Origin of the sequence: Citrobacter sp. wls716, assembly GCF_005280975.1 — a bacterium.
GTDB lineage: Bacteria > Pseudomonadota > Gammaproteobacteria > Enterobacterales > Enterobacteriaceae > Citrobacter > Citrobacter youngae.
The window spans coordinates 115,344-230,686 of record NZ_SZWX01000057.1 but is presented as its reverse complement, the minus strand read 5'-3'; the positions used below and the strand labels follow the sequence as shown (position 1 = coordinate 230,686).

Genomic DNA, 115,343 nt, shown 5'->3' with positions numbered 1-115,343 from the left:
ATAGCGCTGGACACCACCACCACGCTCGCATCACGCACGTTTTCCGGGCGATGATTAAAGAAAATCGTGGCGCCCAGATTCGTCAACTGCTGCGTCACCGGATTCGGCGCTAAGTCAGAACCGCTGATCTGATAACCTTCATTGGCCAAAACTTCGGCAATACCGCCCATACCGGCACCACCGATGCCGACAAAGTGGATGTGCCGAACGCGACGCATTTCGGGCACGATGGAACGCAGTTTTGCCAGTTGTTGTGTATTCATTCTTTAGCCATTAACTTCTTAGTTCATGCGATGCAAAAGGCATCACCACAATTACGCCCGGGCAGCCCGGCTCACTTCAGTTGCAACACGCTCTGTGGCATCCGGTATGGATGCGGCGCGCGCACGTTCTGCCATGGTTAATAAGGTTTCTCGCGACCACCCGGCAAGGGTGCTGGCGACGGCATCCACAGTAAACTGCGGCTGCTCAAGAATTTTGGCAGCGCCCGCTTTCTCCAGCGGCAGCGCATTCCAGTACTGCTGTCTGTCTTTGTGCTGGAACGGCACAAACAACGCCGGCAAACCTGCGGCAGCAATCTCGCTCACCGTCAGCGCGCCTGAGCGACAGACCACAACATCCGCCCACGCGTAGGCTGCCGCCATATCATCAATAAATTCAGTGACCTTGTGTTGCGGTTGTCCCGCATCGGCATAAGCCTGCTCAACGGTTTGCTGCGCGCCTTTACCGCTCTGATGCCAGATAGTCACTGCGTCGCCAAGTTTAGCGGCGACCTGCGGCATCGTCTGGTTCAGCACGCGCGCGCCCTGCGAACCTCCGACAACAAGCACGCGCACCGGACCTTCACGCCCAGCCAAACGTTCTTCGGGTAACGGCAGTGCAAGGACATCAGTACGCACTGGATTCCCCACCACGTCCGCATTCGGGAAAGCGCCAGGAAAAGCCTGCATCACCGTAGTGGCAATTTTCGCCAGCCACTTGTTGGTTAATCCGGCAATGCCGTTCTGCTCATGCAGTACAACCGGAATGCCTAATGACCAGGCTGCCAGACCGCCAGGGCCGGACACGTAGCCGCCCATACCCAGCACCACATCAGGCTTAAACTGCTTCATGATGGCGCGCGCCTGACGCCAGGCATTAAAAATACGCACGGGGGCGGCAAGCAGCGCGTTAACACCTTTGCCACGCAAACCGGAGATGCAAATAAAGTCAATTTCAATGCCGTGTTTCGGCACTAAGTCCGCTTCCATACGATCGGCGGTGCCCAGCCAACGAACCTGCCAGCCCTGGGCCATTAAATGGTGCGCAACCGCCAGCCCCGGGAAGACATGTCCACCGGTACCGCCCGCCATCACCATTAACCGCTTCGGTTGACCACTCATCGTGCACCTCGTGTAAACGCCTGGGCTTTTTCCAGACGCGTTTCATAATCAATACGTAACAAAAACATGATGGCTGTCGACATGATCAACAAACTTGAACCACCATAACTGATCAACGGCAACGTCAGACCTTTCGTTGGCAGCATACCCGCCGCCGCGCCGACGTTTACCAGCGCCTGGAAGCTAAACCAAATCCCGATGGAGCAGGCTAAGAAACCTGAAAAACGGTGGTCAATTTCCAGCGCCTTACGACCAATCGACATCGCGCGAAAAGCGACGAAGAATACCATTAAAAGAGCGAGTACCACACCGATATAACCCAGCTCCTCCCCAATAATGGCGAAGATAAAGTCGGTGTGCGCTTCCGGCAAATACTCCAGTTTTTGGACTGAATTACCCAATCCCTGGCCCCACACTTCACCGCGACCAAAAGCCATCAGAGACTGTGTCAGCTGATAGCCGCTGCCAAACGGATCTTCCCACGGGTTCCAGAAGGAAGTTACGCGGCGAATACGATACGGCTCGGCAAGGATCAGCAGTACGACCGCCGAAATCCCCATGCCGATGATGGCGATGAATTGCCACAATTTGGCGCCAGCCAAAAATAGCATCGCCAACGTGGTAACAAACAGCACCACCACCGTACCGAGGTCAGGCTGCGCCAGCAGTAAAATAGCCAGCACCAGAATCACACCCATCGGTTTTAAGAAGCCGCGCAGGTTGTTACGCACCTCATCCACTTTACGCACCAGATAATTGGCGAGATAACAGAACAGCGACAGCTTGGTAAATTCCGCAGGCTGAATACGCAGCGGGCCCAACGCAATCCAGCGCGACGCCCCGTTAACGGAGCTACCCACCACCAGTACGATCAGCAGCATGATGATTGAGGCTATCAGCATCGTCGTACTGTACTTTTGCCAGAACTCCATCGGCAGACGCAGCGTCACCATCGCCAGACAAAACGCGAGAAAGATGTACAACGCGTCACGCTTAGCAAACAGGAAAGGATCGCCCGCCAGGCGTTGCCCTACAGGCATCGATGCTGATGTCACCATCACAAAACCAATCGCTGCCAGACCAAAGGTCAGCCACAGCAGCATGCGGTCATACATGATCAGGCTGTCGGCGTCTTTATCACGCGAAGCCATCACCCAGCCTTTAAGTGCCGCGAAGATCCACGCCAGGACACCCAGTCCCGGTACGCGCGGCATTTTCAGACGAGGGAGAGATAAGCGCATCAACCCAACTCCTTCGCCAAACGGGTGAAGACGTCACCACGTTGCTCAAAGTTCTTGAACTGGTCAAGGCTGGCGCAGGCTGGCGACAGCAGCACCATATCGCCCGGCTTCACGCGCGGCGCAAGCAGACGCATCGCCTGTTCCATGGTTTCAGTTTGTTCCGCAATCTCAGGTCGCAGAGCGGCAAGCTGTGCGCCATCGCGACCAAAGCAGTACAGACGAATATTGTTGCCGCTCAGGTAACGTTGCAGCGGCATAAAATCAGCGGATTTTCCGTCGCCGCCCAGCAGCAGGTGCAGCGTGCCGTCAACGTGCAGGCCATTCAGCGCGGCTTCGGTACTGCCCACGTTGGTGGCTTTCGAATCGTTAATCCAGCGTACGCCGTTATGGTTCAGCACCAACTGAAAACGGTGCGCCAGACCGGTAAAGGTGGTCAGTGCTTTCAGGCTCGACGCCCGTGGCAGACCCGCAGCATCCGCCAGCGCCAGCGCTGCCAGGGCGTTGGTATAGTTATGCTGGCCGGTAAGCGTCATCTCTTTCACGTTGAGGACTTTTTCCCCTTTCACTCGCAGCCAGGTTTCGCCCTGCTGACGATTCAGGTGATAGTCCCCCATATTGACGCCAAAGCTCACGCAACGCTCATCTGCACCACGAACCGGCATAGTCAGCGCATCATCGGCGTTGACCACGCATACTTTCGCGTTCTCATAGACGCGCAGTTTGGCTGCACGGTACTGCTGCAGTCCAAACGGATAACGGTCCATATGATCTTCAGTGACGTTCAAAATGGTGGCCGCGACAGCCCGTAAGCTGGAGGTTGTCTCCAGTTGGAAGCTGGACAGTTCCAGAACATACAGTTCGCGTTCGTCATCCAGCAGCATCAGCGCAGGCAGGCCAATATTACCGCCAACGCCGACGTTTACTCCGGCCGCTTTCGCCATTTCGCCAACCAGCGTCGTGACGGTGCTTTTACCGTTGGACCCGGTGATCGCGACGATCGGCGCCTGTGCTTCGCGACAAAACAGCTCAATGTCGCCAACAATTTCAATCCCTGCATCAGCAGCGGCGCTCAACGAAGGATGCGCCAGGGCAATACCAGGGCTGGCGACGATGAGATCGGCAGCCAGCAGCCAGTCATCATTCAGGCTGCCAACATGACGCTCAACCGCTTCCGGTAATTTATCCAGGCCAGGCGGCGTTGTGCGGGTATCCATCACACGCGGCGTCACGCCACGCGCCAGAAAGAAATCCACGCAGGACAGCCCGGTCAATCCCAGACCGATAATGACGACTTTTTTACCCTGGTAATCAGCCATGATTAACGTACCTTCAGCGTTGCCAGGCCAATCAGCACCAGCATCAGCGAAATAATCCAGAAGCGCACAATAACGCGCGGTTCCGGCCAGCCCTTCAGTTCATAGTGATGGTGAATCGGCGCCATACGGAAGATGCGCTGTCCGCGCAGCTTAAAGGAGCCCACCTGCAGAATGACCGACAGCGTTTCTACAACAAATACGCCGCCCATGATCACTAACAGGAACTCCTGACGCAGCAGTACGGCAATAATGCCCAGCGCGCCACCCAGTGCCAGTGAACCGACGTCGCCCATAAAGACCTGCGCCGGATAGGTGTTAAACCACAGGAAGCCTAAACCTGCGCCGACAATCGCCGTACAGACAATCACCAATTCGCCAGCGTGGCGTAAATAAGGAATGTGCAGATAGTTAGCAAAGTTCATGTTACCGGTCGCCCATGCCACCAGCGCAAAACCGGCGGCCACAAACACGGTCGGCATAATCGCCAGTCCATCCAGGCCGTCGGTAAGGTTTACCGCATTCCCGGTACCGACAATCACGAAGTACGCCAGCAGCACGTAGAACAGCCCCAGTTGCGGCATCACGTCTTTAAAGAACGGCACCACCAGCTCGGTCGCCGGAGTGTCTTTACCGGCCAGATACAGCGCAAACGCGACCCCTAATGCAATGACCGACATCCAGAAGTACTTCCAGCGGGCAATCAGGCCCTTGGTATCTTTGCGCACCACTTTGCGGTAGTCATCGACAAAACCGATAATGCCGTAGCCAATCAATACCACCAGCACGCACCATACGTACGGGTTCGACGGATATGCCCACAGCAGTACGGAGATAACTATCGCGGTGAGGATCATGATCCCACCCATGGTTGGCGTACCGCGTTTACTGAAGTGCGATTCCGGACCGTCGTTACGTACGACCTGTCCAAAGGACATTTTTTGTAAGCGGGCGATCATGCGCGGGCCCATCCACAAAGAGATGAACAGCGCGGTCAGCAGGCTGACGATGGCGCGAAACGTCAGATAGGAAAAGACGTTAAAGCCGGAATAATATTTGACCAAATGTTCGGCCAGCCAAACTAACATGTCCCATTCTCCTGTAATGCGCGTACTACCTCTTCCATGGCGGCACTACGTGAACCCTTCACTAAAATCGTCATGATCTGATGTTCTGCAATCAGTGCTTTAAGATGCGCGGTCAGCGCGGTTTTATCCGCAAAATGCTCACCAACGCCGCTGGCATGGCTAATTGCCTGACTCAGTTTCCCTGTACTCAGCACACGGTCGATACCCGCCGCCTTCGCAGCGATACCCACCTGCACGTGGCAGGCTTCACTTTCCGCGCCAAGCTCTGCCATATCGCCAACCACCAACACGCGGTAGCCAGGCATTTCAGACAGCACCTGTACCGCTGCGGTCATTGAGCCGACGTTAGCGTTATAGGAGTCGTCCAGCAGCAGCTGATTTTCTGCCAGTTGAATCGGAAACAGGCGTCCCGGGACCGCTTGCAAATCTTTCAGACCCGCTTTGATCGCCTCTGGCGTCGCGCCTACCGCCATAGCGAGCGCAGCCGCTGCCAGGGCGTTAGCAATGTTGTGGCGACCCGGCAGCGGTAGCAGAACATCAATGCTTCCGGTTGGGGTTTGCAGCGTAAACTCCGTGCCGTGTGAGGTCACATGTACGTTGGCCGCCGAAAAGTCGCTGTTAGCCGCATTCGGCGAAAAACGCCAGACTTTGCGATCGCCAATAATGCTCTGCCAGTTCAGCCAGTCGTTGTTGTCGGCATTCATAATGGCGATACCGTTCGCTGACAGGCCGGTAAAAATCTCACCTTTTGCCTTCGCCACGCCCGCCAGAGAACCAAAGCCTTCCAGATGCGCGGCGGCCAGGTTGTTCACCAACGCCGCTTCCGGACGCGTCAACCCAACGGTCCAGGCGATTTCACCCTGATGATTGGCGCCAAGTTCAATCACGGCATAGTCATAATCGTTGTTTAAGCGCAGCAGCGTCATCGGTACGCCGATGTCGTTATTCAGGTTGCCCGCGGTATATAACGTGTTGCCACACTGGCTCAGAATGGAGGCCGTCATCTCTTTAACAGAGGTTTTACCGGATGAGCCGGTAAGCGCGACAACGCGCGCCGGCACCTGAGCGCGTACCCACGCCGCCAGTTCACCAAACGCCAGACGCGTATCTTTCACAATCAGCTGCGGCAGGTCGGTGTCCAAAGGACGGCTGACCAACAGCGCACCCGCCCCGCTCTCTTGTGCCTTGTCGGCAAAATCATGGGCGTCAAAGCGTTCGCCTTTCAGCGCCACAAACAGGCAGCCTGGCGTCACTTTACGCGTATCGGTTGTCACCGCATCAAGGGCCAGATCGGCCCCTTTCAGTTCGCCACGGAGGATCTCCGCCAGTTGGCTGAGCGTTACGCTAATCATGCGATAACCCCCAGCAGACGTGCTGCCGTCACGCGATCGGAGTAGTCGAGACGGTGTGCACCGACAATCTGGTAATCTTCATGACCTTTGCCAGCGACCAGCACCACGTCATTTTCTTTTGCCTGCATGATGGCGCTAGTGACCGCTTCAGCACGGCCTTCCATTACTTTGGCCTGCCCGGCATCCAGCATACCCGCCAGAATGTCATTGATAATGGCGCGAGGCTCTTCGGTGCGTGGATTGTCATCCGTAACCACAACGACATCGGCAAACTGCTCGGCAATGGCGCCCATCAACGGACGTTTACCTTTGTCGCGATCGCCGCCGCAGCCAAAGACGCACCACAGCTTGCCGGTGCAATGCAGACGGGCCGCCTGCAGCGCTTTTTCCAGTGCATCCGGCGTATGGGCGTAATCAACTACCACGGTGGTTTTGCCCGGCGCGCTGAACACTTCCATGCGCCCGCAAACCGGCTGCAGTCGTGCCGCCGTTTTCAGTAAATCAGCTAACGGATACCCCAACGCCAACAGTGTGGCCAGCGCCAGCAGCAAATTGCTGACGTTAAACGCCCCCATCAGGCGGCTTTCAATTTCGCCGTCGCCCCATGAGGAAGCAAATCGAATCGTCGCGCCGCTATCGTGATAATCCACGTCAATCGCTTTTAACCAACGACCGTGACAGTTCGGGTTAATGTGGTCTTCCATTGATACGGCAACCGCATCGGGAAGTTTAGCCAGCCAGCGGCGACCGACTTCATCATCCGCATTAACAATGGCCTGCCCGCAATGGTGCGTGGAATACAGCAGCCATTTCGCGGCTTCGTAGTGCTCCATATCGCCGTGATAATCGAGATGGTCACGGCTTAAGTTGGTAAATACTGAGGCCGCAAATTTCAGCGCCGCCACGCGGTGCTGAACCAGACCATGCGATGAAACTTCCATCGCGCCAAAGGTCGCGCCCTGTTCAACCAGACCCGCCAGCACATGCTGAACGTCAACGGCTGAACCAGTAGTATTTTCCGTCGGGATCACTTTACCCAGCAGGCCATTACCTACCGTTCCCATTACCGCACTGGTTTCACCAAGCAGTTGGCTCCACTGTGCCAGCAGTTGGGTGGTGGTGGTTTTACCGTTCGTTCCGGTCACACCGACCAGACGCATTTTTTCAGAAGGCTCGTGGTAAAAACGGCCCGCCAGTGCAGATAAGCGTTCGTTAAGCTGGCTCAGATAGATAACCGGTACACCGTGCATTTCGCGGATTTCACCGTCAGCAGCTTCATCTTTTGCTTCTGCAATAATGGCAGCCACACCTTGCGCTATCGCCTGCGGGATATACCGACGCCCGTCCGCCTGATGACCCAATACTGCGACAAAGAGATCGCCCGATGCAGCCACACGGCTGTCGAGTGTCATCTCTCGCAGTGCTCGCTCCGGTGCACCCGGCACCCATGGAGCAAGAAGGTCGCGCAAATTACGATCTGCCACCTGTTGCCTCGCCTTGATTATTCACAAATTCATTTTTATCGCCCGTTGTCAGCGCATCCGGCTCGATGTTCATGGTGCGCAAAACGCCGCCCATGATGGCACCAAAGACCGGCGCGGAAACGGCGCCACCGTAATATTTACCCGCCTGCGGATCGTTGATAACAACAACCAGCGCGAAGCGCGGCTGACTCGCAGGCGCAACACCTGCGGTATAAGCAATGTATTTATTGATGTAGCGGCCATCTGGCCCGACTTTTTTCGCCGTACCGGTTTTAATAGCGATGCGATAGCCTTTAATCGCCGCCTTCACGCCGCCGCCACCAGGCAGCGCCACGCTTTCCATCATGTGCACCACGGTGCGTACGGTCGCTTCCGGGAAGATACGCTCGCCCGGAACAGGAGGGTCAACTTTGGTAATCGACAGCGGGCGATAAACGCCATAGCTGCCGATCGTTGCGTAGACTCGCGCTAACTGTAACGGCGTTACCATTAGCCCATAGCCGAAAGAGAAGGTGGCCCTCTCTATGTCAGACCACCGTTGTTTTTGAGGATATAAGCCACTGCGTTCTCCGACCAACCCCAAATTGGTCGCTTTTCCCAGCCCAAAACGTGAGTAAGTATCTACTAACGCTGAGGACGGCATCGCTAACGCCAGCTTGGAAACACCGACGTTACTCGACTTCTGCAAAACCCCGGTAAGGGTCAATTCGCTATAACGCGCCACGTCTTTAATTTCGTGGCCATTAATTCGGTAAGGAATGGTGTTAAGTACGGTATTTTCACGTACCACGCCACGCTGCAGCGCGGTCATCACCACCATCGGTTTAACGGTAGAACCCGGCTCAAACACGTCGGTAATGGTACGGTTACGCATCGCGTCTTTCGGCGTACCGGTGAGATTGTTCGGGTTGTAAGACGGACTGTTGGCCATTGCCAGCACTTCACCGGTGTTCACATCCACCAGCACCGCACTGCCTGACTCAGCCTTGTTAAACGCCACGGCGTTATTCAGTTCACGGTAGACCAGCGCCTGTAAACGCTCATCAATACTCAGCGCCAGGTTGTGCGCCGCCTGGCTGTCGGTAGAGGAGATATCTTCAATGACGCGGCCATAGCGGTCTTTACGTACAATACGTTCACCCGGTTGTCCGGTGAGCCATTTATCGAAGCTCTTCTCAACGCCTTCAATCCCCTGGCTGTCGACGTTGGTAAAACCGATGAGGTGAGCGGTCACTTCTCCGGAAGGATAGTAACGGCGGGACTCTTCACGCAGGTGAATCCCTGGCAGCTTCAGTTTTTTGATGTAGTCAGCCATGTCAGGGTTTACCTGACGCGCCAGATAGATAAAGCGCCCTTTCGGGTTGGCGTTAATGCGGGAAGCCAGTTGATCGAGCGGGAGGTTCAGCGCCGTCGACAGCGCTCTCCAGCGCTCGCCAACGCTCACGCCGCCTGCGTCATGCACCTCTTTCGGGTCGGCCCAAATCGCCTTCACCGGAACGCTCACCGCCAGTGGACGACCAGAGCGGTCGGTAATCATCCCGCGCGAGGTGGACACTTCCTGGACGCGCAGAGAGCGCATGTCGCCCTGACGTACCAGCATGTCCGGCGCGATGATTTGCAGCCAGGCAACGCGCCCCAGCAGAAAACCCAGTGCCAGCAAAATACAACCGCACAGTAACGCAAAACGCCAACTGATAAAGTTGGCTTGTTCTTCCTGGCGTTTTGGTTTGTGCGTTTTTGCCGCTGCTTTCATGCGTCGCGTTTATCCTTATTTTTGTACTACGATGTTTTCTTGTGAGGGATCAACATGCTGCATTTGCAGCTTTTCCGTTGCGATCCGTTCAACACGGCTATGGTCGCCGAGCGCGTTCTCCTCAAGGATCAAGTTGCGCCATTCGATATCAAGCGCATCTCGCTCCAGAACCAGCTGCTCACGCTGCGCGGTCAGTAACCGCGTATGGTGTGCTGTTGTCACGACGGTAACCGCCGTCAAAATAATGCAAATGAACAGGCAGAGTGGCAGCTTCCCAAACCGCAAAAGATCGTCACCGATCACACCAGGCAAGGCATGGCGCTCGTTGCTTCCTATCGATCCCTTAACTTTGCTGAGGGCTTCTGTCACTCTGCTGATCATGCGTTCGTCCTCTCTGCAATACGCAGAACTGAACTACGGGCACGAGGATTTTCAGCTACCTCTTCTTCGCCCGGCATCATCTTGCCTAGTGCTCTTAACTCACGGCCGCCCAGCTTTTTGATCTGCGCTTCGGTCATCGGTATTCCAGCCGGAACCTGAGGACCACGGCTTTGTTCGCGCATAAAGCGTTTCACAATGCGATCTTCAAGCGAATGGAAACTGATTATCGAAAGGCGACCACCTGGTGCCAGCACGCTGAGCGAGCTTTTTAGCGCCTGCTCTATCTCCTCCAGTTCACTGTTCACCCAAATGCGCACCGCCTGGAAGGTACGGGTCGCGGGATGTTTGAATTTGTCTTTCACTGGCATTGCCGCCGCAATCACTTCCGCCAGCTCTTTGGTGCGAGTCATCGGTTCGATGCGATTGCGCTCGACAATGGCGCGAGCAATGCGTTTGCCGAAGCGTTCTTCGCCAAAAGTTTTAATCACCCAGGCAATGTCTGCTTCATCGGCGGTTTGCAGCCATTCAGCCGCTGACTGACCGCGTGTTGGGTCCATACGCATATCTAACGGACCGTCACGCATAAACGAAAAACCGCGCTCCGCGTCATCAAGCTGCGGAGATGAAACCCCAAGATCGAGAAGAATCCCGTCGATCTTACCGGTCAGTCCGCGTTCGGCGACATAGTCAGCCAACGCAGAAAAAGGTCCATGTACGATGGAGAAGCGAGGATCGGTAATCGTCTTTGCAACGGCAATAGCCTGCGGATCGCGATCGATTGCCAGTAAACGTCCCTCTTCACCAAGCTGTGAGAGGATCAGACGTGAATGACCACCGCGACCAAATGTCCCATCAATGTAGATGCCGTCTGGACGAATATTCAGGCCGTTTACGGCTTCATCCAGCAACACCGTGGTGTGTTTATAATTTTCCATCATCTTATAGAGACAAGTCCTGCAATCGTTCCGACAGCGCGCCGGTCACAGACTGCTCAGCGTCGATATCTTCCTTGACCTGTTGATACCAGGTCGTTTCATCCCACAGCTCAAACTTATTGAACTGCCCAACCAGCATCACTTCTTTCGTTAGCCCTGCGTGTTGTCGCAGAATGGGCGCGATCAATAAGCGACCGGCGTTATCCATCTGACATTCGCTGGCATGACCCAGCAATAAGCGCTGTACGCGACGCTCAACTGGATTCATGCTCGACAGACGCGATAACTTCTGCTCGATAATTTCCCATTCAGGCAGGGGGTACAGCAGCAGGCACGGGTGATGGATGTCAATGGTACAAACCATTTGACCGGTAGCGCTCTCGAGCAGTTGATCCCGATAACGGGTAGGCACCGATAAGCGCCCTTTACTGTCGAGATTAACTAACGTTGCTCCCCGGAACATGCCAGTCTCACCCCCGATTACCACTTTATCCCACAAATTCCCACTTAAAGGAGTTTACGGAGCGGAGGAAAACCTTGTCAAGCAAGTCACGGCGCTTAGCAGAGCAAAAAACCCATTGTTTACGGCTAATATCTGCGTTGAACAAATTCCGTACAGCAAACGAAGCAAATTAACGTCATGAATATTTGTAAGAAAAAAATCCAACAACTCATCATTGTTTAAAACAACTCAATATCAACCGAGGAAAATATAAAGTGTCAGTTTGCGACGCGAGCGGCATTTTAGGACAATATGCAGCGAGATAACAGTACCAGTTCATCGGTCTGTACGGCCCGTACGGCCAAGGAAGGTGAGAGATTGCCGCAATTCGGCGGCAAAGTGTTTGTTAATTCGGCAAATCCACACAAGCATGTAACAAAATAATACAAACGTAACGCGCCGTTACGTATCAATAACCCAAAAAAGGATAGTTGCATTTTTAAATTAGGATAATTAAAGAATAAATTTCAGATAATTCTAAAGAATATTCTTAAATAGAATAAGGTTATTTCTGAGAATAAAATATTTGATGGCATCGAAGCATTCTCTCCAATGCCATCAATAGCAACCACTTAGTTACGGCTAAGGATGCCGCGGCGGTACAGATTACGCCGAATGCGCGTTAATCCTGGTTTTGGTTTACGCGGTTCATCAAGGCTTGCAAGGACGATCTCCAGCACACGTTCAGCCACATCTCGGTGGCGCTGTGCCACTGCCAGCACCGGACATTGCAGGAAGTCGAGCAGTTCGTGATCGCCAAACGTGGCAATGGCTAAATCGGATGGCAGTTGCCCATCGCGACGCAATGTCACATCCATCACCCCCTGCAATAGCGCGAATGAGGTGGTGAACAGTGCCTGAGGCATCGGATGTGTTTCCAGCCATTTATCAAACAACTGCGCTGCTGCCTCCCGCTCATAGCTATTGGCATACAGGAAGTGCACGTCACGCGGATCGTCTTTCCACGCGGTACGGAAACCCTGTTCGCGCAGGAAACTGACCGATAATTCAGGGAGCGCCCCCAGATAGAGCACGGTTTCAGCAGGGAATTTACGCAATTCCTCCGCCAGCATTTCTGCATCATCCTGGTCTGCGCCGACAACACTGGTGAAGTGTTCACGATCCAGCGCACGATCCAGCGCCACAATCGGGAATGAACTGTTCGCCCAGCGCTGATAGAACGGATGTTCCGGCGGTAATGAGGTAGACACAATAATGGCGTCAACCTGACGCTGCAAAAGGTGCTCAATACAGCGCATTTCGTTATCCGGCTGATCTTCAGAGCAGGCAATCAGCAGTTGATACCCACGCTGACGCGCCTGACGTTCCAGGTAGTTTGCAATGCGGGTATAACTCGTATTCTCCAGGTCCGGGATTACTAACCCGATAGAACGTGTGCGTCCAGCACGGAGCCCGGCCGCCACAGCATTAGGGTGGTAATTATGTTCGCGCACCACCGCCATGACTTTTTCGACCGTTTTGTCGCTTACGCGGTATTGCTTTGCTTTGCCATTAATAACGTAGCTTGCAGTCGTTCGCGAAACGCCGGCCAACCGAGCGATTTCATCCAGTTTCACAATTGCCCCTTGCGTAAAATGTACAAACCATAACCTTTAAGATGGCATGGGTTAAATTTATTAACATCTAAGCGCAGAATAATGACTGCGGCAACCGCTTTTGTCTCTGGTTACTGCTGATTTCGCAAAAAAAAAGCGCAACAGGTAGCATCAGCGAAAACGGGTACGTTACCTGTAGGCCGGATAAGGCATTTACGCCGCCATCCGGCATGACCTCCACGATGATGCCTGATGGCACTGTGCTTATCAGGCCTACAGTCGGCTATTAACGCATGATTTTATCGCCTCGGGAGAGTCCCACCACGCCGGAACGGGCAACTTCCACAATTTTAGCGACTTCACGCAGCGTTGCCAGAAACGCATCCAGCTTATCGCTGGTGCCCGCCAGTTGTACGGTGTAGATCGACGGCGTAACGTCGATAATTTGCCCACGAAAAATCTCCGTGTTGCGTTTCACCTCTTCCCGGCCATACCCGCTGGCCTGAATTTTCACCAGCATAATTTCTCGTTCAACATGGGCGCCCTGCCCCAGTTCGCTGACGCGCAGAACGTCCACCAGCTTGTGCAGTTGCTTTTCAATTTGCTCGAGGACCTTTTCATCGCCCACGGTCTGGATCGTCATCCGTGATAAGGTCGGATCGTCAGTCGGCGCGACGGTCAGGCTTTCAATGTTGTAACCACGCTGAGCGAAGAGGCCTATTACGCGCGATAATGCCCCAGACTCGTTTTCCAGTAATACTGATAATATCCGGCGCATAATCAGGTCCTCTCCGTTTTGCTTAACCACATCTCATCCATACCGCCCCCTCGAATTTGCATCGGGTAGACATGCTCACTGCCATCGACGGTGACATCAACAAACACCAGCCGGTGGTTGCGCACATGTTCCAGTGCTTCCCCCAGTTTGCTTTCCAGCTCATCCGGATGATTTATCTGGATACCAATATGCCCATATGCTTCAGCAAGACGAACAAAATCAGGTAGCGACTGCATATAAGACTGCGAATGACGCCCGGAATAGATCATGTCCTGCCACTGTTTCACCATGCCGAGATAGCGGTTGTTAAGGTTGAGTACCAGCACCGGCAGCTCATATTGCAGCGCCGTCGACAGCTCCTGAATATTCATCTGAATACTGCCATCACCGGTAACGCAGACTACCGTTTCATTCGGCAGTGCCATCTTCACCCCTAACGCTGCGGGTAAACCGAATCCCATGGTGCCGAGGCCGCCTGAGTTGATCCAGCGGCGCGGTTTATCAAACGGATAGTACAGCGCAGCAAACATCTGATGCTGACCAACGTCAGAGGTCACATACGCATCCCCTTTTGTCAGACGCCAGATGGTTTCGATCACTGCCTGCGGTTTAATACTTTCGCTTTGAGTGTCGTATTTCAGGCACTGACGGGCGCGCCAGTGCTCAATCTGTTGCCACCAGTCACGGTTATCGTCCAGCGGCTGCTGCGATTTCTCCTGCTCCAGCAGCTCAAGCATCTGATCCAGCACCAGGAGAGCATCGCCCACGATTGGAATATCCGCCGTGACGGTTTTTGAAATAGAGGTGGGGTCGATATCGATATGTAACACGGTCGCATTCGGGCAATATTTTGCCAAATTATTGGTTGTACGATCGTCAAAGCGCACGCCGACCGCAAATATCACATCCGAATGATGCATAGTCATATTCGCTTCATAGGTACCATGCATACCCAACATGCCCAGTGCCTGACGATGCGTTGCCGGAAACGCACCTAAGCCCATCAGTGAGGAGACAACCGGCAGATTTAGTGCTTCAGCAATCTGCCTCAGCTGTTCGTGGCAGGCAGCATTCACTGCCCCGCCCCCCACGTACACAACCGGCTTTTTAGCCGCTACTAACGTCTGCAGAGCGCGTTTTATCTGCCCTTTATGTCCGGTCGTCGTCGGATTATACGAACGCATGCTCACCGACTCCGGCCAGCTGTAAGGCAGTTTCTTCGCCGGATTCAGAATATCTTTCGGCAAATCCACTACCACCGGTCCCGGACGACCGCTTGCCGCCAGCCAGAAGGCTTTTTTCAGCACCTGCGGGATGTCTTCCGTTTGTTTAACCAGAAAGCTGTGTTTTACCACCGGGCGAGAAATCCCCACCATGTCGCACTCCTGAAAGGCATCGTAACCAATCAGAGAGGTAGCCACTTGTCCGGAGAGGATCACCAGCGGGATGGAGTCCATGTACGCCGTTGCGATACCGGTGATCGCATTGGTTGCTCCCGGCCCTGAGGTGACCAACACAACGCCCACTTCCCCCGTCGCACGTGCCAGACCATCGGCCATATGGACCGCTGCCTGCTCATGGCGGACCAGCACATGATCAATACCACCGACCGTATGCAAAGCATCATAAATATCGAGGACTGCGCCCCCGGGATATCCGAATACCTGCTTCACACCCTGATCGATGAGCGATCGGACGACCATCTCGGCTCCAGACAACATCTCCATGGCTTGCCTCCACTCTTATAATGAATAACGGTTTAACAACACATTAACCGCTGACGATAAGGCATGGCAATTGACACTGAAGTGGTGGCGTAACGGCGGATAAGAATAAAACGGAGGAAAGAATCGAATAAACGGAGAATTAAACCAGTATAAGCAAATGAAATGACAAATAATCGCTTAAAAATGAGCACTTACAGCGATTACTCTATTTTTTCGCCCTCCCGGGCAAAAAACAAAAGCAGATTTCAGCATAAAATTTCAAATAAAAATAAAAAAGCAGAATAAACCAGATGCATCATCGGATTTACTCTGCCATAGGTCACTGCTTACAGATGGAGACTAACAGCTCTTCCATCCATTGATGTCCTTTATCCCGACCAGCGGCTTCATGCCAGGAAAGATAACAAGTCCGGCTATTCAGTTTTAACGGTAGCGGTAATATTTGCAGTTCTAAAGCCTCAGAGAACTCTTCAGCTAACCAGCGTGGCGCAATAGAAACCAAATGAGTTTGGGATACAATATTCAGTACGCTGATTAATGCCATTCCCTGATAAGCTACGCAGGCTTGTTTATCCTGAGTGTCATACCAGGGTTGACTGAATGACGCAAAGCGTTCGAGAGAAACTACCGCATGCTGTTCATTATAAACATCACTCTCCAGTAATGGACCGCTAATGCGTGGGTGTTTTTTACTTGCGACTAACACCATTTCATCATTGAATAACGGGATGCTGGTGAACTCAGGACGGCGGAATTCTTCATAACTAATAACAAATTCTGTTTCCTGATACCGTAATTGATGTTCTGTATTTTGGTTGAGCGAGGATTTAAATACAACATGAATATTAGGCGCAACTTGCTCAACGCGATTGTAAATCAAGGACGTGAGGATATTATCCAATGGGCTACAGACGCAAAGATTAAATACACGTGAGCTGCTGGTGGGTTCAAAACCGGACCCTGGCAGTTCATTCTGCACCAATTGCAGCGCCTGACGAATAGAGCCAAATAGCTGAAAAGCCCGTGCAGTTGGCTGGATGCCTCGGCCATAGCGCACAAAGAGCTCATCATTAAACATAACCTTCAGACGCGCGACTGCGTTGCTGACTGCAGGCTGAGACATACCCAGAGAATGCGCTGCGCGAGTAATATTCTGTTCTTGCATCACCGCATCAAAAACGGTTAATAAATTAAGGTCAACCATGCGCAGCTGCGGTTTCCCCATCTCTAAAAGATTAGGTTTATCTATTATTTTTACTTCTGGCATATTTAACTCCACTGTCACTCAAAACTCCCTTTTCCCAGACGGAGCTCAGAAATAACCTCCGCTAATATGATTTACCATGCATATAAAATAAGAAAAAGGGAAAGCATTAAAATTAGGAAAACATAAAGACCCTGGCCTGAATGAACAAAAACCAATGCGAGCGCAGTGGGGCAGAGGTCGCTGCACGATGATTCATACGTTTAAATGTCGAAAACAATATAAACATAACCATGACAAATACACAATCATGCACGAAGTGAATGTATATTTAAGATTTAATTAAATGTTTATATCATTAACACCGCGATGCTTAACATTTATTTATCAATCATTTTTCCCACGGCACCTCAAATCTATTCAGAATTAGTATAAAAACCAATAAATCATAAAGATAGAAAATCCATCCACAAGTTATCTCTTCAATATGCCGTTACAATAGCTGAAAACAAATATGCTCAAATATGTCAAATCGTGAAAAGTATGTAATCCACACGCTGATTTATTTTATACAACCATAAAAATTCAGCACAATTCGCTCAAAGTTCAGGAGATTTTTTCCGCCGAGTGGGGGCATTTGTGGGGGATGGGGTTGACATCAATCTTCATATCCAGTACCACTAAAAGCATATCGCATTCGCCTGGAGCTTGATTGATGACTTACATTGCTCGTTTTAACGGTCTACTACTACTAAACGCATTCTCATTGCGCGGTAGACTGGTGGACGACATTCAGCATTAAGTCAGCTCCAGTTAAGACAAAAACCCGCGCCATTGCGCGGGTTTTTTTATGCTCGAAGCAAGGCGCCCTAAACACCAAGGACTTAAACCATGAGCCAGCAAGTCATTATTTTCGATACCACCTTACGCGATGGTGAACAGGCGTTACAGGCAAGCCTGAGTGTGAAAGAAAAACTGCAGATAGCTCTGGCCCTCGAGCGTATGGGCGTTGACGTGATGGAAGTGGGTTTCCCGGTCTCTTCTCCAGGTGACTTTGAGTCCGTACAAACCATCGCTCGTCAGGTTAAGAACAGCCGCGTGTGTGCCTTAGCACGCTGCGTAGAAAAAGATATCGACGTTGCCGCGGAATCGCTGAAGGTCGCTGAGGCTTTCCGCATTCATACCTTTATCGCCACCTCGCCGATGCATATCGCGACGAAATTACGCAGCACGCTGGATGAAGTGATCGAACGAGCAATCTATATGGTTAAGCGTGCGCGTAATTATACAGATGACGTGGAGTTCTCATGTGAAGATGCGGGACGTACTCCTATCGCCGATCTGGCCCGCGTGGTCGAAGCCGCCATTAACGCCGGTGCCAAAACCATCAATATCCCTGATACCGTCGGTTACACCATGCCATTTGAGTTTGGTGGAATCATTTCTGGCCTGTATGAACGCGTACCGAATATCGATAAAGCCATCATCTCCGTGCACACCCATGATGATTTAGGTCTGGGCGTTGGCAACGCGCTGGCGGCCGTTCACGCCGGTGCTCGCCAGGTGGAAGGCGCAATGAACGGTATCGGCGAACGCGCCGGTAACTGCTCACTGGAAGAAGTGATCATGGCGATCAAAGTACGCAAAGATATTCTGAACGTACAGACCCGCATTAATCACCAGGAAATTTGGCGTACCAGTCAGTTAGTCAGCCAAATCTGCAACATGCCTATCCCGGCCAACAAAGCGATTGTCGGTAGCGGCGCGTTTGCCCACTCTTCCGGTATCCATCAGGACGGTGTGCTGAAAAATCGTGAAAACTACGAAATCATGACGCCTGAATCCATCGGCCTGAACCAGGTACAGTTAAACCTGACCTCCCGTTCCGGACGCGCTGCGGTAAAACACCGTATGGACGAGATGGGATATAAAGAAAATGAATACAACCTGGACAACCTGTACGACGCCTTCCTGAAACTGGCGGATAAAAAAGGTCAGGTATTTGATTACGACCTGGAAGCACTGGCCTTTATTAACAAACAGCAAGAAGAGCCAGAGCATTTCCGTCTGGATTACTTCAGCGTGCAGTCCGGCTCAAATGACATCGCCACCGCCTCCGTCAAGCTGGCCTGCGGTGAAGAAGTGAAAGCCGAAGCGGCGAACGGTAACGGCCCGGTCGATGCCATTTATCAGGCCATCAACCGTGTTACCGAATACAACATTGAACTGGTGAAATACAGCCTGACCGCCAAAGGGCACGGTAAAGATGCGCTGGGTCAGGTGGATATCGTCGCCAACTATAACGGTCGCCGCTTCCACGGCGTCGGTCTGGCGACAGATATCGTCGAATCTTCCGCTAAAGCAATGGTTCATGTGCTGAACAACATCTGGCGCGCCGAAGAAGTCGAAAAAGAATTGCAACGCAAAGCTCAGAACAACGAGAACAACAAGGAAACCGTGTGATGTCGAAGAATTATCATATTGCTGTTTTGCCGGGTGACGGTATTGGCCCGGAAGTGATGGCGCAAGCCTTGAAGGTACTGGACGCAATCCGCAACCGTTTTAACATGCGCATTACCACCAGCCACTACGATGTGGGTGGTGCGGCCATTGATAACCACGGCCAGCCGCTGCCGCCTGCGACGGTTGAAGGCTGTGAGCAAGCTGACGCCATTTTGTTTGGCTCCGTTGGCGGCCCGAAATGGGAACATCTGCCGCCTAACCAGCAACCCGAGCGTGGTGCGCTGCTGCCGTTGCGTAAGCACTTCAAATTATTCAGTAACCTGCGTCCGGCGAAGTTGTACCAGGGGCTGGAAGCCTTTTGCCCGCTGCGCGCCGACATTGCAGCTAACGGTTTCGACATCCTGTGCGTACGTGAACTGACCGGCGGGATCTACTTCGGTCAGCCAAAAGGCCGCGAAGGCAGCGGACAACATGAAAAAGCGTTTGATACCGAGGTTTATCACCGTTTCGAGATCGAACGTATTGCGCGTATCGCGTTTGAATCCGCTCGCCAGCGTCGCCGTAAAGTCACATCGATTGATAAAGCGAACGTACTGCAAACATCGATTCTGTGGCGCGAAATCGTCAATGAAATTGCGAATGAATATCCGGACGTTGAACTGGCGCATATGTACATCGACAACGCGACGATGCAATTGATCAAAGATCCTTCCCAGTTCGACGTGTTGCTGTGCTCTAACCTGTTTGGCGACATTCTGTCTGACGAATGCGCCATGATCACGGGCTCAATGGGGATGTTGCCGTCTGCCAGCCTGAATGAGCAGGGTTTTGGCCTGTACGAGCCCGCTGGCGGTTCTGCACCTGATATCGCAGGGAAGAATATTGCCAATCCTATCGCCCAAATTCTGTCACTGGCGCTGCTGTTGCGTTACAGCCTGGATGCCAATGATGCGGCAACCGCCATTGAGAGCGCCATCAACCGCGCATTAGAAGAAGGCATTCGCACCGGTGACTTAGCCCGTGGCGCTGCCGCAGTCGGTACCGATGAAATGGGTGACATTATTGCCCGTTATGTCGCAGAAGGGGTGTAATCATGGCCAAAACGTTATACGAAAAATTGTTTGATGCGCACGTCGTCTTTGAGGCGCAAAACGAAACCCCGCTGTTGTATATCGACAGACATCTGGTGCATGAAGTGACCTCTCCGCAGGCGTTTGATGGGCTGCGCGCGCATGGACGTCAAGTGCGCCAGCCAGGCAAAACCTTTGCCACCATGGACCACAACGTCTCCACGCAGACCAAAGACATTAACGCTTCCGGCGAGATGGCGCGTATTCAGATGCAGGAATTGATCAAAAACTGTAATGAATTTGGCGTCGAACTGTACGACCTGAATCATCCGTATCAGGGGATCGTCCACGTAATGGGGCCTGAACAAGGCGTGACGTTGCCGGGTATGACCATCGTCTGCGGCGACTCCCACACCGCCACCCACGGCGCGTTCGGCGCGTTGGCCTTTGGTATTGGCACCTCTGAAGTTGAACACGTGCTGGCGACGCAGACCCTGAAACAAGGGCGCGCCAAAACCATGAAGATTGAAGTCAACGGCAAAGCAGCCCCTGGTATTACCGCCAAAGATATCGTGCTGGCGATTATCGGTAAAACCGGTAGCGCGGGCGGCACCGGGCACGTGGTTGAGTTTTGCGGCGAAGCCATTCGCGAACTGAGCATGGAAGGCCGTATGACCCTGTGTAACATGGCCATTGAAATGGGTGCCAAAGCGGGTCTGGTCGCACCGGATGAAACCACCTTTAACTATGTGCAAGGGCGTTTACACGCACCGAAAGGCGAAGATTTTACCCACGCGGTTGAGTACTGGAAAACGCTGAAAACCGACGATGGAGCCACCTTTGATACCGTCGTCACCCTGCAGGCAGAAGAGATCGCGCCGCAAGTCACCTGGGGAACGAACCCGGGTCAGGTCATCTCGGTAAACGATAATATTCCCGACCCAGCATCATTTACCGATCCGGTGGAACGCGCATCGGCTGAGAAAGCGTTGGCTTACATGGGATTAAAACCGGGCATTCCGTTAACAGAAGTTGCTATCGATAAAGTGTTCATCGGTTCCTGCACCAACTCGCGTATTGAAGATTTACGCGCCGCAGCGGAAATCGCCAAAGGCCGTAAAGTCGCACCGGGCGTACAGGCGCTGGTGGTGCCGGGTTCTGGTCCGGTGAAAGCGCAAGCGGAAGCAGAAGGTCTGGATAAGATTTTTATCGAAGCAGGATTCGAATGGCGTTTACCGGGCTGTTCGATGTGTCTGGCGATGAACAATGACCGCCTGAATCCGGGTGAGCGCTGTGCCTCCACCAGCAACCGTAACTTTGAAGGCCGTCAGGGCCGTGGTGGTCGCACGCATTTAGTCAGCCCGGCCATGGCCGCCGCTGCCGCCGTTACTGGTCATTTTGCCGACATTCGCAGCATCAAATAAGGAAACTACCATGGCAGAGAAATTTACCCAGCATACCGGCCTGGTTGTCCCACTGGATGCGGCCAACGTTGATACCGACGCCATTATTCCCAAACAGTTTTTGCAGAAGGTGACGCGTACCGGTTTTGGCGCTCATCTGTTCAACGACTGGCGTTTTCTGGACGAAAAAGGTCAACAGCCTAATCCTGAGTTCGTGCTGAACTTCCCGGAATATAAAGGTGCGTCAATTCTGCTCGCGCGGGAAAACTTTGGCTGCGGCTCTTCTCGCGAACATGCGCCGTGGGCGCTGACCGATTACGGTTTTAAAGTGGTGATCGCCCCAAGCTTCGCCGACATCTTCTACGGTAACAGCTTCAATAACCAACTGCTGCCGGTCACCCTGAGCGATGCGCAGGTGGATGAACTGTTTGCGCAGGTGTTAGCCAATCCAGGCATTAAATTTGAAGTGGATCTGGAAGCGCAGGTGGTGAAAGCGGGCGATAAGTCTTACAGCTTTAAAATCGACGACTTCCGCCGTCACTGCATGCTGAATGGTCTCGACAGCATCGGGCTGACGCTGCAGCATGAAGCGGCCATCACCGAGTACGAAAACGAGCAGCCAGTGTTTATGCGCTAGTCCTTGTTATGCCGGATGCGCTGCGCTTATCCGGCCTACATATGCGCTCCAATTGTAGGCCGGATAAGGCGTTTACGCCGCCATCCGGCACTTTATAAATCAAACATCCTTCACCCGCCCGGTCATCACCAACGTAACCACTGAAATCGCCGCGATTACCCAGTAAACGGCAAAATGTCCGTAACTTTGTGCAACAGCACCCTGAATCACCCCCGCCAGAATGACGCCGGTCGAAATACTGTTGGTAAATAATGTGGTCGCTGAACCCGCGCGTCCGGGCATCAGATCCTGAAACCACAGCATGCCTATCCCAGCGACAATACCGATGAATACGGCGTTAAACAGTTGCAATATAAGCAGAGCCGTATGGCTATGAAAGAAGATCAGCCCCAGATAAAACAGCACGCCGGCCGCCACGGCGACGATCATCATTCGCCGTTTACCAAAGTGTTTCACGTAGTAGCCCGCCAGAATCATCGCCGGAATTTCCAGCCCGGCAGCCGTCCCCATTAAAATGCCCGCCAGCTTATCGGGCAGCCCTAAATCCTGGCTAATCCACAGTGGCATATCAATGATGTACATGGTATTGCAGGTCCACATCAGCGTGGAGGCAATAAACAGCATACGCACATTTTTGTCCTGCCAACCGCCGGTTTGTTCCAGCGGCACGTCAACGGACTGCTCCACCCGAGCGACAGACGGCAGTATCAGCGCAATCAGCACCAGGCTAATGGCAAAAATCCCTGCGGCAATGGAAAACATCGCCGTAAAGCCGTAATTCAGCGCCAGCATGAAGGCCAGCGGCGGTCCGATCACCCAGGCCAGCGAAAGCTGCGCACGCATCACCGAACTAAACATCACTACTTCACGCGCGGAGTTATCCGCATATTCCCGCGCCAGCGCAAACAGCTGCGGCATGGCGGTATTCGCCAGCGAGGCCAGCAGCACACCGCAGGTGATCAACGTGAGATAATGGCGATTAAACGCAAACAGCAGCGCGTTGCCAATCGCCATCAGGCAGCAAAACATGATCAGCTTGCGCCGATCGCCCTGGCTGTCGGATCGTTTTGCAAGCCCGAGGCTAACCACGATCCCGGCAATCGCATTGACGGTGTAAAACAGCCCGACCCAAAATGGTTGCGCCCCGACTTCGCGGCTCAGGAACAGGCTCAGCGTGGGGGCCTGCAACGCCCCTGCCACGCCCATCATAAAAGCGACCAGCATAAATGCCGCGTAAACGCCGTTGAGGCGCCGTCCCATGGTCATAATCCAGAGCATTGTTATCCCTATTGGCTGGGCTGATACGAAAAAAGCCAGCAGAAAAAATCTGCTGGCGGGTGATTTTACACCAATACTCAGTCACACATGATGTCTGCAATGCGTAATTCAGAGGTCAGGCTGTCACCTCCCACTGCATCAGTTCTTCGAGCATCTTTAAGCGCTGCGGTGCGCTCAGGCAAGCCAACCAGGACGTTTTTTCCGTCGCGGTAAAGTACTTCAACCAGAATTGACGCATAGATGACCCCTTCGTTGTCTCATCGCTTCATCGGAATCTATTATTGGCTTAATATAGGGATAATAAAATTGCTGAGTTTTTCGCAGGAGTTCCCCTTTTATGTCTTCTGGTCGTTTGCAACAACAGTTCATCCGTCTGTGGCAATGCTGTGACGGCAAAACGCAAGACACCACGCTGAACGAGCTGGCAGAGCTGCTTAGCTGCTCGCGCCGCCATATGCGTACCCTGCTTAATACCATGCAGGAGCGCGGTTGGTTAACGTGGGAAGCCGAGGTTGGACGCGGTAAACGCTCACGCCTGACATTCCTCTACACCGGGCTGGCGCTCCAGCAGCAACGCGCAGAAGACCTGCTGGAACAGGATCGCATCGATCAACTGGTGCAACTGGTCGGTGACAAAACGGCCGTCCGGCAAATGCTGGTTTCCCACCTCGGCCGCAGCTTTCGTCAGGGTCGGCATATCATGCGCGTTCTCTATTATCGTCCCATGCGCAACCTGCTACCTGGTACGGCGCTACGCCGCTCCGAAACCCATATCGCCCGACAAATCTTCAGCGCCTTACTTCGCGTAAATGAGGAAAATGGGGAACTGGAAGCGGACATTGCCCATCACTGGCAGCAGATTTCACCTTTACACTGGCGATTCTTCCTGCGACCGGGGATCCATTTTCATCACGGTCGTGAGCTGGAGATGGACGATGTGATCACCTCATTGACCCGAATTAACACGTTGCCTCTGTACTCTCACATTACACAAATCGTCTCTCCCACGGCCTGGACGCTGGATATCCATCTGTCCCAGCCCGACCGTTGGCTTCCCTGGTTATTGGGGCAAGTCCCCGCCATGATCCTGCCGCGAGAATGGGAAACGCTGAATAACTTCTCCAGCCACCCGATTGGTACTGGCCCATATGCGGTGATGAGAAACACCAATAACCAGCTGAAAATTCACGCATTTGATGATTACTTTGGTTACCGGGCGCTGATCGACGAAGTGAACGTTTGGGTGTTACCTGACATCGGCGAAGAGCCAGGCGGCGGTTTGACGCTAAAAGGTCCCACAGAGGATGAAAAGGCGATTGAAAGTCGCCTCGAAGAAGGTTGCTACTACCTGCTGTTTGATGCACGATCCCACCGCGGCGCAAATCAGGAGGTCCGCGAGTGGGCTAGCCGCGTACTCTCGCCAACCCATTTAATTTGCCACGCCGACGAACAGTATCAGCGACTGTGGTTCCCCGCCTACGGCTTACTGCCTCGCTGGCATCACGCCAGACCCGGCCATGGCGAAAAACCAGCCGGGCTGGAAACGCTGACGCTCACTTACTATCGCGATCACATCGAACACCGGATTATCGCGCAGATCATGAAAACGCTGCTGGCTGCGCATCAGGTGCAGTTGACTATTCAGGAGATCGACTACGATCAATGGCATGCGGGAGAAATCGTCAGCGATATTTGGCTAAACAGCGCCAACTTTACCCTACCGCTGGACTTCTCGCTGTTCGCCCATTTGTGCGAAGTCCCGCTGCTGCAAAACTGTATCTCACGGGACTGGGAAAACGATGCGGCTCGCTGGCGAACGGGCGAAATGAGCCTGGCAGCATGGTGCCAACAGCTGCTCGCCACAAAGGCCATTGTGCCATTAATCCACCACTGGCTGATCATTCAGGGACAGCGCAGTATGCGCGGGTTACGCATGAATACCCTCGGCTGGTTTGATTTTAAATCGGCGTGGTTTGCTCCGCCGGATCCTTAATTGATGCTAAGCAACAAAATCATTACACTAACGCCGTTCTCAACGGGGTGCTAAATAAAAACATACACAGAATCATTCGATCTGCGTATGGGCTGAGAGATACCCGTCGAACCTGATCCGGATAATGCCGGCGAAGGGATTTGAGGCTTATCTCAAGTCCTTTGCCACCCAACTCTTGAGGTGCAAAGTGTTTAAAAAATATCTTCCGCTTTTACTGCTGTGCGCAGCGCCTGTCTTCGCCAAACCTGTACTGACCGTCTATACCTACGACTCGTTCGCGGCTGACTGGGGCCCGGGCCCGACAATCAAAAAAGCCTTTGAAGCTGACTGCAACTGTGAATTAAAACTGGTCGCGCTGGAAGATGGTGTTTCATTGCTTAACCGCCTGCGCATGGAAGGAAAAAACAGTAAAGCCGACGTTGTACTCGGTCTGGATAACAACCTTCTGGAAGCCGCCACACAAACCAAACTGTTTGCCAAAAGTGGTGTAGCAAACGACACCGTTAACGTACCCGGCGGCTGGAAAAACGATACCTTCGTTCCGTTTGACTACGGCTATTTCGCCTTCGTTTATGATAAGAACAAGCTGAAGAATCCGCCCAAAAGCCTGAAGGAACTGGTTGAAAGCGACCAAAAATGGCGCGTCATTTATCAGGATCCGCGCACCAGCACGCCGGGTCTGGGTCTGCTGCTATGGATGCAGAAAGTCTATGGCGATAAAGCGCCAGAGGCGTGGCAGAAACTGGCAGCCAAAACCGTCACCGTCACCAAGGGCTGGAGCGAAGCCTACGGCCTGTTCCTGAAAGGTGAAAGCGATCTGGTGCTCAGCTACACCACCTCTCCGGCCTATCACATCATCGCCGAGAAAAAAGACAACTACGCCGCCGCTAATTTTAGCGAAGGCCACTATTTGCAGGTGGAAGTCGCCGCGCGTACCGCGGCCAGCAAGCAGCCGGAACTGGCCGAGAAGTTCCTGAAGTTTATGGTGTCTCCGGCATTCCAGAATGCGATTCCGACCGGCAACTGGATGTATCCGGTGACGCAGGTCGCCCTGCCGTCAGGATTCGAGCAACTGACTAAGCCAGCCACCGCGCTGGAATTTACGCCGCAGCAGGTTGCAGCTCAACGCCAGGCATGGATTAGCGAATGGCAACGCGCCGTCAGCCGTTAATCCCCGGCTGGCTGGTTCCAGGGCTTTCAGCTGCCACATTGATGGTGGCTGTCGCGCTGGCCGCGTTTCTGGCGCTGTGGTTTAACGCCCCGCAGGGAGAATGGCTCTCACTGTGGCAAGATGACTACCTGTGGCACGTGGTGCGCTTTTCTTTCTGGCAGGCTTTTCTATCCGCTGTGCTGTCGGTTGTCCCGGCGATTTTCCTTGCCAGAGCGCTCTATCGTCGCCGTTTTCCAGGACGTCTGGCGCTGCTGCGTCTGTGCGCAATGACGTTAATCCTGCCGGTGCTGGTCGCGGTATTCGGCATTCTTAGCGTCTACGGACGCCAGGGCTGGCTGGCCTCACTCTGGCAAGTCTTCGGGCTGGAATGGACCTTTTCACCGTACGGTTTGCAGGGCATTCTGCTGGCGCACGTCTTTTTCAATCTGCCGATGGCCAGCCGTCTGCTGTTGCAGTCGCTGGAGAATATTCCCGGCGAACAGCGGCAGTTAGCCGCTCAGTTAGGTATGCGCGGCTGGCATTTCTTCCGTTTTGTTGAATGGCCGTGGCTGCGTCGTCAGATCCTGCCCGTCGCAGCACTCATCTTTATGCTGTGCTTCGCCAGCTTCGCCACCGTTTTATCGCTGGGCGGTGGGCCACAGGCCACCACCATCGAGCTGGCTATCTATCAGGCGCTGAATTTTGATTACGATCCCGCCCGCGCAGCCATGCTGGCGTTGATCCAGATGATTTGTTGTCTGGCACTGGTGCTGCTCAGCCAACGTTTGAGCCGCGCCATCGCCCCCGGCACCACGCTGGTTCAGGGCTGGCGGGATCCCGACGATCGTCTGCACAGCCGTCTGGCTGACTTAATTCTGATTGTTCTCGCTCTGTTGCTGTTGCTTCCGCCGTTGCTGGCGGTGATTGTCGATGGCTTAAACCGCCATGTACTGGATGTTCTTAGACAACCCGTACTGTGGCAGGCGCTGGGAACCTCGCTGCGCATTGCGCTGGCGGCAGGTGCGTTGTGCGTCATACTCACCATAATGCTGTTATGGAGTAGTCGTGAACTGCGTGCCCGACAACGGGCGCTGGCAGGACAAATGCTGGAGCTGAGCGGCATGATGATCCTCGCCATGCCGGGTATCGTGCTGGCAACCGGCTTCTTTCTGCTGCTCAATAACACTATTGGGCTTCCCGAATCTGCCGACGGCATTGTTATTTTTACCAATGCGCTGATGGCGATCCCTTATGCATTGAAGGTGCTGGAAAACCCAATGCGTGACGTCACTGCGCGTTACAGTATGTTGTGCCAGTCGTTAGGAATAGAGGGATGGTCGCGCCTGAAAGTGGTTGAACTGCGCGCCCTGAAGCGCCCACTGGCACAGGCGATGGCATTTGCCTGTGTGCTGTCGATTGGCGATTTTGGCGTAGTGGCGTTATTTGGCAATGAGGATTTCCGCACCCTGCCGTTTTATTTATATCAGCAGATTGGCTCTTATCGCAGTCAGGATGGTGCGGTTACGGCGTTATTACTGCTGATCCTGTGCTTTACGCTGTTTACCGTTATTGAGAAATTGCCGGGTCGAAATGTTAAAACTGATTGATATCACATGGCTTTATCACCATTTGCCCATGCGCTTTACGTTGTCGGTCGCGCGCGGTGAGCAGGTAGCGATACTCGGGCCAAGCGGCGCCGGGAAAAGTACGCTTCTGAATCTGATTGCCGGCTTTCTGACACCTGCCAGCGGCACGATGATGATTGCAGGTGAAGATCACACCACCACACCGCCCTCTCGTCGCCCGGTTTCGATGCTGTTTCAGGAAAACAACCTGTTCAGTCATCTGAACGTGCAGCAAAATATCGGCCTGGGCCTGAATCCAGGATTGAAGCTGAACGCACCGCAGCGGGAGAAAATGCTCCATATCGCCCGGCAAATGGGTCTTGATAACCTGCTGGACAGGCTTCCGGGCGAGCTTTCCGGCGGGCAGCGACAACGTGTGGCGCTGGCGCGTTGCCTGGTGCGCGAACAACCTATTTTGCTACTTGATGAACCGTTCTCTGCGCTTGACCCTGCGCTGCGCCAGGAGATGTTAACGCTGGTGGCTGAGGTCTGTCGCGAGAAGCAGCTGACGTTGCTGATGGTTTCGCACAGCGTAGAAGATGCGGCGCGCATTGCGACGCGTTCGATTGTGGTCGCCGACGGACGCATCGCCTGGCAGGGCGATACGGACGATCTGTTAAGCGGTAACGCCAGCGCCTCGGCGCTATTGGGCATTAAAGCATAATGCGTTGCCGGATAAGGCGAAGCCGCCATCCGGCAAAAGATTCGTTAGTAACCCACGACTTTACGCAGAATATCGATATACACCGGCATCAGTGGATGTCGCAGCAACGCCACCAACGCAACCACACCGATCCCGAGCGTCAACAGCGCCAGATACAGCAAACGGCTGCGGGGGAAATACGCGGTTAAGCGATCGACAGCCGCTTTGCCACTGCGCCATAGCCGCCAGCAAAACCAACCGCCTACCCACAACAGTAGCGCCGTCGCCAGCAGCAACCATTTGAAATCCCCACTCTGCATATCAGCAGGAATATCAATTGCCGCCCCCGCCAGGATCCCCGGCAGAAAATAGAACGGCGGCCACAACACGCAGCCGATGATATTGGGCACAATAAATTTCGCGACAGGCAGATCCAGCATGCCTGCTACCATCGGCACCAGCGGTCGCGTCGGGCCAACAAAGCGCCCTACCAAGATGGTAAACATGCTGTGCTGATGCAGCGCGTGCTCGGTTTTATCCAGCAATGCCTTGTTCTTTTTCATGAACGACCAACGGTGCAGCGGCTTTTTAAAACGCCAGCCCAGCCAGAAGGAGATCCAGTCTCCCAATAAGCAACCAATGATGCCCGCAAGCCAGGCATGCCAGAAGTTCAGTTCGCCACTGCCAATCAGCGCCCCCAGCCCGGCCATCATCACGGTACCGGGCAGGATCAGGCCAACCAGCGCCAGCGACTCCAGAAAGGCCACCAAAAGTACGGCGATCAGAGAGTACAGGGCGGACTGGAGAATAAAGTGTTCCAGCAATGCTTGCATAATGTGTCCGTCAGATTTACGAAGCAGGGATTCTGCTAACCCTTCTCAACTTCGTCAAGCCATCAATTGTCTGAATAGATTGCGAGTTATGACAACTTTCAGGACACATCATTCACTTTTTATTCACATCCGGCGCGAAACTCGCTCGGACTGGCACCGGTACATTTTTTGAAAACGCGCGAGAAATAGAGCTGGTCGTCGAAGCCAACATTGCGACCCACCGTAGCAATAGGCATACGGGTGGTACTTAGCAATAGCTTGGCCTGGCTGATACGCTGATCCTCGCGCCAGCTTAATACGCTGATGCCCAACTGTTGGCGGAACAGATGCGACAACCGGGACGGTGACAGGCAGACATGCTGCGCAACGCTGGCAATATCAAAATTACTGTCCGCCAGATGATCGCTGATGTACTGGCAGGCATCGCGCACACGATTGTCCATGGGTGGGTGCAGCGATTCATTAATGGCGTCCATACGTCTGAGCAATAATTGCTCCAGCAGGTTTATCGCCAACAGTTCGGAATAGCGCCCTTCCCCCTGTCCGGCATGAATGATCTGTCCAAACAGTTCGTTAAAATGCGGCTGGTGCGCTTCATCCGGGCGGAAAAAACCGGTCTGGGCAAAGATTGCCGGCCAGGCCAGCCACTCCTGCCAGTAGGCGCGCGGGCGAAAATAAACCCACTGGTGATACCACTCGCTGGCATCAGGATGGCGTCCGTAGTGGTGAATTTCTCCGGGAGGAAATAGCAAAATATCCCCAGGACGACAGACAAACTGCTGGCCCTGATTATTGATAACCCCCTCGCCACGGATGGTGAGATTGAGGATGTAGCCCTTCATCCCCAGCGGCCTGTCGATAAAAAAATCCAGGTATCCGTTCGCCTCAATGGGGGTTAATCCGGCCACCAAATGCGCGTTAAACGAATAGCCTGGCAGCAGGGGATCGTTTTGCGTTTCAGCCATAATTTCAATACTCCCTAGGTTCTGCCAAGAAACAATTTGTCCATATTATGCCAGACATCATCGCCGTCGCCGCTGCGGGCCGCTGTGTTTGCGGTAATGGACCATCAACCCCGCTTGTGAAAAGCACTTTGTAAAAAACATGTCCCAAGCCAACGTCAAAATCGGCTAACAAAAGTGTCTATAACTACGGCAGAAATGTCCACATTGATTATTTGCACGGCGTCACACTTTGTGATGCCACAGCATTTTAATCCATAAGATTAGCGGATCCTGCCTGACGGTTTTTATCCCTGGTCACTACTGTTTATCCATACCCGTATTTTTGGATGGAGTAAAACGATGGCGATTACAATTGGCCTCGATTTTGGTAGTGATTCAGTACGCGCGTTGGCAGTGGAATGCGCCACCGGTGAAGAAATCGCCACCAGCGTAGAGTGGTATCCACGTTGGCAGGAAGGGCAATATTGTGATGGCCCGAACAACCAGTTTCGCCATCATCCGCGCGACTATATTGAATCGATGGAAGCGGCGCTGAAAACCGTGCTGGCCGAACTGAGCGCTGAACAGCGTGCGGAAGTGGTCGGAATTGGCGTTGACAGTACCGGCTCAACCCCGGCCCCCATTGATGCAGACGGTAACGTACTGGCGCTGCGTCCGGAGTTCGCTGAAAACCCGAACGCCATGTTTGTCCTGTGGAAAGATCACACCTCAGTAGAAGAAGCGGAAGAAATTACCCGTCTGTGCCACACGCCGGGCAAGATCGATTACTCCCGCTATATCGGCGGTATTTATTCCAGCGAATGGTTCTGGGCCAAAATCCTGCATGTGACCCGCCAGGATGATGCGGTCGCAGAGGCTGCGGTTTCATGGATTGAGCTGTGCGACTGGGTTCCGGCCCTGCTCTCCAATACCGTACGCCCGCAGGATATTCGCCGCGGACGCTGCAGCGCCGGACACAAATCCCTGTGGCATGAAAGCTGGGGCGGTCTGCCGCCAGCCAGTTTCTTTGATGAGCTCGACCCCATCCTTAACCGCCATCTGCCATACCCAATGTTTACCGATACCGTCACGGCCGACCTGCCGGTTGGCACCCTGTGCGCCGAGTGGGCGCAGCGTCTGGGGCTACCGGAAAGCGTGGTGATTGCAGGCGGCGCTTTTGACTGCCATATGGGCGCAGTCGGCGCGGGCGCACAGCCCAATACGCTGGTAAAAGTCATCGGCACCTCAACCTGCGACATTCTGATTGCCGACAAACACAGCGTCGGCGAACGCGCGGTGAAAGGCATATGCGGCCAGGTTGATGGCAGCGTAGTGCCTGATTTTATTGGCCTTGAGGCGGGACAGTCTGCTTTCGGCGATATCTATGCCTGGTTTAGCCGCGTACTGAGCTGGCCGCTGGAGCAGCTTGCCGCGCAGCATCCGGAGCTGAAGACCCAGATTAAAGCCAGCCAAAAACAACTGTTGCCAGCGCTCACCGAAGCCTGGGCGAAAAATCCGTCGCTGGATCACCTGCCGGTGGTACTCGACTGGTTTAACGGTCGCCGTACGCCCAATGCCAACCAACGTTTGAAAGGGGTGATTACCGATCTCAATCTGGCCACCGACGCACCAGCGCTGTTCGGTGGGCTGATTGCCGCCACGGCCTTTGGCGCGCGCGCAATTCAGGAATGCTTCACCGAACAGGGCATTGCGGTTAATAACGTAATGGCGTTAGGTGGCATCGCCCGCAAAAACCCGGTCATCATGCAGACCTGCTGTGACGTGCTGAACCGTCCGCTACAAATCGTTGCTTCAGACCAGTGCTGCGCACTCGGTGCGGCTATCTTCGCCGCCGTAGCCGCTAAGGTCCACGCGGACATTCCCGCCGCCCAACAAAAAATGGCGAGCGCAGTAGAAAAGACGATGCAACCTCGCCCAGAACAGGCTCAACGTTTTGAACAGCTTTACCGCCGCTACCAGCAATGGGCAGTAAGCGCTGAACAACAATACCTTCCGACTGCCGCTCCGGCGCAACAAGCCCCGGTAAACCAGGCAACCCTGACACATTAAGGACACGACAATGACGATTTTTGATAACTATGAAGTGTGGTTTGTGATTGGTAGCCAGCATCTGTATGGCCCTGAAACCCTGCGTCAGGTAACCCAACATGCCGAGCACGTCGTTAACGCACTGAATACTGAAGCTAAACTGCCCTGCAAACTGGTCTTAAAACCGCTGGGTACCTCGCCTGACGAAATCACCGCTATTTGTCGTGACGCCAACTATGACGATCGCTGCGCAGGGATGGTGGTCTGGCTGCATACCTTCTCGCCGGCGAAAATGTGGATCAACGGCCTGGCGATCCTCAACAAACCACTGATGCAGTTCCACACCCAGTTTAACGCCGCCCTGCCGTGGGACAGCATTGATATGGACTTTATGAACCTGAACCAAACCGCGCACGGCGGTCGTGAGTTCGGCTTCATCGGCGCACGTATGCGTCAGCAGCACGCCGTGGTCACCGGTCACTGGCAGGACAAACAGGCACACGAACGCATCGGCTCCTGGATGCGACAGGCCGTGTCCAAACAGGACACTCGCCATCTGAAAGTCTGCCGTTTTGGCGACAACATGCGCGAAGTTGCGGTCACCGATGGCGATAAAGTTGCCGCGCAGATCAAATTCGGCTTCTCGGTAAACACCTGGGCCGTGGGCGATCTGGTGCAGGTCGTGAACGCAATTAGCGACGGCGAAATCAACGCACTAATCGATGAGTATGAAAGCTCTTACACCATGACGGCGGCAACGCAAGTCCACGGTGAAAAACGTCAGAACGTCCTGGAAGCCGCCCGTATTGAACTGGGGATGAAGCGCTTCCTGGAACAGGGCGGATTCCACGCCTTCACCACCACATTTGAAGATTTACACGGCCTGAAACAGCTCCCGGGTCTGGCCGTACAGCGTCTGATGCAGCAAGGCTATGGCTTTGCTGGCGAAGGCGACTGGAAAACCGCCGCTCTGCTTCGCATCATGAAGGTGATGTCAACCGGTCTGCAGGGCGGCACCTCATTTATGGAGGATTACACCTACCACTTCGAGAAAGGCAACGATCTGGTACTTGGTTCGCACATGCTGGAAGTGTGCCCGTCCATCGCGGTGGAAGAGAAACCGATCCTCGACGTACAACACCTCGGCATTGGTGGTAAAGACGATCCCGCCCGTCTGATCTTCAACACCAAAACCGGCCCGGCCGTGGTTGCCAGCCTGATCGATCTCGGCGATCGCTATCGTCTGCTGGTTAACTGCATCGACACCGTACCAACCCCACATGAGCTGCCGAAACTGCCTGTGGCAAACGCACTGTGGAAAGCCCAGCCGGATCTGCCAACCGCATCTGAAGCCTGGATCCTTGCCGGAGGCGCGCACCACACTGTCTTCAGCCACGCGCTGGATCTGAACGATATGCGCCAGTTCGCAGAAATGCACGATATCGAGATCGCCGTGATCGACAACGATACCCGTCTGCCAGCCTTTAAAGACGCGCTGCGCTGGAACGACGCGTATTACGGTTTTAAACGCTAAGATACGGATTGCCCGGTGGCACTGCGTTTACCGGGCCTACGATCCTGTAGGCCGGATAAGCGAAGCGCCATCCGGCAGGGAGACAATAATGTTAGAAGATCTTAAACGTCAGGTGCTGGAAGCCAATCTGGCGTTGCCTAAGCACAACCTGGTCACCCTGACCTGGGGCAACGTTAGCGCCGTCGATCGCGAACGCGGCGTATTTGTGATTAAACCATCCGGTGTCGATTACAGCGTAATGACCGCAGAAGATATGGTCGTCGTCAGTATCGCTACCGGTGAAGTGGTGGAAGGTAATAAAAAGCCCTCTTCCGATACCCCAACGCACCGTCTGCTGTATCAGGCTTTCCCGACCATTGGCGGCATTGTTCACACCCATTCCCGTCATGCAACCATCTGGGCGCAGGCGGGGCAGTCTATTCCCGCCACGGGGACCACTCATGCGGACTATTTCTACGGCACGATTCCCTGCACACGGAAAATGACCGAGGAAGAAATCAACGGCGAATATGAGTGGGAAACCGGTAACGTGATCGTTGAAACCTTTGAGAAACAAGGCATTGATGCTTCGCAGATGCCAGGCGTGCTGGTGCACTCTCACGGTCCGTTTGCCTGGGGAAAAAATGCTGAAGATGCCGTACACAACGCTATCGTGCTGGAAGAAGTGGCCTATATGGGGATCTTCTGCCGCCAGCTCGCGCCGCAATTGCCGGATATGCAACAAACCCTGTTAGATAAACACTACCTGCGCAAACACGGTGCAAAAGCCTACTACGGACAGTAACCTTTATATAAGCGCGTTTTGATCGTCACGCGCTTTATTTCTACTCGGCCATGTATTCAGCAAAAGCACTTTGATAAACACAGTTATTAGAACAAACATACTCAATCACATTGTCATAATTCCCATGAGTTTCCTCTCCTTCCAGAGAATGGAAGAAAATATAATCTGTTATCGTTGACTGCCATTTCTGCCCACGCAACAAATAATTAATTACCGTATCACGATGACCATTTCTTCTGTCATGCCCCTGCCAGTGAAAAAAAGCGTTTCCACTTTCAATTATTTCAGCCCGCCAAATTTGGCCGGTCCATGTTTTGTACTCAATATATTTGCTCACAGTTTTGATTGATGGGTTTGAAAGTTGAGTGTTAACAAATAGATAATACTGGTATCCAGGCAAAATCGCCTGAGTATAGACATTCATAAAAACTCCATTTCATCATTTTCCCGGATATGTATTAAGAAGCACCCGAACAGCAAGTTGAGAATAAAATTATACCCCGAGATAAAAACCAAATTATACAGAGAGATTCCCGACGAATTCGAACTGAAAATCCGTTTCTATTCGGCAATAAACATGATTAAATATATATTATATTTCAAACTCATATCCGGATGCTTCGAATAAAATCTTTACATCAACCATTAATAAACACAAATGAAAAAAGTAACTTTTCCTGGATCCGAGAAAGATGTAGCAAAAATAAATAAGCACAAATCTGAAAAATAGCAAACATCCGATAATGGACTTAATAATACCAATCAATAACCCAGATGGACAGTTTCCATTTAAAACAACAGCCACACAAATAAAATAGTTTACTGCAACGCGTCTTAGGCACGACATTCATATATTAAATGCGAAGATAACCCAGGCTGACACAACACATTTTTTACTCAGAGACGCTTTTTACTCCAGCGGATACCGCGTCTTACGCCTCATACCTGTATAAAATAACAGTACAATCATGTAAACCAGGCTATAATAATGTCTGGTTTTTTGACGGATACACAGCGTGGCGCAGGCAGGATTTATTTTAACCCGGCACTGGCGGGATACCCCACAGGGGACAGAGGTTTCATTCTGGCTGGCAACAGACAGCGGGCCATTGCAGGTTACGCTCGCGCCTCAGGAGTCGGTCGCTTTTATCCCCACCAGCCAGACACCCCGCGTCACCACACTGTTACGCACTGAAAAAGGTTATCGCCTGACGCCGCTTCAGCTGCAAGACTTTCACCGTCAGCCCGTTTCTGGCCTGTATTGCCATTCACATCGCCAGCTTATGCGGCTGGAAAAACTACTGCGCGAAAATGGTGTAACGGTCTACGAGGCCGATATCCGTCCGCCGGAGCGCTATTTGATGGAGCGCTTTATTACATCTCCTGTCTGGGTCGAAGGCGACAGGCATGACGGCGCGCTGATCAATGCTCGCCTGAAACCGAATCCGGATTATCGACCGCCGCTGAAATGGGTCTCGCTGGATATCGAAACTACGCGCCACGGCGAGCTCTACTGCATCGGCCTTGAAGGTTGCGGACAGCGTATTGTCTATATGCTCGGTCCGCCGAATGGCGATGCCTCCCGGCTGGATTTTGAACTTGAGTACGTTGCAAGCCGCCCGCAGTTGTTGGAAAAGCTCAATGACTGGATCGCCCATCACGATCCTGATGTGATAATCGGCTGGAACGTCGTGCAATTCGATTTACGCGTCCTGCAAAAGCACGCCGAACGCTACCGTATTCCCCTGCTTTTTGGTCGTGACAAGAGCGAGCTGGAGTGGCGCGAGCATGGCTTCAAAAACGGCGTGTTCTTCGCGCAGGCTAAAGGTCGTCTGATTATTGACGGCATTGAGGCGCTCAAGTCCGCATTCTGGAATTTCTCATCGTTCTCGCTGGAAACGGTGTCGCAGGAGCTGCTGGGCGAAGGAAAGTCGATTGATAACCCCTGGGACAGGATGGACGAAATTGATCGCCGGTTTGCCCACGATAAGCCCGCGCTTGCCACCTACAATCTCAAAGACTGTGAACTGGTCACCCGCATTTTTCATAAAACCGAGATCATGCCATTTCTGCTGGAGCGTTCAACGGTTAACGGCCTGCCAGTCGACAGGCACGGCGGTTCGGTCGCCGCTTTTGGCCATCTCTACCTGCCGCGCATGCACCGGGCGGGTTATGTGGCACCGAATCTGGGTGAAATCCCTGCGCACGCCAGCCCCGGCGGCTACGTGATGGACTCACGTCCGGGTCTGTACGACTCCGTGCTGGTGCTGGATTACAAAAGCCTGTACCCCTCAATAATTCGTACTTTTTTAATCGATCCGGTGGGGCTTATCGAAGGGATGGCGCAGCCGGATCCGGAGCACAGCACCGAAGGGTTCCTTGACGCCTGGTTCTCACGTGAAAAGCACTGCCTACCGGAAATCGTGACCCGGATCTGGCATGGGCGCGATGAAGCAAAACGCCACGGGAATAAGCCGCTCTCGCAGGCGCTGAAAATCATCATGAACGCATTTTACGGCGTGCTGGGAACCACCGCCTGTCGCTTTTTCGACCCGAGACTGGCCTCGTCCATTACCATGCGCGGTCATGCGATCATGCGCCAGACCAAAGCACTGATTGAAGCTCAGGGTTACGACGTTATCTATGGCGATACCGACTCGACCTTTGTCTGGCTGAAAAAGGCGCACTCAGAAGATGATGCCGCCCGGATTGGCCGTGAGCTGGTGAGCTATGTCAACGACTGGTGGGCGCAGTCCCTGAAGCAACAAAACCTGACCAGCGCGCTGGAGCTGGAATTTGAAACCCACTTTTGTCGCTTTCTGATGCCGACCATTCGCGGTGCAGATACCGGCAGTAAAAAGCGCTACGCCGGGATGATTCAGGAAGGTACAGAGCAACGCATGGTGTTTAAGGGCCTGGAAACGGTAAGAACCGACTGGACGCCACTGGCCCAACAGTTTCAGCAGGAGCTATACCTTCGAATTTTTCGTAACGAACCTTATCAGGAGTTTGTTCGCGAGACTATTGACCGTCTGATGGCGGGTGAACTGGACGACCAACTGGTGTATCGCAAACGCCTGCGTCGCCCGTTAAGTGAATACCAACGCAATGTGCCGCCACACGTGCGCGCCGCGCGCCTCGCCGATGAGCAAAATGTAAAGCTGGGACGTCCGCCGCAGTATCAGAATCGCGGCACCATTAAATATGTCTGGACGATAAATGGTCCAGAACCCGTGGATTACCAGCTTTCAGCCCTTGACTACGAGCACTATTTGACCCGGCAGATCCAGCCCGTAGCCGAGGGAATACTTCCCTTTATCGATGATAACTTTGCTACACTACTCACAGGGCAACTGGGGTTATTTTGACGCGTGACGAAACCGTCGCCATCCAGTACCATAGCGCCCTTTCCATTCCTGGACCCCAATACACTTGCTGCCACTTTACTCTGGCAGAGGGTGAGTATTGCCTGCAACTAAAGATATAGAGCCGAACATATATGCCTTTTACACTTGGTCAACGCTGGATCAGCGATACAGAAAGCGAATTGGGACTTGGTACCGTTGTCGCCATGGATGCGCGAACCGTCACTTTACTTTTCTCTTCGACGGGTGAAAACCGTCTGTATGCGCGCAGTGATTCTCCCGTGACCCGCGTGATGTTCAATCCTGGTGATACGATAACGAGCCATGAAGGCTGGCAACTGCATGTCGATGAAGTAAAAGAAGAAAACGGCCTGCTTGCCTATATCGGAACCCGCCTTGATACCGAAGAAACCGGTGTAACGCTGCGTGAAGTGCTGCTGGACAGCAAGCTGGTATTCAGCAAACCACAGGATCGCCTGTTTGCCGGCCAGATTGACCGTATGGACCGCTTTGCGCTGCGCTATCGCGCACGTAAATTTCAGAGCGAACAGTACCGTATGCCGTGGAGTGGTTTGCGTGGTCAACGTACCAGCCTGATCCCCCACCAGCTCAACATTGCCCATGACGTCGGCCGTCGTCATGCCCCTCGCGTATTGCTGGCAGACGAAGTGGGTTTAGGTAAAACCATTGAAGCCGGGATGATCCTGCATCAACAGCTACTGTCAGGCGCCGCAGAGCGCGTGCTGATTATCGTCCCGGAGACGTTACAGCACCAGTGGCTGGTCGAAATGCTGCGTCGCTTCAACCTGCGTTTTGCGCTGTTTGATGATGAGCGTTATGCAGAAGCGCAGCACGATGCCTACAACCCATTTGAAACCGAACAGTTGGTTATCTGTTCGCTGGACTTTGCCCGTCGCAGTAAACAGCGCCTGGAGCATCTGTGTGACGCCGAATGGGATCTGCTGATTGTCGATGAAGCGCATCACCTGGTGTGGAGCGAAGACGCGCCCAGCCGTGAATATATGGCCGTTGAACAACTGGCAGAACGCGTACCGGGCATCCTGCTGCTGACCGCAACGCCGGAACAACTGGGCCTGGAAAGCCACTTTGCGCGCCTGCGCCTGCTGGACCCAAGCCGCTTCCACGATTTCGCCCAGTTTGTTGAAGAACAGAAAAATTACCGTCCGGTCGCCGATGCCGTCGCCATGCTGCTGGCTGGCAACAAACTGAGCAACAATGAGCTGAACATGTTAGGCGACATGATTGGCGAGCAGGACATTGAGCCGCTATTGCAGGCGGCAAACAGCGACAGCGAAGATGCCCAGAGCGCGCGTCAGGAGCTGGTTTCGATGCTGATGGACCGCCATGGCACCAGCCGCGTGCTGTTCCGTAACACCCGTAATGGTGTGAAAGGCTTCCCGAAACGCGAACTGCATACCATCAAGCTACCGCTGCCAACCCAATACCAGACGGCGATTAAAGTTTCCGGCATTATGGGCGCGCGTAAGAGTGCGGAAGACCGGGCGCGCGACATGCTCTACCCGGAACAGATTTATCAGGAATTCGAAGGCGATACCGGTACCTGGTGGAACTTTGACCCGCGCGTGGAATGGCTGATGGGCTATCTGACCAGCCACCGCTCTCAAAAAGTACTGGTTATCTGTGCAAAAGCCACCACCGCGCTTCAGCTGGAGCAGGTGCTGCGCGAGCGCGAAGGTATCCGCGCTGCCGTGTTCCATGAAGGGATGTCGATCATTGAGCGTGACCGCGCCGCTGCCTGGTTTAGCGAAGAAGATAGCGGCGCTCAGGTAATGCTGTGTTCTGAAATCGGCTCCGAAGGGCGTAACTTCCAGTTCGCCAGCAATCTGGTGATGTTTGACCTGCCGTTTAACCCGGACCTGCTGGAACAGCGTATTGGCCGTCTGGACCGTATTGGTCAGGCGCATGATATTCAGATTCACGTCCCGTACCTGGAAAAAACCGCGCAATCCGTGCTGGTGCGCTGGTACCACGAAGGTCTGGATGCGTTCGAACACACCTGCCCGACCGGCCGTACCATCTACGACACGGTCTATAACAATCTGATCGGCTACCTGGCTGAACCAGAAAATACCGATGGCTTTGACGATCTGATCAAAACCTGCCGCGAACAGCATGACGCGCTGAAAGCACAGCTGGAGCAAGGTCGCGATCGTCTGCTGGAGATCCACTCTAACGGCGGTGAAAAAGCGCTGGCGCTGGCTGAGAGTATTGAAGAACAGGACGATGATACCAGCCTGATCGCCTTCGCCATGAATCTGTTTGATATCGTTGGTATTAATCAGGATGACCGTGGCGACAATCTGATCGTGCTGACCCCGTCCGATCATATGCTGGTGCCGGATTTCCCAGGATTACCGGAAGATGGCTGCACCATTACGTTTGAACGTGATGTCGCCTTGTCGCGTGAAGATGCGCAGTTTATTACCTGGGAGCATCCGTTAATCCGTAATGGTCTGGATCTTATCCTCTCCGGCGACACCGGTAGCAGCACCATTTCGTTGTTGAAAAACAAAGCATTACCGGTCGGCACTCTGCTGGTTGAGCTGGTGTATGTGGTTGAAGCGCAAGCGCCGAAACAGCTGCAGTTGAACCGCTTCCTGCCGCCAACGCCGGTACGTATGCTGCTGGATAAAAACGGCAATAACCTTGCCGCACAGGTTGAATTCGAAACCTTTAACCGCCAGCTCAGCGCCGTTAACCGCCACACCGGCAGTAAACTGGTCAACGCCGTGCAGCAGGACGTTCATGCCATTCTGCAACTGGGTGAAGCACAGGTGGAAAAATCAGCCCGCGCGCTGATCGACGCGGCGCGTAAAGAAGCGGACGAAAAACTGACTGCGGAACTGTCGCGCCTCGAAGCGCTGCGTGCCGTTAACCCGAACATCCGTGATGACGAACTCAGCACAATTGAAAGCAACCGTCAGCAGGTGATGGAAAGCCTGGATCAGGCTGGCTGGCGTCTGGATGCCCTGCGCCTGATCGTCGTGACGCATCAGTAACGGAGCCATACATGGGGATGGAAAACTACAATCCACCGCAGGAACCCTGGCTGGTTATCCTGTATCAGGATGAGCATATTATGGTGGTCAACAAGCCGAGCGGTTTGTTGTCCGTGCCGGGTCGTCTGGATGAGCACAAAGACAGCGTGATGACGCGTATTCAGCGCGACTATCCGCAGGCTGAATCCGTACATCGTCTGGATATGGCCACCAGCGGCGTGATTGTAGTGGCGCTAACAAAAGCGGCAGAACGTGAGCTAAAACGCCAGTTTCGCGAACGCGAGCCGAAGAAACAGTACGTGGCACGGGTGTGGGGACATCCCGCACCTGCCGAGGGACTGGTTGATTTGCCGCTGATTTGCGACTGGCCGAATCGGCCAAAGCAGAAAGTGTGTTATGAAACCGGGAAATCAGCGCAAACTGAGTATGAGGTGGTGGAGTACGCGGCGGATAACACCGCCCGGGTGGTGCTCAAACCCATTACCGGACGTTCCCATCAGCTACGCGTGCATATGCTGGCGTTAGGGCATCCGATTCTGGGCGATCGCTTCTATGCGCCACCGGAGGCGCTAGAAATGGCACCGAGACTGCTGCTGCATGCAGAGATGTTAACCATCACCCATCCCGAATACGGCAACAGTATGACGTTTAAAGTCCCGGCGGATTTTTAAATTCAGTTCCCATTTATGCCGGGGGCGCTTCGCTTACCCGGCCTACAGTTATCAACGTAGGCCGGATAAGGCACTAGCCGCCATCCGGCATAACGATTATTTAAAGCCTTTCTGCTCTTTAATTAGCTCGTAGGCTTTTTGAATTTCCTGCGCTTTTTGCTTCGCCATTTCCATCATTTCTGGCGGCAGGCCTTTCGCAACCAGCTTGTCAGGGTGGTGCTCGCTCATCAGCTTACGGTAGGCGCGCTTAATGGTGGTCGCATCATCGGTCGCTTTCACACCCAGCACATTGCAGGCGTCTTCCAGCGTCGGGCCGCGTTGCGCCTGCTGCCAGCCACCGCCGCCGGACTGCTGCTGATATCCGCCGCCAAACTGCGCGCCGCCCTGCATCATACGCAGGAACTGATCAAATTGGGTCCGTGAGATCCCCAACTCTTCAGCAATCACATACAGCACTTCACGCTCGTTAGGGTGCAATGACCCATCGGCAAATGCCGCCTGAATCTGAATCTCCAGGAACATGCGGATCAGATCGAATCGACCAAAGCAGACGCTGCGAAACTGACGCATTTTTTCACGTAATGGGTAATTGTCTGATTTTCCCACCCGGAAAGCATGCTGCGCGGCCGTACGCGAATCACCGTGCAAATTCATGCGGTCCATCAGTTGGCTGGCGATATGAATATCGGCTTCCGTGACGCGGCCTTTGGATTTGGTCAGATGCCCCATCACCTCAAAAGTGGTGGCAAAAAACAGCGCCTGACGCTCTCGTTGGTTGGCGAACCACGCCATTTTGCGCATGCGGGCTTTGTCGAACATATGGCCAACTAACAGGCCTAACACCACACCCCAGAAGCCGCCGCCCATCATTAAGGCCACGGCCACACCAATAATCTTTCCCCAATACTGCATACATTCCCCAAATCTTTATGCTCTTGGCCAGGCTATGTCCCACAATATAAGGTGCTTTTACCGTTTTACGGCTGCGGTCAATTGTGGGACATCGCCTATAATTTGCATTATCATACCTGTCATTCAATGCCGTGCCTAACACCACGGAGCCTTAATCGGCAGGATTAACACTAGCGCAGTGAAGATGAGATAAGTTAGGCTGTGACCGTTTGTCACGCGCGACGCTACTGATGATGGAACAATAAATACAACGTATGAAAAAACGTATTCCCACTCTTCTGGCCACCATGATTGCCAGCGCCCTTTATAGCCAACAGGGTCTGGCAGCCGATCTCGCCTCACAGTGCATGTTGGGCGTGCCAAGCTACAACCGTCCTCTGGTGCAGGGCGATACCAATGAGTTACCTGTCACCATCAATGCCGATCACGCGAAAGGGAACTACCCTGATGACGCCGTGTTTACCGGCAACGTGGATATTGCGCAGGGTAACAGCCGCCTACAAGCCGATGAAGTGCAGCTTCATCAAAAGCAGGCCGAAGGTCAACCCGCTCCCGTTCGTACCGTCGATGCGTTGGGCAACGTCCATTATGATGACAACCAGGTCATTCTGAAGGGACCAAAGGGTTGGGCAAACCTGAATACGAAAGACACCAACGTCTGGGAAGGTGACTACCAGATGGTGGGACGCCAGGGGCGCGGGAAAGCGGACCTGATGAAACAGCGCGGTGAGAATCGCTATACCATTCTGGAAAACGGCAGTTTTACCTCCTGTCTTCCGGGTTCCAATACCTGGAGCGTCGTCGGTAGCGAAGTGATCCATGACCGTGAAGAACAGGTCGCTGAAATCTGGAACGCCCGTTTTAAGCTGGGCCCGGTTCCTGTGTTTTACAGCCCCTATTTACAACTCCCAGTCGGCGATAAACGCCGTTCCGGTTTCTTGATCCCGAACGCAAAATACTCCACCAAGAACTATTTTGAGTTCTACCTGCCGTATTACTGGAATATCGCGCCCAACATGGACGCCACCATTACGCCGCATTATATGCATCGCCGTGGCGGCATTATGTGGGAAAACGAATTCCGTTACCTGACCCAGGCGGGCGCAGGTCTGATGGAACTCGATTATCTGAATTCCGACCGGGTCTACGACGACGAACATCCGAATGATGAAAATTCACGCCGCTGGCTGTTTTACTGGCAACACGCCGGTGTGATGGACCAGGTGTGGCGTTTCAACGTCGACTACACCAAAGTCAGCGACTCCAGCTACTTTAATGATTTTGACAATAAGTACGGTTCCAGCACCGACGGTTATGCGACACAGAAATTCAGTGTCGGCTATGCGGTGCAAAACTTTGATGCGACGGTCTCAACCAAAAAATTCCAGGTTTTTGACGATCAGAACAACAGCAGTTATTCCGCAGAACCACAGTTAGACGTCAACTTCTATCAGAATGACGTCGGTCCATTTGATACCCGTATTTATGGACAGGCGGTGCATTTCGTCAACACCAATGACGACATGCCGGAAGCGACGCGTGTTCACCTTGAGCCGACCATCAATCTGCCGCTATCCAATCAGTGGGGAAGTATCAACACTGAAGCGAAGCTGATGGCGACGCACTACCAGCAGACCAATCTGGACTGGTACAACAACAATCAGGATAACGTAAATAAGCTCGACGACTCCGCTAACCGCGTCATGCCGCAGTTCAAAGTCGACGGTAAGTTGGTATTCGAACGTGACATGGAAATGCTGGCGCCGGGCTATACCCAGACGCTGGAGCCGCGTGCGCAGTATTTGTATGTGCCTTATCGCAACCAAAGTCATATCTATAACTATGACTCTTCCCTGCTGCAAGCTGACTACAGTGGCCTGTTCCGTGACCGTACCTATGGCGGTCTGGACCGTATTGCCTCCGCTAACCAGGTAACGACTGGCGTCACATCTCGCGTTTATGATGACGCGGCCGTTGAACGTTTTAATATTTCTGTGGGTCAAATCTACTATTTCACCGAGTCTCGCACTGGCGATGACAACATAAAATGGGAGAATGACGACAAAACCGGTTCATTGGTATGGGCAGGTGATACTTACTGGCGCATCTCCGATCGTTGGGGTTTACGCGGTGGGATCCAGTACGACACGCGTCTGGACAGTGTCGCCACCAGCAGCAGCAGCATCGAGTACCGTCGCGACGAAAACCGCATGCTGCAGTTGAACTACCGCTATGCCAGCCCGGAATATATCCAGGCAACACTGCCGTCGTATTACTCTACGGCAGATCAGTATAAAAACGGGATTTCTCAGGTGGGTGCAGTGGCGAGCGTGCCGATCGCTGAGCGTTGGTCAATCGTCGGAGCTTACTACTTCGATACCAATGTGAACAAAGTGGCGGATTCCATGCTGGGCTTACAGTACAACTCCTGCTGTTATGCCATTCGCGTCGGCTATGAACGTAAGCTGAATGGTTGGGATGACACCCAGAAACACGCGGTATATGACAACTCGATCGGCTTTAATATCGAACTGCGCGGCCTGAGCTCTAACTATGGTCTTGGCACCAACCAGATGCTGCGTTCGAACATTTTGCCGTATCAAAGCTCTTTATGATCTGATTGATTTACAACGTAATCCGCATTGCGGTTAATTGATAATGGAAAAAGTATGAAGAACTGGAAAACGCTGCTTCTCGGTATCGCCATGGTCGCGAATACCAGTTTCGCTGCCCCACAGGTAGTCGATAAAGTCGCAGCCGTCGTCAATAACGGCGTCGTTCTGGAAAGCGACGTCGATGGCTTAATGCAGTCAGTAAAACTGAATGCGGGTCAGGCAGGTCAGCAATTACCGGACGATGCCACGCTGCGTCATCAGATCCTGGAGCGTTTGATCATGGATCAAATCGTTCTGCAGATGGGTCAGAAGATGGGCGTAAAAATCTCTGATGAACAGTTAGATCAGGCCATCGCCAATATTGCCAAGCAGAACAATATGACGCTGGATCAAATGCGCAGCCGTCTGGCTCAGGATGGTCTGAGTTATTCGACCTATCGCAACCAGATCCGTAAAGAGATGACCATCTCTGAAGTGCGTAATAATGAAGTTCGCCGTCGCGTCACGATCCTGCCACAGGAAGTTGATGCCCTGGCGCAGCAGGTCGGCAACCAAAATGATGCCAGCACCGAACTGAACCTGAGCCACATTCTGATCCCACTGCCGGAAAACCCAACTTCCGATCAGGTAAACGAAGCGGAAAGTCAGGCGCGTTCAGTGGTTGATGAAGCACGTAATGGTAGCGATTTCGGCAAACTGGCCATCACTTATTCTGCCGATCAGCAGGCGCTGAAAGGCGGCCAGATGGGTTGGGGACGCATTCAGGAACTGCCGGGCATCTTCGCCCAGGCGTTAAGCACCGCGAAAAAAGGCGATATCATTGGCCCAATTCGCTCTGGTGTCGGCTTCCATATCCTGAAAGTCAACGACATGCGTGGTCAAAGCCAGAGCATCTCCGTGACTGAAGTTCATGCCCGCCATATTCTGCTGAAACCGTCGCCGATCATGACCGATCAACAGGCGCGTCTGAAACTGGAACAAATCGCGGCAGATATTAAGAGCGGTAAAACCACCTTTGCGGCAGCGGCTAAAGAGTTTTCTCAGGATCCGGGGTCTGCCAACCAGGGCGGTGACCTGGGTTGGGCTGCAGCCGATATTTTCGATCCGGCTTTCCGCGATGCGCTGACTAAACTTCATAAAGGCCAGATGAGCACCCCGGTGCACTCCTCATTCGGCTGGCATCTTATCGAGCTGCTGGATACGCGTAATGTTGATAAAACTGACGCGGCACAGAAAGACAGAGCTTATCGCATGCTGATGAACCGTAAATTCTCGGAAGAAGCAGCGACCTGGATGCAGGAACAGCGCGCCAGTGCGTACGTTAAAATTCTGAGCAACTAATGACTCAAATTCAACGTGTTGTGATCACTCCCGGCGAACCTGCCGGGATTGGTCCGGACCTTGTGATCCAGCTTGCACAGCGCGAGTGGCCGGTAGAACTCGTTGTTTGTGCTGATGCCACGCTACTCCGTGACCGGGCAGCCATGCTCGGTTTACCGCTCTCGCTCCTTCCCTACTCTCCAGATATCCCAGCCCAACCACAATCAGCGGGTACGCTGACGCTATTGCCGGTTGCGTTGCGCGCGCCTGTCGTCGCGGGCCAACTGGCGGTAGAGAATGGGCAATATGTAGTCGACACGCTGGCTCGCGCCTGCGATGGTTGTCTGCAAGGTGAGTTTGCGGCGCTGATTACCGGTCCGGTTCACAAGGGCGTCATCAATGACGCTGGCGTCCCGTTTACCGGGCATACCGAGTTTTTTGAAGAGCGTTCACAGGCGAAGAAGGTTGTCATGATGCTGGCAACCGAAGAGCTGCGTGTTGCCCTGGCGACCACACATCTGCCGCTTAAAGCCGTTGCTGAAGCCATTACCCCGGCATTATTGCGAGAAGTAATCGGTATTCTGCATCATGATCTACGCACTAAGTTTGGCCTGAACGATCCGCGTATTCTGGTGTGCGGCCTTAACCCGCATGCCGGTGAAGGCGGTCATATGGGAACGGAAGAGATAGACACCATCATCCCGGTACTGGATGAACTGCGTGCGCAGGGGATGAAATTAAACGGTCCACTGCCCGCAGATACGCTGTTTCAGCCTAAATATCTCGACCACGCGGATGCCGTGCTGGCAATGTACCACGATCAGGGCCTCCCCGTGCTAAAATACCAGGGATTTGGTCGCGGTGTGAATATCACGCTGGGCCTGCCCTTTATTCGCACATCCGTCGATCACGGTACCGCGCTTGAACTTGCGGGACGTGGACAAGCAGATGTCGGCAGTTTTATTACGGCGCTTAATCTCGCCATCAAAATGATTGTTAATACCAATGAATAATCGAGTCCATCAGGGCCATTTAGCCCGTAAACGTTTCGGGCAAAACTTCCTCAACGATCAGTTTGTGATCGAAAGTATTGTCTCTGCTATCAACCCGCAGAAAGGTCAGGCCATGGTCGAAATCGGCCCGGGCCTGGCTGCATTGACCGAACCTGTAGGCGAACGTCTGGACAAGCTCACGGTCATTGAGTTGGACCGCGATCTCGCCGCGCGCCTGCAAACGCACCCGTTTTTAGGGCCGAAGCTGACTATTTATCAGCAAGATGCCATGACCATGAACTTCGGTGAGCTTTCACAAACGATGGGTCAGCCGCTGCGCGTATTTGGCAACCTGCCGTACAACATCTCCACGCCGCTGATGTTCCATCTTTTTACCTATACTGATGCCATTGCCGACATGCATTTCATGTTGCAAAAAGAGGTGGTCAATCGTCTGGTTGCAGGGCCAAACAGTAAAGCGTATGGTCGATTAAGTGTCATGGCGCAATATTACTGCAATGTGATCCCGGTGCTCGAAGTTCCACCGTCGGCTTTCACACCAGCACCGAAAGTAGATTCCGCCGTTGTACGCCTGGTCCCTCACGCGACGATGCCGTACCCGGTTAAAGATGTTCGCGTCCTGAGCCGCATTACCACCGAAGCGTTTAATCAGCGCCGTAAAACGGTACGTAACAGCCTCGGTAATCTGTTCAGCGTTGAAGTGCTGACAGAGTTGGGCATTGACCCGGCAATGCGAGCGGAAAATATCTCTGTCGCGCAATACTGCCGGATGGCTAACTATCTGTCAGAAAACGCGCCTTCGAAGGAGAGTTAAGCATGATCAATTCGCCCCGAGTGTGTATTCAGGTACAAAGCGTCTACATTGAGGCGCAATCCTCACCTGATGATGAACGTTACGTTTTTGCTTATACCGTGACTATCCGCAATTTGGGGCGAGCGCCAGTGCAGCTGTTGGGGCGTTATTGGTTGATAACCAATGGTCATGGGCGCGAAACCGAAGTTCAGGGTGAAGGTGTGGTTGGCGTTCAGCCCCATATCGAACCTGGCGAAGAGTACCAGTACACCAGCGGCGCCGTTATTGAAACGCCGCTGGGCACCATGCAGGGTCATTACGAAATGATCGATGAGCAGGGCATCGCCTTTACTATCGATATTCCCGTATTCCGACTTGCCGTTCCAACACTCATTCATTAAAACAATTTCTATGGCGACATACCTTATTGGCGACGTTCACGGTTGTTACGATGAACTGGTAGCCTTGCTGCATCAGGTAGACTTTACCCCTGGAAAAGACACCCTATGGCTCACCGGCGATTTGGTCGCGCGTGGGCCGGGTTCGCTGGACGTTTTGCGCTACGTGAAATCACTGGGCGACAGCGTGCGGTTAGTATTGGGTAATCACGATTTACACCTGCTGGCCGTGTTTGCCGGCATCAGTCGTAATAAACCAAAAGACAGAGTCACATCGCTGCTCGAAGCGCCGGATGCTGACGAATTAATCAACTGGCTTCGTCGTCAGCCGCTGCTGCAGGTAGACGAAGAGAAAAAACTGGTCATGGCGCACGCTGGCATTACCCCTCAATGGGATTTGCAGACCGCGAAAGACTGCGCACGGGACGTAGAAGCCGTGCTGTCGAGCGACTCGTATCCGTTTTTTCTTGATGCGATGTATGGCGACATGCCGAACAACTGGACCCCGGAGCTGACGGGGCTGGCGCGCCTGCGTTTTATTACCAACGCGTTTACCCGCATGCGTTACTGCTTCCCCAACGGTCAACTGGATATGTACAGCAAAGAGTCACCAGAAGACGCACCTGCCCCGCTGAAGCCGTGGTTTGCCATTCCTGGCCCTGTCAGTGAAGCGTACAACATTGCATTCGGGCACTGGGCATCGCTGGAGGGTAAAGGCACGCCAGAAGGTATTTACGCGCTGGATACGGGGTGTTGCTGGGGAGGCGATCTCACCTGTCTGCGCTGGGAAGACAAACAGTACTTTGTGCAGCCATCAAATCGCCATCTGAATCTGGATCCTGGCGAAGCGGTCAACGCCTGATAGTCGTCTGCTGAGAGGTTTATGCCTGATGACGCTACGCTTATCAGGCTTACATCTGGCACAAGAGTAGGCCGGATAAGGCGTTTCGCAGCCATCCGGCACTTACAGGATTAACGACGCTCCAGAATCTCGAAGCAGTAGCTGTGAGAGTTTTGCGCGTCGGCATCATGGAACTCACTGAAAACAGACTCCCAGTCATCCGGTTCGTAGTCCGGGAAATGCGTATCCCCTTCGACTTCAGCATCAATGTGCGTCAGATACAGCTTCTGCGCTTTTGGCAGGAACTGCTCATACACGCGCCCACCGCCAATCACCATAATCTCTGGTTCATCACCGCAGGCCGCAATGGCTTCATCAACAGACTTCACCCACTGCACACGATCGTCGGTGCCAGGCTTGCTGCTGATGACGATATTTTTACGCCCAGGTAACGGTCGCCCGATGGATTCCCAGGTGTGGCGTCCCATGACAACCGGCTTGTTTAAGGTATTACGTTTAAACCAGGCGAGATCGGCAGGGAGGTTCCACGGCATGGCGTTCTCCATACCGATGACGCGATCTACCGCTAACGCCGCAATCAGACTGATCATTGAATATTTCCCGGATACAAAAAAATTGTCGCCACTATACGGAAAGCGCAATCTTTCGTCGACTGGCGGAAAGAGGATGAACAGGAAAATTTTCCGTTCTGCTGGCGAACCGACCTATTTAAGGTGGTACGCCAGCATTACAGTAGTTCAAAAACAGCCAATTAGCAGTAAAGTTTGCAGAACATCACATTTTTTACCCTATGCTGACGGTTTCACTTCCGGCTCATCGGCGACGTCGCCCGTATGCTTACCTTCATCCGTGCCTTGCCAGCCATGGCGTTGAATTAACGATAAGTGCTGACGATCTTCCGCAATAATTTCACTCAGCATTGCGCTGGTGCGCTTATAAACAGCCGCACGCGAAATCGCGTCATCTTCACCTTTCACCATCTCCTCAACCATCAATATATTGAAGCGCCGGAAGACATCGGCCCGCTCACGCGCTTCATAGCGCCCAAGCCCGAGCCCCTCCAACGCCAGACGTCCGGTCTTCAGTGCACCTTCAAAGGTTTCGCGTTCCGGCATATCCACGCCTGCCTGGCGTAGACGGATGTAATGATCCACGTCGCGCGCACGGGCAATAATTTGTAGATGCGGGAAATGTTCTTTCACCATTTCGGTCAGTTGCAGGCTGGTTTGCGGATCGTCAATGGCATTAATGATCACTTCCGCTTTGGCTGCTCCGGCTGACTCCAGCAGATCCATCCGGGTCGCATCGCCATAGAAAACCTTCATGCCGAATTTACGCAGCGTTTCGATATGGTCCGGGTCATGATCAAGAACCACCATTTTGACCCCGCTCGACAACAACAGACGACCGGTTATCTGGCCAAATCGCCCAAATCCAGCGATGATCACCCGCGGTTGCTCCTCATCGATTTCATCCGCTTCCCGCGCTTCACCGGTCGCCGATTTTTCCAGACGCGTAAGAATCACCAGTAAAATCGGCGTCGCCGCCATCGACAGCGCGACCGCCAGCGTCAGCGATTTCGCCCAATCAGGGTCAAGCACGTTTGCCATTTGCGCCGCGCCAAACACCACGAAGGCAAACTCACTGCCCTGCCCAAGTAATACGGCAAACCAGCGACGCTGCTTGTTCGGCACCTGTAAGGGTTTCGCTATCAGCCACAGCATGACGGTTTTAATCACCAGGAAACCAACCAGCAGAATGATAATACGCAAAGGATTATCAATCAGCGTACCGAAGTCGATAGACATCCCCACGCCGATGAAGAACAGCCCCAGCAGCAGCCCCTTAAACGGCTCAATATCACTTTCCAGCGCGTGGCGATACTCAGAGCTCGCCAGCAGCACGCCAGCCAGAAACGCCCCCATCGCCATCGACAGGCCAACCTCTTCCAGGAGCAGACCAAAACCGAAAACGAGGAACAGCGCGACGGCGCTGAATACTTCCCGCAGGCCCGAACGCGCAACAAAACGCAAGGCCGGACGTGTGACATAACGCCCTAACAGCACCACCAGCACCAGCGCGCCCGCGACCTTAAGGGCGGACAATGCAAATGCCCCAAGCGTGGTCGATGCACCGCTCGCCGCCAGTAACGGGATCATCGCCACCAATGGAATAGCGGCGATATCCTGGAACAGCAGCACGGCAAACGCGCTACGGCCCATTTGCGAAACCATCAGGTTGCGTTCATTCATTGCCTGCATAGCGATGGCCGTTGAGGAAAGCGCCAGCGTCATGCCGATCAGTTCCGCTACCTGCCAGCGCAGGCCAAGGAACATACAGAACAAACCAATTAAGCCGCCGCAAACCACCATCTGTAGCGCACCGCCGCCGAACACCGAGGCCCGCAGCTTCCACAAACGCTGTGGATCCAGCTCCAGACCAATGACAAACAGCATCAGCACCACGCCGATCTCGGCAAAATGCAGGATGGATTCGGCGTCCGTCACCAGCCTCAAACCCCATGGTCCGATAATGCACCCGGCAATGAGATAGCCCAGCACCGACCCTAACCCCAGCCGCACGGCAATGGGGACTATCAGCGCCGCCGATCCGAGATAAATCAGCGCCTGTATCAGCGTATGGCTATCCATGGTGTTCCTCCTGCCATTCCATCAGACGCTGTTTGTAGTGACGCGCCTGCGCCTGCAGCGTTTCGTCATCACAGATAAACGTACAGTGCATCGCAAACGGCGGCAGCCATTTGAGTCCGCAATATAACGCCGTCGCCTGTAAAGGCTGGGAAAGCACGTCAAACCCGGGGTGGGAACCGATATCAAAGTGGTTTTCACCGCCACCGGTGGTTACTGCCCACATCAGGTGTTTGCCATGCAGCGCGGTACCGCCGTGACCATACGCCCAGCCGTGGGAGAGGACCTTATCCATCCACAATTTGAGTAACGGAGGAGTGCTGTACCATTGCATGGGATGTTGCCAGATAATCAGGCTCGCACGTGACAGCGCGTCCTGTTCTGCGGCGATATCGATATTGAAATCGGGATAGAGTTCATAGAGCGAACGAACCTCCACCCCTTCCAGTGTCCTTACCTGCTCAAGCATCCGCTTATTCGCATGCGAATGCTGCGGATAGGGATGCGCATAAATGATGAGAATCATGATTAGCCTGTATCACTGCATTATTGTAATAACAGTGAGTTTAGTCACTTAATCCACAGGCTAACAGTCAATATTATTGAGTGGCTGAATGGAGAAAACTGAACTAGTTATCCAGTTCGCTCATATCCTTAACCTGATCGCGGTTAATTTGTTCCGTCTTGCCTGTTTGCGCGTTTTTGTACGACACCAGGCCGGTATCATCATCAACCTGCGGTTTGCCGTCAGTGACGATTGTTTTGCCATCGGTGGTTTTAACCGCCTGGTTTGAGGAACAACCGGCCACGGTAAACAGTGCTGCGGCGGTAAAAATTGAGGTGATCAGAATATGTTTTTGCATGGTGTTCTCCCTGCTTTTCAGTTGTTTTCAGTGATATACCCGTTAACTGTAGGCTAACTAACTGAGTTGCAGGGAAAATACAGAACACTCCTAATAGCCCGCCCTGGTCACGGGCTTACTGCGAATCGTCATTTGACTGGTTTGCGTCAGCGTCAGACCTCGCGTTTCCGGGGCGAAAGCGATGGACACAAGCAGGCCAATCAGCGAAATTCCTGCGCCCATCAGCATGACATTGCTGATACCGTATTTGGTGATGAATACCGGCAGCGCCCAGGTTGAAACAATAGTACCGATACGGCTTAAGGACATAATCACCCCGACGGCAGAGGCACGAATATCGGTGGGGAACAGTTCGTTAGGGTATAGCCACTGCAGGTTTCCCGGTCCCCCCGAGAAAAACGCGTACACCGCAAACGCCAGCACCACCAGCCACGCCCCCATATCAGGAATTAACCCCAGCACAGCCAGCGCCAGCGTCATCATAATAAAGCTGCCAATCAACAACGGTCGGCGGCCCGCGCTATTGAGCCAGAACATGGGCGGAATGCACCCCAGCATAAAGCACAGGCTTATCACCACATTGCCCAACGCGGCGCTTTTCCCGGCACCAAGCCCCAACAGTCCAACAATCTGCGGACCAAAGGTATAAATGGCGAACATCGGGATCACCTGACAGGTCCAGATGGCGGCAACAAACAGGACAAACGGGAAATGACGGCGGTTAAACAGCTGGAGAAAACGCGTCTCCTGCGGTGCTTCTTCATCGAATACCACCGGTTCGCCGAACAGTTTGATCATCATCGCTTCACACTCTTTCACCCGACCTTTACGCAGCAGCCAGCGCGGCGATTCAGGAAGATCGAAGCGCCCAATCAGGATCAAAATACAGGGGATCACCGCGCTGCCCAGCATCCAGCGCCATCCTCCTTCAACATCATACAGCCAGTAACCGACCAGATCGGCACAGGTGGCGCCGACATACCACATCGCGGCGATAAAACCGATGGAGAAAGCGCGCTGACGAGTATTGGAGAACTCGGTAATCATCGAGGTTGCAATCGGGTAATCGGCACCAATCACAATGCCGATCAGCACGCGCATCACCAACAGTTCAACGGGCGAGGAAACAAACATGGTTGCTGCCGATATCACGCCAATGGCGATAATATCGATGATGAACATTTTGCGCCGCCCGACCTTATCGGAAATGTAGCCAAACAGCGACGTCCCCACAAACAGACCGGCGAGCGTGCCGGCGCCCAGCAGACCAATCCACTGTGCGTCCAGTTTCAATGCTGGCGTGAGCTGTTCCAGCGCCACGCCAATCATCACCAGCACATAACCATCCAGAAATGGCCCACCGCTTCCCCACAGCATTATCCGGCGGTGAATAGAGGTAAATTTGATGTCATCAAAGTTCCTGGGCTGCTGCATAGCGACTTCCTGTTTCAACACGGGCAAAGCGTCATCTGTAGGCCGGATAAGGCGTTTACGCCCCCATCCGGCACTGGCGTCACATGATTGCCGGATGGCGACGCTACCGCGTCTTATCCAGCCTACGGGTGTACAACCTCATACTTATTAACCGTAGCGAAACTCCACACCAAATGTCCCACGCGGGTATTCCCACTTTTCCAGCGCTGTATCAAGCCCGAGAATGCGGCACGTTCCGCACTCCAGGCATCCGGCGTAATCAAACCGTACGCTGCCGTCGTCCTGTTTTTTATACAGCCCTGCTGGACAGGCCTTAATCAGCACTTCCAGCGCCTGTTTATCAGGATCGGTTTTGAGAATGATATGCGGGCTGTCTTCATCGACATTGAACTTATTGACGCCCAGTTTGACGTCCACATTGACGGGAGATGTCATAATACGGTCACTCCTTTCAGGCCATCTTTCATCAGGTTGATGAAGCCCACTTTCTTCGCATGGCGCAGGATTTTTTTACGCATTGGCACCGGGGCAGAGCCATCTACGGTGAACAGGTCGCGTGCGATACTGACCGCCATTTCGGGATAGGCGGTAAACATGCGCGGGTTATCAAGAAAAGCAGGAAGCTTCTGGTACATACGCATATCGCGCATCGGGCCATCGTCCAGATGCTGACGATATTCACCCAGCGACTGCTTGCTAAAGTCGTCGCGCTTCATCGCTGAAAGCACCGTTTTCGCCGCCGCTTCGCCAGCGGATATGGCGAGATCCATACCACGGATGGTAAAGCCGAGGTTCATACACATTCCGGCAGCATCACCGGCAATCAGCACTCCGTCCCCCACCAGTTCAGGCTGCATATTGATACCGGCTTCCGGAACAACATGCGCGGCATATTCCACCAGCTTGCCACCGGCGATCAGCGGGGCAACCGCCGGATGCTGTTTGAAATCTTCCAGCATTTGCGGGACCGATTTTTTCGCGTCTTTCAGGTGATGAAGGCCGCAGACCAGTCCCAGAGAAAGGGTTGTTTCATTCGTATACAGGAAGCCACCGCCCATCAACCCATCAGTTGGCGAACCGGCAAACAGGCAGGCTGCACCTTCGTTCCCCTGTAACTGGAAACGATCTTCAATCACCGATTTGGGCAATTCGATCAGCTCTTTTACGCCGACAGCAACATGCGATGCTTCAACGCGCTTTGCCATGCCCAGTTTTTCTGCCAACAAAGAATTCACCCCGTCGGCGAGGATCACCACTTTGGCTTCCAGAATATCGCCGTCGGCTTCCACTCCCACGACTTTACCCTCGCGCTGCACAACGTTATCCACACGAATACCGGTGATAAGCTGGGCGCCCGCCTCCTCGGCCTGCTCCATCAGCCAGGCGTCAAATTTGCTACGTAAGACGGAATAAGAAACCTGCGACGATGCGGCCTCTTCACCATTGCAATAGTCGATGGTCATCGCCCCTTTGTCGGTCATAAAGGCGAGCTTTTCGTGGGTGATTATGCGTTCAATGGGGGCCTGCTCAGCAAAACCGGGAATGATGCGCTCCAGGCTATGCGCATACATGCGCCCACCGGTGACATTCTTCGCGCCAGCAGAATTGCCGCGCTCGATAACCAGCACCTGTGCACCTTCCCGAGCCAGCACCAGCGCCGCAACCGAACCAGCCAGACCTGCACCCACGATGATGGCATCAAAGATATCTTCGGACATACATACTCCTGTCAGCGGCAGGATACCTTCGCATCCTGCCCGAATGGTTTAACGCGCTAAGGCAGCCGTCAGCGCAGGCAGGATCTTCAGCGCATCGCCAACGATGCCGTAATCCGCATACTGGAAAATCGGCGCATTTTTGTCTTTGTTGATGGCGAAAATCGTCTGTGCGCCGTTGGCGCCGACCATATGTTGGATCTGCCCGGAGATCCCCACCGCCAAATACAGTTCAGGCTTGAGCATCAGGTTGGAAATGCCGACGTAGCGTTCGTGCTCCATCCACTTCTCGTTTTCCGCCACCGGACGGGAACAGGCCAACTCAGCGCCAATCGTCTGGCACAGCGCTTCTGCCAGCGAGATATTTTCTTTGCTACCAATACCGCGTCCCACGCTGACCACCAGACGGGCTTTGTCGAGATCGACGCTGTTGCTCTGACGCGCCTGAGTTGCCGTACGGGTCACGGCAACGGACGGATCCTGCCACTGTACGGTATGCATCTCGCCGCGGCGGTTAGTATCCGGTTGCTGCGCGTCAAACGTTCCGCTACTGAGAGTTACCACGGCAAACGGCGAAGCGATGGTTTCTGCCCCTATCGCCAGGCCGCCGTAAACCATATGTTTGACCGCCGCTTTTCCATCCTGCACCGCGACTGCGCTGGCGTCGTTTGAAACGGCTGCCGACAAGCGAAAACCCAGTTTTGCCGCTAACAGCTTGCCGCGACGCGTATTCGGCAGCAGCACTGCGCCGCCCTCGCTATGCTGACGAATGGTCTGAGCCATCACATCGGCGTACTCTTCAACCATACGGTCTTCTGGTTTGCCACTGAGCAGCCAGACATGATCCGCGCCTAAATGACATGCCGTTGCGCTGTCCGCATCGCTGAGCACAAACGTGTTAACTTTTTCACCTAAAGCCTGCGCACCTTTCATCAGTTCCGGCAGACGAGAAGGGGTATCGCTGAATACCCAGACACTGGAAAATTTGTTCATAACATCCCCTGATAATTAAATGATTTTGCGAAGATTCTCGACAAACGCGGCAATCTGTTCTTCACCGTCACCTTCAATCACAACGCGCTGACGCTCGCGCTGTTTCGGCGCAGCAACCTGCTGTGCGGAATACGCCTGTACGCTGTTCAGCCCAATGTCTGTAGGCGACCAAACCTGAACCGGTTTTTTCGCCGCGCCAAGAATGGCTTTCATGGAAGGGATTTGAGGGGTGTTGATATCCGTTGAGACCGCGATCACCGCCGGGAGCGGGATGCTCAGTGTTTCGACTTCATCTTCCAGCTCACGCTCTACCGTCAGCGTGCTATCGGTAAGAGAGAGGATTTTACTCACGCCATTAATCGTGGGAACGTTCAGCGCTTCGCCCACCAGCAGACCAACCTGCTGAGCATAGAGATCGGAAGAACCGTCACCACAGATAATCAGATCGAAACCGGCTTTTTGCGCGGCGGCGGCCAGCGCGGTAGCCGTTTGTTGTGGCAGCGCCTGTTCAAATTGATCGTCAATGACAACAATCAGTTCATCAGGGCCACGGGAGAGTACATCTTTGCGCCCTTTTGCATTGGTCAGCGCTTTGCCGCCGACGCTCATGGCGACAACCAGGGCCTCTCCTGCCTGTTGTTTTAACTGACAAGCCGCTTCGATCGCATTCAGGTCGTACTGGCTGATTTTGCCATCCGCTTTGCTGAAATCGAGTGAACCATCAGTATTATTAATCGCAATATCCTGTTCATCAGGTACGCATTTGTAGCAAGTAATTATCTTCATTGCATCTCCAGAAATCATGAAGGAAACGTATTTATATCGGCGGTGTTAAATACAGATATCACGCTCTTTAATTCGGAAATAAAACCTTAATCACCAATATTGAAAATGTCACACATTGAAATTCGTAACTTTCAATAGTGTTACGTACCTCACCAATATTGAAAGAGTCACGTCAAATATGAAAATTTTCAATATTGTCTGCGGGTTCAACAATATTGAACGCCAGTCACTTAAAAAAGTTAAAAAACCACAATCAATATACTGATTAATAACAAAAAATACAGGATTTTTAAGCAAATTAACCAGCATAAAAAAGTGTGACACAGATAACAGAATCGCCCGAAATGAATACTCATTATGAGTTACTCACTGAGGCGACCCCAGAGGTTAAAAGTTATCAACAAATCATTAATAATAAATAAACAAAAGATCGTTCACGGGCTCGCTAAATAAATTTCGTTTTCACACTGGAATTCACTTATGAAAAATGAAAAGAGAAAATCGGGAATTGAACCGAAGGTTTTTTTTCCGCCATTAATAATAGTTGGAATACTTTGTTGGCTAACAGTAAGAGATCTCGATGCCGCTAACGTCGTTATTAATGCGGTATTCAGTTATGTCACCAATGTCTGGGGCTGGGCATTTGAATGGTATATGGTCGTCATGCTAGGCGGCTGGTTCTGGTTGGTTTTTGGCCCGTATGCCAAAAAGAAATTAGGCGACGAAAAACCGGAGTTTAGTACCGCCAGCTGGATCTTTATGATGTTCGCCTCCTGTACTTCAGCCGCGGTGCTGTTCTGGGGCTCTATAGAGATCTACTACTATATCTCTACCCCGCCGTTCGCCCTGGCGCCCAATTCCACCGGTGCGAAAGAGATAGGCCTGGCATACAGCCTGTTCCACTGGGGGCCGTTGCCGTGGGCAACCTACAGCTTCCTCTCCGTTGCCTTCGCCTACTTCTTCTTTGTGCGCAAGATGGATGTGATCCGTCCCAGCTCCACGCTGGTACCGTTAGTGGGCGAAAAGCATGCGAAAGGGCTGTTCGGCACCATCGTTGATAACTTCTACCTGGTGGCGCTGATTTTTGCGATGGGTACCAGCCTCGGTCTGGCGACGCCGCTGGTAACCGAGTGTATGCAATGGCTGTTCGGTATTCCGCATACGCTGCAATTAGATGCCATCATCATTACCTGCTGGATCATTCTGAACGCCATTTGCGTAGCCTGCGGCCTGCAAAAAGGGGTCAGGATCGCCAGCGACGTGCGTAGCTACCTGAGCTTCCTGATGCTGGGCTGGGTGTTTATTGTCAGCGGTGCCAGCTTCATCATGAACTACTTCACCGACTCGGTCGGCATGCTGCTGATGTATCTGCCGCGCATGCTGTTCTATACCGATGCCATCGGCAAAGGCGGATTCCCGCAGGGCTGGACTGTTTTCTACTGGGCGTGGTGGGTCATTTACGCCATCCAGATGAGTATCTTCCTGGCACGTATTTCTCGTGGTCGTACCGTACGTGAACTGTGCTTCGGGATGGTACTGGGCCTGACAGCTTCGACCTGGATCCTGTGGACCGTCCTTGGCAGCAATACCCTGCTGCTGATGGATAAAAACATTCTCAACATCCCACAGCTGATTGAACAACACGGCGTGGCGCGCGCCATTATCGAAACCTGGGCCGCCTTGCCATTCAGCACCGCCACCATGTGGGGATTCTTTATCCTCTGCTTTATTGCCACCGTCACGCTAATTAACGCCTGCTCCTACACCCTGGCGATGTCCACCTGTCGCGAAGTTCGCGATGGTGAAGAACCGCCGCTGTTGGTGCGTATCGGTTGGTCCGTTCTGGTCGGCGTCATCGGCATCGTTCTGCTGGCGCTGGGTGGGCTGAAGCCCATTCAGACCGCAATTATCGCCGGAGGATGTCCGCTGTTCTTCGTCAACATCATGGTGACGCTGTCCTTTATTAAAGACGCCAAAGTGCACTGGAAAGACAAGTAATTCTTATTAACCCAATTGATCAAGAGGCTGAAAGATGGATTTCAACTTAAATGACGAGCAGGAACTGTTTGTCGCCGGTATTCGTGAACTGATGGCCAGTGAGAACTGGGAAGCTTATTTTGCCGAGTGCGATCGCGACAGCGTCTACCCTGAGCGTTTTGTAAAAGCACTGGCGGATATGGGCATCGATAGCCTGTTGATCCCGGAAGAACACGGCGGGCTGGAAGCCGGTTTTGTCACCGTTGCCGCCGTCTGGATGGAACTCGGACGTCTTGGCGCACCGACTTACGTGTTGTACCAATTACCTGGCGGTTTTAACACTTTTCTGCGTGAAGGTACCCAAGAGCAAATTGATAAAATCATGGCGTTCCAGGGAACCGGTAAGCAGATGTGGAACTCTGCCATCACCGAACCGGGAGCGGGATCGGATGTTGGTAGCCTGAAAACCACTTATACACGTAAAAATGGTAAGGTTTATCTTAATGGCAGTAAGTGCTTTATCACCAGTAGCGCCTATACCCCGTACATCGTGGTGATGGCGAGAGATGGCGCATCGCCGGATAAACCTGTTTATACCGAGTGGTTCGTTGACATGAGCAAAGCGGGTATCAAGGTCAACAAACTGGAGAAACTCGGTCTGCGTATGGATAGCTGCTGTGAAATCACCTTTGACGACGTTGAGCTGGACGAGAAAGACATGTTCGGTCGGGAAGGTAACGGTTTCAATCGCGTGAAAGAAGAGTTTGATCATGAACGCTTCCTCGTCGCGCTGACCAACTACGGTACGGCAATGTGCGCGTTTGAAGACGCCGCGCGCTACGCCAACCAACGCGTACAGTTTGGCGAAACGATCGGCCGTTTCCAGCTGATTCAGGAGAAGTTCGCGCACATGGCGATCAAACTGAACTCCATGAAAAACATGCTGCTGGAAGCCGCATGGAAAGCAGATAACGGCACTATTACCTCGGGCGACGCGGCCATGTGCAAGTACTTCTGCGCCAACGCGGCATTTGAAGTGGTAGACACCGCCATGCAGGTGCTGGGTGGCGTGGGTATCGCGGGTAACCATCGCATCACGCGCTTCTGGCGTGACCTGCGCGTTGACCGTGTTTCTGGTGGTTCTGACGAAATGCAGATCCTGACGTTGGGTCGTGCGGTACTCAAGCAATACCGTTAATCGACCCCTTGTAGGCCTGATAAGACGCTCGCGTCGCCATCAGGCAATTATGCCGGATGGCGCTGTGCTTATCCGGCATACATACCGCAAAAAAATGCCAGGAGCAAAATTATGGATCACTTACCAATGCCAACCTTTGGCCCACTTGCCGGGGTACGAGTTGTCTTTTCAGGGATCGAAATTGCCGGTCCGTTCGCCGGACAGATGTTCGCCGAATGGGGGGCTGAGGTTATCTGGATTGAAAACGTTGCGTGGGCCGATACCATCCGCGTACAGCCTAACTATCCGCAGCTCTCACGTCGTAACCTGCACGCCCTGTCGCTCAATATTTTCAAAGATGAAGGTCGGGAAGCGTTTCTGAAGCTGATGGAAACCACCGATATCTTCATTGAAGCCAGTAAAGGCCCGGCCTTTGCCCGTCGCGGCATTACCGATGAAGTGCTGTGGGAACATAACCCGAAACTGGTTATCGCCCACCTTTCCGGCTTCGGCCAGTTTGGTACCGAGGAGTACACCAATCTTCCGGCTTACAACACCATCGCGCAGGCGTTCAGCGGCTATCTGATTCAAAACGGTGATGTTGATCAGCCGATGCCAGCCTTCCCGTACACCGCCGATTACTTCTCCGGGATGACCGCAACGACAGCGGCGCTGGCGGCTCTGCACAAAGTCCGCGAAACGGGTAAAGGTGAAAGCATTGATATCGCCATGTACGAGGTGATGTTGCGCATGGGTCAGTACTTCATGATGGATTACTTTAACGGCGGCGAAATTTGCCCACGTATGACCAAAGGCAAAGACCCGTATTACGCTGGCTGCGGTCTGTATAAATGCGCCGATGGTTACATCGTCATGGAGCTGGTCGGCATCACGCAAATCAACGAGTGCTTCAAAGATATTGGCCTCGCCCACATTCTTGGCACACCGGAAGTCCCGGAAGGCACCCAGCTTATCCATCGCGTGGAATGCCCTTACGGCCCGCTCGTGGAAGAGAAACTGGACGCGTGGCTGGCAACACACACCATCGCCGAAGTCCAGGCGCGCTTTGCTGAGCTGAATATCGCCTGCGCGAAGGTGCTGACCATTCCGGAACTGGAAGGCAACCCGCAGTACGTTGCCCGTGAATCGATTACTCAGTGGCAAACGATGGATGGTCGCACCTGCAAAGGACCGAATATCATGCCGAAATTTAAAAACAACCCAGGGAAAATCTGGCGTGGCATGCCGTCACACGGCATGGATACCGCCGCCATTCTGAAAAATATTGGATATAGCGAAGCAGACATAAATGAGCTGGTCGGCAAAGGCCTGGCCAGAGTTGAGGAATAAACGCGACGCGCTGACCCGCGAGTGGGTTAGCGCTCACGCCTGATTTCAGTGGATAAAGCAATATGGATATCGTTGGCGGACAAAACTTACGTCTGATGTGGGACGACCTGGCCGGGGTGTACGGAGATAAAACGGCGTTAATTTTCGAATCCTGCGAAGGAAACGTTCGGCAATTTAGCTATGCCTCGCTCAATGAAGAGATTAACCGCACGGCAAACCTGTTCTATTCTTTAGGGATCCGCAAGGGCGATAAGGTCGCATTGCATCTGGATAACTGTCCGGAATTCATTTTTTGCTGGTTTGGGCTGGCAAAAATTGGCGCCATTATGGTGCCGATTAATGCCCGCTTGCTGGGCGAAGAAAGCGCCTGGATCCTGCAAAACAGTCAGGTAAGCCTGCTGGTCACCAGCGCCCAGTTTTATCCTATGTACCGCCAGATACGGCTGGAAAATACCACACCGCTTAATCATATCTGTCTGATTGGCGAGCAACTTCCGGTTGAGGACGGCGTGAGCCACTTTACCCAACTGCAATCCCGTCAGTCCGCCACGCTGTGCTATACACCTGCGTTATCCACTGACGATACGGCGGAAATTCTGTTTACCTCAGGCACCACTTCACGACCTAAAGGGGTGGTGATTACCCACTACAACCTGCGATTTGCCGGCTACTACACTTCCTGGCAAATCGCCCTGCGCGATGATGACGTCTACATGACGGTAATGCCCGCTTTTCATATCGACTGTCAGTGTACGGCAGCCATGGCGGCATTCTCCGCAGGCAGCACCTTTGTGCTGTTGGAAAAGTACAGTGCCAGGGCGTTCTGGAATCAGGTGCATAGATATAAGGCGACGGTTACCGAATGCATTCCGATGATGATCAGAACGCTAATGGTACAACCTGCCGCACCAACCGACAGACAGCATCACCTGCGTGAAGTGATGTTCTACCTCAATTTATCCGAGCAGGAAAAAGACGATTTTACCGAACGCTTTGGCGTCAGGCTGCTGACCTCCTACGGTATGACTGAAACCATCGTCGGTATTATCGGCGACCGTCCCGGTGATAAACGACGCTGGCCCTCCATTGGCCGCGTGGGTTTTAGCTATGAAGCCGAAATCCGTGACGATCGCAACCGTCCCCTGCCCGCCGGAGAAATTGGTGAAATCTGTATTAAAGGCGTGCCGGGCAAAACAATCTTCAAAGAGTACTATGCCCAGCCGGAGGCTACCGCCAAAGCGCTGGAACCTGAAGGCTGGTTACATACCGGTGATTCGGGCTATCAGGATGCGGATGGCTATTTTTATTTCGTCGACAGACGCTGCAACATGATTAAACGCGGCGGAGAAAATGTCTCCTGCGTCGAGCTGGAAAATATTATTTCTGCGCATCCGAAAATTCAGGACATTGTGGTTGTCGGTATTAAAGATTCAATCCGTGATGAAGCCATTAAAGCGTTTATCGTCCTTAATGAAGGTGAAACATTAAGCGAAGCCGAGTTCTTCAGCTTCTGCGAAAACAATATGGCGAAATTCAAGGTTCCCTCTTTTATGGAGATCAGAACCGACCTGCCACGCAATTGTTCAGGAAAAATAATCAAAAAAAATCTGAAATAACCCTCACGGTAGGAATTCCTCCTACCGGGAAATCTATTTATCTGGAGATGAACTATGAGTGAATCATTACATCTGACCCGTAACGGCCCGATTCTGGAAATTACCCTCGACCGGCCTAAAGCCAATGCCATTGATGCCAAAACCAGCTTTGCCATGGGCGAAGCGTTTCTTAATTTTCGTGATGACCCGGAATTACGCGTCGCGATAATCACCGGCGGCGGTGAGAAATTCTTTTCTGCGGGCTGGGACTTAAAAGCGGCAGCTGAAGGTGAAGCGCCGGATGCCGATTTTGGCCCAGGCGGCTTTGCCGGTTTAACCGAAATTTTCGACCTCGATAAACCGGTCATCGCTGCGGTAAACGGCTATGCGTTTGGCGGTGGTTTTGAATTGGCGCTGGCGGCGGATTTTATCGTCTGCGCGGAAAATGCCAGCTTCGCGCTACCGGAAGCCAAGCTCGGGATCGTGCCTGACAGCGGCGGCGTTCTGCGTCTGCCGAAGCTACTGCCACCGGCTATCGTCAACGAAATGGTGATGACCGGCAGACGAATGAGCGCCGAAGAAGCGCTACGTTGGGGTATCGTCAACCGCGTTGTCAGCCAGAGCGAGCTGATGGATAGCGCGCGCGAACTGGCGCAGCAGCTGGTGAATAGCGCCCCGCTGGCTATCGCCGCGCTGAAAGAGATTTACCGCGCGACCAGCGAAATGCCGGTGGAAGAAGGCTACCGCTACATCCGCAGCGGCGTGCTGAAGCACTATCCATCAGTGCTGCACTCCGAAGATGCGCTCGAAGGACCGCTGGCGTTTGCCGAAAAACGCGATCCGGTGTGGAAAGGACGCTGATATCTCATGAGCTATTACGCCTTTGAAGGCCTGATTCCGGTAGTGCATCCAGAGGCGTATGTTCATCCCAGCGCCGTGTTGATTGGTGATGTGATCGTGGGGGCTGGCGTCTACGTCGGCCCACATGCCTCACTGCGCGGTGACTATGGTCGCCTGATTCTGGAGGCAGGTTCTAACTTGCAGGATGGCTGCATCATGCACGGTTATTGCGACACTGACACCATCGTGCATGAGAATGGGAACATCGGTCATGGCGCAATCCTGCACGGTTGCGTGGTGGGTAGGGACGCGCTGATCGGCATGAACAGCGTGATTATGGACGGCGCAGTGATTGGTGAAGAGAGCATTGTCGCCGCCATGAGCTTTGTCAAAGCCGGATTTCAGGGGGAGGCAAGGCAACTGCTGGTCGGCTCACCCGCTCGCGTATTGCGTGAAGTCACGGACCAGGAACTGCACTGGAAACGGTTAAACACCAAAGAGTATCAGGACCTTGCAACCCGCTGCCAAACAAGCCTACACGAAACGCAGCCCTTAACGCGGGTCGAAGAACACCGGCCGCGCCTGCAAGGCACGACGGACGTAAAACCTAAATCAGCACAGTAATTGATGCCGGATGCGCTCACGCTTATCCGGCCTACGCGTCAACCACCGTTTATGCCGCCATCAGGCAACTGACAATTAGCGACGCATACTCTTGGAGAGCATCATCTGCCATTTCTGCTCACGGTTGAGCTCTGTTGGCGGAACGGCAGACAGCCGCGGCGTTTTCGTCACACTCACCTTTTTTTCCTGCAAATTGTGGCTCAAACGGTTGTAGAGGTGAGAATCAATACTGATGACTTTTACCAGACGCTGGCACTGGCAGCCCCGGCCTGCAATCTGATTAGGGATCATCTTAACTTCACAAACAATTTCTCCCACTTCCGACAGAATATAAGAGAGCGTATTAATTGCTTTGCAGTGTTCAATATCAAAATGGCGGGAAATTTCCTTTGCGGTGATCCAACGATCTTCAGCCATCATCCAGTCAGCAATTAACAAATAAAGCGGTCTTTCAACATATTTTTCACACATAAGCACACCATTTCACAAATTAAAAATCTGGCTACGGCCTGTCCAAATTAATAAAAACTAAGCCATATTAAAATTGTGGATATAAAAGATAGTATGCGACTTGAATGTTGATTAGTGTGAGCAATATCGTGCTTATTACATTGAAAATGTGGTTATGAAACGGCATTTGGCCAGGAATGACCTTACGAGAGATAAAAAAAGGGTTTCTTTACAGAAACCCTTTCAAGATTATATTGCAGGTCCGGTTAACGCAATTATCACCGGACTCTGTGTTTATGACTTTTTGATCTGCGCGTGCATTTCCTGCACCGAGGTCACCTTCTCAGTGGCATCGGCATTCAGCGCCATTGCTGTGGCGAAACCGCCGTTCAGGGTAGTGTCATAATGCACTTTGTACTGCAGGGCGCTACGGCGAATCAGCTTGGAATCCTCAATCGCCTGACGACCTTCGGTGGTGTTGATGATGTAAGTGTACTCGCCATTCTTGATACGGTCCTGAATGTGCGGACGCCCTTCATGCACCTTGTTCACCAGACGTGGATTGATACCCGCTTCGCCCAGCACAATCGCCGTGCCGTGCGTTGCATCCAGCTCAAAACCAAACTTCAGCAGTTTCGCCGCCAGGTCAACCACACGCTCTTTATCGCCTTCGCGAACGGAGAGCAGCGCACGCCCCTGTTTTTTCATGGTGGAGCTGCTGCCCAGCTGTGCCTTAGCGAACGCTTCCGCGAAGGTACGGCCCACGCCCATTACTTCCCCGGTAGAGCGCATTTCTGGCCCTAACAGCGGGTCAACGCCCGGGAATTTGTTGAACGGCAGCACCACTTCTTTTACCGAGTAGTACGGCGGGATAACTTCCTTGGTGACGCCCTGCTGTGCCAGCGTTTTTCCGACCATTACGCGTGCCGCGACTTTTGCAAGCGCAACACCCGTTGCTTTGGAGACGAATGGAACGGTACGCGCCGCACGCGGGTTCACTTCAATCAGGTAAACTTCGTTATTCTTCACCGCAAACTGAACGTTCATCAGACCGCGAACCTGCAGTTCGAAGGCCAGTTTCTGCACCTGCTGACGCATCACATCCTGAATTTCCTGGCTCAGGGTGTACGCTGGCAGAGAACATGCGGAGTCACCGGAGTGTACGCCCGCCTGTTCGATGTGCTCCATGATGCCGCCAATCAGCACCATTTCGCCGTCGCAGATAGCGTCCACGTCCACTTCAACCGCATCGTCAAGGAAACGGTCCAGCAGTACCGGCGCATCGTTAGAAACGCTGACCGCAGTCTGGAAGTAGCGACGCAGGTCGGCTTCGTCGTAGACGATTTCCATCGCGCGACCACCGAGAACATACGACGGACGCACCACCAGCGGGTAGCCAATCTCTTTCGCCTTCTCAACAGCCTGTTCGATAGCCGTTACGGTAGCGTTCGCCGGTTGCTTCAGCTTCAGACGGTCAACCGCGTGCTGGAAACGCTCACGGTCTTCCGCGCGGTCGATGGCATCCGGGCTGGTGCCGATAACCGGTACACCTGCCGCTTCCAGCGCACGCGCCAGCTTCAGCGGGGTCTGGCCGCCGTACTGTACGATGACGCCTTTCGGCTTCTCAATACGCACGATTTCCAGTACGTCTTCCAGGGTTACCGGCTCAAAGTACAGGCGGTCGGAAGTATCGTAGTCGGTAGAGACGGTTTCCGGGTTACAGTTGACCATAATGGTCTCGTAACCGTCTTCGCGCAGCGCCAGAGAGGCGTGTACGCAGCAGTAGTCGAACTCAATGCCCTGACCGATACGGTTTGGACCACCGCCCAGCACCATGATTTTATCGCGGTCGACGGACGGATTTGCTTCACACTCATCTTCATAAGTGGAGTACATGTAAGCAGTGTCGGTGGCGAATTCTGCCGCGCAGGTATCCACGCGCTTGTAGACCGGGTGCAGGTTATATTGGTCACGCAGTTTGCGGATTTCCGCTTCGCGAACGCCGGCCAGTTTTGCCAGACGCGCATCAGCAAAGCCTTTGCGCTTCAGCACGCGCAGGAAGTCAGCGTCGAGGCCGTTGATGCCAAGGTCAATGACTTTTTCTTCCAGACGCACCAGCTCTTCAATCTGCACCAGGAACCAGCGGTCGATGTTGGTCAGGTTGAACACGCCATCGACGGACAGGCCAGCACGGAAGGCATCGGCGATGTACCAGATACGCTCAGCGCCAGCGTCTTTCAGCTCGCGACGGATTTTAGTCAGTGCTTCCGGGTCGTCCAGGCTGACTTTCGGGTCGAAGCCGGTCGCGCCCACTTCCAGACCGCGCAGCGCTTTCTGCAGCGATTCCTGCTGGGTGCGGCCAATCGCCATCACTTCACCGACAGATTTCATCTGCGTGGTCAGACGGTCATTAGCACCAACGAATTTCTCGAAGTTGAAGCGTGGAATTTTCGTCACAACGTAATCGATGGAGGGCTCAAACGAGGCCGGAGTACGGCCGCCGGTGATGTCGTTCATCAGCTCGTCGAGGGTATAACCCACCGCCAGCTTGGCGGCAACTTTCGCAATCGGGAAGCCGGTGGCTTTGGACGCCAGCGCCGAGGAGCGGGATACGCGCGGGTTCATCTCGATGACAATCAGGCGACCGTTTTTCGGGTTTACCGCAAACTGGACGTTAGAACCGCCGGTTTCCACGCCGATTTCACGCAGTACCGCCATCGAGGCGTTACGCATGATTTGATATTCTTTGTCGGTCAGCGTCTGGGCAGGTGCTACGGTGATGGAGTCACCGGTATGGATGCCCATAGCATCGAAGTTTTCGATGGAGCAGACGATGATGCAGTTGTCGTTTTTATCACGCACCACTTCCATCTCGTACTCTTTCCAGCCAATCAGCGATTCATCAATCAGCAGCTCGTTGGTTGGGGAAAGGTCCAGACCGCGTTCGCAGATTTCTTCGAACTCTTCGCGGTTGTAGGCGATACCGCCACCGGTACCGCCCATGGTGAAGCTAGGGCGGATAATGCACGGGAAGCCAACGTCAGCGGCAACCGCCAGCGCTTCTTCCATGGTGTGAGCGATGCCTGAACGCGCGGTGTCGAGACCAATCTTCTTCATCGCGATGTCGAAGCGACGACGGTCTTCCGCTTTATCAATAGCATCCGCCGTCGCGCCAATCATGGTCACGCCGAACTCAGCCAGTACGCCCTGGCGTTCCAGTTCCAGCGCACAGTTCAGCGCGGTCTGGCCGCCCATGGTTGGCAGCACCGCGTCCGGGCGTTCTTTCTCAATAATTTTGCGTACTACTTCCCAGTGAATCGGCTCGATGTAGGTGGCATCGGCCATTTCCGGGTCGGTCATGATGGTTGCCGGGTTGGAGTTCACCAGAATAACGCGGTAACCCTCTTCACGCAGGGCTTTACACGCCTGCGCGCCGGAATAGTCAAACTCACACGCCTGACCGATAACAATCGGACCCGCGCCCAGAATCAGGATACTTTTTATGTCTGTACGTTTTGGCATGGCTCTTTTACTCCTGATTATTTCGCGGACTGACGGTATTGCTCAATTAACTCGATAAAGTGGTCGAACAGCGGTGCGGCATCGTGCGGACCGGGGCTCGCTTCCGGGTGCCCCTGGAAGCTAAAGGCTGGCTTATCAGTACGATGAATGCCTTGCAGCGTGTGGTCGAACAGGGATTTATGCGTCACGCGCAGGTTCGCCGGAAGCGTCGCTTCATCGACCGCAAAACCGTGGTTCTGCGCGGTGATCATCACGGTGTTGTTATCAATATCTTTTACCGGATGGTTGCCGCCGTGGTGGCCGAACTTCATCTTAATGGTCTTCGCACCGCTTGCCAGCGCCAGCAGCTGATGGCCGAGGCAGATGCCAAATACCGGAATATCGGTTTCGAGGAATTTCTGAATCGCGGTAATCGCGTAATCACACGGTGCCGGGTCGCCAGGGCCGTTGGACAGGAAGATACCGTCCGGATTCATCTTGAGAACATCTTCAGCGGAGGTTTTCGCTGGAACCACCGTCAGGCGGCAGCCGCGGTCCGCTAACATACGCAGAATGTTACGTTTAGCGCCGAAATCGTACGCCACAACGTGGAACAGCAGTTCATCGGTAGATTTGGCTTCCGGCAGGTCACCGGCCAGCGTCCAGCTACCTTGCGTCCAGCTATACGGCTCCGCAGTGGTGACTTCTTTCGCCAGGTCCATACCGTTCAGGCCAGGGAAAGCTTTTGCTTTTTCCAGTGCCAGCGCCGCATCCGGGTTATCACCCGCGATGATGCAGCCGTTCTGTGCACCCTTTTCACGCAGCAAACGCGTCAGCTTACGGGTATCGATATCGGCAATCGCCACAATGTTATGGCGCTTCAGATAAGAAGAGAGGTCTTCGGTATCGCGGAAGTTGCTGGCAATCAGCGGCAGGTCACGAATGACCAGACCTTGCGCATGTACCTGAGAAGATTCAGCATCGGCTTCATTGGTGCCGACATTACCGATATGAGGATAAGTAAGAGTGACGATTTGGCGGGAATAGGAAGGATCAGTGAGGATTTCTTGATAACCGGTCATTGAAGTATTGAAAACGACTTCCCCAACCGCCGAACCTGTTGCCCCTATGGCCCGACCGTGAAACTGGGTTCCGTCTTCCAGAACCAATAGCGCTGACTTAATCAAAACACCCTCCAGAGAATATTCACTCACTTTATTTGCATATTAATTCATTAACACATCATGAATCAATGCAAATTTGCTTACCTATGGATTTCTGGCAAACGGCGGCATTCTAGAGATAGCCCACGTAAAAGTCTACCCAAAAGGACATTTTTTATTATTATTTTGCGCCATTGACGAATTAACCCGCCTCCAGGCACCAAAAAGATCAACTAACTTAGAGTGGAAAACGCTTGCGGGGCAGGAAGAGTATTAAATCTCAGAAACAAGAGACAAAAAGTAGACCAAATGGTCAAAATTTACATTTAACCAACACAAAAAGACAATAAAACTTATAAAAATAAGATATTCAATTCAAAATAAACTTGAAATAGGCAAAATAAAAGGGCAATAAAATATTGCCCTATGTAATCAATTGCTTATGATTACAATAACCACATCACGAAGGGTAAAAAACCTTACAAATTGCGTAAATCAAGCACATCTCGCATATCAAAAAGACCATTTGATTTAGATTTCAGCCAAACCGCCGATCTCACGGCGCCGTTGGCGAATGTCATACGGCTGGACGCTTTATGCGTGATCTCAATACGCTCGCCAATATCGGCGAACATCGCGGTATGTTCCCCGACGATATCCCCCGCTCGCACCGTGGCAAAACCAATCGTGCCCGGTACGCGCTCGCCGGTGTAACCCTCACGGGAATAGACTGCGCAGTCTTTCAGATCTTTATCCAGCGCCCCGGCAATCGCCTCGCCCATCGCCAGCGCAGTGCCTGACGGCGCATCCACTTTGTGGCGGTGATGCGCTTCAATAATCTCTATATCGGTGTAATCACCCATCACTTTCGCCGCTTTCTCCAGCAGCTTCAGCATGACGTTGACGCCGACGCTAAAGTTAGCGGCGAAGACGATGCCAATATCCTGCGCGGCATCGCGAATAGCCTGTTTTCCCGCCTCATCAAAGCCGGTGGTGCCAATTACCATCCCTTTCCCATGCTGGCGGCAAAACGCCAGATGCGCCAGCGTGCCTTCCGGGCGGGTAAAATCGATGAAAACATCGAAATCATCTTTCACCGCTTCAAGGCTACTTTGTACCGTAACGCCCGTTTTCCCGGCTCCGGCTAACTCTCCGGCATCGCTTCCCAGTAAGGAAGAGCCTTCGCGCTCCAGCGCCGCGCCAAGCTGTACGCCATCCATGCCAAGAGTGGCCTGAATCAACTGACGCCCCATGCGTCCACCGGCTCCCGCGATGGCAACGCGGATTTGTGCATCATGCATAGCTATTCTCTTTTGTTAATTTTACGTAAATCGTTTTCAGATTAACCAGCGTATCGCTGCGCCGCCAGCCGAAAACGTCGATAATTAGAATTTAATGATAAACAGGGAAAGATATCAGTAAAAGGCATGACGCCACGGAATAAGCAGCGTCATATCGTTATATAACGCGGAAATCAGGGGGCCAGTGCCAGAACGTGCGCCACCCACTGCTGGAACCCCTCGACATTCAGCCCCAGTGCCACCTGGGCATTAGCGGGTTGCCCCAGCCGCCCTTCGATATCTACTACCGTTGTGCCAGAGGTATATTCCCCCTGCGTTTCAACGGCGACAAAACAGGGCTTGAGCGTAAAGAGATCCGGGCGCACCAGCCAGGCAATCGCACAGAGATCGTGCATTCGCAGCCCCGTATTCATGCTACCGCTACGGTAGTGACTGAACAGCGCATGCAGCATTTTTCCCGTCTGGTTAAGCTGAGGTAACGTCGCCAGATACTCCGGCGCAAGCATCGCCTGGTTGGTCACGTCCAGCCCGCACATTACAATCTCCAGCCCGCTCTGGAAGACTTTCGCGGCAGCCTCGGGATCGATAGCAATATTAAACTCGGCGTTGGGTGTGAAGTTCCCGCGCCCGGCAGAACCGCCCATAATCACCAGGCGCTTAATGTTAAATACGCATTCAGGATAATGGGTCAGCAGCAGCGCAATGTTGGTCAGCGGGCCAATTGCCACCAGCGTCACGGGCTGTGAGGCATGCATCAGCGCATCGCGAATCGCCTGGAAGGCGGGTTTTGCCATCGCCTGGCGATCGTGCTCGACAAAATCATACCCTTCCATACCGGACTCGCCGTGCACGGAAGCGGCATCACGCAGCGGTCGCACCAGCGGCATCGATGCTCCCTGCGCCAGTGGAACATCCGCATTCCAGAAGTGCAGCAGTTGCAACGCATTACGGGTGGTTTTTTCCACCGACACATTGCCTGCGACAGTGGTCATCAGTTGCAGATCCAGCTCAGGGGCAAACAGCGCGGCGGCAATGGCGGCGGCATCATCAATGCCGGGATCGGTATCAAGAATGATCGGTAAGCGCATGGTTTCTCCATAAAAAAATGCCAGACGTTAAGTCTGGCATCTTCTCATAATCATAACCGGAAAGACTTACTCTACTTCACGAACATCCACACGCAGCTCTTTCGGCACTTCGAAAACGATGTTCTCTTCGCGGCCTTCCAGCGGAATAGCTTCCCCACCGCCAAGTTCCTGCAGGCGAGCAATCACGTTTTGCACCAGGATATCCGGTGCCGAGGCTCCGGCCGTCACGCCTACGCACTTCGCCTCTTTCACCCACGCTTCCTGGATGTCGGTCGCATCGTCAATCAAATACGCCGCTTTCCCCATTCGCTGTGCCAGTTCAGCCAGACGGTTGGAGTTAGAGGAGTTCTTCGAGCCGACCACCAGCACAACATCAGCCTGTTCCGCCAGCGCGCGAACCGCTTCCTGACGGTTGGTGGTGGCATAACAGATATCATCTTTGCGCGGTCCGACAATTTTCGGGAAGCGTTGACGCAGCGCGTCAATAACGTCAGAAGTGTCGTCAACGGAGAGCGTGGTCTGCGTCATGAAGGATAATTTGCCTTCATTTTTCACATTCAGTTTCAGCACATCTTCCGGTGATTCAACCAGGTACATTCCCCCTTGCGGGTTGCTGTACTGGCCCATCGTGCCTTCGACTTCCGGGTGACCGGCGTGACCAATCAGAATGGATTCTTCGCCACGACGGCTGGCGCGGGCAACTTCCATATGTACTTTGGTCACCAGCGGGCAGGTTGCATCAAAAACCGTGAGGTCGCGGCCTTTGGCTTCGTTACGCACCGCCTGAGACACGCCGTGGGCAGAAAAGATCAGGATCGCACCGTCCGGCACTTCACTGATTTGCTCGATAAAAATAGCCCCGCGCTCACGCAGGCTATCCACCACATAACGGTTATGTACCACTTCATGACGGACATAAATCGGCGCGCCGTAAATAGCCAGCGCGTTTTCGACAATGCTGATAGCGCGGTCTACGCCAGCGCAGAAACCGCGCGGGTTGGCCAACAGGATCTGCATTTTACGCCTCCAGTGCCGGTTCGACTTCCAGCACTTCAATATCAAAATGAACGGTATGCCCAGCCAGCGGATGGTTGAAATCAACCGTGATCGAGTCACCGTTGATTTCGCGGATAACACCTGGCATCTCACTGCCGTCCATTGCGGTAAAGAGCATGATAGCGCCAATTTCTGGCTCGCCCGCGTCCATAAATTCCCGACGCGAGAAATACTGAATTAAGTCCGGACTTGATACGCCAAAGGCGGCATCCGGCTCCAGAGCAAAGGTGGTTTTATCGCCTTCTTTTAGCCCCAGCAGCTGTTGCTCCAGTCCTTCAGACAGAGAACCGTCGCCCAGGCGAAACAGCGCAGGCTTGCCGTTATTGCGGGTTGACTCTGCGGTGGAGCCATCGTCGAGCTTAAGGGTGAAGTGCACCAGCACCGCACTGTTACTCTGTACTGATTTAGACATGCAGGTTGCTCTTTAAAATTGCTGCCGCCTGTCTGCCCGGTGGCACTACGCTTACCGGGCCTACAAGGATCGCAGTAAATTGTAGGCCGGATTAGCATAGCGCCATCCGGCATTTTTTTATGCGGCTTTTTTCTCTTTCGACGGCAGGAAGCCTTCGAGAACAATCAATGCCGCCCCGATACAGATAGCTGTATCGGCCAGATTGAAGGTCGCGAAATGCCAGTCACCGACGTAAAAGTCAATCATATCAACCACGAAGCCGTGCCACAGGCGGTCGAACAGGTTGCCCAGCGCACCGCCAATGATTAACGCATACGCGATGTTATTCAGCTTCTGCGTCGCCTTCGAGCGATACATCATCACCATCAGGATGACGCAAATACCGATGGCAATACCGGCAAAGAACCAACGTTGCCAGCCACCGCTGTCGGCTAAGAAGCTAAACGCCGCGCCATAGTTACGCGCATAGTGCAGATTAAGCGACGGGAACAGCGACACCGTATCCCCCAGAGCAAAGTTCTGGAGGATCAGGTATTTGCTGCCTAAGTCGATAATCAGCACGGCTACCACCAGCCACAGCCAGCGTAGTCCTGTTGAACAGAGAGGCTTACTCATCAGGCAAACTTACGTTGTTCGCCATCACCGGCGATGTTGCTGACACAGCGTCCGCAGATATCTGCATGTTCCGCCACCTGGCCGACGTCGGTAGTGTAATGCCAGCAGCGCGGACATTTATCACCTTCGGCTTTGCTCAGTACAATTTTCAGACCTTTGAGCAGTTCGCTCTGCTGAGCATCAGCTGGAGCCGCTGCAAAATCTGCAACCGTCGCGCCGGAGGTCAGCAGAACAAAGCGCAACTCTTCGCCCAGCGCGGTCAGTTTCGCCGCCAGCTCAGGTTCAGCGTACAGGGTCACTGCCGCTTCCAGAGAACCGCCGACTTTCTTATCCGCACGCGCCTGCTCGATAACCTTGTTCACTTCGCCACGCACTTTCAGCAGTTCGTCCCAGAAGGCATCGTTCATCGCTTCGGTTTCGCCTAAGCCAAACAGACCTTCGTACCATTCACCGGTAAAGACGTATTTCTCACGATCGCCCGGCAGGTAGCCCCAGATTTCATCTGCGGTGAAGGACATGATCGGCGCCATCCAGCGAACCAGCGCTTCTGCAATATGGAACAGCGCAGTCTGGCAGCTACGACGCGCCACACTGTCCGCTTTCGCGGTGTACTGACGGTCTTTGATGATGTCGAGGTAGAACGAACCCATTTCTACGGAGCAGAAGCGCATCAGGCGCTGTACCACTTCGTGGAAGTCATAGGCTTCATAGGCTTTCAGGATTTCGTCCTGCGCCGCTTGCGCACAGCCTACCGCCCACCTGTCCAGCACCACCATCTCTTCCGGTTTCACCATGTCTTTAACCGGATCGAACCCGTTCAGGTTCGCCAGCAGGAAGCGCGCGGTGTTACGGATACGACGATAGCTGTCGGCAGCACGTTTCAGGATTTCGTCAGAAACGGCCATTTCGCCAGTATAGTCGGTAGAAGCAACCCACAGACGCAGAATATCCGCGCCCAGTTTGTTCATCACGTCCTGCGGAGAAACGGTGTTACCGATAGATTTGGACATCTTACGGCCCTGACCATCAACGGTGAAACCGTGGGTCAGTACCTGGCGATAAGGTGCTTTGCCTTTCATGGCGGTGGAGATCATCAAAGAAGACATGAACCAGCCACGGTGCTGGTCAGAACCTTCCAGATACATATCTGCCGCATGGCCCGCAAACTCAGGACGCACATCCACGACGGATGAGTGGGTTGAACCGGAGTCGAACCACACGTCCAGCGTATCCGGGACTTTGACATACTGGTCAGCTTCGTCGCCGAGGATATCTTTCGGATCGAGATCCCACCACGCCTGGATGCCGTCAACTTCAACGCGTTTAGCCACTTCTTCCATCAGTTCGATAGCGCGCGGATGCAGCTCTTCGGTGTCTTTGTGAACAAACAGAGACATCGGCACCCCCCACGTACGCTGACGGGAGATACACCAGTCAGGACGGTTGGCAACCATCGATTCAATACGCGCCTGGCCCCAGTCCGGGATCCACTGTACGCCTTTGATCTCTTTCAGCGACTGCGCGCGCAGGCCTTTCTGATCCATGCTGACGAACCACTGCGGGGTCGCACGGAAGATGATCGGTGACTTGTGACGCCAGCAGCATGGATAGCTGTGCTGCATCTTCTCAACGTGCAGCAGCGCGCCTTTTTCGCTCAGCAGCGCAACAATTTTGTCGTTGGCTTTAAAGACATTCACACCGTCCAGATCCGGATAGGTACCCGCCAGGTATGCGCCGTCCGGGCCAACCGGGTTAGCGATTTCCAGACCGTATTTCTGGCTGATGACGTAGTCATCCGGACCGTGACCGCCAGCGGTATGGACCGCACCGGTACCCGCATCCAGCGTCACGTGATCGCCAAGGATAGCCGGCACGTCAAAGCCCATAAACGGATGGGTAAAGCGCAGCAGTTCCAGCTCAGCGCCTTTCACGGTGCCGAGAATGGTGTATTCAGCCGCGCCAATACGCTGCATGACGCTTTCAACCAGATCTTTAGCCAGAATCACAGCCTGGCCGTCAATCTGCACCAGCGCATAGTCAAAATCAGGTGCCAGAGAGATTGCGCGGTTCGCCGGTAACGTCCACGGGGTAGTGGTCCAGATAACCAGAGAGATCGGGCCGTTGACGTCAGAAACGCCAAATTTCGCTTTCACCGCATCCTGATCGGCAGCGTGGAACGCCACGTCGATGGACGGGGAGGTTTTGTCATAATACTCAACTTCCGCTTCCGCCAGCGCGGAACGGCAGTCAACGCACCAGTGCACCGGCTTCGCACCTTTGTGCAGGTGACCGTTGCCGATGATTTTACCCAGCGCACGAATGATGTTGGCTTCAGTTTTGAAGTCCATGGTCAGGTACGGATGCGACCAGTCGCCCAGTACGCCAAGACGGATAAAGTCTTTACGCTGACCATCAACCTGGGTCGCTGCGTATTCACGGCACTTGGCGCGGAACTCAGCAGCGGTGAACTTCTCGCCCGGCTTGCCGTATTCCTGTTCTACTTTCAGCTCGATCGGCAGACCGTGGCAGTCCCAGCCCGGAACGTACGGCGAGTCATAGCCCGTGAGTCCTTTGGACTTCACGATAATGTCTTTCAGAATCTTGTTAACCGAGTGACCAATATGAATGCTGCCATTCGCATAAGGAGGGCCATCATGCAGAATGAAGGTTTTTTTGCCTTTTTTGGCCGCACGAATGATGCCGTACAGGTCATCATCAGTCCAACGCGCCAGCATTCCCGGTTCGCGCTTGGCGAGATCGCCGCGCATCGGGAACCCTGTTTCCGGCAAATTCAGGGTTGATTTATAGTCACTCATCAGATTCTCGGTTCCGTATTTAAAACTCGTATAGGCATTAAGCCGGTTTTGTTAGCCCAAAAAATTCACGGGCAGTCAACTCATCACGCGCAATCTGCGCTTTTAGTTCATCCAGCGAGGCAAATCGCTGTTCGCTGCGTATTTTTTTACGCAGTACTACATCTATATGGCGACCATACAGGTCCATTACAACGTCCAACAGATGCACTTCCAACTGCTGGCGTACGCCTGCTACCGTCGGGCGGGTGCCGATGTTGGCAACGCCGGGGAAAGGTTTATCACCCAGCCCCATCACTTCAACCGCATAAACCCCTTTCACTGGAGACACCTGGCGACGAAGCGGTAAGTTTGCCGTCGGAAAACCGATAGTGCGCCCTAACTCGTCACCGTGAACGACGCGTCCTGAGATAGTAAAAGGATGCCCAAGCAGGCTTTCGGCCAGTTGCAGGTTATCTTCGGCCAGCGCCTGACGTACTGCGGTGCTGCTGATACGCACACCGCCTTCACAGAAGGTTTGGGTACTGGTGATATCAAAACCATACTCAGCGCCCGCTTCCTGTAATAACAAGAAATCACCCGCACGGCTAGCGCCAAAGCGGAAATCATCGCCAACGGCAAGAAATTGTACACCAAGGCGCTTCACCAGCAGGTCGCTGATAAAAGTCTGCGCCGTTAATGCGGCAAAACGTCGGTCAAAACGCACGCACAGTACGTAATCCACGCCGCATTCCGCCAGATAACGCAGTTTTTCTCGCAGGCGTGTAAGGCGCGCAGGCGACTTATCCGTCGCAAACAGCTCCAGCGGCTGCGGCTCAAAAATCATCACCATTACTGGTAAATTGCGTTTGCGCCCTTCTTCCCGTAAGCCCTGCAGCAACGCACGGTGACCACGGTGCACGCCGTCGAAATTACCAATAGTCAGCACACACCCATGCGGGGCCTGACTGAGATTATGTATGCCTCGTATCAGCTTCATGTCTGGCTCAAAACAGTGAAAATCGTGAAAGTATACCCTGTACCGCGGTCAACGTTAACCGGCGATTGTTTCTACGAAACAGAAAGAGGATGGTTTTCATTGTTATGAAACAAATTGACGCCCTTCACCGGCACACCAATGCAATTTTTCTCGTCGAAAAGCTGTATTCACGCCACGCAAGCTGGTAGAATCCTGCGCCATCACTACGCAACGAGTGCTGGAATTTAAACGGCGCTTATTTGCACAAATCCATTGACAAAAGAAGGCTAAAAGGGCATATTCCTCGGCCTTTGAATTGTCCATATAGAACACATTTGGGAGTTGGACCTTGGCTAATATCAAATCAGCTAAGAAGCGCGCCGTTCAGTCTGAAAAGGCCCGCAAGCACAACGCTAGCCGTCGCTCTATGATGCGTACTTTCATCAAGAAAGTATACGCAGCTATCGAAGCTGGCGACAAAGCTACTGCACTGAAAGCATTTAACGAAATGCAACCAATCGTGGACCGTCAGGCTGCTAAAGGTCTGATCCACAAAAACAAAGCTGCGCGTCATAAAGCAAACCTGACTGCACAGATCAACAAACTGGCTTAATCGCCTGTCTGTTGTCGCTTTGTGAAAAAACCCGCGCAAGCGGGTTTTTTTATGCCTGTCGTTTGTACAACCAGCTTCGAAGGCAACCGTCATCCACTGACCTTGTTCGTACTCCTCTGGGCCGCTTCTCTTTTCAGCCAGCCGCCTTACCGGGCACATGAAAGTCATTTTCTTTCACTGTTTAATTTTTTTAATTTCATTGCTAATCAAATTGTGACCGTCATAGCAAATGACATAATTACTCCCCCAAAAACGAATAAACGCAATCCTGATGTAAGATTTGATAATTGATCACAATGCCCGTGTTAACTATTTTTCACCAAACCAATTAACCACTATTTCTCTCCAAAGGTTTAATTTTTTAGATAAAAAATAACAACTACCCTACTGCTTAGAAAGTAAAAGCTGTTTTTCTGGGCGTATCGCACCAATATCGGAGTTATTATTATGAGTTCTGTTATTGAGGATACCCAGTCTTGCGGGTCAGCATCATTATCTTTACTACAGCGTATTAGCTACGGCTCTTTGGATGTGGCAGGTAATCTGCTGTACTGTTTCGGTTCAACCTACATCTTATATTTCTACACTGACGTTGCGGGTATAAGTCTCGCCGTAGCAGGTGTCATCCTGCTACTGGCGCGTATCGTAGATGGTATAGATGCCCCAATCTGGGGGATCATTATCGATAAAACACGTTCACGTTACGGTAAATGTCGTCCCTGGTTTTTATGGCTGCCGCTGCCTTTTGGTGTATTCAGCGCGCTGTCATTTTGGTCTCCAGATATCAGCATGACAGGAAAAGCCATATATGCAGCAATATCCTATATGATTGCCAGCATTTTATTTACCGGACTTAATACACCGCTCAGTGCAATATTACCTCTGATGACCCTGTCCCCTAAGGAACGGCTGGTATTAAATTCCTGGAGAATGACCGGAGGACAAATCGGGGTTTTATTAATGAATGCCACAGCATTACCCCTGGTTGCATTTTTAGGTAACGGAAATGATCATGCCGGATTTATTTATACGGCGATTCTGTTTGCTGCGATATCCTGTTCGCTAACGCTTTTCGCCTTTAAAAATATCCGCGAAATGGATGCGGATAAAATACAGCAAGAACCCAAACTGCCGATGAAAAAAAGTTTCACGGCGATGAAAGGTAACTGGCCATGGATCCTGATGGTGCTGGCCAATCTGATCTTCTGGATTGCCCTGCAACAGCGGTCCACCACCATTGTTTATTATCTGACCTACAACCTCGTTCGCAAAGATCTGGTTCCGCTGATTAACAGTCTGGCGACGATTCAGATCCTGTTTATCATCGCCATCCCTTTCTTTAGCAAATACCTGGCTAAAACCTGGATATGGGTAGGCGGCTTGCTGGTCGCCACGTTTGGCGGCGTCTTGATGTGGCTGGCGGCGGACAACATACCTTTCCTCATCGCGGCCTGGGTGCTCGGCAATATCGGTAGCGGAATCGCCTGCTCAATGCCGTTTGCCATGTTGGGCTTTGCCGTCGACTTCGGTGCCTGGAAAACGGGCATCAAGGCCACCGGCATTCTTATCGCCTTCGGCAGTACCTTCTGCATCAAGATGGGCAGCGGTCTGGGTACCGCTTTCGCCGCCTGGATCATGAACAGTTTTGGCTATGTCCCGAACCATGCCCAAAGCGCTGTGGGCCTTGAAGGCATTACCTGGGCCTTTATCTGGGCGCCCGCCCTGCTCTTCGCACTCGCGGCGATCCCGCTACTTTTCTTCCGTAAGTACGAAGCAATGGAAGAGAGGATTCGCCACGATCTGGAAACCATCACCCAATAACTTTCTTAATCTTTACCCTCAAAATATGGGAGGCACCACCATGCCATTTGTGCAACATGACCCGCGTCGTCTGGTCTGGCAGCAAAACGATCGCTATTTGTGGATTGAACCCTGGGGCGAGAACAGCCTGCGCGTTCGCAGTGGCCGTCATCTTCCGGTTATGCGAAATGAGGACTGGGCGCTCACGGAGCCAGTCACAGAAAGCGCCTGCCACATCGTTTATGACCACAAGCAGGCGACGCTAACCAATGGAAAAATTAGCGCAATCGTCAATCAAAAAGGGCAAATCGCTTTTTATCGCCATCCGCATAAGTGCCTGTTGCAGGAGTTCTGGCGTCTGCGGGGCGAAATCGGCGAGGACGAATCTTCCCACGGCCAGTATGTCAGCGCACTCAACCTTGAGGGACGCGAATTCCGCCCTATTCAGGGCGGGAAATATTCACTTAAAGCCCGCTTCGAAGCCACCGAAGGGGAAAAAATTTACGGCATGGGCCAATATCAGCAGGCCAATCTGGATCTCAAAGGATGCGTGCTCGAACTGGCCCAGCGCAACTCTCAGGCCTCGGTGCCCTTTATGCTCTCAAGCCTGGGCTACGGATTTTTATGGAACAACCCGGCGGTCGGCCGCGTGACGTTCGCCCATAACGTGACCGAGTGGGAAGCTCAGGTCAGCGAACAGTTGGACTACTGGATCACCGCTGGCGATACACCGGCAGAAATTAGCCAGGCGTATGCGCTCGCCACGGGCACGCCGCCGATGATGCCGGATTACGCCATGGGCTTCTGGCAGTGCAAGTTACGCTATCGCACTCAGGAGGAGCTGCTCGCCGTCGCCCGCGAGTACAAACGGCGCAATCTCCCCATCTCGGTAATCGTTATCGATTTCTTCCACTGGCCAAATCAGGGGGACTGGATGTTCGACTCGCGCGACTGGCCTGATCCCGATGCCATGATCGCCGAGTTAAAATCGCTGGGTATTGAGCTGATGGTCTCCGTCTGGCCGACGGTGGACAATCGCACCGAGAGCTATCGGGAGATGCGCGAAAACGGCTGGCTGGTACAAACGGAGCGCGGATTGCCAATTAATATGGATTTTCTCGGCAATACCACTTTCTTTGATGCCACCCATCCCGGCGCTCGCGACTACGTCTGGAGTAAAGCAAAACGCAACTATTACGATAAAGGCGTGAAGCTCTTCTGGCTAGATGAAGCCGAGCCGGAGTTCAGCGTTTACGACTACGATAACTATCGCTACCACGCCGGACCGGTGCTGGAAGTGGGCAATATCTACCCGCGAATGTACGCCAAAACCTTTTTTGACGGCATGAAAGCCAATGGCGAAGACCAGGTTATCAACCTGCTGCGCTGCGCCTGGGCTGGAAGTCAGAAATACGGCGCGCTGGTGTGGTCAGGTGATATCCACTCATCGTTTCGTTCTCTGCGCAATCAGTTTGCCGCCGGGATGAATATGGGGATTGCAGGTATCCCATGGTGGACAACAGATATTGGCGGCTTTCATGGCGGCAATATTCACGACCCACACTTTCATGAGTTGCTGATTCGCTGGTTCCAGTGGGGCGTGTTTAGCCCGGTGATGCGCCTGCACGGCAACCGCGATCCGCAGATTTTACCGCAGCAGCCTTATCGGGACGGGATTGCCCAGTGCCCTACCGGCGCGCCCAACGAGATCTGGAGCTACGGTGAGGATGTGTGTGATGTGCTAACGGGTTGCCTGACACTGCGTGAGAAGCTCAAGCCCTACATCAAAGCGTTAATGGCAGAAACGCATAACTACAATACACCGGTGATGCGTACCCTATTTTTTGAGTTCCCCGATCAGCTAAAAAGCTGGGAAATCACCGACCAGTACTGTTTCGGCCCCGATCTGTTGGTTGCGCCCGTTATGCATGAAGGTATGCGCGAACGCGACGTTTGGTTGCCAGAAGGGGAAACATGGACGGATTTTGCGACCGGCGAGAGCTATCAGGGAGGACAAACGCTGCGCTATGACGCTCCCCTGAACAGAATTCCGGTATTTATCCGCGAAGGCGGGCAGTATCGTAATATGTTGAAACTCGGTTAGTACACCGCAGCCGGCAACATAAAGGCGTTTAGACCTGTGGCGGCTTGAACAGTGCTGAGTAGTTGGCATTGCAAATACGCTGCACCGCCGGATGCTGGATCATCCTCTCCGCAAATATGGCGTGATACTCCTCCATCACATTCTCAACGCGTCCAATTTCAACAATAGAATCATCAGCATAGAAATTGTGTGAATACAGCGTAGGGGCAACGAATATCGCGTTATGCGTTGCGCCAAACGCTTTCATCAGCGCGGCGTCATCAAACTCGCCAAGGATTTCAACGTTCAGTCCTTGTGAGTTAATCCAGTTCAACAGCTTACGTCCAAGCATCGAACGACGACCAGGGATCAGCAATCGACGCTCTTCCAGACAGGCCGGAAACGGTTTCTCAGGCAGCGGCCTGGTGCACCAAAAGCTCACGCTGCATTCGCCAATCCGCACCGAGAACAGCCCTTCCTGCTGCGTTGAGTCGATCGGGCAATCGGAGATAATCATATCCAGCTTATGCTGGCTGAGCTGCTCCAGCAGCATCTCGTGTGTTGATTCAAAACAACGCAGATGGATTTGCTCGTTCTCAACCACAGCAGCATCCAGCACGCTGCTAACCAGTTGCTTCGATAATGCATCCGCCACGCCAACATCAAACAGCAAATTCGACTCTTTGCGATAGTTCACGATATCCAGCATTTCCTGGCTTAGGGTGAACATTTTATCCGCATAACGGAAAACTAATTCGCCTAACTCGCTGGGTTCCAGCCCTCGCCCCTTACGCTTAAACAACTTCCCTTGTAAGCGTTCCTCAAGCGCTTTGATCTGCCCGGTAATAGTTTGCGGTGTCAGATAAAGCGCTTCTGCGGCCCCCACCACCGATCCTTCTTTATACACATGCCAGAAGTAATACAGGTGGTTGTAATTTATATGAGACATACTCTCTCCCTGAAATTGTCACCAAAGAGTTATCTGCTCAGGCTGACGTATTCAACCGGGTACGCAGCCAGCTATAACCGATAACTGCCGACAACAGTGAACCAATCAGGATCCCCAGTTTTGCCCAGTTAATCAGCTCCGGATCAACGTTACCAAACGCCAGACTGGCGATGAAAATCGACATTGTAAAGCCGATGCCACACAGAATACCGACCGCCATAATTTGCTGGAAACTCGTGCCTTCAGGCAGTTGCGCCACCTTGAGACGTAATGCCAGCCAGCAGAACAGGCTGATCCCCAGCGGCTTACCGATAAGCAGGCCGGCGATAATTCCCAGCGGCAGGATAGAGGTCAATCCATCCAGCGTCACGCCCTGCAGCGAAACACCTGCGTTAGCGAAGGCAAACAGAGGCAGGATCAGATAAGCCACCCACGGATGCAGGACATGCTCCAGACGCTTTGCCGGTGAGCGCCCATGTTTTTCCTTTAACGGAATGAAGAAACCAACGATCACGCCTGCCAGAGTGGCATGCACGCCGGACTTCAGCACTGCCGTCCATAGCACGACGCCAACCAGAATATAAATACCGGTGCGTCTGACACCGCACAGATTCAATGCCGCCAGGACGAGAATTGCGCACGCGGCGACGCCCAGAGACAACAACGAGAGATCGCTGGTGTAGAACAACGCGATGATCACAATCGCGCCGAGGTCATCGATAATCGCCAGCGCCATCAGGAAGATTTTCAGTGCCAGCGGAACACGACTACCCAACAGTGCCAGTACACCGAGCGCAAAAGCGATATCCGTTGCTGCCGGAATTGCCCATCCTTCACGAGTGATAGGGTCGGCATAGTTGAATGCCAGATACAGCAACGCCGGGACAATCATGCCGCCAATCGCGGCAATAATTGGAAACGCCGCCTGACGCAGGCTGGCAAGCGACCCCTGCATTAACTCACGCTTCACTTCCAGACCAATCAACAGGAAGAATACAGCCATCAACGCGTCGTTGATCCACAGCAGCATATTTTTGTTGATTTCAAGCGCGCCAACCCGCAGTTGGACAGGTGTTTCCAGAAAGGCGTGGTACCATCCACTGGTAACCCCGATATTTGCCATCAGCATAGCGACTGCGGCTGCGATGATCAGGATGATGCCTCCCGAGGCGTCGCTACTAAAAAAACGATGCAGATGTTTCACTTTTATTCTCTCTATTGGGTGAATACTTCGTAATTACTATCTTACACCCGCAAAAAGCTCGTTAAAATTAGATTATTCATGATGAATAAATCGGCTTTTCCGAGCATTATCTAATGAGAAAACACAGGATTAGTTAGTCTGCATCTGAGTGATGCCTCGCATTAAACGCGTATCTGAGATGGTCCAGCGTTGCCGTCACATTTGCCGGAGACATACGGTTGAGGTGTGCCAGAAAAGGATGTGTATCGATAAAATGGATAAAACGGGTCGCACTCACAAGCGTGGCGCTGCGTTGCATACTCGTTTTTCGGTTCTCTGTTAAGTTGCATACTGCCAGCGCGTAGTCACGCGTGGTGAATGTTCGCCAAACGTTATTACGGATGCCGCCCCCCATAAACAACCTTGGCGGAATATCTTTTTGCGGCGCTGATTCTCCACGTTCTCTCACAAAAGCAATGTGGCAACGCCCTTGCTGAACATGCTGTATATTCGCCATCATACATCCTCCCAGGATAAAGCATTCCTGATCGAGGTAATGCTGAATATTGAGAGAACGTTCATCCGTGAGCATTTTAACCAACTCGAAATGGCGATAAGCTGGCAAAACGGGTTTAACTAACATCCCCGGATCATTTTTGTGCAATATTGCAGGACCGTAATCCACATCAAAAAGCGTCTCCCGCCGCATCGTTATCACTTCTTTACGTTGCACAATATGCGCCAACGTACCGGGAGGCAGGCGTTCTTCATAGTCAGAATGATACTGATACTCAGCCTCTACGGGATGAGCTGAGTAATTTGTCGTAACGGCAACAATTCGACCGGTATTCTCTTCTGCAGTGACCAACACATACAGAAAACTATCACTACCGTTAAATTTGATCCGAAAAGCGCGCGTGCTCATGACGATATCAAACGTAGGAAAAGTAAATTCGCGTTCCGCCAGATTTGCATTGCGAGAGAGTTTCTGTAACTCCCGATTCAACCCGGTGCTATCCAGCACGAGTGCGGTGCGAATATCCGCCAGTGTCGCACCTTCCTGAATCAGCGTGGCGAGATAATCCTGACGCACATCTGTTTTTTGCCTGACAGGAGAAATAAATGTTTTATGACAACGCTGACAGTAAATACGCGGTTCTCCTTGCGCAGAAAAACCGTACTTTTTGAGTGAAATTCCCCCGCAGTGGGGGCAGGATTTTATCAGTCCTTTCCATGCCTGATTAACCGACTGACGAAAGCGGTTGAGTGATCGTTCCGAAATAATGGGGAAGAGAAAACCGCAGGCCCGGCATAGTATATTTTTCCCTTGGTTTTGGTAATCCGGGCTGTTCAACATACCCATATTTTTGCAGCCGGGCGTTTTACAACTATCGACATTAATCCAGGAAAACATATTCACTCCCTGCGAATACGATACGTTCAAGCAAATACTGATTTTATCTCTACAGGTGAAAAACCATTTTCATAGAGTGTTTTCATGGCACTCATCGTCATTGCGGTATGAGAGAAAAACGACTTATATCCCGCGCACAAATAGTTGTGATTTCTTTTACCTGATATTGACGGCAAAAAACGATGCTTAGGACAACCGCCATAACAGGCGAACTGCCATGAGCAGGAGTCACATTCTTGTGCCATTGTGCGTCGCTTATCCTCGCCAAACTGCCGGTTTTTTTCGCTATTGTTCATCGCGCGCAGCGTCGAATCCTGAATATTCCCCAACTTGTACTGCGGATACACAAAATGATCGCAGTTATACACATCGCCGTTCATTTCCATGGCGAATGCGCTACCGCAGGTTGGCGCAAACACGCATACCTGCGGTGGTAACCCGCACCACGCCGCGAGCGTCTGCTCAAATATCTGTATACCGATATCACCAATATCGTTACGGACCCAGACATCAAAAATAGCGTTGAGAAAATGGCCAAATTGCAGTGAATCAACCGACCACGGCATCATTCTTGTTTGTCCGCCTTCAGGATGTGCCAGACCAATACCACCCTCTTCAGCGCTTCTTTCGATGAGCGGAATAAACTGCATATAGCGACTGCCAATGCTTTTCAGATAGTTATAGACTCGCACCGGGTGATGCATATTCGTGCGATTCACCACCGTCAGCGTATTAAATACTACACCGTGGCGTACCAGACATTTAACGGCCTGTTCAACTTTCCCATGCGTCGGTTTACCCGAACGAGTAACCCGCCATTCATCATGTAACGCGGCATCACCATCAATAGAAACGCCCACCAGGAAGGCGTGTTGCTTAAAAAAAATAGCCCATTCGTCGTCAATCAATATACCGTTAGTCTGGAAGGTATTTATAATCGTTTTACCGCCAGAATAACGCTGCTGCAATGCCAGCGCTCGCCGATAAAATGCCAACCCCATCAGCGTAGGTTCTCCCCCCTGCCACGCAAAAATCACGTCATTCACATCCTGCGCGGCAATATGCTGTTTGATGAATAACTCGAGCATGTCATCTGACATTCTGTAATTCGCTTTTCTATCCGGATAAAGCATCTCCTTTTCCAGATAAAAACAGTATTTACAGTCCAGATTACATACCGAGCCTGTCGGTTTAATCATGACCTGACAACTTTTTGTCTGCATTGTGATAGCTCCATAAATAAAAGAACCTGGCTCAGCACAAAAGCGTTGAACCAGGCGGGCATAGCCCTAAGTGGCATACCTTATGTTTCTTATAATTATTCAGTTAGCCCCAGGTGACTGGCGTTGGCTTGTCACCGCGAGCTTTCATCAGCGAATCGTTGTCAATGTCCTGTTTGTATTTCAGGAACTTGCCATACAGTTGTTTCTCGATTTCAGGTTGTTTCCCAATCTGATTAAGCGTTTCAAAGCGATCTTTTTTCAGGTTGTAGAGGTATTTGGGTTTATTTTCACGATCGATAATCATCTTCCAGTCGCCATCACGGATCGCCCATTCGTCAGTAGGATCATCCTGGAACGGCATATCAATGCCAAAGATGAGTGGTTTCTGACGTGCTAACGTTTTCTGTTCAAGTAATGGAACCAGAGACTGCCCATCGTAGGTACGATCTGTTGGCAGTTTAAAATTCATCATGTTTGCTAACGTCGGCACCCAGTCAAGACCATAAACTGGCGTATCCGTTACCATCCCCTGCGGAATATGTTTACCGTACTTGATGATTGCCGGAACACGGATACCGCCTTCCCAAAGGTTATCTTTACGGCCGCGAAGCCCATCCGTTTCACCCGCAAGGTTCAGTTCATATACTTTGCGAGCCTCGCGTGTCACTGGGCCGTTATCACTGGTGAAAATGACAATGGTGTTATCTTCTTCACCCATTGCCTTGATCTTATCCATTACTTTACCGACCTGAGCATCCATATAGCTGATGTTCGCGTAGTATTCGCCTGTTCCTCGCCACGGCTTATCCGCCCAGTCGCCATAAAACAGATCCGGATGCTGTTTCTGGTAAGCGCTCATATATTGCGAATACATGTCGAGGTACTTTTTCGGTGAGGCCAGCGGACTGTGAACTTCCGTGAACGCGACATATAAGAAGAACGGTTTGTCGTCTTTCTTGTTATCCAGCCAGTTGACGACTTCAGAACTGACAAGCTCGCCGCTCATGGTGTCAGCACGACCAATATGCTGTCCATTACGGATCCAGCCAGTGGGATGCACCATGCCATAGCGGGGACGTTCTTTTGCGCTATCAAGCGTAGCATCCGTGACGAATCCCGCCGGGTTTACCAGGGTGTAGTCAAACCCCATGTCCTTCGCCTGCGGTTGATCGGTGCGATCGCCCCCGGCATTCAGGTGCAATTTCCCCATCATCGCCGTGTCATACCCCTGTTGCTTTAACAGGTTGGCAATCGTCAGTTCATTCCGTCCCAACGCGACATCTTTGCCTTCAGGGATCCAGGAACGGATCCCTGTACGGAATGGCATACGTCCCGTTAATAAACCCGCACGAGAAGGAGAGCACAGCGGCGCGGGCGCATAGTAGTCGGTAAATTTCACCCCTTCCTGTGCCAGCTTGTCGATATTAGGCGTTTTGACGATTTGATGGCCATAAGTCGCGAGATCGCCATAGCCCAAATCATCAGCCATAATAATCACTAAATTAGGCTGTTTCGCTGAAGCTGCATATGTTGTTTGTAATGCGCTCCCGGCACATAATGCCAGTCCAACCAAACTCGCCACGACTGTTTTTTTCATTTCCGATCCTTTGGTTTTATTTAAAATGAATACCCAATCATATAAATCATCTGATCCCCGTAACCGTCATAACCCAGTTTGTTTTCAAAATAGCGATACGTCACTGTAGCTTTCCATCGTGGATAAAATTTCCACGCCAGTGTTAATCCGCCATTTAATCCATTCCGGCCAAATTGCTGTTCCGCATAAGCATCATTTCTATCAAGCTCAATTTCATTCCAGTCAGATAAAACAACTTTCTCACCAAATAAAGTAAAATTGTAAGCCGCAGTCCAGCCAATAACGTAGCCATTCCAGCCGCTGGTTTGTCCATATCGTTGTGATACATAATCACCAGATTGGTTATGCAAACCTATATAGGGTTTTAAAAACCCCCAATCTCCGCTCCAGCCGAGATAACCCAGACCATAAAACATATCCAGATCGTCGCCCCAGGAGTTATCCCACTGGCCATAAATCTTGCCAAAGAAGGTATAATCAGAATCAAAGAGACGCACATGGGTCATCGCCGACACCGTATGATTTCGACCGGCTACAGCATGATTTAACACATTACTTTCAATAAATGAGTAAAATTCGGCTTCTCGAAAATTGACACCAAAATCCGCTGTTGCTTTCCAAACCTCGCCACGATGTACATTGACAAATCCGCTATTCCAGTCGGCATAACCGGCATTAATCGACCCAAAAGAATTTTTATACTCCAGAGCTTGTGCTGCATGGCTAAAAAGAGAAGGCACTATAAGTATAAGACAAGCTAATAGTCCATTTTTTATCCGAGGCATTGAATGTATTCCCCATAATTATAATTAATCCATCAATAAATATTGTGTTACCGCGGTGACAAATAATAATGAAATAGAATGACAGGATAGTGATGTAAATCTCACATCAAGGAAGGTGAATCGTTATTACTGGTAGTGTGTCAGAATATGTTGTTTGAGAGGAGATAAGTAATTATTTCGCCAGAAATATGACTGTAGTTGCCTTTTAAATTAGGTTGGCCGTGATTATTTATTGATGTTAAAACAATCACATCAACCAGGTATGCGGTTGTGAATAGTCAAAAAAGATGTTAGTTCTAAAACCGTAGCACTGCTCCACACATCATACTATTCCAACAAGGTAAAATAATATATCCGATGCCGGTAAGGGTCTGGATATCCATCTGCCAGGTAAAAAAAAGGCCATCTCATCGCTGAAATGGCCTTTTCTCTACTTTTATTTTAGCGCGTCAAATCGTCAAAGAATTTCTTCACGCCGTCGAAGAAGCTTTTGGAACGCGGGCTGTTTTGTTCACCCGTCGGGCCACCAAAGCTATCCTGCAAATCTTTCAGCAGTTGCTTCTGCTTGTCATTCAGGCCAACCGGAGTTTCCACTACCACGCGGCACAGCAGGTCTCCCTGAGCGCCACCGCGTACAGACTTGACGCCCTTTCCACGCATGCGGAAAAGTTTGCCAGTTTGCGTTTCGCCCGGAATTTTTAGCTTCACGCGACCATCCAGCGTCGGGACTTCAATCTCGCCACCCAGGGCTGCCATTGCAAAGTTAATCGGCACTTCGCAGTACAGGTTATTGCCTTCACGCTCGAAGATTGGGTGCTGTTTAACCTGCACCTGCACGTACAGATCACCTGCTGGCGCGCCATGCTCACCGGCTTCGCCTTCACCAGACAAACGGATACGGTCGCCGGTGTCAACGCCTGCCGGGATTTTAACGGACAGCGTTTTGCTTTTCTCAACGCGACCATGCCCGTGGCATTTGTTGCACGGATCTTTGATCAACGTACCGCGGCCCTGACAGTGCGGACAGGTCTGCTGTACGGCAAAAAAGCCCTGACGCATCTGCACCTGGCCGGAACCGTGACAGGTTGGACAGGTTTGTGGCTGAGTGCCTGCCTTCGCGCCGCTACCGTGGCAAACGTCACACTCTTCCAGCGTCGGAATACGGATCTCTTTGGTGACGCCACGCACAGCTTCTTCCAGAGTGAGATCCATGTTGTAACGTAAATCAGCACCACGTGAGGCGCGCTGACGACCACGACCGCCGCCAAAGATATCGCCAAACACGTCACCAAAGATATCGCTGAAGTCAGCCCCGCCGCCAAAACCGCCGCCGCCGCCCATGCCGCCTTGCTCAAACGCAGCATGACCGTACTGATCGTAGGCCGCACGTTTTTGCGCATCGGTCAGGATCTCGTACGCTTCTTTGATCTCTTTAAACTTGGCTTCGGCCTCTTTATCACCCTGGTTGCGATCCGGGTGATATTTCATGGCCAGGCGCTTGTAGGCCTTTTTGATTTCACGCTCTTCCGCTGATTTGGAAACGCCTAAAATCTCGTAATAGTCTTGCTTAGCCATCTCTTTTTATCTGCCCCTAACATGCGTGCACGGGCGGAGAGGAAACCTCTTCGCCCGTGCCAGTAATTACCCGTTCAAAGGGCGATTATTTTTTGTCTTTCACTTCTTCAAACTCGGCGTCGACAACGTCGTCATCTTTCGCGTTATTTGCAGAAGCATCAGCGCCTGCTGCACCAGCCTGTTGCTGTGCGTGCTGCTGCTGAGCGATTTCCATCAGTTTCTGGGAAACCTGTGCCAGCGCCTGCATTTTCGCTTCGATATCCGCTTTGTCTTCACCTTTCAGAGAAGTTTCCAGCGCGGTCAGTGCAGACTCGATGGCTGTTTTGTCGTCAGCCGGCAGTTTGTCGCCTGCCTCTTCAACCTGCTTACGAGTGCTGTGCAGCAGATGGTCACCCTGGTTACGGGTCTGAACCAGCTCTTCAAACTTACGGTCAGATTCTGCGTTCGCTTCTGCTTCGCGAACCATTTTCTGAATTTCTTCTTCGTTCAGACCAGAAGAAGCCTTGATGGTGATCTTCTGCTCTTTACCGCTGTTTTTGTCTTTCGCGGAAACGTGCAGGATACCGTCGGCATCGATGTCAAAAGTAACTTCGATCTGCGGCATACCGCGCGGAGCCGGGCTGATACCATCCAGGTTAAACTGACCCAGATCTTTGTTATCAGCAGCGCGTTTACGTTCACCCTGCAGCACGTGGATGGTTACCGCAGACTGGTTGTCTTCAGCGGTAGAGAACACCTGGCTGTGCTTGGTCGGGATAGTGGTGTTTTTCGCGATCAGCGGAGTCATCACGCCACCCATGGTTTCGATACCCAGAGACAGCGGGGTAACGTCCAGCAGCAGCACGTCTTTAACATCACCGGTCAATACACCACCCTGAACAGCAGCACCGATTGCTACGGCTTCGTCCGGGTTAACGTCTTTACGCGGTTCTTTACCGAAGAACTCAGCGACTTTCTTCTGCACCATCGGCATACGCGTCTGACCACCAACGAGGATAACGTCGTTGATATCAGATACGGACAGGCCAGCATCCTGCAGAGCAACTTTCAGCGGCTCGATAGAACGGTTAACCAGGTCTTCAACCAGGCTTTCCAGTTTCGCACGGGTCACTTTGATGTTCATGTGTTTCGGACCGGTCGCGTCTGCAGTGATGTACGGCAGGTTCACGTCGGTCTGCTGAGCGGAAGACAGCTCAATCTTCGCTTTCTCAGCGGCTTCTTTCAGACGCTGCATCGCCAGCGGGTCATTACGCAGGTCGATACCCTGATCTTTCTTAAACTCGTCAACCAGGTAGTTGATCATACGGCTGTCGAAGTCTTCACCACCCAGGTGGGTATCACCGTTGGTTGCCAGAACTTCGAAGGTTTTTTCGCCGTCAACTTCGTCGATTTCGATAATAGAGATATCGAAAGTACCACCACCGAGGTCATATACCGCGATAGTACGGTTGCCAACTTCTTTATCCAGACCGTAAGCCAGCGCAGCTGCGGTTGGTTCGTTGATGATACGTTTTACTTCCAGACCTGCGATACGACCGGCGTCTTTAGTTGCCTGACGCTGAGCATCGTTAAAGTATGCAGGTACGGTGATAACGGCTTCAGTTACCGGCTCACCCAGGTAATCTTCAGCGGTTTTCTTCATTTTTTTCAGCACTTCAGCAGAAATCTGCGGCGGTGCCAGTTTCTGACCTTTTACGTCAATCCATGCATCACCGTTGTCAGCACCGATGATTTTGTACGGCATGATTGCTTCATCACGCTGTACTTCTTCGTCCTGGAAGCGGCGGCCAATCAGGCGTTTAATCGCAAACAGGGTGTTTTGCGGGTTTGTCACTGCCTGACGTTTAGCCGGCTGACCAACCAGAGTTTCACCATCCTGGGTATAAGCAATGATAGAAGGCGTGGTGCGATCGCCCTCGGCGTTCTCCAGCACACGTGCAGTAGTGCCATCCATAATCGCTACACAAGAGTTGGTAGTACCCAGGTCGATACCAATAATTTTACCCATCTAAACGTCTCCACTAAAAATTCGGTCATCATGTGGTTGTGAATCTGTAATAAGGGCGAAACGTGCGGTTTCAACTACCCTGAATCGTTTTTTTTCAGACTCACCACTGCGGTTGCTTACAAGATGGGGTCGTAACCCACGTCATCAAGGGGGGCATGAAAATTTTTTTTTAGCGCAGTGGCGATAAAATCGTAGAGAAAAGGCAGAAAGCTGAAAAAATGAATAGTCGCCAATTAAAATTAATTCATAAAACCAATGAAAATGGCAAAGTTATTCACGAAAAAATTGTAATAAAAAGAAAAGATTACAAGCATGAATCGTGATTCTGACAGCGGTAAGATGGTCTGAAACGACACACTTTTACAGCCGTCAAAGAGAAATTCCATGAAATCCGTATTAACCCTTTCCGCCAGCCTGCTTATGGGCCTGCTACTGAGCAGCGCCGCACACGCTAATGATCATAAAGTCCTCGGCGTGATCGCCATGCCCCGTAATGAAACCAACGATCTGACGCTGAAACTTCCCGTTTGCCGCGTGGTGAAACGCATTCAACTTACGGCCGATCATGGTGATTTACAGCTCAGTGGTGCATCGGTTTATTTCAAAGCTGCGCGCATGTCCAGCCAGAGTCTGAACGTGCCTTCCTCCATCAAAGAAGGGCAAACGACCAATTGGATCAACATCAATAGCGACAACGACAATAAGCGCTGCGTGAAAAAAATTACCTTCTCCGGTCATACGGTGAACTCTTCTGATATGGCGACGCTGAAAATCATCGGCGACGACTAATTCCCCATACTTTTATTCAAAAGCCATAGAAACATGAATGTCACCTATTTGAATGACGACGATCTCGATTTTCTTCAGCATTGCAGTGAGGAGCAGCTCGCCAATATTACCCGCCTGCTTACGCATAATGAAAAGGGGAAAGCCCGTCTGTCGAGCGTTCTCAACCACAACGATTTATTTAAATCGATGGAAGGACACCCGGAACAGCACCGCCGCAACTGGCAATTAATCGCAGGCGAGCTTCAACATTACGGCGGTGACAGCATTGCCAATAAACTCCGTGGACATGGAAAACTGTATCGGGCGATTTTGCTGGATGTCTCAAAGCGGCTAAAGCTCAAAGCAGATAAAGAAATGTCTACGTTCGAAATTGAACAATATCTGCTGGAGCACTTTTTACGCAACGCCTGGCAAAAAATGGATGCTGAGCACAAGCAAGAATTTCTGCAGTCGGTCGATGCAAAAGTCTCTGAGCTGGAAGAACTGTTGCCGCTATTAATGAAAGACCGCAATCTGGCAAAAGGGGTGTCTCACCTGCTCTCCGGCCAGTTAACCCGAATTCTGCGTACGCACGCTGCTGTTAGCGTCATCGGGCACGGATTACTGCGCGGAGCCGGACTTGGCGGCCCGGTAGGTGCAGCCTTAAACGGGGTTAAAGCGGTGAGCGGCAGCGCTTATCGCGTGACGATCCCAGCGGTACTCCACATCGCCTGCCTGCGCAGAATGCTCAACCACACATAAGCGTGATGCCCATCACAGGGAAAATAATTCATTTTCCCTTCGTGAGATCATAGACAGTGCCCTCTCCCCTGATTATTATGCCGCGCCCCGAAGACAGCGATCGTTATTTGGGGAAACTATTTCACCATTCAATCAATGATGATTTTGAGGAATTATGGGCAACACTAAGTTGGCTAATCCGGCACCGCTGGGCCTGATGGGCTTTGGCATGACCACCATTCTGCTTAACCTGCATAACGCGGGTTTCTTCGCTTTAGACGTTATTATTCTGGCGATGGGCATTTTCTACGGCGGTATCGCGCAAATTTTTGCCGGTCTTCTGGAATATAAAAAAGGCAACACCTTCGGTTTAACCGCCTTTACCTCCTACGGTTCGTTCTGGCTGACGCTGGTTGCGATTCTGCTGATGCCGAAAATGGGCCTCGCGGATGCAACCAATGGTCAGTTCCTGGGCGCTTACCTGGGTCTGTGGGGCGTGTTCACTTTGTTCATGTTCTTCGGTACGCTGAAAGCCGCGCGCATGCTGCAGTTCGTGTTCCTGAGCCTGACCGTGCTGTTCGCCCTGCTGGCCGTTGGCAACATTGCAGGTAACGAAGCAATCATTCACGTAGCGGGTTGGGTTGGCTTAGTGTGTGGCGCAAGCGCCATTTACCTGGCGATGGGTGAAGTGCTGAACGAACAGTTTGGCCGTACCATCCTGCCGATTGGTGAAGCGCACTAATCTGACAATATCCCCCCTTACGGGGGGATATTCCTTACAAACGCTGTAACTCTCCCTGTACGCTCGTATCGCGATGATAAATATCCTGTCGCAGCCAAATCCCCAGACCTAACCCCACCAGCGATAACGCCAGCACATACCAGGCTGGAGCCATTGGCGACACGCTCATTAACATCGTCACGGCGATTGGCGTCAGACCACCAAAAATGGCATATGAGACGTTATAGGAAAAGGAAATACCGGTAAAACGGACTTCCGCCGGAAACGCCCGCACCATAACATAAGGCACTGCGCCGACCACGCCAACGCATAATCCCACCAGCCCGTATAACAGGAACAAGTGCTGAGGATGGCTGCCGGTCAGGTGATAGAAAAACCAGCTCGAACAGGCCAGCAGCAGGCTGCCGACAGTAAAGGTTTTGCTGGCGCCGACCCGGTCGACAATAAACCCGGCCAGCAGACAGCCGACGCACAGCATAATGGTAGCGACACTGTTGGCCTGTAACGTTAGCGCGGGAGCGAAGCCATACTGCTTTTGCAACCAGACGGGCGACATCAGGATCACCACCACAATCCCGGCCGATAACAGCCAGGTCAGCAGCATTGAAATAACCACCGCTTTTTTATGCTTACTCACCACCGACTTCACCGGTAGCTCTTGCGCAAGTGCTTTTCGCTGCTGCATTTCGAGGAAGATGGGCGTTTCCTGCAGCCAGCGGCGCAGGTACATCGCCACCAGCCCAAAAACGCCCCCCAGCAGGAACGGGATACGCCAGCCGTAGTCATGCACCGCCTGTTGCGTAAAACTGGTGTTCACCAGCGTCGCCACCACCGATCCCAGCAGAATTCCCACCGTTAGCCCGGCGGTCAGCGTGCCACAGGCAATGCCGATGCGGCGCTCCGGTACGTGCTCCGCCACGAACACCCACGCGCCCGGCACTTCTCCGCCGATGGCAGCGCCTTGCAAAATGCGCATCAGCAGTAACAGCAGCGGTGCGAGGATCCCCATTGAGGCGTAGGTAGGCAAAAGACCAATCGCCAGCGTCGGTATCGCCATCAGCAAAATGCTCAGGGTAAACATTTTCTTGCGCCCGACCAGGTCGCCAAAGTGCGCCATGATGATGCCACCCAGCGGACGCGCCAGATATCCGGCGGCAAAAATGCCGAAGGTTTGCACCTGACGTAGCCACTCAGGAATGTCTGCCGGGAAGAAGAGTTCACCAACAACAGCGGCAAAGAAGACGAAGATAATGAAATCATAAAACTCAAGCGCACCGCCGAGGGCAGCAAGCGTAAGAGTTTTATAATCCTGGCGATTCAGCGGTCGAGTGTGTTGTGACATAGCAAACCATCAGTCAGTGGAGTTATTGAATCTGTCTGTCGATATATGTAAAGCAAAAATTACTATATCGTAAACAATTCAATACTCCACTGTGATTGGCACTTATGTCACGATCGGGCTACTTTCAGGCGTTTGTATCGCGAATTGCGCTTTTAGGACGAAAAGATGCTACAACAGCCGGTGCGGTTTCCACATACGGCCCATCCAATAGCTGTATACAATACGGTACACTTGCAAAGATACCCGGCACGATAACCTTACCGTCAGCATCTTTCACGCCTTCCAGCGTTTCTTTGATCGATTTCGGCTGCCCCGGCAGATTCAGGATCAGCGCCTGTTTACGAATCACGCCGACCTGACGAGAGAGGATCGCCGTTGGCACAAAGTGCAGACTTATCTGGCGCATCTGTTCGCCAAAGCCCGGCATCTGACGGTCAGCGACGGCAAGCGTGGCATCTGGCGTCACGTCGCGACGGGCCGGCCCCGTTCCGCCGGTAGTCAGCACCAGATGACAGCTCATTTCATCCACCAGCTCGCATAAGGTCTGTTCGATGATCGCCTGTTCATCCGGGATCAGTCGCGTTTGCAGCTCAAAAGGGGTGGTAAGGGCAGATGCCAGCCACTCTTCAAGGGCCGGGATACCTTTATCCTGGTAAACGCCGCTGGAAGCACGGTCAGAAATGGAAACCAGGCCAATGCGTAAAGTATTCATAATTATTCCGTTTAAACAGTCTCGTTAAACAGAATGATACACTGCGAAAGGAAGGACAGACAGGTTTCAGAAGAGGTAGCGTGACCCATATCAGGGCCACGCTCTAATGATTACAGCAGATCGCCGATCATTTTTTCCAGTTTACCCTGGTCTACAGCAAACTTACGGATACCGTCCGCCAGTTTGTCTACAGCCATCGGATCCTGGTTGTGCTGCCACAGGAACTCAGCTTCGGTGATGCGTGCAGGACGCGCTTTCACTTCACCGGAGAAGGACAGTTTACGTTCGATAGCGCCTTCGCTTTCCGCCAGCTCTTTCAGCAGTGCCGGAGCAATCGTCAGACGATCGCAGCCTGCCAGCTCAATGATTTCGCCGATGTTACGGAAGCTCGCGCCCATGACTACGGTTTCGTAACCGTGCTGTTTGTAGTACTCGTAGATTTCCGTTACGGAAACCACACCCGGATCTTCTGCCGGTGCATACTCTTTCTTGTCGGTGTTGGCTTTGTACCAGTCAAGAATACGACCAACGAACGGAGAAATCAGGTATACGCCAGCTTCAGCACATGCACGCGCCTGCGCGAAGGAGAACAGCAGAGTCAGGTTACAGTTGATGCCTTCTTTTTCCAGCTGCTCAGCGGCACGGATACCCTGCCAGGTAGAAGCCAGTTTGATCAGAATACGATCGTTGCTGATGCCAGCATCGTTGTACAGTTTGATCAGACGTTTTGCTTTCGCGATAGACGCGTCGGTGTCGTAGGACAGGCGAGCATCAACTTCAGTAGAGATACGACCCGGGACCAGTTTCAGGATCTCCAGACCGATATTGACGGCCAGTTTGTCGGTCGCGTCGACAACCTGTTGAGCGCGGTCGTTGCTCTGCTGCTTAGCCCAGGCTACAGCGTCATCAATCAGCTTGCGGTATTCTGGGATCTGCGCTGCGTTAAGAATGAGAGAAGGGTTAGTTGTGGCATCCTGAGGCTGATACAGCTTCATTGCCGCGATGTCTCCGGTGTCGGCCACTACTGTGGTGAACTGACGAAGGGAGGTCAATTTGTCCGTCATGATAGCGATTCTCTTTAAACAGCTTGTTAGGGGGATGTAACCGATCTTCCCTGATGATAGCACGACGCACTCTCAGCGCAACCGCCGGGATTGTCCAACTCACTGCTCATTCCCGATTACGCATCTTAAAGCCCCTGATGCGCAATTAAGGGTTATCCCCATTGTTATGGTAAACTCCCGCAATCACTCACCTGACAAGGTATATACTGTTCGATAATTGGTAGCGCTTACATGGGAATATTCGCGCGTACCGGCATCAACAAGAGGGATGTTAATGCCTGATTTTTTCTTGTTTATTAATGAAATACTCTGGGGTTCGGTGATGATCTACCTCCTGCTTGGTGCAGGATGTTGGTTCACCTGGCGTACCGGGTTCGTGCAGTTCCGCTACATTCGCCAGTTTGGCACAAGTCTTAAAAACAGCATTAGCCCGCAGCCGGGTGGCTTAACCTCGTTTCAGGCATTGTGCACCAGTCTTGCCGCACGTATTGGTAGCGGGAACCTGGCCGGCGTAGCGTTGGCGATCGCCGCTGGCGGCGCAGGGGCCGTCTTCTGGATGTGGGTTTCAGCAGTCATTGGTATGGCAACGTCATTCGCCGAGTGCTCACTCGCGCAACTGTATAAAGAACGCGATAGCAAAGGACAGTTCCGCGGTGGCCCTGCGTGGTATATGGCACGTGGGCTGGGCATGCGCTGGATGGGCGTACTCTTTGCCATCTTTTTACTTATTGCCTATGGACTGATTTTTAACAGCGTTCAGGCAAACTCTGTCTCCCGCGCATTGGCATTTGCGTTCGACATCCCTCCCCTCGCTTCCGGCATCGCTTTGGCGATACTGTCATTCCTGGTGATCATTGGCGGTATTAATGGTGTTGCCCGTCTGATGCAATGGTTTGTGCCGATCATGGCGCTGCTGTGGGTTGGATGTAGCATCATCATCTGCCTGTGGCATATCGAGCAGCTTCCCGACATTATCGTCACCATTATAAAAAGCGCCTTTGGCTGGCAGGAAGCCGCGGCGGGTGCGGCCGGATATACGCTAAGCCAGGCTATTGCCAACGGTTTTCAGCGCGGCATGTTTTCTAACGAAGCCGGAATGGGATCTACGCCGAATGCAGCCGCGTCAGCAGCCTCCTGGCCACCGCATCCTGCGGCACAAGGCATTGTGCAAATGATCGGTGTGTTAGGCGACACTCTCGTTGTCTGTACGGCCAGCGCCATGATTATTCTGTTGGCGGGCAATGGCGCCGGCTATGTGCCCATGGAAGGCATCCAGTTGCTGCAGAAGGCCATGGTCTCACTGACCGGCGAATGGGGGGCTGGGTTTGTCGCATTTATTGTGATTCTGTTTGCCTTTAGCTCAATTGTCGCCAACTACATCTATGCGGAAAACAATCTCGTCTTCCTGAAACTGGACAATATGCGTGTCATCTGGCTATTGCGCATCGCCACCGTTAGCACCGTTATCGGCGGAACATTAGTCAGCTTCCCGTTGGTCTGGCAGTTGGCCGATATCATTATGGCTTGTATGGCCATCACTAACCTGACGGCAATTCTGCTGCTTTCTCCGGTTGTCCATACCATCGCCAGCGACTATCTGCGCCAGCGCAAACTCGGTGTGCGCCCGGAATTTGATCCGCACCGTTATCCTGATATCAGACAACAGCTTGCACCGGATACATGGGATGAAACGCCGCGCAGCTAGCGCGGCAATCACAACCATCGATCAATTCTGTCGTTTTTTTTGCTAAAGTCGCAGTAAATCTCCTGCAAGGACTGGATATGCTGATTCTGATTTCACCTGCAAAAACGCTCGACTACCAAAGTCCGCTGGCAACGACACGCCATACGCTACCCGAACTGCTGGATCACTCTCAGCAGCTTATCCATGTGGCGCGCCAGCTCTCTGCGCCACAGATTGGTAAGCTGATGGGAATTAGCGACAAGCTGGCGGATTTGAATGCCACGCGTTTCCATGACTGGCAGCCTGACTTCACGCCGGACAATGCGCGCCAGGCCATTCTGGCGTTTAAGGGCGACGTGTATACCGGACTGCAGGCTGAAACCTTCAGCGAGGCGGATTTCGACTTCGCTCAGCAGCATTTACGCATGCTGTCCGGGCTGTATGGTGTTCTGCGCCCGCTGGATTTGATGCAACCCTACCGTCTGGAGATGGGCATTCGTCTGGCCAATGCGAAGGGTAAAGATCTCTATCAGTTCTGGGGAGATACCATCACCGATAAACTTAACGAAGCGCTGGGAGCACAAGGCGACAGCGTGGTGATTAACCTCGCCTCAGACGAGTATTTTAAATCCGTGAAGCCGAAAAAGCTGAGCGCAGAACTGATTAAACCGGTATTCCTTGATGAGAAGAACGGCAAATTCAAAGTCATCAGCTTCTATGCCAAAAAAGCCCGCGGCCTGATGAGCCGCTACATCATTGAAAACCGCTTAACGCAGCCAGAACAGTTGACCGCTTTTAACAGCGAAGGCTATTTCTTTGATGAAGAAGCGTCAGGAAACGGCGAACTGGTGTTTAAACGCCACGAGCAATAATTTACATGCCGGATGACGGCTAACGCCTTATCCGGCCTGCAGGTTTTGTAGGCCCGCTAAGCAAAGCGCCAGCGGGCACCACCATTAACCGCGAGTCATCATCAGCTTACGCAGTTGCGCAAAATCAGCGGGCAGATGATGCGAAAGCAGCGGCAAGTCTGCACGTTCAGCCAGCTCTTTTGGTAGATCCAGCGTGACATTCAGAATCTGTTCAACGCTTTCTTTAAATTTCGCCGGATGTGCGGTGCCAAGGAACAGGCCATATTCGCCCGGATTCAACTGGTCACGCAGTGCACGATACGCCACCGCCGCATGCGGCTCTGAGGTGTAACCAATCTTCTGCAGTTCGCGCATGGTGTCCTGCGTCGTTGCATCATCAACGGCGGCATAACCCAGCTCATTCAGACGCCAAATTTTACGGCGGAACAGTTCTTCCACGCGCGGCCAGTTGTTCGGCTGGCTGACATCCATGGCATTCGATAACGTCGCCTGAGTCGCTTTCGGCGCCCACTCACCTTCAGCAAGGAAACGCGGAACCGTATCGTTGACGTTAGTTGCCGCAATAAAGCGCTTCACCGGTAAGCCCAGTGATTTCGCCAGCAGCCCGGCGGTCAAATCGCCAAAGTTACCGCTGGGAACGGAAATAACCAGCTGATTCCGCGCCTCTTGCGGCAGTTGAGCCACGGCTTCAAAGTAGTAGCAGATTTGCGCCAGCAGGCGACTGATGTTGATGGAGTTTGCGGAATTCAGCCCCAGAGCAGCCTTCAGCTCTTCATCATCAAACGCCTGTTTCACCAGCGCCTGGCAGGCATCAAAATCACCGTCGATGGCGACAGTTTCAATATTGCCGCCCAGCGTACAGAACAGTTTTTCCTGTAATGGGCTGATCTTGCCATTTGGGTAGAGGATCACCACACGCACATTTTTCAGGCCATAAAAAGCATGTGCAACTGCGGCCCCGGTGTCTCCGGATGTCGCAGTCAGTATTGTCACCGGTTTGTCGCCGCTGATGTGCGTTAGCATTTGCGCCATAAAGCGCCCGCCAAAGTCTTTAAACGCCAGTGTCGGACCATGGAATAGCTCCAGACAGCCGATATCACCTTCGACCTGAGCGACCGGTGCCGGGAAGGCAAACGCCGCACGCACGCGCTCCTCCAGGATCTCTTGTGGGATCTCCGTGCCAATAAATGCGGAAAGGATCTTAGCGCTGCGGCTGACGAAGTCCTGGTTCAGCATCTCATCCACTTCTGTCAGATTAAATTCCGGCAGCTCGTGTGGAAAAAACAATCCCTGATTCTTGCCAAGCCCTTGCGTGACGGCCTGCGCAAAGCTGACCTGTTCGTTGTGATCTTTCAGATTATAGAGTTTCATTGATTATCCCAGTACCCGTGCGCCCGCCGTGTCCAGCCGGCAAATATGAACAAAGCCTTCCTGATTTTGCAGGTAATTTTTACCCAGCCAGTCTGCTACGCGCTGTGCCGTATCCGGCTTATCGCATAAGGCGAACAGCGTCGGCCCCGAGCCGGAGATGCCGCTGGCCAGCGCGCCGATTTCCGCTACCGCCTGACGCGCCTGGCTAAAGCCAGGCAGCAAGCGGGTACGGTACGGCTCAGCAATGACGTCCTTCATCAGCTTCGCGGCAAGCCCAGGCTGACGGGAATAGCAGGCATGGATAAATCCAGCCAGATGTCGCCCGTGGGCAATACAGTCCTGACGACGATATTGCGCAGGTAAAATCGCCCGCGCTTCCGCTGTGGAAACTTTAATACCTGGATATGCCAGCACCCACAGCCACTCATCAAAGCCTGGCACCTGCTGGCTGATAATGCCGTTTTCTTCGATCATTAGCTGCATGCCGCCCAAAAAGCACGGGGCGACATTATCGTAGTGAATACTGCCGGAGATACGCCCTTCCAGTTCACCCATAATCGCCAACAGTCGCGTATCGTTGAGCGGTTTACCGCAGTACTCATTCATCGCGACCAGCGCCGCCACAACGGAACAGGCGCTGGAGCCTAACCCGGAGCCAATCGGCATATTTTTTTCCAGCGTCATCGCCACCGGAACGTTTTTACCCAACTCCTGACAGAAACGCTCCCAGCACTGGTAGACGATATTTTCTCGCGGCTCAGACGGCAGCTTGTTAGCAAAACGCCCGAGATTGTTCAGGCTGAACTGGTCAGCCGTCTCAACCGAGACCACGTCACCCAACAGTGAACCATCTACGGGGGTTACCGCCGCGCCAAGCACATCGAACCCGACGCTCATATTGGCACTGGAAGCCGGGGCATAAACTCTCACCATGTCAGACTCCTAACTTCCATGAAAGGGTGCGTAGCAGGTCGGCGAATACGCCCGCAGCCGTCACGTCGTTACCCGCACCATATCCACGCAGCACCAGCGGTAGCGGCTGATAATAGTGGCTGTAAAACGCCAGCGCGTTTTCACCGTTTTTCACTTTGAACAGCGGATCGTTGCCGTCTACTGCCTCTATTTTCACGCGACAGACGCCATCTTCTTCAATATTGCCAACATAGCGCAATACTTTACCCTCATCACGGGCTTTCGCCACGCGCGCGGCAAACTCGTCATCCAGCTGCGGCAATTTCGTCATAAACGCGGAAACATCACCGGAATCATCAAACTCTTTTGGCAGGACCGGCTCAATAACAATGTCAGAAAGCTCCAGCTCACGACCGGTTTCACGGGCGAGGATCAGCAGCTTACGCGCTACGTCCATACCGGAAAGATCGTCACGCGGGTCAGGTTCGGTGTAACCCATCTCACGCGCCATGCTGGTGGCTTGCGAGAAGCTCATTCCTTCATCCAGCTTGCCGAAAATAAACGACAGCGAGCCGGAAAGAATACCGGAGAAACGCTGCAATTCATCACCTGCGCTGAGTAGATTTTGCAGGTTTTCAATAACCGGCAAGCCCGCGCCCACGTTGGTATCGTAGAGGAATTTACGCCGGGACTTCGCCGCTGCAAAACGCAGCTGATGGTAGTAATCCATCGACGAGGTGTTGGCCTTTTTGTTCGGCGTAACCACATGGAAGCCTTCGCGCAGGAAATCAGCATATTGATCCGCCACCGCCTGGCTTGACGTACAGTCGACGATCACCGGATTAAGCAGATGATATTCTTTTACCAGACGAATTAAGCGCCCAAGGTTGAATGGCTCTTTCGCGCTTTCCAGCTCCGCCTGCCAGTTTTCCAGATTCAAACCATGGACGTTGGTCAGCAGAGCCTTCGAATTCGCCACGCCGCACACGCGCAGATCGATATGTTTGCCCTTCAACCAGCTTTGCTGGCGCTTGAGCTGCTCAAGCAGTGCTGAACCCACCCCGCCTACGCCAATGACAAAGACTTCAATCACCTGGTCGGTGTTGAACAGCATCTGATGGGTGACGCGTACGCCAGTGGTTGCATCGTCGTTATTCACCACCACCGAAATAGAACGCTCAGACGAGCCTTGCGCGATGGCCACGATATTGATGTTGGCGCGGGCCAGCGCAGCAAAGAATTTCGCCGAGATACCGCGCAGCGTGCGCATACCATCACCCACAACCGAGATAATCGCCAGACGCTCAGTCACCGCCAGCGGCTCGAGCAGGCCTTCTTTCAGTTCGAGATAGAATTCATCCTGCATCGCGCGTTGCGCACGCGCGCAGTCGCCCTGCGGAACGCAGAAGCTGATGCTGTATTCAGAAGAGGATTGCGTGATCAGCACCACCGAGATGCCCGCACGCGACATCGCGGCAAAAACGCGCGCCGCCATGCCTACCATACCTTTCATTCCAGGGCCGGAGACGCTAAACATCGCCATGTTATTAAGGTTAGAAATACCTTTCACCGGCAAATCGTCTTCATCACCGCTGGCGCCGATCAACGTGCCCGGCGCTTGTGGATTGCCGGTATTTTTAATCAGGCACGGGATCTGGAACTGGGCAATTGGGGTAATGGTGCGCGGATGCAGAACTTTGGCGCCGAAATAAGAAAGCTCCATCGCTTCCTGATAAGACATCGACTTCAGCAATCGGGCGTCGGGTACCTGGCGCGGATCGCAAGTATATACGCCGTCAACATCGGTCCAGATCTCACAACAGTCCGCGCGTAAACAGGCGGCCAGTACGGCGGCAGAGTAGTCGGAGCCATTGCGCCCCAACACCACCAACTCACCTTTTTCATTCCCGGCAGTAAAGCCTGCCATCAAAATCATGTGGTCCGCAGGAATACGACTGGCGGCAATGCGGCGCGTAGATTCGGCGATATCAACGGTAGATTCGAGGTAATGGCCTACCGCCAGCAATTTCTCGACCGGATCGATAACGGTAACGTGGTGCCCGCGCGCCTCCAGCAGGCCTGCCATGATAGCGATCGACATTTTTTCGCCACGGCAAATAAGCGCGGCATTGATGCTGTCCGGGCACTGTCCCAGCAGGCTGATACCGTGCAGGACATGTTTAATTTGGGCAAATTCTTGTTCAACGAAGGCTTTGAGCGGAGCCAGCGGAAAACCCGGCTGCGCGGCGGCGAGACCAACCAAAAGCTCTGAGAAAATACGTTCGGCGTCACTGATATTGGCTAAAGCGTCCTGACCACCGATGGTCTTCTCAATCATCGCCACCAGATGGTTGGTAATTTTTGCGGGGGCAGAGAGCACGGTCGCGACCTGCCCCTGCCTGGCATTGCTTTCCAGAATATCGGCAACTCGCAGAAAGCGCTCTGCATTTGCCACTGATGTACCGCCGAACTTCAACACTCGCATGGTTTACCTCGTTGCCTTTGGTCGAAAAAAAAGCCCGCACTGTTTAGGTGCGGGCTTTTTCTTGTGTTTCCTGTACGCGTCAGCCCGCACCGTTACCTGTGGTAATGGTGATGGTTGTTGTAATGGTGATGCTGATGCGTTTCATGATGTTGTGTGCTCTGTAATTATTTATGGCCTGTCTTGTATTCTTTTAGGGTTAAAGTATCTGCTGACCTAAGTCAATAAATTTTTAAATTGATCACATTCCGAAACTTGTTCACGAGCGACTGCTTGCCCTTTTATTTTCAACCAATACAGCGTGCGCACCCCACTTGAAGTCAGAATCAAACACTAAAAAATAAAACAAAGAAGACATTTTATTTTGTAATACTTTTTTCGATATCATGTAAAAAACGGTGCAACATTGCCGTGTCTCGCTGCTCTAACAGACCCATTCGCTGTTGCAGCCAGTCCGTCAGCTTAATGTCGTCAGAAACGTTCAGCGTGGCTAATAAACGCAAAACACGTTCGCGCAATGCCTGTAGCTGATGCTCATCCGTCACCTCAATGTTTCTGGCCGGTTGTTGTATTAAACCTGCTAATTGATAGCAATACACCATCACCGCCTGCCCCAAATTGAGTGATGGATAGTCAGCCACCATAGGTACACCGGTGAGTACATCCGCCAGAGCCAATTCTTCGTTGGTTAACCCCGAATCTTCACGACCAAAAACCAGCGCGGCGTGATCCATCCACGTTGATTTTTCCTGCAACAGGGGAACCAATTCGACCGGCGTGGCGTAATAATGAAACTTCGCCCGGCTGCGCGCCGTGGTGGCGACGGTAAAATCCACGTCGTGAAGCGCCTCCGCTAATGTTGGAAAAACGTTAATATTATCAATAATATCACCCGAGCCATGCGCAACCCATCGCGTCGCAGGCGCCAGATGAGCCTCGCTATCAACGATCCGCATTTGTGTGAATCCCATGGTTTTCATAGCACGAGCTGCCGCGCCAATATTTTCGGCTCTGGCGGGAGCAACCAGAATAATTGTTAAACGCATTTTGATACTCTTTTTGACCGGCCTGCAGATAATTATGTGATGTGCATCAACATATTACGCAGCGCGAATTTACATATTTTTAACAGAAATCACTGAAAAAGCATTTCACATTCAGTAAAAAATGCTAAACTATTTCCTGCATGTACTATTGCTTTTTATGTTAACAGAAGTTGCATATCCTTCTGTTTATCCATGATAATTTGATTTAGAATGGTTCTCATAGATTGGATTCATTACATTTATTAATTAGCGCGTGCAACTAGTTGTAATATTGCAATTTTGTGATGAAAGCTATCATTTAGATACGTTGATTTCATCAAACTGTTAACGTGCTACAATTGAACTTGATATATGTCAACGAAGCGTAGTTTTATTGGGTGTCCGGTACGTCTTAGCCTGTTATGTTGCTGTTAAAATGGTTAGGATGACAGCCGTTTTTGACACTGTCGGGTCCAGAGGGAAAGTGCCCACGACCAAGCTAATGATGTTGTTGACGTTGATGGAAAGTGCATCAAGAACGCAATTACGTACTTTAGTCATGTTACGCCGATCATGTTAATTTACGACATGCATCAGGCAGGTCAGGGACTTTTGTACTTCCTGTTTCGATTTAGTTGGCAATTTAGGTAGCAAACATGCAGACCCCGCACATTCTTATCGTTGAAGACGAGTTAGTAACACGTAACACGTTGAAAAGCATTTTCGAAGCGGAAGGCTATGATGTATTCGAGGCGACAGATGGCGCGGAAATGCATCAGATCCTCTCTGAATATGACATCAACCTTGTGATTATGGATATCAATCTGCCAGGTAAAAATGGTCTTCTGTTAGCGCGTGAACTTCGCGAACAAGCTAACGTTGCACTGATGTTCCTGACGGGCCGTGATAACGAAGTCGATAAAATTCTCGGCCTCGAAATCGGCGCTGACGATTACATCACCAAGCCGTTTAACCCACGCGAACTGACTATCCGTGCTCGTAACCTGCTGTCCCGCACCATGAATCTGGGCACAGTGAGCGAAGAGCGTCGTAGCGTCGAAAGCTACAAGTTCAATGGTTGGGAGCTGGACATCAATAGCCGCTCTCTGATTGGCCCTGACGGCGAGCAGTATAAACTGCCACGTAGCGAATTCCGTGCCATGCTTCACTTCTGCGAGAATCCGGGCAAGATCCAGTCTCGCGCAGAACTGCTGAAAAAAATGACCGGCCGCGAACTGAAGCCGCATGACCGTACCGTTGACGTAACAATCCGCCGTATTCGTAAGCATTTCGAATCCACACCGGATACACCAGAAATCATCGCTACCATTCACGGTGAAGGCTACCGTTTCTGCGGCGATCTGCAGGATTAATGTCATCCTGACTGGTATAAAAACGGCGCTTTATGCGCCGTTTTTCATTCTACTACGCCCCTATTTCCACAACCGTAATTCATCGTCCTCAGTTGCGTTCTCCTTTTTGGGCTTTGGCTGTGCAAGCCGGTGCCAGTCAAGATGACGCGTCAGGAACATCACCCCACAAAGCGCCAGTAACAGCACGCCCGTTCCCAGCAGTAACGCGCTGTCCTGCGAACGCAACAGTACCCACATCACGCCATCCAGTCCCAGCAATGCTGCGGTAAAAAACAGACTGTTACGCCATCCCTGTAGTATCGCCTGTAAATACACGCCGTTCATCAGCGCGCCTACCAGGCTTGCCGTAATCCACGCCGCAGTAAAACCCACATGCTCCGACAGCGCCAACAACAGCAAATAGAACATCACCAGTGATAATCCCACCAACAGATACTGCATCGGGTGCAGACGCAGACTGGTCATACTCTCGAGCACAAAGAAAGACATGAAAGTCAGTGTAATCAATAAAATGGCATACTTTGTCGCCCGATCTGTCAGTTGATACTGATCCGCAGGCGTAGCCACAGCGACGCTAAACGCAGGCATGCCCTGCCAGCCAATCTTCTCATCGCCGAAGCGTTCTCCCAGATTATTCGCGAACCAGCTACTTTGCCATTGCGCCTTAAACCCTGACTCACTGATTTCACGCTTAGCCGGAAGAAAATCGCCGAGAAAGTTAGGGTGTGGCCAGTTGCTGGTCACAGTCATTTCGCTATTACGACCAACCGGGACGACAGAAAAATCACCGGTTCCACTCAGATTAAGCGACAACACGACACTGAGATTTTTTTCCGCCCAGCCGGCATCCGGTAGCGGAATGTGGATCCCCTGAGCACGGCCATCCAGCCCAGTACCGGGTTCGACCGCCAGCGATGTTCCATTAATCTGCGAAGCCTTCACGACGCCAATCCCGCGCGCGTCGCCCACGCCAACCACAATAAACGGTTTACCGACGCTGACATTGGGATGGTTTAAATCGCTCAGCCGTTCGGCGTTAAACTCAGCCTTCACCGATAAATCGTTGTGCCAAACCTGTCCTTCATAAATACCTATCTTCCGCGCTTCAACGTTCTGGTTACCCTCAACAACCAGTGATTCCGGCAACCAGAAGTGGATGTAGCTGCGCTTTCGCTGGATCTGTTTGTCACCTTCCAGCTCGGTATACAGTTCCGTCACCGGGACAGCAATCAGCGGGCCTACCACCTTTTGCGGCCCACTGGTGCTCTGTCGAATAGCATCTTCTACCTCACTACGGTAGTCCGACCGCTCAACAATAATCTGCCTGATCATCGTCAGTGGAATTAACAGCAGCAGCATAGCGCCACCTAAGGTGACTATTTTCCAAAACAGGGGGGATTTAAACATAGCGTTCTCCTTTGCGATATCAGCAAGGTAAAACAGCTATGTGCGGGGAATTTGAAGTTATGTGAAGTGACGGTGAAGTGTAAACGAGGCCTGCGCCCCGCCTTCTGGTCGGTTGCATAACGTCACGTCACCTCGATGCAATCGCGCAACCTCACTGACAAACGCCAGCCCCAGCCCACTACTCTTATGCCCATTCTCACGGGGCAGCGAGTAGAAGCGTTCAAAAATACGCGGCAACGCAAAGTCAGGTATGCCACTACCGTTATCACTGACCTGTATTGTGACGCGGTCCTCCTGCGAATGCGCGCTCAATACAATTGTCCCGTTCTCCAGCGTAAAATCGATGGCGTTATCCAGCAGATTACCCAACGCTTGCTCCAACAGTGCGGCATCGGCGGCAACCGTCAGCGATGAAGGTACAACGGTAAGCGTGATATTTTTTGCCGCCAGCTGCACACTACGCGCCTCTTTAAGCTGGGTAAAAAGCGCATCTACCGCCACCGGCGTCAACGTAATGTCCTGTCGATTCTCCAGTCGTGCCTGGCGTAGCAAAGTTTCGACCAGCGCCTGCATGCGCGCATTCTGCGTCAGAATATTATCGGTGAAACGCGCAACCACGTTCGGCGGCGGCCCTTCGCGCAAAATCTCAGCCGCACCGCGGATCGCCGCCAACGGGCTTTTTAACTCATGCGTCAACGCATAGACGTACTGCTCAATATAATTCTTGCCCTCCAGCTTCAGACGCATACTTTCCAGCGCCTGCGCCAACTTGCGTAGCTCACTGCTACCAAGATCAGGAAGCGCAACGGGGCGATCCTCAGTGACAGAATCAGCATAGCGTGCCAGCCGCGCGATAGACCGGTTTATCCACCATACCATCCCAAAGCCAATCACTAAGGCGATCCCCAGTAACACGGCGCTGGCCCACAGCATCCGCCGCTCACTGCGTTTAATCACTGGCGTCATTGCCGCATTCGGTTTACCAACGCTCAGCACCCCGATAATACGTCCGCCGTCAACAATCGGTGCGGCAACATACATCACCGAACTTTCCGGATCGGCCGTGTTCTGTGGCGTACTTCGTGCGCCATACTGCCCACGCAGCGTTAACCATACGTCGTTCCAGCGAGAATAATCTTCGCCGACGGCCTGGTTGGCGGAATCAAATACCACCTTGCCCTGCGCGTCCGTCATGTAGACGTGATACTCATTGCGCACTTTGTTAATGCCACTGATATTGGCGCGAAAAGGACGATCGTGCAGTTGCGAAAAGGCCTGTGCCAGCCTGCCGTTGGCGGGAGAGTCAGAGAGCAAGTCATCACGTGCCAGCGCGGCCAGCAGCGTGGCGGTATCAATTAAAGTGCCTTCGGTCGCCCGGCGCACGCCTGGCTTAATTTCCTGCACAAAGATAGACAGAACGAACCAGGCGGCGACGGCAACAATCAGAAAATAGCCGAGCAGCAAACGCATGCCAATGCGCATCAGACGCTCCTCAGGCTGTATCCCATACCGCGATGCGTATTGATGGGGGAAAGCTCGGGGTTGATGGCCCGCAGCTTGGCGCGCAACGTTTTGATGTGGGTATCGACCGTTCTGTCAAAGGTATCCTGGGCATCGGCCCAGACTAAATCCATTAACTGTTGGCGTGAGTAGACGCGTCCCGGCGACAACAGTAATGTCTTCAGCAACAAGAATTCATAGCGCGTCAGATTTAACGGCATCCCAAACCAGGTAATCTGTGCGGCAAGCTCATTGAGCTCAAAATCCCCACAGCGCGTCGCCGGTGAAGGCGTGGAGAATTTTCTCACCCGCCGCAGCAATGTACGCACGCGGGCGCACACTTCACGCGGAGAGAAGGGTTTCGCCACATAATCATCCGCACCAATTTCCAGCCCCAGCAGGCGATCGACTTCATCGCTACGCGCAGTCAGAAAGAGGATCGGTAATGCCGGATGGCGTTCCAGCAAGCGTCGGCACAGTTCAAAACCACTGATATCCGGGAGTCCGACATCCAGAATGATCGCATCCGGACATCTCTGGCGTGATTTTTCCAGCACGGGCAATCCACGCTCAAAAGCTTCAACGCTAAAACCTTCCTGCTGCAGCATGTAGATAAGCGTATCCGCAATCCCCTGCTCGTCCTCAACCAACCAGATCAGCGTCTGTTGCATTTTGCCTGCCTGTTATCGCTGCCACGGCATGATAGGTACCGCGCTGATAGCATTTTTGGGCGATCCATCAACCACCTTATCTGAATAGGCCAGATAGGCCAGCGCATTACGTTTTGCATCATAAAAACGCACGACCTGTAAGGATTTAAACACCAGCGATGTACGTTTCTTAAAGACCACCTCGCCCTGGGCTTTGCCGTTTTTAATTCTGTCGCTCAGCTCCACCGGCCCCACCTGCTGACAGGAGATAGCCGCGTCGGAAGTATCTTCAGCCAAACCCAGTCCACCTTTAATTCCACCGGTTTTGGCGCGGCTAACGTAGCAGGTCACATTGGTGACATCAGGATCATCAAATGCCTCGACCACAATTTTATGATCCGGTCCAAACATTTTGAACACGGTATCGACAGATCCAATCTGCTCCGCATGGGCAACCTGCGCCATCATCAGCAGAATTGAGGAAATGACTAAGCTCTTATATTTCATATTGTTACCATTTTTAAAAGTTACTCTGTGCAATTATTCGACATTCTAAGATAAAACGTATATAGATCACAGGATTACAATAATCACGCTTTCGTATGTCCGAAAAAAGCATTTATGAGCAAAAAAAACACTGAATGCTAAAACAGCAAAAAATGCTATTATCCTCATACCTGACGTCAGGTACTCGTTGTTGAAAGGATGAGGATATTTTATGGATCAGGCTGGCATTATTCGCGACCTCTTAATCTGGCTGGAAGGCCATCTGGATCAGCCTTTGTCGCTTGACAATGTGGCGGCAAAAGCAGGCTATTCCAAGTGGCATCTGCAGAGAATGTTCAAGGACGTGACGGGCCATGCTATTGGCGCCTATATCCGCGCCCGCCGTTTATCGAAGTCCGCAGTGGCACTACGCCTGACTGCGCGTCCGATTCTGGACATCGCCCTGCAGTATCGCTTTGACTCTCAACAAACCTTTACCCGCGCGTTCAAGAAACAGTTTTCTCAGACGCCTGCGCTGTATCGTCGTTCGCCGGAATGGAGCGCTTTCGGTATTCGCCCGCCGATGCGACTGGGTGAATTTGCTATGCCTGCGCATGAGTTTGTCACGCTTGAAGATACGCAACTGCTTGGCACTACGCAAAGCTATTCCTGCTCGCTGGAACAGATTTCAGATTTCCGTCATGAAATGCGGATCCAGTTCTGGCGCGACTTCCTCAGTCAGGCTCCTGCGATCCCGCAGGTTCTGTACGGACTCAATGAAACGCGCCCCAGCATTGAGAAAGATGACGAACAGGAAGTGTTTTATACCACCGCGCTCACACCAGAGCAGGCCAACGGATACGTGCAGTCGGCGCAACCCATCCTGTTACAGGGCGGCGAATATGTGATGTTTACCTATGAGGGTCTGGGGACGGGCGTGCAGGAGTTTATCCTGACGGTTTACGGCACCTGCATGCCGATGCTGAACCTGACGCGCCGTAAAGGGCAGGATATCGAGCGATACTACCCGGCAGAAGATGCCAAAGCGGGAGATCGCCCTATTAACCTGCGCTGCGAATTCCTGATTCCGATTCGCCGCTAGCGCTGCAGTTCATCCAACGCAGGGGCGTCCAGATGAGAGATGTCCCCTGCCGTTTCAACTACCCATCCCGGTGCCAGCCATAAACTTTCCTGGTAATCGACACGAGAAATAGAGCAGTTGCGCAGACGCAGGCGACGTTCAGCCCATGCCGGTAATCCCAGAATCGTACTCACCAGGCAACCCAGCGCGATACCATGACTGACCAGCAGCGGTCGACTCCCCGGCGGCAGTTCCAGACAGGATGCCAGCGCCGCGTTAACGCGATCGCTCAGTTCCTGCATCGATTCCCCTTCAGGAATACGGCCATCCACCGTACCGTTCACCAACTGACGACGCCAGCCCTCTTCCTCCGGCGTCAGCGTATCAATATGACGTTGCTCCAGCACGCCCATATTCAGTTCACGCAGACGTGAGTCATAGGTGATATCA

General features: G+C 52.7%; 99 protein-coding genes, 1 pseudogene, 1 riboswitch and 1 other annotated feature (2 of these 102 cut by a window edge). Of the genes and pseudogenes, 37 read left to right on the top strand and 63 right to left on the bottom strand.

Going from position 1 to position 115,343, the window contains the following annotated elements; genetic code table 11:
• The 15 genes from murC to leuO all read right to left on the bottom strand — a co-directional run.
• On the bottom strand, nt 1-263 hold the 5' portion of the coding sequence (gene murC, locus FDX24_RS22875; RefSeq protein ID WP_137364991.1) for a UDP-N-acetylmuramate--L-alanine ligase. The gene continues 1,213 nt to the left of window position 1, outside the view; the window shows 263 of its 1,476 coding nt (coding positions 1-263); it begins with the start codon at nt 261-263; its stop codon lies off the left edge, out of view.
• 51 nt (nt 264-314) lie between these two features.
• On the bottom strand, nt 315-1,382 hold the full coding sequence (gene murG, locus FDX24_RS22870; RefSeq protein WP_137364990.1) for an undecaprenyldiphospho-muramoylpentapeptide beta-N-acetylglucosaminyltransferase: 1,068 nt from the start codon (nt 1,380-1,382) through the stop codon (nt 315-317).
• Nucleotides 1,379-2,623 (bottom strand): cell division protein FtsW, encoded by a 1,245-nt coding sequence (gene ftsW / locus FDX24_RS22865; RefSeq protein WP_115600969.1) that lies wholly within the window; start codon nt 2,621-2,623, stop codon nt 1,379-1,381. Before ftsW ends, murG begins: the two co-directional genes overlap by 4 nt.
• Entirely contained in the window at nt 2,623-3,939 is a 1,317-nt protein-coding gene (gene murD / locus FDX24_RS22860; protein ID WP_137364989.1) for a UDP-N-acetylmuramoyl-L-alanine--D-glutamate ligase, read from the bottom strand. Before murD ends, ftsW begins: the two co-directional genes overlap by 1 nt.
• A 2-nt stretch (nt 3,940-3,941) precedes the next feature.
• Nucleotides 3,942-5,024 (bottom strand): phospho-N-acetylmuramoyl-pentapeptide-transferase, encoded by a 1,083-nt coding sequence (mraY, locus tag FDX24_RS22855; protein WP_003018774.1) that lies wholly within the window; start codon nt 5,022-5,024, stop codon nt 3,942-3,944.
• Nucleotides 5,018-6,376, bottom strand: a complete 1,359-nt coding sequence (gene murF, locus FDX24_RS22850; RefSeq protein ID WP_137345796.1) for a UDP-N-acetylmuramoyl-tripeptide--D-alanyl-D-alanine ligase — start codon at nt 6,374-6,376, stop codon at nt 5,018-5,020. The genes mraY and murF overlap by 7 nt, the downstream gene beginning before the upstream one ends.
• Nucleotides 6,373-7,860: a UDP-N-acetylmuramoyl-L-alanyl-D-glutamate--2,6-diaminopimelate ligase gene (gene murE / locus FDX24_RS22845; RefSeq protein WP_048212698.1), complete on the bottom strand. Its 1,488-nt coding sequence runs from the start codon at nt 7,858-7,860 to the stop codon at nt 6,373-6,375. Before murE ends, murF begins: the two co-directional genes overlap by 4 nt.
• Nucleotides 7,847-9,613, bottom strand: a complete 1,767-nt coding sequence (gene ftsI / locus FDX24_RS22840; RefSeq protein WP_003018783.1) for a peptidoglycan glycosyltransferase FtsI — start codon at nt 9,611-9,613, stop codon at nt 7,847-7,849. The genes murE and ftsI overlap by 14 nt, the downstream gene beginning before the upstream one ends.
• 15 nt (nt 9,614-9,628) lie before the next feature.
• On the bottom strand, nt 9,629-9,994 hold the full coding sequence (gene ftsL / locus FDX24_RS22835; protein WP_000625651.1) for a cell division protein FtsL: 366 nt from the start codon (nt 9,992-9,994) through the stop codon (nt 9,629-9,631).
• The gene (rsmH, locus tag FDX24_RS22830; protein ID WP_006686694.1) at nt 9,991-10,932 is read right to left on the bottom strand and encodes a 16S rRNA (cytosine(1402)-N(4))-methyltransferase RsmH; all 942 of its coding nucleotides are present in this window, start codon (nt 10,930-10,932) and stop codon (nt 9,991-9,993) included. Before rsmH ends, ftsL begins: the two co-directional genes overlap by 4 nt.
• 1 nt (nt 10,933) lies before the next feature.
• Nucleotides 10,934-11,392 (bottom strand): division/cell wall cluster transcriptional repressor MraZ, encoded by a 459-nt coding sequence (gene mraZ, locus FDX24_RS22825; protein WP_003018792.1) that lies wholly within the window; start codon nt 11,390-11,392, stop codon nt 10,934-10,936.
• Nucleotides 11,393-12,003: 611 nt separating this feature from the next.
• Nucleotides 12,004-13,008 (bottom strand): catabolite repressor/activator, encoded by a 1,005-nt coding sequence (gene cra / locus FDX24_RS22820; RefSeq protein WP_005124558.1) that lies wholly within the window; start codon nt 13,006-13,008, stop codon nt 12,004-12,006.
• 265 nt (nt 13,009-13,273) lie between these two features.
• Nucleotides 13,274-13,765: an acetolactate synthase small subunit gene (gene ilvN / locus FDX24_RS22815; protein WP_003829566.1), complete on the bottom strand. Its 492-nt coding sequence runs from the start codon at nt 13,763-13,765 to the stop codon at nt 13,274-13,276.
• Between the two features lie 2 nt (nt 13,766-13,767).
• Nucleotides 13,768-15,492, bottom strand: coding sequence for an acetolactate synthase 3 large subunit (gene ilvI / locus FDX24_RS22810; protein ID WP_071887318.1), 1,725 nt, complete (start codon nt 15,490-15,492; stop codon nt 13,768-13,770).
• A 319-nt stretch (nt 15,493-15,811) separates the two neighbouring features.
• On the bottom strand, nt 15,812-16,759 hold the full coding sequence (leuO, locus tag FDX24_RS22805) for a transcriptional regulator LeuO (protein ID WP_101741376.1): 948 nt from the start codon (nt 16,757-16,759) through the stop codon (nt 15,812-15,814).
• Between the two features lie 652 nt (nt 16,760-17,411).
• Here leuO and leuL point away from each other — a divergent pair.
• The 5 genes from leuL to leuD all read left to right on the top strand — a co-directional run bounded on the left by leuL (nt 17,412) and on the right by leuD (nt 22,269).
• Nucleotides 17,412-17,498: a leu operon leader peptide gene (gene leuL / locus FDX24_RS23915; RefSeq protein WP_075551415.1), complete on the top strand. Its 87-nt coding sequence runs from the start codon at nt 17,412-17,414 to the stop codon at nt 17,496-17,498.
• Between the two features lie 89 nt (nt 17,499-17,587).
• Nucleotides 17,588-19,159, top strand: coding sequence for a 2-isopropylmalate synthase (gene leuA, locus FDX24_RS22795; protein WP_048212702.1), 1,572 nt, complete (start codon nt 17,588-17,590; stop codon nt 19,157-19,159).
• Entirely contained in the window at nt 19,159-20,250 is a 1,092-nt protein-coding gene (gene leuB / locus FDX24_RS22790; RefSeq protein ID WP_061067237.1) for a 3-isopropylmalate dehydrogenase, read from the top strand. The genes leuA and leuB overlap by 1 nt, the downstream gene beginning before the upstream one ends.
• Before the next feature lie 2 nt (nt 20,251-20,252).
• Nucleotides 20,253-21,653, top strand: a complete 1,401-nt coding sequence (gene leuC, locus FDX24_RS22785) for a 3-isopropylmalate dehydratase large subunit (RefSeq protein ID WP_061067236.1) — start codon at nt 20,253-20,255, stop codon at nt 21,651-21,653.
• Nucleotides 21,654-21,663: 10 nt separating this feature from the next.
• Nucleotides 21,664-22,269, top strand: coding sequence for a 3-isopropylmalate dehydratase small subunit (leuD, locus tag FDX24_RS22780; RefSeq protein ID WP_124021843.1), 606 nt, complete (start codon nt 21,664-21,666; stop codon nt 22,267-22,269).
• 99 nt (nt 22,270-22,368) lie between these two features.
• Here the strand turns inward: leuD and FDX24_RS22775 are convergent, their stop codons facing one another.
• Nucleotides 22,369-23,547 (bottom strand): sugar efflux transporter, encoded by a 1,179-nt coding sequence (locus FDX24_RS22775; RefSeq protein WP_048212706.1) that lies wholly within the window; start codon nt 23,545-23,547, stop codon nt 22,369-22,371.
• Nucleotides 23,548-23,662: 115 nt separating this feature from the next.
• Nucleotides 23,663-23,785: a glucose uptake inhibitor SgrT gene (sgrT, locus tag FDX24_RS22770; RefSeq protein ID WP_048212707.1), complete on the bottom strand. Its 123-nt coding sequence runs from the start codon at nt 23,783-23,785 to the stop codon at nt 23,663-23,665.
• Nucleotides 23,786-23,884: 99 nt separating this feature from the next.
• Between sgrT and sgrR the strand changes: the two genes are divergently transcribed.
• The 4 genes from sgrR (at nt 23,885) to thiQ (ending at nt 28,979) form a co-directional block, all read left to right on the top strand.
• A complete protein-coding gene (sgrR, locus tag FDX24_RS22765; RefSeq protein ID WP_086523579.1) occupies nt 23,885-25,540 on the top strand; it encodes an HTH-type transcriptional regulator SgrR in 1,656 nt (551 codons plus the stop codon).
• Nucleotides 25,541-25,573: 33 nt separating this feature from the next.
• Nucleotides 25,574-25,697, top strand: a riboswitch (TPP riboswitch).
• 30 nt (nt 25,698-25,727) lie between these two features.
• Nucleotides 25,728-26,711, top strand: coding sequence for a thiamine ABC transporter substrate binding subunit (thiB, locus tag FDX24_RS22760; RefSeq protein ID WP_124021841.1), 984 nt, complete (start codon nt 25,728-25,730; stop codon nt 26,709-26,711).
• Complete coding sequence (gene thiP / locus FDX24_RS22755; protein WP_137364988.1) at nt 26,687-28,297, top strand: thiamine/thiamine pyrophosphate ABC transporter permease ThiP; 1,611 nt, start codon at nt 26,687-26,689, stop codon at nt 28,295-28,297. The genes thiB and thiP overlap by 25 nt, the downstream gene beginning before the upstream one ends.
• Entirely contained in the window at nt 28,281-28,979 is a 699-nt protein-coding gene (gene thiQ / locus FDX24_RS22750) for a thiamine ABC transporter ATP-binding protein ThiQ (RefSeq protein ID WP_137364987.1), read from the top strand. The genes thiP and thiQ overlap by 17 nt, the downstream gene beginning before the upstream one ends.
• Before the next feature lie 44 nt (nt 28,980-29,023).
• On the opposite strand, the gene FDX24_RS22745 is transcribed toward thiQ, so the two are convergent.
• Together FDX24_RS22745 and araC are read right to left on the bottom strand one after the other, a co-directional pair.
• The gene (locus FDX24_RS22745) at nt 29,024-29,791 is read right to left on the bottom strand and encodes a DedA family protein (protein ID WP_137364986.1); all 768 of its coding nucleotides are present in this window, start codon (nt 29,789-29,791) and stop codon (nt 29,024-29,026) included.
• A 119-nt stretch (nt 29,792-29,910) separates the two neighbouring features.
• On the bottom strand, nt 29,911-30,756 hold the full coding sequence (gene araC, locus FDX24_RS22740) for an arabinose operon transcriptional regulator AraC (RefSeq protein ID WP_048212712.1): 846 nt from the start codon (nt 30,754-30,756) through the stop codon (nt 29,911-29,913).
• A gap of 339 nt (nt 30,757-31,095) precedes the next feature.
• On the opposite strand from araC, the gene araB reads away from it, so the two are divergent.
• The 3 genes from araB to araD all read left to right on the top strand — a co-directional run bounded on the left by araB (nt 31,096) and on the right by araD (nt 35,102).
• A complete protein-coding gene (gene araB, locus FDX24_RS22735) occupies nt 31,096-32,805 on the top strand; it encodes a ribulokinase (protein WP_137364985.1) in 1,710 nt (569 codons plus the stop codon).
• A 10-nt stretch (nt 32,806-32,815) separates the two neighbouring features.
• Entirely contained in the window at nt 32,816-34,318 is a 1,503-nt protein-coding gene (gene araA, locus FDX24_RS22730) for an L-arabinose isomerase (RefSeq protein WP_137364984.1), read from the top strand.
• 88 nt (nt 34,319-34,406) lie between these two features.
• Nucleotides 34,407-35,102 (top strand): L-ribulose-5-phosphate 4-epimerase, encoded by a 696-nt coding sequence (araD, locus tag FDX24_RS22725; RefSeq protein ID WP_061067226.1) that lies wholly within the window; start codon nt 34,407-34,409, stop codon nt 35,100-35,102.
• 40 nt (nt 35,103-35,142) lie between these two features.
• Here araD and FDX24_RS22720 read toward each other — a convergent pair whose 3' ends face one another.
• Nucleotides 35,143-35,526, bottom strand: a complete 384-nt coding sequence (locus FDX24_RS22720) for a DUF4751 family protein (protein WP_137364983.1) — start codon at nt 35,524-35,526, stop codon at nt 35,143-35,145.
• 592 nt (nt 35,527-36,118) lie between these two features.
• Here FDX24_RS22720 and polB point away from each other — a divergent pair.
• The 3 genes from polB (at nt 36,119) to rluA (ending at nt 42,179) form a co-directional block, all read left to right on the top strand.
• On the top strand, nt 36,119-38,470 hold the full coding sequence (gene polB, locus FDX24_RS22715; protein ID WP_137364982.1) for a DNA polymerase II: 2,352 nt from the start codon (nt 36,119-36,121) through the stop codon (nt 38,468-38,470).
• A gap of 131 nt (nt 38,471-38,601) precedes the next feature.
• Nucleotides 38,602-41,508, top strand: coding sequence for an RNA polymerase-associated protein RapA (gene rapA / locus FDX24_RS22710; protein ID WP_137364981.1), 2,907 nt, complete (start codon nt 38,602-38,604; stop codon nt 41,506-41,508).
• 11 nt (nt 41,509-41,519) lie between these two features.
• Nucleotides 41,520-42,179 carry a bifunctional tRNA pseudouridine(32) synthase/23S rRNA pseudouridine(746) synthase RluA gene (rluA, locus tag FDX24_RS22705; protein ID WP_137364980.1) on the top strand — a complete coding sequence of 220 codons (660 nt, stop codon included), beginning with the start codon at nt 41,520-41,522 and terminating at the stop codon, nt 42,177-42,179.
• Nucleotides 42,180-42,275: 96 nt separating this feature from the next.
• On the opposite strand, the gene djlA is transcribed toward rluA, so the two are convergent.
• Nucleotides 42,276-43,091, bottom strand: coding sequence for a co-chaperone DjlA (gene djlA / locus FDX24_RS22700; RefSeq protein ID WP_005124510.1), 816 nt, complete (start codon nt 43,089-43,091; stop codon nt 42,276-42,278).
• A 254-nt stretch (nt 43,092-43,345) separates the two neighbouring features.
• Between djlA and lptD the strand changes: the two genes are divergently transcribed.
• Genes lptD through apaH form a run of 6 tightly spaced genes read left to right on the top strand, consistent with a single transcriptional unit; the run spans nt 43,346 to nt 50,092 of the window.
• Nucleotides 43,346-45,706, top strand: coding sequence for an LPS assembly protein LptD (gene lptD, locus FDX24_RS22695; RefSeq protein ID WP_137364979.1), 2,361 nt, complete (start codon nt 43,346-43,348; stop codon nt 45,704-45,706).
• A 54-nt stretch (nt 45,707-45,760) separates the two neighbouring features.
• Nucleotides 45,761-47,047, top strand: coding sequence for a peptidylprolyl isomerase SurA (gene surA / locus FDX24_RS22690; protein WP_048212721.1), 1,287 nt, complete (start codon nt 45,761-45,763; stop codon nt 47,045-47,047).
• Nucleotides 47,047-48,039, top strand: a complete 993-nt coding sequence (pdxA, locus tag FDX24_RS22685; protein ID WP_121584186.1) for a 4-hydroxythreonine-4-phosphate dehydrogenase PdxA — start codon at nt 47,047-47,049, stop codon at nt 48,037-48,039. Before surA ends, pdxA begins: the two co-directional genes overlap by 1 nt.
• Nucleotides 48,032-48,853, top strand: a complete 822-nt coding sequence (rsmA, locus tag FDX24_RS22680; RefSeq protein ID WP_048212723.1) for a 16S rRNA (adenine(1518)-N(6)/adenine(1519)-N(6))-dimethyltransferase RsmA — start codon at nt 48,032-48,034, stop codon at nt 48,851-48,853. The genes pdxA and rsmA overlap by 8 nt, the downstream gene beginning before the upstream one ends.
• Nucleotides 48,854-48,855: 2 nt before the next feature.
• Nucleotides 48,856-49,233 carry a Co2+/Mg2+ efflux protein ApaG gene (apaG, locus tag FDX24_RS22675; protein WP_003018867.1) on the top strand — a complete coding sequence of 126 codons (378 nt, stop codon included), beginning with the start codon at nt 48,856-48,858 and terminating at the stop codon, nt 49,231-49,233.
• 10 nt (nt 49,234-49,243) lie between these two features.
• Nucleotides 49,244-50,092 (top strand): bis(5'-nucleosyl)-tetraphosphatase (symmetrical) ApaH, encoded by an 849-nt coding sequence (gene apaH / locus FDX24_RS22670; RefSeq protein ID WP_137364978.1) that lies wholly within the window; start codon nt 49,244-49,246, stop codon nt 50,090-50,092.
• Between the two features lie 110 nt (nt 50,093-50,202).
• On the opposite strand, the gene folA is transcribed toward apaH, so the two are convergent.
• The 9 genes from folA to FDX24_RS22625 all read right to left on the bottom strand — a co-directional run bounded on the left by folA (nt 50,203) and on the right by FDX24_RS22625 (nt 58,531).
• A complete protein-coding gene (gene folA / locus FDX24_RS22665) occupies nt 50,203-50,682 on the bottom strand; it encodes a type 3 dihydrofolate reductase (protein WP_003018873.1) in 480 nt (159 codons plus the stop codon).
• Nucleotides 50,683-50,880: 198 nt separating this feature from the next.
• A complete protein-coding gene (gene kefC, locus FDX24_RS22660) occupies nt 50,881-52,743 on the bottom strand; it encodes a glutathione-regulated potassium-efflux system protein KefC (RefSeq protein ID WP_048212725.1) in 1,863 nt (620 codons plus the stop codon).
• Complete coding sequence (gene kefF, locus FDX24_RS22655; protein ID WP_048212726.1) at nt 52,736-53,266, bottom strand: glutathione-regulated potassium-efflux system oxidoreductase KefF; 531 nt, start codon at nt 53,264-53,266, stop codon at nt 52,736-52,738. Before kefF ends, kefC begins: the two co-directional genes overlap by 8 nt.
• 103 nt (nt 53,267-53,369) lie before the next feature.
• Nucleotides 53,370-53,603: a YgdI/YgdR family lipoprotein gene (locus tag FDX24_RS22650; protein ID WP_003018880.1), complete on the bottom strand. Its 234-nt coding sequence runs from the start codon at nt 53,601-53,603 to the stop codon at nt 53,370-53,372.
• A gap of 90 nt (nt 53,604-53,693) precedes the next feature.
• Nucleotides 53,694-55,037, bottom strand: a complete 1,344-nt coding sequence (locus FDX24_RS22645) for an MFS transporter (protein WP_137364977.1) — start codon at nt 55,035-55,037, stop codon at nt 53,694-53,696.
• Between the two features lie 147 nt (nt 55,038-55,184).
• Nucleotides 55,185-55,472 carry a ferredoxin-like protein FixX gene (gene fixX, locus FDX24_RS22640; RefSeq protein ID WP_000203736.1) on the bottom strand — a complete coding sequence of 96 codons (288 nt, stop codon included), beginning with the start codon at nt 55,470-55,472 and terminating at the stop codon, nt 55,185-55,187.
• Nucleotides 55,469-56,755, bottom strand: coding sequence for an FAD-dependent oxidoreductase (locus FDX24_RS22635; protein WP_103768428.1), 1,287 nt, complete (start codon nt 56,753-56,755; stop codon nt 55,469-55,471). The genes fixX and FDX24_RS22635 overlap by 4 nt, the downstream gene beginning before the upstream one ends.
• Nucleotides 56,756-56,803: 48 nt before the next feature.
• On the bottom strand, nt 56,804-57,745 hold the full coding sequence (locus FDX24_RS22630) for an electron transfer flavoprotein subunit alpha/FixB family protein (protein WP_137364976.1): 942 nt from the start codon (nt 57,743-57,745) through the stop codon (nt 56,804-56,806).
• A gap of 15 nt (nt 57,746-57,760) precedes the next feature.
• Nucleotides 57,761-58,531 carry an electron transfer flavoprotein FixA gene (locus tag FDX24_RS22625; protein ID WP_137364975.1) on the bottom strand — a complete coding sequence of 257 codons (771 nt, stop codon included), beginning with the start codon at nt 58,529-58,531 and terminating at the stop codon, nt 57,761-57,763.
• A 480-nt stretch (nt 58,532-59,011) separates the two neighbouring features.
• On the opposite strand from FDX24_RS22625, the gene caiT reads away from it, so the two are divergent.
• The 6 genes from caiT to caiE all read left to right on the top strand — a co-directional run bounded on the left by caiT (nt 59,012) and on the right by caiE (nt 66,094).
• Nucleotides 59,012-60,529, top strand: coding sequence for an L-carnitine/gamma-butyrobetaine antiporter (gene caiT, locus FDX24_RS22620; protein ID WP_048212731.1), 1,518 nt, complete (start codon nt 59,012-59,014; stop codon nt 60,527-60,529).
• Nucleotides 60,530-60,563: 34 nt separating this feature from the next.
• Nucleotides 60,564-61,706 (top strand): crotonobetainyl-CoA dehydrogenase, encoded by a 1,143-nt coding sequence (gene caiA, locus FDX24_RS22615; RefSeq protein ID WP_003018898.1) that lies wholly within the window; start codon nt 60,564-60,566, stop codon nt 61,704-61,706.
• Nucleotides 61,707-61,817: 111 nt separating this feature from the next.
• The gene (caiB, locus tag FDX24_RS22610) at nt 61,818-63,035 is read left to right on the top strand and encodes an L-carnitine CoA-transferase (protein ID WP_048212732.1); all 1,218 of its coding nucleotides are present in this window, start codon (nt 61,818-61,820) and stop codon (nt 63,033-63,035) included.
• Nucleotides 63,036-63,097: 62 nt separating this feature from the next.
• Entirely contained in the window at nt 63,098-64,651 is a 1,554-nt protein-coding gene (gene caiC / locus FDX24_RS22605; RefSeq protein ID WP_137364974.1) for a crotonobetaine/carnitine-CoA ligase, read from the top strand.
• 54 nt (nt 64,652-64,705) lie between these two features.
• Entirely contained in the window at nt 64,706-65,491 is a 786-nt protein-coding gene (gene caiD / locus FDX24_RS22600) for a crotonobetainyl-CoA hydratase (protein ID WP_042312416.1), read from the top strand.
• Nucleotides 65,492-65,497: 6 nt separating this feature from the next.
• Nucleotides 65,498-66,094, top strand: a complete 597-nt coding sequence (gene caiE, locus FDX24_RS22595) for a carnitine operon protein CaiE (protein ID WP_137364973.1) — start codon at nt 65,498-65,500, stop codon at nt 66,092-66,094.
• 75 nt (nt 66,095-66,169) lie between these two features.
• Here the strand turns inward: caiE and caiF are convergent, their stop codons facing one another.
• From caiF to FDX24_RS23760, 11 genes and pseudogenes are all read right to left on the bottom strand, one after another.
• Nucleotides 66,170-66,565, bottom strand: a complete 396-nt coding sequence (gene caiF / locus FDX24_RS22590) for a carnitine metabolism transcriptional regulator CaiF (protein ID WP_137364972.1) — start codon at nt 66,563-66,565, stop codon at nt 66,170-66,172.
• Nucleotides 66,566-66,838: 273 nt separating this feature from the next.
• Nucleotides 66,839-70,066 carry a carbamoyl-phosphate synthase large subunit gene (gene carB, locus FDX24_RS22585; RefSeq protein ID WP_137364971.1) on the bottom strand — a complete coding sequence of 1,076 codons (3,228 nt, stop codon included), beginning with the start codon at nt 70,064-70,066 and terminating at the stop codon, nt 66,839-66,841.
• 17 nt (nt 70,067-70,083) lie between these two features.
• Nucleotides 70,084-71,232, bottom strand: a complete 1,149-nt coding sequence (gene carA, locus FDX24_RS22580; protein ID WP_137364970.1) for a glutamine-hydrolyzing carbamoyl-phosphate synthase small subunit — start codon at nt 71,230-71,232, stop codon at nt 70,084-70,086.
• A 455-nt stretch (nt 71,233-71,687) separates the two neighbouring features.
• The gene (gene dapB, locus FDX24_RS22575) at nt 71,688-72,509 is read right to left on the bottom strand and encodes a 4-hydroxy-tetrahydrodipicolinate reductase (protein ID WP_048212738.1); all 822 of its coding nucleotides are present in this window, start codon (nt 72,507-72,509) and stop codon (nt 71,688-71,690) included.
• Between the two features lie 173 nt (nt 72,510-72,682).
• Nucleotides 72,683-73,597 carry a ribonucleoside hydrolase RihC gene (gene rihC / locus FDX24_RS22570; RefSeq protein WP_137364969.1) on the bottom strand — a complete coding sequence of 305 codons (915 nt, stop codon included), beginning with the start codon at nt 73,595-73,597 and terminating at the stop codon, nt 72,683-72,685.
• A 66-nt stretch (nt 73,598-73,663) separates the two neighbouring features.
• Nucleotides 73,664-74,614 carry a 4-hydroxy-3-methylbut-2-enyl diphosphate reductase gene (gene ispH, locus FDX24_RS22565; RefSeq protein WP_032948486.1) on the bottom strand — a complete coding sequence of 317 codons (951 nt, stop codon included), beginning with the start codon at nt 74,612-74,614 and terminating at the stop codon, nt 73,664-73,666.
• 1 nt (nt 74,615) lies between these two features.
• Nucleotides 74,616-75,065: an FKBP-type peptidyl-prolyl cis-trans isomerase gene (gene fkpB / locus FDX24_RS22560; RefSeq protein WP_115600998.1), complete on the bottom strand. Its 450-nt coding sequence runs from the start codon at nt 75,063-75,065 to the stop codon at nt 74,616-74,618.
• Nucleotides 75,066-75,182: 117 nt separating this feature from the next.
• Nucleotides 75,183-75,680 carry a signal peptidase II gene (gene lspA, locus FDX24_RS22555; RefSeq protein ID WP_048212740.1) on the bottom strand — a complete coding sequence of 166 codons (498 nt, stop codon included), beginning with the start codon at nt 75,678-75,680 and terminating at the stop codon, nt 75,183-75,185.
• Entirely contained in the window at nt 75,680-78,496 is a 2,817-nt protein-coding gene (ileS, locus tag FDX24_RS22550) for an isoleucine--tRNA ligase (protein WP_137364968.1), read from the bottom strand. The genes lspA and ileS overlap by 1 nt, the downstream gene beginning before the upstream one ends.
• Nucleotides 78,497-78,533: 37 nt before the next feature.
• Entirely contained in the window at nt 78,534-79,472 is a 939-nt protein-coding gene (ribF, locus tag FDX24_RS22545) for a bifunctional riboflavin kinase/FAD synthetase (protein ID WP_016155656.1), read from the bottom strand.
• Nucleotides 79,473-79,479: 7 nt separating this feature from the next.
• Nucleotides 79,480-79,683 (bottom strand): annotated as a pseudogene (locus FDX24_RS23760) (DUF2575 domain-containing protein).
• Nucleotides 79,684-79,800: 117 nt separating this feature from the next.
• Between FDX24_RS23760 and rpsT the strand changes: the two are divergent.
• The 3 genes from rpsT to FDX24_RS22525 all read left to right on the top strand — a co-directional run bounded on the left by rpsT (nt 79,801) and on the right by FDX24_RS22525 (nt 83,968).
• Nucleotides 79,801-80,064 carry a 30S ribosomal protein S20 gene (gene rpsT, locus FDX24_RS22535; protein ID WP_003018940.1) on the top strand — a complete coding sequence of 88 codons (264 nt, stop codon included), beginning with the start codon at nt 79,801-79,803 and terminating at the stop codon, nt 80,062-80,064.
• A 447-nt stretch (nt 80,065-80,511) separates the two neighbouring features.
• Nucleotides 80,512-81,885, top strand: coding sequence for an MFS transporter (locus FDX24_RS22530; protein WP_137364967.1), 1,374 nt, complete (start codon nt 80,512-80,514; stop codon nt 81,883-81,885).
• A gap of 40 nt (nt 81,886-81,925) precedes the next feature.
• Nucleotides 81,926-83,968, top strand: coding sequence for a TIM-barrel domain-containing protein (locus FDX24_RS22525; protein WP_137364966.1), 2,043 nt, complete (start codon nt 81,926-81,928; stop codon nt 83,966-83,968).
• 28 nt (nt 83,969-83,996) lie between these two features.
• Here FDX24_RS22525 and nhaR read toward each other — a convergent pair whose 3' ends face one another.
• The 8 genes from nhaR to dnaK all read right to left on the bottom strand — a co-directional run bounded on the left by nhaR (nt 83,997) and on the right by dnaK (nt 94,681).
• Nucleotides 83,997-84,896 (bottom strand): transcriptional activator NhaR, encoded by a 900-nt coding sequence (nhaR, locus tag FDX24_RS22520; protein ID WP_048212744.1) that lies wholly within the window; start codon nt 84,894-84,896, stop codon nt 83,997-83,999.
• A 37-nt stretch (nt 84,897-84,933) separates the two neighbouring features.
• The gene (nhaA, locus tag FDX24_RS22515) at nt 84,934-86,100 is read right to left on the bottom strand and encodes a Na+/H+ antiporter NhaA (protein WP_048212745.1); all 1,167 of its coding nucleotides are present in this window, start codon (nt 86,098-86,100) and stop codon (nt 84,934-84,936) included.
• Between the two features lie 133 nt (nt 86,101-86,233).
• Nucleotides 86,234-87,493, bottom strand: a complete 1,260-nt coding sequence (locus FDX24_RS22510; protein ID WP_115601002.1) for an IS1 family transposase — start codon at nt 87,491-87,493, stop codon at nt 86,234-86,236.
• A 26-nt stretch (nt 87,494-87,519) separates the two neighbouring features.
• Nucleotides 87,520-88,716, bottom strand: coding sequence for an anaerobic sulfatase maturase (locus FDX24_RS22505; protein ID WP_137364965.1), 1,197 nt, complete (start codon nt 88,714-88,716; stop codon nt 87,520-87,522).
• A gap of 103 nt (nt 88,717-88,819) precedes the next feature.
• A complete protein-coding gene (locus tag FDX24_RS22500) occupies nt 88,820-90,313 on the bottom strand; it encodes a sulfatase (protein WP_137364964.1) in 1,494 nt (497 codons plus the stop codon).
• 20 nt (nt 90,314-90,333) lie between these two features.
• Nucleotides 90,334-91,098: an outer membrane protein OmpK gene (locus FDX24_RS22495; RefSeq protein WP_137364963.1), complete on the bottom strand. Its 765-nt coding sequence runs from the start codon at nt 91,096-91,098 to the stop codon at nt 90,334-90,336.
• Between the two features lie 441 nt (nt 91,099-91,539).
• Complete coding sequence (dnaJ, locus tag FDX24_RS22490) at nt 91,540-92,673, bottom strand: molecular chaperone DnaJ (protein WP_003837322.1); 1,134 nt, start codon at nt 92,671-92,673, stop codon at nt 91,540-91,542.
• Nucleotides 92,674-92,758: 85 nt separating this feature from the next.
• Nucleotides 92,759-94,681: a molecular chaperone DnaK gene (gene dnaK / locus FDX24_RS22485; protein ID WP_003018959.1), complete on the bottom strand. Its 1,923-nt coding sequence runs from the start codon at nt 94,679-94,681 to the stop codon at nt 92,759-92,761.
• Between the two features lie 384 nt (nt 94,682-95,065).
• Between dnaK and FDX24_RS22480 the strand changes: the two genes are divergently transcribed.
• The 3 genes from FDX24_RS22480 (at nt 95,066) to satP (ending at nt 96,932) form a co-directional block, all read left to right on the top strand.
• A complete protein-coding gene (locus tag FDX24_RS22480) occupies nt 95,066-95,470 on the top strand; it encodes a DUF2541 family protein (protein ID WP_003018965.1) in 405 nt (134 codons plus the stop codon).
• A gap of 33 nt (nt 95,471-95,503) precedes the next feature.
• The gene (gene msyB, locus FDX24_RS22475) at nt 95,504-96,211 is read left to right on the top strand and encodes an acidic protein MsyB (RefSeq protein ID WP_137364962.1); all 708 of its coding nucleotides are present in this window, start codon (nt 95,504-95,506) and stop codon (nt 96,209-96,211) included.
• A 154-nt stretch (nt 96,212-96,365) separates the two neighbouring features.
• Nucleotides 96,366-96,932 carry an acetate uptake transporter gene (gene satP / locus FDX24_RS22470; protein ID WP_003018969.1) on the top strand — a complete coding sequence of 189 codons (567 nt, stop codon included), beginning with the start codon at nt 96,366-96,368 and terminating at the stop codon, nt 96,930-96,932.
• 34 nt (nt 96,933-96,966) lie between these two features.
• Here the strand turns inward: satP and FDX24_RS22465 are convergent, their stop codons facing one another.
• From FDX24_RS22465 to tal, 3 genes are all read right to left on the bottom strand, one after another.
• The gene (locus FDX24_RS22465) at nt 96,967-98,274 is read right to left on the bottom strand and encodes an MFS transporter (protein ID WP_137364961.1); all 1,308 of its coding nucleotides are present in this window, start codon (nt 98,272-98,274) and stop codon (nt 96,967-96,969) included.
• Between the two features lie 124 nt (nt 98,275-98,398).
• The gene (mog, locus tag FDX24_RS22460; RefSeq protein ID WP_003018973.1) at nt 98,399-98,986 is read right to left on the bottom strand and encodes a molybdopterin adenylyltransferase; all 588 of its coding nucleotides are present in this window, start codon (nt 98,984-98,986) and stop codon (nt 98,399-98,401) included.
• 110 nt (nt 98,987-99,096) lie between these two features.
• On the bottom strand, nt 99,097-100,050 hold the full coding sequence (tal, locus tag FDX24_RS22455) for a transaldolase (protein WP_005124064.1): 954 nt from the start codon (nt 100,048-100,050) through the stop codon (nt 99,097-99,099).
• Between the two features lie 274 nt (nt 100,051-100,324).
• Here tal and FDX24_RS22450 point away from each other — a divergent pair, with 274 nt between their 5' ends.
• Nucleotides 100,325-101,755, top strand: coding sequence for a sodium:alanine symporter family protein (locus FDX24_RS22450; protein WP_137364960.1), 1,431 nt, complete (start codon nt 100,325-100,327; stop codon nt 101,753-101,755).
• A 77-nt stretch (nt 101,756-101,832) separates the two neighbouring features.
• The gene (gene yaaA, locus FDX24_RS22445; protein WP_137364959.1) at nt 101,833-102,606 is read left to right on the top strand and encodes a peroxide stress protein YaaA; all 774 of its coding nucleotides are present in this window, start codon (nt 101,833-101,835) and stop codon (nt 102,604-102,606) included.
• Nucleotides 102,607-102,690: 84 nt separating this feature from the next.
• Here yaaA and thrC read toward each other — a convergent pair whose 3' ends face one another.
• The 6 genes from thrC to yjjY form a co-directional block, all read right to left on the bottom strand.
• The gene (thrC, locus tag FDX24_RS22440) at nt 102,691-103,977 is read right to left on the bottom strand and encodes a threonine synthase (RefSeq protein WP_124020734.1); all 1,287 of its coding nucleotides are present in this window, start codon (nt 103,975-103,977) and stop codon (nt 102,691-102,693) included.
• A gap of 3 nt (nt 103,978-103,980) precedes the next feature.
• Nucleotides 103,981-104,910, bottom strand: coding sequence for a homoserine kinase (thrB, locus tag FDX24_RS22435; protein WP_048212756.1), 930 nt, complete (start codon nt 104,908-104,910; stop codon nt 103,981-103,983).
• A gap of 1 nt (nt 104,911) precedes the next feature.
• Nucleotides 104,912-107,374, bottom strand: coding sequence for a bifunctional aspartate kinase/homoserine dehydrogenase I (gene thrA, locus FDX24_RS22430; protein WP_137364958.1), 2,463 nt, complete (start codon nt 107,372-107,374; stop codon nt 104,912-104,914).
• A 23-nt stretch (nt 107,375-107,397) separates the two neighbouring features.
• Nucleotides 107,398-107,524 (bottom strand) — a sequence feature (Thr leader region).
• Entirely contained in the window at nt 107,454-107,519 is a 66-nt protein-coding gene (gene thrL, locus FDX24_RS22425) for a thr operon leader peptide (RefSeq protein ID WP_032337689.1), read from the bottom strand. It overlaps the preceding feature by 66 nt.
• A 206-nt stretch (nt 107,525-107,730) precedes the next feature.
• Nucleotides 107,731-108,417, bottom strand: coding sequence for a tRNA/rRNA methyltransferase (locus FDX24_RS22420; protein WP_061067201.1), 687 nt, complete (start codon nt 108,415-108,417; stop codon nt 107,731-107,733).
• Between the two features lie 399 nt (nt 108,418-108,816).
• Nucleotides 108,817-108,957, bottom strand: a complete 141-nt coding sequence (yjjY, locus tag FDX24_RS22415; protein ID WP_001541509.1) for a protein YjjY — start codon at nt 108,955-108,957, stop codon at nt 108,817-108,819.
• Between the two features lie 95 nt (nt 108,958-109,052).
• On the opposite strand from yjjY, the gene arcA reads away from it, so the two are divergent.
• Entirely contained in the window at nt 109,053-109,769 is a 717-nt protein-coding gene (gene arcA, locus FDX24_RS22410) for a two-component system response regulator ArcA (protein ID WP_001194359.1), read from the top strand.
• A gap of 60 nt (nt 109,770-109,829) precedes the next feature.
• Here arcA and creD read toward each other — a convergent pair whose 3' ends face one another.
• The 4 genes from creD to creA are packed head-to-tail and all read right to left on the bottom strand — an operon-like array spanning nt 109,830 to nt 113,833.
• Nucleotides 109,830-111,176, bottom strand: coding sequence for a cell envelope integrity protein CreD (gene creD, locus FDX24_RS22405; RefSeq protein ID WP_061067200.1), 1,347 nt, complete (start codon nt 111,174-111,176; stop codon nt 109,830-109,832).
• Between the two features lie 57 nt (nt 111,177-111,233).
• A complete protein-coding gene (gene creC, locus FDX24_RS22400; protein WP_048212760.1) occupies nt 111,234-112,658 on the bottom strand; it encodes a two-component system sensor histidine kinase CreC in 1,425 nt (474 codons plus the stop codon).
• Nucleotides 112,658-113,347: a two-component system response regulator CreB gene (creB, locus tag FDX24_RS22395; protein ID WP_137364957.1), complete on the bottom strand. Its 690-nt coding sequence runs from the start codon at nt 113,345-113,347 to the stop codon at nt 112,658-112,660. Before creB ends, creC begins: the two co-directional genes overlap by 1 nt.
• Before the next feature lie 12 nt (nt 113,348-113,359).
• Nucleotides 113,360-113,833 carry a protein CreA gene (gene creA / locus FDX24_RS22390; protein WP_048212762.1) on the bottom strand — a complete coding sequence of 158 codons (474 nt, stop codon included), beginning with the start codon at nt 113,831-113,833 and terminating at the stop codon, nt 113,360-113,362.
• Nucleotides 113,834-114,044: 211 nt separating this feature from the next.
• On the opposite strand from creA, the gene robA reads away from it, so the two are divergent.
• A complete protein-coding gene (robA, locus tag FDX24_RS22385; RefSeq protein ID WP_048212763.1) occupies nt 114,045-114,914 on the top strand; it encodes an MDR efflux pump AcrAB transcriptional activator RobA in 870 nt (289 codons plus the stop codon).
• On the opposite strand, the gene gpmB is transcribed toward robA, so the two are convergent.
• On the bottom strand, nt 114,911-115,343 hold the 3' portion of the coding sequence (gene gpmB, locus FDX24_RS22380) for a 2,3-diphosphoglycerate-dependent phosphoglycerate mutase GpmB (RefSeq protein WP_005123948.1). Its footprint extends 215 nt past the window's final position; the window shows 433 of its 648 coding nt (coding positions 216-648); the start codon falls outside the window, past its right edge; its stop codon occupies nt 114,911-114,913. The genes robA and gpmB overlap by 4 nt on opposite strands.

Coding starts and splice junctions, on each gene's coding strand:
- murG (WP_137364990.1), bottom strand. CDS start 1,382: ATGAGTGGTCAACCGAAGCGGTTAATGGTGATGGCGGGCGGTACCGGT.
- ftsW (WP_115600969.1), bottom strand. CDS start 2,623: ATGCGCTTATCTCTCCCTCGTCTGAAAATGCCGCGCGTACCGGGACTG.
- murD (WP_137364989.1), bottom strand. CDS start 3,939: ATGGCTGATTACCAGGGTAAAAAAGTCGTCATTATCGGTCTGGGATTG.
- mraY (WP_003018774.1), bottom strand. CDS start 5,024: ATGTTAGTTTGGCTGGCCGAACATTTGGTCAAATATTATTCCGGCTTT.
- murF (WP_137345796.1), bottom strand. CDS start 6,376: ATGATTAGCGTAACGCTCAGCCAACTGGCGGAGATCCTCCGTGGCGAA.
- ftsI (WP_003018783.1), bottom strand. CDS start 9,613: ATGAAAGCAGCGGCAAAAACGCACAAACCAAAACGCCAGGAAGAACAA.
- ftsL (WP_000625651.1), bottom strand. CDS start 9,994: ATGATCAGCAGAGTGACAGAAGCCCTCAGCAAAGTTAAGGGATCGATA.
- rsmH (WP_006686694.1), bottom strand. CDS start 10,932: ATGATGGAAAATTATAAACACACCACGGTGTTGCTGGATGAAGCCGTA.
- mraZ (WP_003018792.1), bottom strand. CDS start 11,392: ATGTTCCGGGGAGCAACGTTAGTTAATCTCGACAGTAAAGGGCGCTTA.
- ilvN (WP_003829566.1), bottom strand. CDS start 13,765: ATGCGCCGGATATTATCAGTATTACTGGAAAACGAGTCTGGGGCATTA.
- ilvI (WP_071887318.1), bottom strand. CDS start 15,492: ATGGAGATGTTGTCTGGAGCCGAGATGGTCGTCCGATCGCTCATCGAT.
- leuO (WP_101741376.1), bottom strand. CDS start 16,759: ATGCCAGAAGTAAAAATAATAGATAAACCTAATCTTTTAGAGATGGGG.
- leuL (WP_075551415.1), top strand. CDS start 17,412: ATGACTTACATTGCTCGTTTTAACGGTCTACTACTACTAAACGCATTC.
- leuA (WP_048212702.1), top strand. CDS start 17,588: ATGAGCCAGCAAGTCATTATTTTCGATACCACCTTACGCGATGGTGAA.
- leuB (WP_061067237.1), top strand. CDS start 19,159: ATGTCGAAGAATTATCATATTGCTGTTTTGCCGGGTGACGGTATTGGC.
- leuC (WP_061067236.1), top strand. CDS start 20,253: ATGGCCAAAACGTTATACGAAAAATTGTTTGATGCGCACGTCGTCTTT.
- leuD (WP_124021843.1), top strand. CDS start 21,664: ATGGCAGAGAAATTTACCCAGCATACCGGCCTGGTTGTCCCACTGGAT.
- FDX24_RS22775 (WP_048212706.1), bottom strand. CDS start 23,547: ATGCTCTGGATTATGACCATGGGACGGCGCCTCAACGGCGTTTACGCG.
- sgrT (WP_048212707.1), bottom strand. CDS start 23,785: ATGCGTCAATTCTGGTTGAAGTACTTTACCGCGACGGAAAAAACGTCC.
- sgrR (WP_086523579.1), top strand. CDS start 23,885: ATGTCTTCTGGTCGTTTGCAACAACAGTTCATCCGTCTGTGGCAATGC.
- thiP (WP_137364988.1), top strand. CDS start 26,687: ATGGCAACGCGCCGTCAGCCGTTAATCCCCGGCTGGCTGGTTCCAGGG.
- thiQ (WP_137364987.1), top strand. CDS start 28,281: ATGTTAAAACTGATTGATATCACATGGCTTTATCACCATTTGCCCATG.
- FDX24_RS22745 (WP_137364986.1), bottom strand. CDS start 29,791: ATGCAAGCATTGCTGGAACACTTTATTCTCCAGTCCGCCCTGTACTCT.
- araC (WP_048212712.1), bottom strand. CDS start 30,756: ATGGCTGAAACGCAAAACGATCCCCTGCTGCCAGGCTATTCGTTTAAC.
- araB (WP_137364985.1), top strand. CDS start 31,096: ATGGCGATTACAATTGGCCTCGATTTTGGTAGTGATTCAGTACGCGCG.
- araA (WP_137364984.1), top strand. CDS start 32,816: ATGACGATTTTTGATAACTATGAAGTGTGGTTTGTGATTGGTAGCCAG.
- araD (WP_061067226.1), top strand. CDS start 34,407: ATGTTAGAAGATCTTAAACGTCAGGTGCTGGAAGCCAATCTGGCGTTG.
- FDX24_RS22720 (WP_137364983.1), bottom strand. CDS start 35,526: ATGAATGTCTATACTCAGGCGATTTTGCCTGGATACCAGTATTATCTA.
- rapA (WP_137364981.1), top strand. CDS start 38,602: ATGCCTTTTACACTTGGTCAACGCTGGATCAGCGATACAGAAAGCGAA.
- rluA (WP_137364980.1), top strand. CDS start 41,520: ATGGGGATGGAAAACTACAATCCACCGCAGGAACCCTGGCTGGTTATC.
- djlA (WP_005124510.1), bottom strand. CDS start 43,091: ATGCAGTATTGGGGAAAGATTATTGGTGTGGCCGTGGCCTTAATGATG.
- lptD (WP_137364979.1), top strand. CDS start 43,346: ATGAAAAAACGTATTCCCACTCTTCTGGCCACCATGATTGCCAGCGCC.
- surA (WP_048212721.1), top strand. CDS start 45,761: ATGAAGAACTGGAAAACGCTGCTTCTCGGTATCGCCATGGTCGCGAAT.
- pdxA (WP_121584186.1), top strand. CDS start 47,047: ATGACTCAAATTCAACGTGTTGTGATCACTCCCGGCGAACCTGCCGGG.
- rsmA (WP_048212723.1), top strand. CDS start 48,032: ATGAATAATCGAGTCCATCAGGGCCATTTAGCCCGTAAACGTTTCGGG.
- apaG (WP_003018867.1), top strand. CDS start 48,856: ATGATCAATTCGCCCCGAGTGTGTATTCAGGTACAAAGCGTCTACATT.
- apaH (WP_137364978.1), top strand. CDS start 49,244: ATGGCGACATACCTTATTGGCGACGTTCACGGTTGTTACGATGAACTG.
- folA (WP_003018873.1), bottom strand. CDS start 50,682: ATGATCAGTCTGATTGCGGCGTTAGCGGTAGATCGCGTCATCGGTATG.
- kefC (WP_048212725.1), bottom strand. CDS start 52,743: ATGGATAGCCATACGCTGATACAGGCGCTGATTTATCTCGGATCGGCG.
- kefF (WP_048212726.1), bottom strand. CDS start 53,266: ATGATTCTCATCATTTATGCGCATCCCTATCCGCAGCATTCGCATGCG.
- FDX24_RS22650 (WP_003018880.1), bottom strand. CDS start 53,603: ATGCAAAAACATATTCTGATCACCTCAATTTTTACCGCCGCAGCACTG.
- FDX24_RS22645 (WP_137364977.1), bottom strand. CDS start 55,037: ATGCAGCAGCCCAGGAACTTTGATGACATCAAATTTACCTCTATTCAC.
- fixX (WP_000203736.1), bottom strand. CDS start 55,472: ATGACATCTCCCGTCAATGTGGACGTCAAACTGGGCGTCAATAAGTTC.
- FDX24_RS22635 (WP_103768428.1), bottom strand. CDS start 56,755: ATGTCCGAAGATATCTTTGATGCCATCATCGTGGGTGCAGGTCTGGCT.
- FDX24_RS22630 (WP_137364976.1), bottom strand. CDS start 57,745: ATGAACAAATTTTCCAGTGTCTGGGTATTCAGCGATACCCCTTCTCGT.
- FDX24_RS22625 (WP_137364975.1), bottom strand. CDS start 58,531: ATGAAGATAATTACTTGCTACAAATGCGTACCTGATGAACAGGATATT.
- caiT (WP_048212731.1), top strand. CDS start 59,012: ATGAAAAATGAAAAGAGAAAATCGGGAATTGAACCGAAGGTTTTTTTT.
- caiA (WP_003018898.1), top strand. CDS start 60,564: ATGGATTTCAACTTAAATGACGAGCAGGAACTGTTTGTCGCCGGTATT.
- caiB (WP_048212732.1), top strand. CDS start 61,818: ATGGATCACTTACCAATGCCAACCTTTGGCCCACTTGCCGGGGTACGA.
- caiC (WP_137364974.1), top strand. CDS start 63,098: ATGGATATCGTTGGCGGACAAAACTTACGTCTGATGTGGGACGACCTG.
- caiD (WP_042312416.1), top strand. CDS start 64,706: ATGAGTGAATCATTACATCTGACCCGTAACGGCCCGATTCTGGAAATT.
- caiE (WP_137364973.1), top strand. CDS start 65,498: ATGAGCTATTACGCCTTTGAAGGCCTGATTCCGGTAGTGCATCCAGAG.
- caiF (WP_137364972.1), bottom strand. CDS start 66,565: ATGTGTGAAAAATATGTTGAAAGACCGCTTTATTTGTTAATTGCTGAC.
- carB (WP_137364971.1), bottom strand. CDS start 70,066: ATGCCAAAACGTACAGACATAAAAAGTATCCTGATTCTGGGCGCGGGT.
- dapB (WP_048212738.1), bottom strand. CDS start 72,509: ATGCATGATGCACAAATCCGCGTTGCCATCGCGGGAGCCGGTGGACGC.
- rihC (WP_137364969.1), bottom strand. CDS start 73,597: ATGCGCTTACCGATCATTCTTGATACCGATCCCGGCATTGATGATGCC.
- ispH (WP_032948486.1), bottom strand. CDS start 74,614: ATGCAGATCCTGTTGGCCAACCCGCGCGGTTTCTGCGCTGGCGTAGAC.
- fkpB (WP_115600998.1), bottom strand. CDS start 75,065: ATGTCTAAATCAGTACAGAGTAACAGTGCGGTGCTGGTGCACTTCACC.
- lspA (WP_048212740.1), bottom strand. CDS start 75,680: ATGAGTAAGCCTCTCTGTTCAACAGGACTACGCTGGCTGTGGCTGGTG.
- ileS (WP_137364968.1), bottom strand. CDS start 78,496: ATGAGTGACTATAAATCAACCCTGAATTTGCCGGAAACAGGGTTCCCG.
- ribF (WP_016155656.1), bottom strand. CDS start 79,472: ATGAAGCTGATACGAGGCATACATAATCTCAGTCAGGCCCCGCATGGG.
- FDX24_RS22530 (WP_137364967.1), top strand. CDS start 80,512: ATGAGTTCTGTTATTGAGGATACCCAGTCTTGCGGGTCAGCATCATTA.
- FDX24_RS22525 (WP_137364966.1), top strand. CDS start 81,926: ATGCCATTTGTGCAACATGACCCGCGTCGTCTGGTCTGGCAGCAAAAC.
- nhaR (WP_048212744.1), bottom strand. CDS start 84,896: ATGTCTCATATAAATTACAACCACCTGTATTACTTCTGGCATGTGTAT.
- FDX24_RS22510 (WP_115601002.1), bottom strand. CDS start 87,493: ATGTTTTCCTGGATTAATGTCGATAGTTGTAAAACGCCCGGCTGCAAA.
- FDX24_RS22505 (WP_137364965.1), bottom strand. CDS start 88,716: ATGCAGACAAAAAGTTGTCAGGTCATGATTAAACCGACAGGCTCGGTA.
- FDX24_RS22500 (WP_137364964.1), bottom strand. CDS start 90,313: ATGAAAAAAACAGTCGTGGCGAGTTTGGTTGGACTGGCATTATGTGCC.
- FDX24_RS22495 (WP_137364963.1), bottom strand. CDS start 91,098: ATGCCTCGGATAAAAAATGGACTATTAGCTTGTCTTATACTTATAGTG.
- dnaJ (WP_003837322.1), bottom strand. CDS start 92,673: ATGGCTAAGCAAGACTATTACGAGATTTTAGGCGTTTCCAAATCAGCG.
- dnaK (WP_003018959.1), bottom strand. CDS start 94,681: ATGGGTAAAATTATTGGTATCGACCTGGGTACTACCAACTCTTGTGTA.
- FDX24_RS22480 (WP_003018965.1), top strand. CDS start 95,066: ATGAAATCCGTATTAACCCTTTCCGCCAGCCTGCTTATGGGCCTGCTA.
- msyB (WP_137364962.1), top strand. CDS start 95,504: ATGAATGTCACCTATTTGAATGACGACGATCTCGATTTTCTTCAGCAT.
- satP (WP_003018969.1), top strand. CDS start 96,366: ATGGGCAACACTAAGTTGGCTAATCCGGCACCGCTGGGCCTGATGGGC.
- FDX24_RS22465 (WP_137364961.1), bottom strand. CDS start 98,274: ATGTCACAACACACTCGACCGCTGAATCGCCAGGATTATAAAACTCTT.
- mog (WP_003018973.1), bottom strand. CDS start 98,986: ATGAATACTTTACGCATTGGCCTGGTTTCCATTTCTGACCGTGCTTCC.
- tal (WP_005124064.1), bottom strand. CDS start 100,050: ATGACGGACAAATTGACCTCCCTTCGTCAGTTCACCACAGTAGTGGCC.
- FDX24_RS22450 (WP_137364960.1), top strand. CDS start 100,325: ATGCCTGATTTTTTCTTGTTTATTAATGAAATACTCTGGGGTTCGGTG.
- yaaA (WP_137364959.1), top strand. CDS start 101,833: ATGCTGATTCTGATTTCACCTGCAAAAACGCTCGACTACCAAAGTCCG.
- thrC (WP_124020734.1), bottom strand. CDS start 103,977: ATGAAACTCTATAATCTGAAAGATCACAACGAACAGGTCAGCTTTGCG.
- thrB (WP_048212756.1), bottom strand. CDS start 104,910: ATGGTGAGAGTTTATGCCCCGGCTTCCAGTGCCAATATGAGCGTCGGG.
- thrA (WP_137364958.1), bottom strand. CDS start 107,374: ATGCGAGTGTTGAAGTTCGGCGGTACATCAGTGGCAAATGCAGAGCGC.
- FDX24_RS22420 (WP_061067201.1), bottom strand. CDS start 108,417: ATGCGTTTAACAATTATTCTGGTTGCTCCCGCCAGAGCCGAAAATATT.
- yjjY (WP_001541509.1), bottom strand. CDS start 108,957: ATGACTAAAGTACGTAATTGCGTTCTTGATGCACTTTCCATCAACGTC.
- arcA (WP_001194359.1), top strand. CDS start 109,053: ATGCAGACCCCGCACATTCTTATCGTTGAAGACGAGTTAGTAACACGT.
- creD (WP_061067200.1), bottom strand. CDS start 111,176: ATGTTTAAATCCCCCCTGTTTTGGAAAATAGTCACCTTAGGTGGCGCT.
- creC (WP_048212760.1), bottom strand. CDS start 112,658: ATGCGCATTGGCATGCGTTTGCTGCTCGGCTATTTTCTGATTGTTGCC.
- creB (WP_137364957.1), bottom strand. CDS start 113,347: ATGCAACAGACGCTGATCTGGTTGGTTGAGGACGAGCAGGGGATTGCG.
- creA (WP_048212762.1), bottom strand. CDS start 113,833: ATGAAATATAAGAGCTTAGTCATTTCCTCAATTCTGCTGATGATGGCG.
- robA (WP_048212763.1), top strand. CDS start 114,045: ATGGATCAGGCTGGCATTATTCGCGACCTCTTAATCTGGCTGGAAGGC.